This window comes from Flagellimonas aequoris (assembly GCF_003584165.1).
Taxonomy (GTDB): domain Bacteria; phylum Bacteroidota; class Bacteroidia; order Flavobacteriales; family Flavobacteriaceae; genus Flagellimonas; species Flagellimonas aequoris.
In genome coordinates this window covers 1-101,971 of sequence record NZ_QXFJ01000029.1, presented here as the reverse complement: position 1 = coordinate 101,971, position 101,971 = coordinate 1, and the positions used below count along the sequence as shown (strand labels likewise).

General features: G+C 43.4%; 100 protein-coding genes, 2 tRNA genes, 1 other RNA gene and 2 pseudogenes. 52 read left to right on the top strand and 53 right to left on the bottom strand.

Annotated elements, in window-relative coordinates; all coding sequences use genetic code 11:
- From D2U88_RS19565 to D2U88_RS13365, 7 genes and pseudogenes are all read left to right on the top strand, one after another.
- Positions 1 to 239 (top strand): annotated as a pseudogene (locus tag D2U88_RS19565) (IS21 family transposase); the annotation flags it as partial.
- 23 nt (positions 240 to 262) lie between these two features.
- Positions 263 to 1,000: an IS21-like element helper ATPase IstB gene (gene istB, locus D2U88_RS13390; RefSeq protein ID WP_119608405.1), complete on the top strand. Its 738-nt coding sequence runs from the start codon at positions 263 to 265 to the stop codon at positions 998 to 1,000.
- Positions 1,001 to 1,191: 191 nt separating this feature from the next.
- Positions 1,192 to 1,425: a thioredoxin family protein gene (locus tag D2U88_RS13385; RefSeq protein WP_119641079.1), complete on the top strand. Its 234-nt coding sequence runs from the start codon at positions 1,192 to 1,194 to the stop codon at positions 1,423 to 1,425.
- Positions 1,426 to 1,478: 53 nt separating this feature from the next.
- On the top strand, positions 1,479 to 2,201 hold the full coding sequence (locus D2U88_RS13380; RefSeq protein WP_119641071.1) for a hypothetical protein: 723 nt from the start codon (positions 1,479 to 1,481) through the stop codon (positions 2,199 to 2,201).
- Positions 2,202 to 2,205: 4 nt separating this feature from the next.
- Positions 2,206 to 2,469, top strand: coding sequence for a DUF2024 family protein (locus D2U88_RS13375; protein WP_119641070.1), 264 nt, complete (start codon positions 2,206 to 2,208; stop codon positions 2,467 to 2,469).
- A 52-nt stretch (positions 2,470 to 2,521) separates the two neighbouring features.
- The gene (locus tag D2U88_RS13370; protein ID WP_119641069.1) at positions 2,522 to 3,136 is read left to right on the top strand and encodes a MarR family winged helix-turn-helix transcriptional regulator; all 615 of its coding nucleotides are present in this window, start codon (positions 2,522 to 2,524) and stop codon (positions 3,134 to 3,136) included.
- Positions 3,137 to 3,280: 144 nt separating this feature from the next.
- Positions 3,281 to 3,847 carry an AAA family ATPase gene (locus D2U88_RS13365; RefSeq protein ID WP_119641068.1) on the top strand — a complete coding sequence of 189 codons (567 nt, stop codon included), beginning with the start codon at positions 3,281 to 3,283 and terminating at the stop codon, positions 3,845 to 3,847.
- Between the two features lie 20 nt (positions 3,848 to 3,867).
- Here the strand turns inward: D2U88_RS13365 and D2U88_RS13360 are convergent, their stop codons facing one another.
- The 7 genes from D2U88_RS13360 to D2U88_RS19410 all read right to left on the bottom strand — a co-directional run bounded on the left by D2U88_RS13360 (position 3,868) and on the right by D2U88_RS19410 (position 9,195).
- Positions 3,868 to 5,454, bottom strand: coding sequence for a type IV secretory system conjugative DNA transfer family protein (locus D2U88_RS13360; protein WP_119641067.1), 1,587 nt, complete (start codon positions 5,452 to 5,454; stop codon positions 3,868 to 3,870).
- An 11-nt stretch (positions 5,455 to 5,465) separates the two neighbouring features.
- Positions 5,466 to 6,485, bottom strand: coding sequence for a MobB family relaxase (gene mobB / locus D2U88_RS13355; RefSeq protein WP_119641066.1), 1,020 nt, complete (start codon positions 6,483 to 6,485; stop codon positions 5,466 to 5,468).
- Positions 6,486 to 6,487: 2 nt separating this feature from the next.
- Positions 6,488 to 7,075 carry a BfmA/BtgA family mobilization protein gene (locus D2U88_RS13350; RefSeq protein ID WP_119641065.1) on the bottom strand — a complete coding sequence of 196 codons (588 nt, stop codon included), beginning with the start codon at positions 7,073 to 7,075 and terminating at the stop codon, positions 6,488 to 6,490.
- A gap of 495 nt (positions 7,076 to 7,570) precedes the next feature.
- Entirely contained in the window at positions 7,571 to 7,726 is a 156-nt protein-coding gene (locus D2U88_RS19560) for a hypothetical protein (RefSeq protein WP_182859180.1), read from the bottom strand.
- Positions 7,727 to 7,783: 57 nt separating this feature from the next.
- On the bottom strand, positions 7,784 to 8,233 hold the full coding sequence (locus tag D2U88_RS13345; protein WP_119641078.1) for a JAB domain-containing protein: 450 nt from the start codon (positions 8,231 to 8,233) through the stop codon (positions 7,784 to 7,786).
- 64 nt (positions 8,234 to 8,297) lie between these two features.
- Entirely contained in the window at positions 8,298 to 8,639 is a 342-nt protein-coding gene (locus tag D2U88_RS13340) for a single-stranded DNA-binding protein (protein ID WP_119641064.1), read from the bottom strand.
- 322 nt (positions 8,640 to 8,961) lie between these two features.
- The gene (locus D2U88_RS19410; RefSeq protein WP_147378589.1) at positions 8,962 to 9,195 is read right to left on the bottom strand and encodes a hypothetical protein; all 234 of its coding nucleotides are present in this window, start codon (positions 9,193 to 9,195) and stop codon (positions 8,962 to 8,964) included.
- An 82-nt stretch (positions 9,196 to 9,277) separates the two neighbouring features.
- Between D2U88_RS19410 and D2U88_RS13325 the strand changes: the two genes are divergently transcribed.
- Positions 9,278 to 9,646, top strand: a complete 369-nt coding sequence (locus D2U88_RS13325; RefSeq protein ID WP_147378588.1) for a hypothetical protein — start codon at positions 9,278 to 9,280, stop codon at positions 9,644 to 9,646.
- Between the two features lie 103 nt (positions 9,647 to 9,749).
- The gene (locus D2U88_RS13320) at positions 9,750 to 10,235 is read left to right on the top strand and encodes a hypothetical protein (protein WP_119641060.1); all 486 of its coding nucleotides are present in this window, start codon (positions 9,750 to 9,752) and stop codon (positions 10,233 to 10,235) included.
- A gap of 352 nt (positions 10,236 to 10,587) precedes the next feature.
- Here the strand turns inward: D2U88_RS13320 and D2U88_RS13315 are convergent, their stop codons facing one another.
- Positions 10,588 to 12,813, bottom strand: coding sequence for an FUSC family protein (locus D2U88_RS13315; RefSeq protein WP_119641059.1), 2,226 nt, complete (start codon positions 12,811 to 12,813; stop codon positions 10,588 to 10,590).
- Between the two features lie 375 nt (positions 12,814 to 13,188).
- Between D2U88_RS13315 and nirK the strand changes: the two genes are divergently transcribed.
- The 9 genes from nirK to D2U88_RS13270 all read left to right on the top strand — a co-directional run bounded on the left by nirK (position 13,189) and on the right by D2U88_RS13270 (position 22,334).
- Positions 13,189 to 14,628 (top strand): copper-containing nitrite reductase, encoded by a 1,440-nt coding sequence (gene nirK, locus D2U88_RS13310; RefSeq protein WP_119641077.1) that lies wholly within the window; start codon positions 13,189 to 13,191, stop codon positions 14,626 to 14,628.
- A gap of 14 nt (positions 14,629 to 14,642) precedes the next feature.
- The gene (locus D2U88_RS13305) at positions 14,643 to 15,422 is read left to right on the top strand and encodes a formylglycine-generating enzyme family protein (RefSeq protein WP_119641058.1); all 780 of its coding nucleotides are present in this window, start codon (positions 14,643 to 14,645) and stop codon (positions 15,420 to 15,422) included.
- Positions 15,423 to 15,432: 10 nt separating this feature from the next.
- On the top strand, positions 15,433 to 16,143 hold the full coding sequence (locus D2U88_RS13300; protein ID WP_119641057.1) for an SCO family protein: 711 nt from the start codon (positions 15,433 to 15,435) through the stop codon (positions 16,141 to 16,143).
- A 459-nt stretch (positions 16,144 to 16,602) separates the two neighbouring features.
- Positions 16,603 to 17,319, top strand: coding sequence for a trypsin-like peptidase domain-containing protein (locus tag D2U88_RS13295; RefSeq protein WP_119641056.1), 717 nt, complete (start codon positions 16,603 to 16,605; stop codon positions 17,317 to 17,319).
- Positions 17,320 to 17,323: 4 nt separating this feature from the next.
- Positions 17,324 to 18,202, top strand: a complete 879-nt coding sequence (locus tag D2U88_RS13290; protein ID WP_119641055.1) for a hypothetical protein — start codon at positions 17,324 to 17,326, stop codon at positions 18,200 to 18,202.
- A gap of 17 nt (positions 18,203 to 18,219) precedes the next feature.
- Positions 18,220 to 19,119 carry an abortive infection system antitoxin AbiGi family protein gene (locus D2U88_RS13285; protein ID WP_119641054.1) on the top strand — a complete coding sequence of 300 codons (900 nt, stop codon included), beginning with the start codon at positions 18,220 to 18,222 and terminating at the stop codon, positions 19,117 to 19,119.
- Positions 19,120 to 19,131: 12 nt separating this feature from the next.
- A complete protein-coding gene (locus D2U88_RS13280; protein WP_119641053.1) occupies positions 19,132 to 20,181 on the top strand; it encodes a hypothetical protein in 1,050 nt (349 codons plus the stop codon).
- 13 nt (positions 20,182 to 20,194) lie between these two features.
- A complete protein-coding gene (locus D2U88_RS13275; RefSeq protein ID WP_119641052.1) occupies positions 20,195 to 21,499 on the top strand; it encodes a PDDEXK family nuclease in 1,305 nt (434 codons plus the stop codon).
- 208 nt (positions 21,500 to 21,707) lie between these two features.
- On the top strand, positions 21,708 to 22,334 hold the full coding sequence (locus tag D2U88_RS13270) for a hypothetical protein (RefSeq protein ID WP_119641051.1): 627 nt from the start codon (positions 21,708 to 21,710) through the stop codon (positions 22,332 to 22,334).
- A 181-nt stretch (positions 22,335 to 22,515) separates the two neighbouring features.
- Here the strand turns inward: D2U88_RS13270 and D2U88_RS13265 are convergent, their stop codons facing one another.
- From D2U88_RS13265 to D2U88_RS13250, 4 genes are all read right to left on the bottom strand, one after another.
- Positions 22,516 to 23,772, bottom strand: a complete 1,257-nt coding sequence (locus D2U88_RS13265) for a site-specific integrase (protein ID WP_119641050.1) — start codon at positions 23,770 to 23,772, stop codon at positions 22,516 to 22,518.
- A 228-nt stretch (positions 23,773 to 24,000) separates the two neighbouring features.
- A tRNA-Pro gene (locus D2U88_RS13260) sits at positions 24,001 to 24,075 on the bottom strand.
- An 18-nt stretch (positions 24,076 to 24,093) separates the two neighbouring features.
- Positions 24,094 to 24,177: transfer RNA gene (locus D2U88_RS13255), tRNA-Ser, on the bottom strand.
- 112 nt (positions 24,178 to 24,289) lie between these two features.
- The gene (locus D2U88_RS13250) at positions 24,290 to 26,326 is read right to left on the bottom strand and encodes an HD family phosphohydrolase (RefSeq protein WP_119641049.1); all 2,037 of its coding nucleotides are present in this window, start codon (positions 26,324 to 26,326) and stop codon (positions 24,290 to 24,292) included.
- Positions 26,327 to 26,439: 113 nt separating this feature from the next.
- Here D2U88_RS13250 and D2U88_RS13245 point away from each other — a divergent pair, with 113 nt between their 5' ends.
- Together D2U88_RS13245 and D2U88_RS13240 are read left to right on the top strand one after the other, a co-directional pair.
- The gene (locus D2U88_RS13245) at positions 26,440 to 27,615 is read left to right on the top strand and encodes an acetyl-CoA C-acyltransferase (RefSeq protein WP_119641048.1); all 1,176 of its coding nucleotides are present in this window, start codon (positions 26,440 to 26,442) and stop codon (positions 27,613 to 27,615) included.
- 18 nt (positions 27,616 to 27,633) lie between these two features.
- Entirely contained in the window at positions 27,634 to 28,383 is a 750-nt protein-coding gene (locus D2U88_RS13240) for a C40 family peptidase (RefSeq protein ID WP_119641047.1), read from the top strand.
- A 49-nt stretch (positions 28,384 to 28,432) separates the two neighbouring features.
- On the opposite strand, the gene D2U88_RS13235 is transcribed toward D2U88_RS13240, so the two are convergent.
- On the bottom strand, positions 28,433 to 29,695 hold the full coding sequence (locus D2U88_RS13235; protein ID WP_119641046.1) for a tetratricopeptide repeat protein: 1,263 nt from the start codon (positions 29,693 to 29,695) through the stop codon (positions 28,433 to 28,435).
- A 34-nt stretch (positions 29,696 to 29,729) separates the two neighbouring features.
- Positions 29,730 to 32,255 carry a DNA gyrase subunit A gene (gene gyrA, locus D2U88_RS13230; RefSeq protein ID WP_119641045.1) on the bottom strand — a complete coding sequence of 842 codons (2,526 nt, stop codon included), beginning with the start codon at positions 32,253 to 32,255 and terminating at the stop codon, positions 29,730 to 29,732.
- A 260-nt stretch (positions 32,256 to 32,515) separates the two neighbouring features.
- Between gyrA and D2U88_RS13225 the strand changes: the two genes are divergently transcribed.
- Entirely contained in the window at positions 32,516 to 35,071 is a 2,556-nt protein-coding gene (locus D2U88_RS13225; RefSeq protein ID WP_119641076.1) for an ATP-dependent Clp protease ATP-binding subunit, read from the top strand.
- Between the two features lie 154 nt (positions 35,072 to 35,225).
- Positions 35,226 to 35,645, top strand: coding sequence for an STAS/SEC14 domain-containing protein (locus D2U88_RS13220; protein WP_119641044.1), 420 nt, complete (start codon positions 35,226 to 35,228; stop codon positions 35,643 to 35,645).
- Here D2U88_RS13220 and D2U88_RS13215 read toward each other — a convergent pair.
- Positions 35,642 to 37,177, bottom strand: coding sequence for an NAD(P)H-hydrate dehydratase (locus D2U88_RS13215; protein ID WP_119641043.1), 1,536 nt, complete (start codon positions 37,175 to 37,177; stop codon positions 35,642 to 35,644). The genes D2U88_RS13220 and D2U88_RS13215 overlap by 4 nt on opposite strands.
- Positions 37,178 to 37,437: 260 nt before the next feature.
- Here D2U88_RS13215 and thrA point away from each other — a divergent pair, with 260 nt between their 5' ends.
- Genes thrA through thrC form a run of 3 tightly spaced genes read left to right on the top strand, consistent with a single transcriptional unit; the run spans position 37,438 to position 42,111 of the window.
- Positions 37,438 to 39,882, top strand: a complete 2,445-nt coding sequence (thrA, locus tag D2U88_RS13210) for a bifunctional aspartate kinase/homoserine dehydrogenase I (RefSeq protein ID WP_119641042.1) — start codon at positions 37,438 to 37,440, stop codon at positions 39,880 to 39,882.
- A 2-nt stretch (positions 39,883 to 39,884) separates the two neighbouring features.
- Positions 39,885 to 40,808 carry a homoserine kinase gene (locus D2U88_RS13205; protein ID WP_119641041.1) on the top strand — a complete coding sequence of 308 codons (924 nt, stop codon included), beginning with the start codon at positions 39,885 to 39,887 and terminating at the stop codon, positions 40,806 to 40,808.
- A 4-nt stretch (positions 40,809 to 40,812) separates the two neighbouring features.
- Entirely contained in the window at positions 40,813 to 42,111 is a 1,299-nt protein-coding gene (thrC, locus tag D2U88_RS13200; protein ID WP_119641040.1) for a threonine synthase, read from the top strand.
- Here the strand turns inward: thrC and D2U88_RS13195 are convergent.
- Entirely contained in the window at positions 42,108 to 43,724 is a 1,617-nt protein-coding gene (locus D2U88_RS13195) for an aminopeptidase P family protein (protein WP_119641039.1), read from the bottom strand. The genes thrC and D2U88_RS13195 overlap by 4 nt on opposite strands.
- Before the next feature lie 146 nt (positions 43,725 to 43,870).
- Here D2U88_RS13195 and gcvT point away from each other — a divergent pair, with 146 nt between their 5' ends.
- The 4 genes from gcvT (at position 43,871) to D2U88_RS13175 (ending at position 47,134) form a co-directional block, all read left to right on the top strand.
- Complete coding sequence (gcvT, locus tag D2U88_RS13190) at positions 43,871 to 44,959, top strand: glycine cleavage system aminomethyltransferase GcvT (RefSeq protein ID WP_119641038.1); 1,089 nt, start codon at positions 43,871 to 43,873, stop codon at positions 44,957 to 44,959.
- Between the two features lie 6 nt (positions 44,960 to 44,965).
- On the top strand, positions 44,966 to 45,784 hold the full coding sequence (locus tag D2U88_RS13185) for a sugar nucleotide-binding protein (protein WP_119641037.1): 819 nt from the start codon (positions 44,966 to 44,968) through the stop codon (positions 45,782 to 45,784).
- Between the two features lie 61 nt (positions 45,785 to 45,845).
- Positions 45,846 to 46,556, top strand: a complete 711-nt coding sequence (locus D2U88_RS13180; protein ID WP_119641036.1) for a YebC/PmpR family DNA-binding transcriptional regulator — start codon at positions 45,846 to 45,848, stop codon at positions 46,554 to 46,556.
- A 104-nt stretch (positions 46,557 to 46,660) separates the two neighbouring features.
- Entirely contained in the window at positions 46,661 to 47,134 is a 474-nt protein-coding gene (locus D2U88_RS13175; protein WP_119641035.1) for a hypothetical protein, read from the top strand.
- Between the two features lie 390 nt (positions 47,135 to 47,524).
- Here D2U88_RS13175 and D2U88_RS13170 read toward each other — a convergent pair whose 3' ends face one another.
- The 6 genes from D2U88_RS13170 to D2U88_RS13145 are packed head-to-tail and all read right to left on the bottom strand — an operon-like array spanning position 47,525 to position 52,709.
- The gene (locus D2U88_RS13170; RefSeq protein WP_119641034.1) at positions 47,525 to 48,064 is read right to left on the bottom strand and encodes a 1-acyl-sn-glycerol-3-phosphate acyltransferase; all 540 of its coding nucleotides are present in this window, start codon (positions 48,062 to 48,064) and stop codon (positions 47,525 to 47,527) included.
- A 41-nt stretch (positions 48,065 to 48,105) separates the two neighbouring features.
- A complete protein-coding gene (locus tag D2U88_RS13165; RefSeq protein ID WP_119641033.1) occupies positions 48,106 to 49,233 on the bottom strand; it encodes an iron-containing alcohol dehydrogenase family protein in 1,128 nt (375 codons plus the stop codon).
- Entirely contained in the window at positions 49,233 to 49,940 is a 708-nt protein-coding gene (locus D2U88_RS13160; RefSeq protein WP_119641032.1) for an HAD family hydrolase, read from the bottom strand. The genes D2U88_RS13165 and D2U88_RS13160 overlap by 1 nt, the downstream gene beginning before the upstream one ends.
- A complete protein-coding gene (gene kdsB, locus D2U88_RS13155; protein ID WP_182859182.1) occupies positions 49,931 to 50,644 on the bottom strand; it encodes a 3-deoxy-manno-octulosonate cytidylyltransferase in 714 nt (237 codons plus the stop codon). Before kdsB ends, D2U88_RS13160 begins: the two co-directional genes overlap by 10 nt.
- 37 nt (positions 50,645 to 50,681) lie before the next feature.
- Complete coding sequence (locus tag D2U88_RS13150; protein WP_119641075.1) at positions 50,682 to 51,245, bottom strand: DUF4126 domain-containing protein; 564 nt, start codon at positions 51,243 to 51,245, stop codon at positions 50,682 to 50,684.
- Between the two features lie 30 nt (positions 51,246 to 51,275).
- Positions 51,276 to 52,709, bottom strand: coding sequence for an ATP-dependent DNA helicase (locus D2U88_RS13145; RefSeq protein WP_119641030.1), 1,434 nt, complete (start codon positions 52,707 to 52,709; stop codon positions 51,276 to 51,278).
- Positions 52,710 to 52,817: 108 nt separating this feature from the next.
- Between D2U88_RS13145 and D2U88_RS13140 the strand changes: the two genes are divergently transcribed.
- Genes D2U88_RS13140 through rsmD form a run of 3 tightly spaced genes read left to right on the top strand, consistent with a single transcriptional unit; the run spans position 52,818 to position 54,915 of the window.
- The gene (locus tag D2U88_RS13140; protein WP_119641029.1) at positions 52,818 to 53,552 is read left to right on the top strand and encodes a hypothetical protein; all 735 of its coding nucleotides are present in this window, start codon (positions 52,818 to 52,820) and stop codon (positions 53,550 to 53,552) included.
- Positions 53,533 to 54,366 (top strand): DUF3822 family protein, encoded by an 834-nt coding sequence (locus D2U88_RS13135; RefSeq protein ID WP_119641028.1) that lies wholly within the window; start codon positions 53,533 to 53,535, stop codon positions 54,364 to 54,366. The genes D2U88_RS13140 and D2U88_RS13135 overlap by 20 nt, the downstream gene beginning before the upstream one ends.
- Positions 54,367 to 54,915: a 16S rRNA (guanine(966)-N(2))-methyltransferase RsmD gene (gene rsmD / locus D2U88_RS13130; protein ID WP_119641027.1), complete on the top strand. Its 549-nt coding sequence runs from the start codon at positions 54,367 to 54,369 to the stop codon at positions 54,913 to 54,915.
- On the opposite strand, the gene rnpB is transcribed toward rsmD, so the two are convergent.
- Positions 54,913 to 55,213: RNase P RNA component class A (rnpB, locus tag D2U88_RS13125), an RNA gene on the bottom strand. The two genes, rsmD and rnpB, sit on opposite strands and share 3 nt — an antisense overlap.
- A gap of 107 nt (positions 55,214 to 55,320) precedes the next feature.
- On the opposite strand from rnpB, the gene D2U88_RS13120 reads away from it, so the two are divergent.
- Both D2U88_RS13120 and D2U88_RS13115 read left to right on the top strand, forming a co-directional pair.
- Complete coding sequence (locus D2U88_RS13120; RefSeq protein ID WP_119641026.1) at positions 55,321 to 57,102, top strand: DNA polymerase III subunit gamma/tau; 1,782 nt, start codon at positions 55,321 to 55,323, stop codon at positions 57,100 to 57,102.
- A gap of 52 nt (positions 57,103 to 57,154) precedes the next feature.
- On the top strand, positions 57,155 to 57,736 hold the full coding sequence (locus D2U88_RS13115) for a MiaE family protein (RefSeq protein WP_119641025.1): 582 nt from the start codon (positions 57,155 to 57,157) through the stop codon (positions 57,734 to 57,736).
- Here D2U88_RS13115 and D2U88_RS13110 read toward each other — a convergent pair.
- From D2U88_RS13110 to rpsA, 10 genes are all read right to left on the bottom strand, one after another.
- Complete coding sequence (locus tag D2U88_RS13110; RefSeq protein ID WP_119641024.1) at positions 57,733 to 58,620, bottom strand: Ppx/GppA phosphatase family protein; 888 nt, start codon at positions 58,618 to 58,620, stop codon at positions 57,733 to 57,735. The two genes, D2U88_RS13115 and D2U88_RS13110, sit on opposite strands and share 4 nt — an antisense overlap.
- Positions 58,621 to 58,631: 11 nt before the next feature.
- Positions 58,632 to 60,707, bottom strand: coding sequence for a polyphosphate kinase 1 (gene ppk1, locus D2U88_RS13105; protein WP_119641023.1), 2,076 nt, complete (start codon positions 60,705 to 60,707; stop codon positions 58,632 to 58,634).
- Complete coding sequence (locus D2U88_RS13100; RefSeq protein WP_119641022.1) at positions 60,708 to 61,196, bottom strand: SixA phosphatase family protein; 489 nt, start codon at positions 61,194 to 61,196, stop codon at positions 60,708 to 60,710.
- 9 nt (positions 61,197 to 61,205) lie between these two features.
- Positions 61,206 to 61,853, bottom strand: a complete 648-nt coding sequence (gene pdxH / locus D2U88_RS13095) for a pyridoxamine 5'-phosphate oxidase (RefSeq protein WP_119641021.1) — start codon at positions 61,851 to 61,853, stop codon at positions 61,206 to 61,208.
- Positions 61,854 to 61,927: 74 nt separating this feature from the next.
- Positions 61,928 to 62,833, bottom strand: coding sequence for a ribonuclease Z (locus tag D2U88_RS13090; protein WP_119641020.1), 906 nt, complete (start codon positions 62,831 to 62,833; stop codon positions 61,928 to 61,930).
- Between the two features lie 45 nt (positions 62,834 to 62,878).
- Entirely contained in the window at positions 62,879 to 63,235 is a 357-nt protein-coding gene (locus D2U88_RS13085) for a four helix bundle protein (protein WP_182859179.1), read from the bottom strand.
- 33 nt (positions 63,236 to 63,268) lie between these two features.
- Entirely contained in the window at positions 63,269 to 63,601 is a 333-nt protein-coding gene (locus tag D2U88_RS13080; RefSeq protein ID WP_119641018.1) for a ribonuclease Z, read from the bottom strand.
- Position 63,602: 1 nt separating this feature from the next.
- Entirely contained in the window at positions 63,603 to 64,529 is a 927-nt protein-coding gene (locus D2U88_RS13075; RefSeq protein WP_119641017.1) for an aspartate carbamoyltransferase catalytic subunit, read from the bottom strand.
- A 6-nt stretch (positions 64,530 to 64,535) separates the two neighbouring features.
- Positions 64,536 to 65,072 carry a bifunctional pyr operon transcriptional regulator/uracil phosphoribosyltransferase PyrR gene (gene pyrR, locus D2U88_RS13070; RefSeq protein WP_119641016.1) on the bottom strand — a complete coding sequence of 179 codons (537 nt, stop codon included), beginning with the start codon at positions 65,070 to 65,072 and terminating at the stop codon, positions 64,536 to 64,538.
- 113 nt (positions 65,073 to 65,185) lie between these two features.
- The gene (gene rpsA, locus D2U88_RS13065; protein WP_119641015.1) at positions 65,186 to 67,021 is read right to left on the bottom strand and encodes a 30S ribosomal protein S1; all 1,836 of its coding nucleotides are present in this window, start codon (positions 67,019 to 67,021) and stop codon (positions 65,186 to 65,188) included.
- Positions 67,022 to 67,279: 258 nt separating this feature from the next.
- Between rpsA and D2U88_RS13060 the strand changes: the two genes are divergently transcribed.
- Positions 67,280 to 67,660 (top strand): LysM peptidoglycan-binding domain-containing protein, encoded by a 381-nt coding sequence (locus D2U88_RS13060; protein ID WP_119641014.1) that lies wholly within the window; start codon positions 67,280 to 67,282, stop codon positions 67,658 to 67,660.
- Between the two features lie 246 nt (positions 67,661 to 67,906).
- Entirely contained in the window at positions 67,907 to 68,383 is a 477-nt protein-coding gene (locus D2U88_RS13055; protein WP_119641013.1) for a hypothetical protein, read from the top strand.
- Positions 68,384 to 68,478: 95 nt separating this feature from the next.
- Here D2U88_RS13055 and cmk read toward each other — a convergent pair whose 3' ends face one another.
- On the bottom strand, positions 68,479 to 69,177 hold the full coding sequence (cmk, locus tag D2U88_RS13050; protein WP_119641012.1) for a (d)CMP kinase: 699 nt from the start codon (positions 69,175 to 69,177) through the stop codon (positions 68,479 to 68,481).
- Between the two features lie 53 nt (positions 69,178 to 69,230).
- Entirely contained in the window at positions 69,231 to 71,672 is a 2,442-nt protein-coding gene (gene lon / locus D2U88_RS13045) for an endopeptidase La (protein WP_119641011.1), read from the bottom strand.
- 226 nt (positions 71,673 to 71,898) lie between these two features.
- Between lon and D2U88_RS13040 the strand changes: the two genes are divergently transcribed.
- Genes D2U88_RS13040 through D2U88_RS13025 form a run of 4 tightly spaced genes read left to right on the top strand, consistent with a single transcriptional unit; the run spans position 71,899 to position 74,856 of the window.
- Entirely contained in the window at positions 71,899 to 72,456 is a 558-nt protein-coding gene (locus D2U88_RS13040) for an RNA polymerase sigma factor (RefSeq protein WP_119641010.1), read from the top strand.
- A 2-nt stretch (positions 72,457 to 72,458) separates the two neighbouring features.
- Positions 72,459 to 73,019 (top strand): hypothetical protein, encoded by a 561-nt coding sequence (locus tag D2U88_RS13035; RefSeq protein WP_119641009.1) that lies wholly within the window; start codon positions 72,459 to 72,461, stop codon positions 73,017 to 73,019.
- The gene (locus D2U88_RS13030; protein ID WP_119641008.1) at positions 73,000 to 74,097 is read left to right on the top strand and encodes a DUF4097 family beta strand repeat-containing protein; all 1,098 of its coding nucleotides are present in this window, start codon (positions 73,000 to 73,002) and stop codon (positions 74,095 to 74,097) included. Before D2U88_RS13035 ends, D2U88_RS13030 begins: the two co-directional genes overlap by 20 nt.
- A 33-nt stretch (positions 74,098 to 74,130) precedes the next feature.
- The gene (locus D2U88_RS13025) at positions 74,131 to 74,856 is read left to right on the top strand and encodes a head GIN domain-containing protein (RefSeq protein ID WP_119641007.1); all 726 of its coding nucleotides are present in this window, start codon (positions 74,131 to 74,133) and stop codon (positions 74,854 to 74,856) included.
- A 94-nt stretch (positions 74,857 to 74,950) separates the two neighbouring features.
- On the opposite strand, the gene D2U88_RS13020 is transcribed toward D2U88_RS13025, so the two are convergent.
- The 8 genes from D2U88_RS13020 to glgB form a co-directional block, all read right to left on the bottom strand.
- A complete protein-coding gene (locus tag D2U88_RS13020; protein WP_119641006.1) occupies positions 74,951 to 75,820 on the bottom strand; it encodes a hypothetical protein in 870 nt (289 codons plus the stop codon).
- A gap of 330 nt (positions 75,821 to 76,150) precedes the next feature.
- Complete coding sequence (locus tag D2U88_RS13015) at positions 76,151 to 76,891, bottom strand: DUF6090 family protein (RefSeq protein ID WP_119641005.1); 741 nt, start codon at positions 76,889 to 76,891, stop codon at positions 76,151 to 76,153.
- A gap of 142 nt (positions 76,892 to 77,033) precedes the next feature.
- On the bottom strand, positions 77,034 to 77,810 hold the full coding sequence (locus D2U88_RS13010) for a DUF6090 family protein (RefSeq protein WP_119641004.1): 777 nt from the start codon (positions 77,808 to 77,810) through the stop codon (positions 77,034 to 77,036).
- A gap of 34 nt (positions 77,811 to 77,844) precedes the next feature.
- A complete protein-coding gene (locus D2U88_RS13005) occupies positions 77,845 to 78,762 on the bottom strand; it encodes a polysaccharide deacetylase family protein (protein ID WP_119641003.1) in 918 nt (305 codons plus the stop codon).
- A gap of 4 nt (positions 78,763 to 78,766) precedes the next feature.
- A complete protein-coding gene (locus D2U88_RS13000; RefSeq protein ID WP_119641002.1) occupies positions 78,767 to 80,089 on the bottom strand; it encodes an MFS transporter in 1,323 nt (440 codons plus the stop codon).
- A gap of 118 nt (positions 80,090 to 80,207) precedes the next feature.
- The gene (locus D2U88_RS12995) at positions 80,208 to 81,023 is read right to left on the bottom strand and encodes a M48 family metallopeptidase (protein ID WP_119641001.1); all 816 of its coding nucleotides are present in this window, start codon (positions 81,021 to 81,023) and stop codon (positions 80,208 to 80,210) included.
- Positions 81,024 to 81,061: 38 nt separating this feature from the next.
- Positions 81,062 to 83,461, bottom strand: a complete 2,400-nt coding sequence (locus D2U88_RS12990) for a glycoside hydrolase family 31 protein (protein WP_119641000.1) — start codon at positions 83,459 to 83,461, stop codon at positions 81,062 to 81,064.
- Positions 83,462 to 83,557: 96 nt separating this feature from the next.
- Complete coding sequence (glgB, locus tag D2U88_RS12985; protein ID WP_119640999.1) at positions 83,558 to 85,453, bottom strand: 1,4-alpha-glucan branching protein GlgB; 1,896 nt, start codon at positions 85,451 to 85,453, stop codon at positions 83,558 to 83,560.
- Positions 85,454 to 85,612: 159 nt separating this feature from the next.
- On the opposite strand from glgB, the gene D2U88_RS12980 reads away from it, so the two are divergent.
- From D2U88_RS12980 to D2U88_RS12955, 6 genes are all read left to right on the top strand, one after another.
- Positions 85,613 to 86,191 (top strand): collagen-like protein, encoded by a 579-nt coding sequence (locus D2U88_RS12980; protein ID WP_119641074.1) that lies wholly within the window; start codon positions 85,613 to 85,615, stop codon positions 86,189 to 86,191.
- A 118-nt stretch (positions 86,192 to 86,309) separates the two neighbouring features.
- The gene (msrB, locus tag D2U88_RS12975; protein WP_119641073.1) at positions 86,310 to 86,804 is read left to right on the top strand and encodes a peptide-methionine (R)-S-oxide reductase MsrB; all 495 of its coding nucleotides are present in this window, start codon (positions 86,310 to 86,312) and stop codon (positions 86,802 to 86,804) included.
- Positions 86,805 to 86,808: 4 nt separating this feature from the next.
- Positions 86,809 to 87,213, top strand: coding sequence for a peptide-methionine (R)-S-oxide reductase MsrB (gene msrB, locus D2U88_RS12970; RefSeq protein ID WP_119640998.1), 405 nt, complete (start codon positions 86,809 to 86,811; stop codon positions 87,211 to 87,213).
- 5 nt (positions 87,214 to 87,218) lie between these two features.
- Positions 87,219 to 87,755 (top strand): DUF1572 domain-containing protein, encoded by a 537-nt coding sequence (locus D2U88_RS12965; RefSeq protein WP_119641072.1) that lies wholly within the window; start codon positions 87,219 to 87,221, stop codon positions 87,753 to 87,755.
- 120 nt (positions 87,756 to 87,875) lie between these two features.
- Positions 87,876 to 89,264: a dihydrolipoyl dehydrogenase gene (gene lpdA / locus D2U88_RS12960; protein ID WP_119640997.1), complete on the top strand. Its 1,389-nt coding sequence runs from the start codon at positions 87,876 to 87,878 to the stop codon at positions 89,262 to 89,264.
- 8 nt (positions 89,265 to 89,272) lie between these two features.
- On the top strand, positions 89,273 to 89,554 hold the full coding sequence (locus D2U88_RS12955) for a DUF3817 domain-containing protein (RefSeq protein ID WP_119640996.1): 282 nt from the start codon (positions 89,273 to 89,275) through the stop codon (positions 89,552 to 89,554).
- On the opposite strand, the gene aroQ is transcribed toward D2U88_RS12955, so the two are convergent.
- The 3 genes from aroQ to D2U88_RS12940 all read right to left on the bottom strand — a co-directional run bounded on the left by aroQ (position 89,546) and on the right by D2U88_RS12940 (position 91,080).
- On the bottom strand, positions 89,546 to 89,962 hold the full coding sequence (gene aroQ / locus D2U88_RS12950) for a type II 3-dehydroquinate dehydratase (RefSeq protein ID WP_119640995.1): 417 nt from the start codon (positions 89,960 to 89,962) through the stop codon (positions 89,546 to 89,548). The two genes, D2U88_RS12955 and aroQ, sit on opposite strands and share 9 nt — an antisense overlap.
- Positions 89,963 to 90,034: 72 nt before the next feature.
- Positions 90,035 to 90,487, bottom strand: coding sequence for a hypothetical protein (locus D2U88_RS12945; protein ID WP_119640994.1), 453 nt, complete (start codon positions 90,485 to 90,487; stop codon positions 90,035 to 90,037).
- An 80-nt stretch (positions 90,488 to 90,567) separates the two neighbouring features.
- Positions 90,568 to 91,080 carry a hypothetical protein gene (locus D2U88_RS12940; protein WP_119640993.1) on the bottom strand — a complete coding sequence of 171 codons (513 nt, stop codon included), beginning with the start codon at positions 91,078 to 91,080 and terminating at the stop codon, positions 90,568 to 90,570.
- A 238-nt stretch (positions 91,081 to 91,318) separates the two neighbouring features.
- On the opposite strand from D2U88_RS12940, the gene xerD reads away from it, so the two are divergent.
- Positions 91,319 to 92,215: a site-specific tyrosine recombinase XerD gene (gene xerD, locus D2U88_RS12930; protein WP_119640991.1), complete on the top strand. Its 897-nt coding sequence runs from the start codon at positions 91,319 to 91,321 to the stop codon at positions 92,213 to 92,215.
- Between the two features lies 1 nt (position 92,216).
- Here the strand turns inward: xerD and D2U88_RS12925 are convergent, their stop codons facing one another.
- Together D2U88_RS12925 and D2U88_RS12920 are read right to left on the bottom strand one after the other, a co-directional pair.
- Positions 92,217 to 92,732: a hypothetical protein gene (locus tag D2U88_RS12925; protein WP_119640990.1), complete on the bottom strand. Its 516-nt coding sequence runs from the start codon at positions 92,730 to 92,732 to the stop codon at positions 92,217 to 92,219.
- 95 nt (positions 92,733 to 92,827) lie between these two features.
- Positions 92,828 to 94,135 carry an NAD(P)/FAD-dependent oxidoreductase gene (locus D2U88_RS12920; RefSeq protein WP_119640989.1) on the bottom strand — a complete coding sequence of 436 codons (1,308 nt, stop codon included), beginning with the start codon at positions 94,133 to 94,135 and terminating at the stop codon, positions 92,828 to 92,830.
- A 101-nt stretch (positions 94,136 to 94,236) separates the two neighbouring features.
- On the opposite strand from D2U88_RS12920, the gene D2U88_RS12915 reads away from it, so the two are divergent.
- The 3 genes from D2U88_RS12915 (at position 94,237) to D2U88_RS12905 (ending at position 96,870) form a co-directional block, all read left to right on the top strand.
- Positions 94,237 to 95,664, top strand: a complete 1,428-nt coding sequence (locus tag D2U88_RS12915; protein ID WP_119640988.1) for an amidohydrolase — start codon at positions 94,237 to 94,239, stop codon at positions 95,662 to 95,664.
- 64 nt (positions 95,665 to 95,728) lie between these two features.
- The gene (locus D2U88_RS12910) at positions 95,729 to 96,223 is read left to right on the top strand and encodes an RNA polymerase sigma factor (protein ID WP_119640987.1); all 495 of its coding nucleotides are present in this window, start codon (positions 95,729 to 95,731) and stop codon (positions 96,221 to 96,223) included.
- A 2-nt stretch (positions 96,224 to 96,225) separates the two neighbouring features.
- Entirely contained in the window at positions 96,226 to 96,870 is a 645-nt protein-coding gene (locus D2U88_RS12905; protein WP_119640986.1) for a hypothetical protein, read from the top strand.
- Here the strand turns inward: D2U88_RS12905 and D2U88_RS12900 are convergent.
- Positions 96,867 to 97,679, bottom strand: a complete 813-nt coding sequence (locus D2U88_RS12900) for a lysophospholipid acyltransferase family protein (protein ID WP_119640985.1) — start codon at positions 97,677 to 97,679, stop codon at positions 96,867 to 96,869. The genes D2U88_RS12905 and D2U88_RS12900 overlap by 4 nt on opposite strands.
- 37 nt (positions 97,680 to 97,716) lie before the next feature.
- On the bottom strand, positions 97,717 to 98,358 hold the full coding sequence (locus tag D2U88_RS12895) for an NUDIX hydrolase (protein ID WP_119640984.1): 642 nt from the start codon (positions 98,356 to 98,358) through the stop codon (positions 97,717 to 97,719).
- On the opposite strand from D2U88_RS12895, the gene D2U88_RS12890 reads away from it, so the two are divergent.
- Both D2U88_RS12890 and D2U88_RS12885 read left to right on the top strand, forming a co-directional pair.
- Positions 98,357 to 99,073, top strand: coding sequence for a peptidylprolyl isomerase (locus D2U88_RS12890; RefSeq protein ID WP_119640983.1), 717 nt, complete (start codon positions 98,357 to 98,359; stop codon positions 99,071 to 99,073). The two genes, D2U88_RS12895 and D2U88_RS12890, sit on opposite strands and share 2 nt — an antisense overlap.
- Positions 99,074 to 99,123: 50 nt before the next feature.
- Positions 99,124 to 99,846: a dienelactone hydrolase family protein gene (locus D2U88_RS12885; protein WP_119640982.1), complete on the top strand. Its 723-nt coding sequence runs from the start codon at positions 99,124 to 99,126 to the stop codon at positions 99,844 to 99,846.
- A 41-nt stretch (positions 99,847 to 99,887) separates the two neighbouring features.
- On the opposite strand, the gene D2U88_RS12880 is transcribed toward D2U88_RS12885, so the two are convergent.
- The 3 genes and pseudogenes from D2U88_RS12880 to D2U88_RS12870 all read right to left on the bottom strand — a co-directional run.
- Positions 99,888 to 100,562, bottom strand: coding sequence for a bifunctional 4-hydroxy-2-oxoglutarate aldolase/2-dehydro-3-deoxy-phosphogluconate aldolase (locus tag D2U88_RS12880; RefSeq protein ID WP_119640981.1), 675 nt, complete (start codon positions 100,560 to 100,562; stop codon positions 99,888 to 99,890).
- A gap of 50 nt (positions 100,563 to 100,612) precedes the next feature.
- Positions 100,613 to 101,662, bottom strand: a complete 1,050-nt coding sequence (locus D2U88_RS12875; protein ID WP_119638423.1) for a sugar kinase — start codon at positions 101,660 to 101,662, stop codon at positions 100,613 to 100,615.
- A 129-nt stretch (positions 101,663 to 101,791) separates the two neighbouring features.
- A pseudogene (locus D2U88_RS12870) lies at positions 101,792 to 101,971 on the bottom strand (bile acid:sodium symporter family protein); the annotation flags it as partial.

Below are 101,971 nucleotides of genomic sequence, written 5' to 3'. Positions count from 1 at the left end.
AGAAGCAGCATCCCGAACAATCCTATAAATCCTGTCTTGGCGTACTGCACCTTGCTAAGAAATATGGCAGGGACCGTCTTGACAGCGCCTGTAGAAGGGCAACGGAATATGGTGCATATAATTACAATATGGTCGAGCGCATCCTAAAAAAGGGCTGGGACAAGCTTGATGAGGGCGCCGATGATAATCTGGAAATGCCCGAGCACCAGAACATACGGGGCGGAAAATATTATGAATAGGGACAAATACTTAAATACTACATATGAACGAAAGGACAATACAACAGATGAAGGAGCTCAGGCTCCATGGCATGCACAGGGCATTTGAAACGACCTTGGGGCCCAACGGAACGGACACCGACTATACCAATGACGAGATCATTGCCTACCTCGTACAATGCGAGTGGGACGACCGCCATAACCGCAGGATAGAACGCCTGACCAGATCGGCGCGCTTTAGGTATGCTGCCGTTATGGAGGCGGTGGATTACAGACCTTCCAGACAATTGGACAAAAACCAGGTACAGCGCCTTGGCAACTGCGATTTTATCAAAAAGAGGGAGAATGTCCTCATTACCGGGAGCACCGGGGTCGGCAAAAGCTATCTGGCCTCCGCAATCGGCCACCAGGCCTGTTCCATGGGGAAAAAGGTCATGTACTTCAACACGGCCAAGCTCTTTACCATGTTGAAGACCTCAAAAGCTGACGGTTCCTATCCTAAACAGATAGGCAAGCTTGAAAAACAGGACCTACTGATACTTGATGACTTCGGGCTCAAGCCACTGGACAATATCAACAGGCATGCGCTCATGGAGATCATCGAGGATCGTCACGGACAGAGATCGACCATAATTGCATCACAATTGCCCGTATCAAAATGGCACGACATCATCGGGGAGAGAACTCTGGCCGACGCCATACTCGACCGTTTGGTACACACGGCACACAGAATCGACATAAAAGGTGAATCAATGAGAAGAAAATTGAAAAATAAAAACTAAGTTTAACCCACGGACAGGTCAAATCCAAGCAGTTGATTTACACTGCTCACTTTCGTCCGGCGCGGGTGGCTCAGTTTACCCGGCTCATCCACTTGAGAATCAATCTCAAAAAAATAAATTAAATTTTATTTTGTTAGGATTCCTTACTATATTTGATCGGCAATAGTGCCATAAATTTTAAAATTAAAAAAATGAACAAGGCTATTTTTTATCATGCGGGATGTCCCGTATGTCTGAGCGCAGAACATGACATTATCGGTCTCATCGGATCGGAAAAGGTCGAAGTGGTGAACATTGGTGAACAAAGGGATAGGATACAAGAGGCTGAAAACGCCGGGGTAAAATCCGTTCCTGCCGTGGTCACTCCCAATGGAAATGTCCTCCACATCAATTTTGGAGCATCCATGGAGGATGTAAAATCATAACCCATTTGGTTAGGATTCCTATCTTTTTGATTTAAAAACAAATTCATTTACCTATGAAACCAATACTCATTTTATTGACCGTATTCCCGTTTCTGGCCGCAACACGGACTGTGGCCCAAGGGGACAGCTATAAGAATGATGATTTTCACATCAACAAGGTCAACGTTGCCCATAAGGCCGACCTGGGCATCATCGTCTGGGAAATCTCGGTAAAGGGAAACGCCGGTGGAACGACACCCAATAAAGCCGGCAAATTGGACGGAGCTCCCGTCTTGGGCTATGTTTTTCCCACCGATCTAAAATCCACGGATGTCGGCTTTAGTTCCACCGATGGCATTGTGGCCCTGGCCTTGACATCACATCCTGATTTTGACGATACTCCCCTATGGGATGAGAACAATGACCGTATCTATGACAACGATGGGGTGGTCTGGCATCCCCATTGGGTCATCCTTGGCAAGGACGATCGTGTGGGTGGTGGCCTATCAGTCAAACAATTCAAAAAAGCGGATGAAACCGTTGTCCTACTACCCACCAATCCAGGCATGCCCATGTACATGGACTCCCCTGGTTATCCTGTCATTACAAAAAACAAGACCATTAAGGTTGTGGTACCGGCCTATCGGATGAACAACAGAACGGATTTCAAGTATGATGGGGTCACAGCCTTTCTAAAAGTGAACACCTCCAATGAGAACTTGCCCATGTTAGGGGTATATGAGGTATTCAGCGTGGCAAGTGGTGACCTTTCCCTGCCTTTCACCGTAAAAAATTAGTGTGATGCAGTTAGCAGTTTGGGATACGTACATTGAACGAACAGATGGCAAGACCATGCATTTTGATATTCTGGTACCCAGTACCCTAACGGATGAACAGACCGTGATTGGCTTTGGAAGGGAATATGTAAGGACCAAACCTTTTGCAACGCACCCATTATCCACCCATCATTGTCGGTTCTGTCACTTTGAAAGGGCCACGGAAGAAATCATCGACTCCATTGAAACGAAGGGCTATGCCATTCTGGAAATGGAAAATTGCACCTGATTTGATTAGGATTACTAACTTTGCCTGTCGGACAACCCCGGCAGGCATTTTTATGAACGAAGGCACATTCAATCCGGAACAACAGCAGAGGGATATTTCAAGTAAGATCGTAGCCGGTCTGGAACGGGTCTCAGAAGTATTCAAGATATTGTTATGGGAAAAGGCCAAATTGGTCGGCCTTAGCCCGATCCAGATACAGATCTTGATATTCATCGCCCACCACAAACCACATCTGTGCAATATCAGCCACTTGGCCAAGGAATTCAATGTGACCAAACCAACGGTCAGTGATGCGGTACGGATTTTGGATAAAAAGGGGTTTGTCATCAAAGACTTCTCCTCTCCGGACAGCCGGAGCTATTCTTTGTCCCTATCTGAAAAAGGAGCTGGAATAGTCGCCCAAACCTATGACTTCTCCAATCCGTTAAAAAAACAGATCGATGGTTTTTCATCAAAGGAACTGGTCCAATTATTCAATGTTTTGGGTCAATTGATCTACAGACTGAACCAACATGGGATCTTAAACGTCCAAAGGACCTGCTATGGATGCAAGTTTTACACCAAGCGGGAAGGGAATGACTATTGCAACTTATTGGAAAGGGAGTTGGCCAGCGGGGAAATCCGTCTGGACTGCCCGGAATACCAAGAAAAAGATCATGGTGGTTAGACATCATGGACCACGGTGGAACAATGCCAAAATACCCCCTATCCATTTGGTGTGGACCCCTATCCATTTCTTCTAAATTTTGTAGTATTGCCGACAATTTGGTAGTAAACTCGATCAAGTAACCAACCCATAACCAATCATCTTTTGAAGGATTTAAAGCCCCTCAATACGTTTTATGTCATTACCGGCGGTCCCGGGGTGGGCAAGACCACCCTTTTGCATGAGCTTCAAAACAGGGGTGCGACCGTGGTCCCAGAAATAGCGCGTGAACTCATCAAGGAACAGCAAGAACAGGGCGGTAAGGCCTTGCCTTGGAAGAACAGGAAACTGTATATGGAAATCATGTTCCAACGCTCCATGGAAAGTTTTCAAAAGGCCATCGTTGATTTCAAGGGTACTGGCCCCGTGTTCTTCGACCGTGGTTTTTTGGATGCCCTTTGTTATGCAGCTCTTGAAGGCATTCCCATCGACCAAGAAATGAGGATCTCCGCTGAAAAAATGAGGTACAATACCAACGTGTTCATTCTCCCTCCCTGGCAAGAGATATACCAAACCGATGAACAGCGCAAACAAGACTGGAACGAGGCCGTGTTCACCTATAACAAGATGATCCAAACCTATAGAGGGTATCAGTATGATCTCGTTGAAGTCCCCAAGTCATCCATTTTGGAGAGGGCCGACTTTATCTTGGACTTCATCCAGAACAATTAAAGTAGTTCATGTATTGCCGTTCATTTAAATATGGTCCCAATATCATGATGTACCTTTAAATAATGCTGTTCCAATTCCAATTCAGAGATCTCCAATGCCTTGGGCAACCCCTTGGATATATCCGGCCTGGGAAACTGCACCTTCCGGTCCTTTCCATCGGCGAACACTACAAACTCCCCTTGCCGCAACCGAAAGAACACCTCGGCCCTGTGTTTGGACACCTCCTTCTCCCCCTGGGTGATCCGTCGCTCCAGGTTCAGTCCGGAACTCTTGCTCACGCTCCTGGTAGGGATTTTGACCAATTCAAAAAAGCGTTCATAGTATCGGGCCGTATCCGGGTCATTGACCTTTCCAAAGAACTGATAGGATAGGTTGGACAGTATGGCCTTACTGGCCTTCTCCCCGTACATCATGTCGTTTTGAATCTTGTCCTGCAGTACATACACACTCACGATATCATAACTCCTGAGGGTGGCCGGTATCCTGTGCATGTTCAACAATCTTAAGGTCGAAGCTTCCTCCAACAACATAAAGGAAGGTTTCCGGTTGCGCTGGCTCATCTGCTTGGATATCGTGTGGATGATTGTGGCGATCACCGGGGAAAGGGAAGCATCTTTTTGGGGATTGTTCACCAAGGCTATGACGGATGGATTGTTTTCATTATTGATGTCCAAGGGAATCTCATCCTTGGAAAGCACCATAAAAATCTTCCGGGTACTGATCTTTTTAAAGCCATTGGCCAGGGTACTGAGCACCCCTGCGGTCTGTCGTTCAGACCCGATACCACTGATAAAGGCATCCGCCATGGCCCGGGAGGTCATGTTCCCCCGTAAGAACTTGATCAGGCTCTTGGTGGCCAATTGTTGAAAAACGGCCATGAGATGGGGCAAGGTACAATAGTGGGGATAATCTGTCTTCAACCGCCATATCAGACCACTGACCAGCCCCTCCGCAGCATCCTTAAAGAACCTTGAGGTACTGTTCTCATCAGAGTCTCGATGTTCCATCAAATTCTCCAACAGTACCCGGGACACCTCGTGTACACTTTCCTCATCGGGCAGGTATCGGGGATCGATGGGGTTCACTCTGTTATATATGGGGCCAAAGGAAACGATCTGAAAAGGTATCGTTTCTCCCTCCCATAAGGGGCAGGCCATTTCCGTAATCTCAAAATCCTTGTAGTCATGGATGACCCCCGAGAAATTCTCCTTTTGAAAATGTTTTAAAAAATTATAGATGACACTTTCGGTCTTTCCACTCCCTGCGGAGGCCATCACGGACACACCACGCCGGATGTTCCCCAATACCAAGGGCCTCCCCTTTACTTTCATTTTCACCTCAAAGATTTTGGGAGGCCTCCTATCGTCCTTGTGGTGGTCCACCAGGCCATAGATTACCACATGCACAAACAGAATGGGCAACCAAAGGGTCAATGACCCCGTTAAAAAATCATCCCAGCCCAATATTAAATGATTCGCCATGGCCAAAAGGACTATCCCTAATGCCCAAATCACAAACCCATGCCTGAGATACCGATTGGCCATAACTGAAATCCCTCCTCCTACTACCAAGCAAACCACTATTTCAACCCATTTCAAATCTTCCATTTCATTACTTTTTAAATTCCGATCGATCCTGACTCCATGGCCTTTCCGATACCCTTTTTCAGTCGCATCATGGCCTTATAGGCCAACTGCACCTTGTTGGTGGGAATCCCCTGCACCTTGACACCCGCCTTGAACAACAATTGCCTGGCGGCCTGTTTTTCTGTTGCAGGAAGTCCCAAAAGGGCTGCAAAAAATCGTTTGGGATCCTTGTCCAAGAGGTTTCGGGCATGGTAGGTCTCCACAAAGTTCCTGCGATACCCGAATTGTTTGTCAAAGGTCTTTTCAGCCGCTCTGTAAAATTTGTCCCTGTCGAACCCTTGTTTCACCTTCTCCCCGTTGAGGGTGGTCTCGGAAGTACGGAACTTGGAACCTGGGGAGAGGCTATGGGAGTTGGTCACATCCTTGCGGCTTACAATGATATGGATATGGCTCTGATGGCCCTCCTTGGCCATTCCGATAACAATGCGCTTGCCGTTCTGTTTGTGTGGGGCCTCTGTTTCCAGGACGTTGATCTTTTCCTGGAGCTTGGCCATATCCCCATGCTCCCTTCCTTCCCTGATGGCCCTGATCTGGTGCTGTAGGTCCAAGATCTTGTTGGCAATGGGTTGGTTTTCCTTAACGGCCTTATCCCTTTCGGAATAGGTCCGCTCCCGTTCCAGTTTTGCGAAGTACAGCACATCCTTCACGGTTACCTCTTTGTCCCTATAAAAAGAGGTCGCATAGGTCTTCATCAGTTCCCGAGTGTACTGTTTCAGCTTTTCGGGATCGTTTCCGATATGGTTGAGTTCCGCTTGGGAGGGACTGACCATAATGGAATAGAACTTGGGATCCCGTTTCGACAACTTGGCCGTATTCGCATCGATATCGGCAATGACTCTTTCAGCATCAATGTTATTTTCAGTTTGGTCAAAGAATTGCTCTTGGTCCTCCGGGGCCTTTCCCTCATTCTCCTTTTCCAGATACCTGACAAAATCCCCGCAACTTCCCTGATAATTGTCCCCCATTTGCTGGCGTGTGATGGCGATGTACATGCTTATATATTTTTGAGTTTAGTACGGTATTTTTCCAGGGCCCCGGGTTTGAGGTCCAATTTGAGGTGATCCTTCCCGAAACGGTTCTTGGCCACGGATACATGGTCCAGGACATGGCCAAAATCGGCTTTCAGTTCCTCCATCCTTTCCTTCAACCGTTTATGCACGATCTTGGGGACCGTGGTTTCCTTATCCTGGAGTTCGGGGTTGGCAGGGGTGTTTATCTCAGTCAACTGTTTCTCAAAAAACTCAAAATCCCCTTCCCATTCGTTCCCTTCTTCGGGGTCCAGTTCCTGTTCAAAGAGGGCCTGGATCATACTGACCGTGGGCAGGGTCTGTTCCTTTTCGATACTGCGTATTATGGCGACCATGGCGTTGAAGCGTCGCTTCATGAACAATTTCATACTTGCAATGGTCTCCCCAAGGTGTTGGTCCGGGGAGATCCCATGCCGTTCAAAAAACTCGATCATCAGCAACAAGGTCATTGACCGAGATTGCCCAAACCTGCGAGAAAACCGTCTAAATTTCAACGCTACCGAACTTTTTACCCGGATGGTCCTAAACCTTTGTTTTTCGTATCCTTTATCCATTTTTTAGTCAAAAACGCCTTGATTTTATTGGGCCGGTGGCCTTTTTTAGTCAAAAATCCTTTGCTTGCCAATTTCGATTATACCGTAATCCCCCATAAACAGAGGCCTTGCGCAGCAACTATGATCGATGGCGATGCGTGAGCACGCTATCCTCTTGCTTCTCCTTTTTGTGCCCCTGGCACAAAAAGTATCGCACAACATGATCCAAGAACCATGTTGCATCTTCTTTATAAGTCAAACTGGAGGGTACGGGCTTGTGGAAAGTCAAATTGTAAAGGTTGCCGTACCCATCTATAGGAACAATGTCCCTCTTTAAATATAAACACTATGGGAACGAATTGAAAACGCAAAACATTGCTGATCGCGTACAATTGTGATGGTATTGTATGTATTGCCCTTAAAAGGTAAATCAAAACGTCTAATGGGAGAGGCATGAACGAAAAAAAAGACCCTGTTACAAGGGTCTTCCAGATTTAAATTTTCCCTAAAAATGATTCAGGACTTACGTTGTTCCTTGGTGTATTCAAATCGGAACACCCAAAGATTGATGACCAACAGAAAGGTCTTCTCTGCATTGGTTTCCATTTCGGTTGGAAATCCTTGGCGTTTCCTAGCTGGGATCTCCAGGGACTTTCTGATACGGGTTTCCATAGTTCTTGATTTTCGGGTTTTTCATTATTCGTTTAAAATTCCATCCAAAATGACCGTTTATAAGATCCCATTGTCGGCAAAACTGTAGTATCGGCCATCAGGGGCAAGGATGATATGATCCAAGACCTTGACATCAAAAAGCTGTGCTGCCTGTTTGATCTTTTGGGTCAATTGCTTATCGGGTTCGCTTGCTTTGAGTTGTCCCGAGGGATGGTTATGGGCAAGGATGATCCCAACGGAAAGGGTCTTTAGGGTAATGGCAAAAAGGATACGCAAATCCACCAAGGTACCCGTGATGGCCCCATGGGATAAGGGGTAAATGCCCTTGACCTTATTGGATTGGTTGAGCAGCACGATCTTAAAGGTCTCGTGCAGGCCTATGGTCTTGTTGTCCCAATTCTTGAACAATAATTCTGCCACTTCTTGGGAGTTGGTCACGGACAGGGATTTCAGCGTGCTGAGTTTTTCCCGATAACTGACCTGTATTTCGTTGACGCGATGTTCCATTTCATTTTCGTTTACCGATGGATAAAAAAAGGGATGCCCAAAAAGGTGGACACCCCTATTCCCATCAATCGTTGTTACCACCCAACAATAAGATCTCACTGGCCACTACTTCGGTGACGTACCGTGTATTGCCCTCTTTGTCCTCATAGGAACGGGAGGTCAATTTCCCTTCGATGGCCACTTCCTTGCCCTTGGTCACAAAACCTTCGATGATGTCGGCCAATTTACCCCAACCGATGACGGTATGCCATTCGGTGTTGGTGATGCGCTCCCCTTCGGAGTTCTTGTAATGTTCGTTGGTGGCCATGGTGAACCGTGCCACACGTTTCCCTTTGTCAAGGTCTGTAATGGTGGGATCCTGCCCCACGTTCCCGATCAACTGCACTTTGTTTCTCAATGTACTCATGATAAAAAGTTTTAAAGGCCTGCCGTTTTCCTTTATGGATAATTCAGCAAACAGGGTTAAAAATTCCCCTCTATTTTTTGGTCATTGTTTCCCAAATTTTAAGGGGCGTTTGTTTGCTTCTTACGTGCGTAGCACAATAAAAGAAGGGGGTTCTGTCAAGGCTTTTGGACTGAAATCGGGAGGCTCCGCGACGTAGTAAAATCCTGGGATTTTCAAGGAAGTGGAAACCCTATTTATGGACAAAACCTGTCTTGGCCTTGACAGGTTCGATGAGGGCCTTAGGAATTCCATCTGACCCATTGGCAAGGGAGGGTACGGGAAGTTAAGCGACCGCAGGTGATGGTGTCCTGATAGGAAGTCCTTGGGCCCTGCCCTGTTTTTCGATGCCCCGAAAAACAACAAGGGCTTCTTTTATTAAGGACCCCTTAAAATTTGATGGGCGGACGGACGGATTTGCGGCCTTTCCAAGGCAAAGCCCCAAGAAGGGTTTGCAAAGGAAGGTCGCATCAAAATCCGTTTGGATGCCTTCACTATTGGAGGAATACTTATACATCATTTTTGGTGCCCCTTGGTCCCTATTTTGAGCACATACTTCACAAAAAAGTATACTTTTACATTTTATCCCCATCGAAGACCGATTGAAACGCATTAAAACCATAACTACCCTTATTTCCCTGGCTCTCCTCTATGTTTGGACTATGGCTTTGGGCTATTGGTCACCGCAGTTGGAGACGGAGGAAAAGACCGAAAAGGGATCCGCATGGTTCCAATTGAATGGTCGGACAGATGGTTCCGTTCACTTGGCACCGGACCACTATTCCGGGGCGGTATCGGAATCACGACCCTCAACGAAAGACATTTTCCCTTTCACACCGACCCTAGCTTGGTTACAGGATGTTTGCTTTTCGTCGGGAACCCATAAACTGCTGTCCTTTGCTGATAAAACCAATAGTACGGTAGCACAACAGATAGCCAAACTCCTCTATCCCTTCCACTTTTTCCATTGACTCTTCCATTCCATTGGGCATCCACAAAACTCTCGATGCCTATCCATCAACCATCCGGCAAGTTTTGCCAAAAATTGTATTACATCATTAAATAAATTAAACCATGGAATTAGGAGTAATTGCCATTGGCGCGACTGTCATCGCCCTATGTGCCATGCCGTTTATTGCAACGGCAAATAATCGAAAGAAAAAACAAAAGGAATTGTTGAATGGATTGAATACCATTGCCACAACCCAACAAAGCCATTTAGGCATTCATGATTTTGGAATGGAGTTTGCCATAGGGCTCTCAAGTGCCAAAAACTATGTCTTTTTCTACAAGAACCTTAAAAATGGGCAACCCATTTCCACATGTATCCCGATTAACACAGTCCAGAATTGTAAGATTCTTGAGAGCAAACAACGGGCAGGATCAGAGTCTATACTCCAAAAATTAGAGCTGGTCATTACCCTTCTTGACAAGGAGAGTACCACTTGTAGCCTTGTTTTCTTTGATGCGGAGGAACATTTCCAGCCCAATGGGGAAATGTCCTTGATAAGGCAATGGGAGACCAATATTAAGCAGGCTATGGAGTTCTATCAAAACTAGGAAGGTTTTGCAAGTAAAAAAGGCCTCGGAAAAAAATCTGGGGCCTTCTGTACTTGAGTTATCCCAATTCAAAACATGGACAGCTTAAGTCAGCATATGGTTCCTTTCTCGGTATTGTTCATTTTTCCAAGAATATAATCATCAATTGATTTCATGTTTATATGAAGGTATTTTGTCGCAAATTCAGTAAATATTTGCGACAAATCGATGTTGCTGATCATAGAGTCAACTAACTCAATTTGGATATAAAAAAGGTTACCCATCCTAGTCCCATAGCCCCTTTTTGGTATCCATATAATTACATTCAAGTATTACAGCCCATTTACCAGAGTATGCCCATATATCAATGCTATCAATCCCAATTCATCTTAATCGTCAATTGCAACATTTTATCACTAATGGAAAATAGCCATTCAAGCTGGCCCCAAACCAAATGGGCCTCTTGAAGATTACGTTGGACCCCTATATCCATAGGCATTGGGGGTTTATCTTGTAAAAGATCGGAAATGGACAATTGCTTGTTAAAAATCGTGATGGTTTTTCCGTTAGGATTATAAATGTCCTGTTTTTCTCCCTTTAGGGAATTGAGCACTTGTTCCAAGTTTTGTTTTATTGTATTCATAGCAGCCTTGAACTCTTCGGATGCCTCTGTAGTGCCATGATGTTGGATATAGGTGCTCAAGGAAGCCAGGGAAGCCAAGAATGTATGGTTCAGGACGACCAGCTCATATATTTTGTCCATTTCCCTTTGTTTGGATTTGGGTTCTTGCGTCATGCGCTGAAACGCTGAACTCAAATTGGAGGTTTCCAAAAACGCATCCTTCCGGGCAATCTTATAAGAAGTAGGCACATCCCCCTTCTGTATATAGTACGTTTCAATAGAAGTTAAAAACGCTTTGATGGCATTGACGCTTTTTTCGACACTCTCCCTCATTTCCACATATTCCCAGCTGGGCCACAACGTCAACATGGACAGATAAGAAAGACCGGCCCCAACCAAGGTATCCAGTATCCGGAATTGTACCACTGACAAGACATCAGGCGTAAGAATGGCATAGATAAACACCACGCTCAGGGTAATAAAAGCGGCTGAAGTCCTATAATTCCTTTGTACCATGGCCAAGGCTATGATCAATGATACAACGCCCATGGCACCATATGCATAAGGGTTTGTCACCAAGAAAATAAGGCCCAAAGCAAAGGTACCGCCGATAAGTGTTCCTATGATCCGATCCTTGGCACGGGTCTTTGTAAGGCCATAACTCGGCCTCATGATTACGATGATCGTCAATAATATCCAATACGGATTTTGGAACGTAAAGAAGGAGCCCAATGCATAACCAACCATTACAGCAACGGACAATCGCAAGGAATGCCTGAATATCAAGGACTTAAAACTGAGATTTCTTGCCAATAATTTAGGATCATAGTCCTGAGATTCAACAAAGCGTTTGGCCTCCTTTCTATCGATGAGCTCGAATTCCGATGTATCCGTATCGCCCAATAATCTTTTGATTCGTTTCAATTTCTCAAATTGCTCCTTGTGATAGGCCAATATGTTTTGGATCATTAAAAATTCTTCGTAATCCCCTAGATCGCCCCATTCTGAAATCCTTTGTGAGATATCGTCAATAGATTGCCTCAATATATTATTCTTGGGTAGTTTGCTCCTGTCATTCCCTGCCTGATCAATTAATTTTAATTGTAGGGACATTTGAAAAATCAATTCCTGTAAGGCCGTAATGTATTGGGGATAGTCCTTAAAGAGCTTGTCCACCTGATCATAATTGACTGGATTGGAAATCGCCGTTTCCAACATCCCGACCAATTCGGTGAAGATCAACAGCCGTTTGTCCAAATAGTTGGATCTACCCGAACTTCTGCGGGTAAGGATTAATATCTCACGTAAGGTCCCATGGTTTTCCGTAAGTTCACCCTGGAGTTCAAGCAGTCTTGATTGCAACTGTTTTCGGTCTGCTTTTGGATTCACCAATTTTCCACGAATTTCCAAAAATTCAGCAGTGAGAAGGTAGGTTTCGGAAAGAAACTCCTCGGTCTCTGCCCTTGGATATATGATACTCCAAAGCTTTGCCAAGATCAAATACCAGATACCTCCCAACCCTATCAATAGGGCATATTGATATATCTCCAATTCTTTGGAATCATGGGCAAAACTCAAGACCAAGGCCATGAGACCGGAAAAACTGATAAGTGAGGCCCGGAAACCATATACTGAGATAAAGGCAATGGTAAATGTGAGCAATCCCAGTATAGGAAGCAATAGCAAAAGTTCAAAATGTAGGTATCCGCCTATAAAGCTGACCAATGTGACCAATATTGCTGAAATCAGGATGCCTACCGCTTTCTGGTAAAAGCTTCCACTTACATCGCTTGGGGAGCTCCACAAAGCCCCAAAACAAAGGGCCAAACCAATCTCAAAATACCCGGATCGTATCCCTAATATAATGGGTAAGGTAACCGCAAAGCCCACAAGAAAGGCCCTTGAAAAGCTGGTACTGTTCAAAAAATGTTGTGATTCTTTTAAAATTTCAGAAGGGTTGGGAACAAATGGCTTCAAGGTTTCATTCTTAAGCGACAAAGATAGCCCTTAACCTTCATCCTTTCATCCCCTCAAGCCAATTCCAAAGTAAGCACGGGCTTAAGCCACGGTTAAGAACGTTGACCAATCACAGGAACGGAAAAATAAGATGGAATGTTGGTTTTTTGCAAGTGCAAACCCCCTTCCCTTTACAGAAAATGGAAATTTATGGCCATACCCATTGAAGAACCAAGCAATGGATTATAAGATGGCTTCTTCAATAAAAAGAATGAAACAGTCCTGAACTAGTTTAGGTTTTTCCTATAAAAAGGATAACTTTATCTTATTAATGGTTTTTTGCCTACCTATTTAATTATTAATAGTTTCAATGAAAATTCAAAAAAATCAACCCAAATGAAATCGATTCTGAAAATCCTTTCAATTGTTCTATTTCTGTCAGCGTATGGTTGCTTTAAAAGCAAAAAAAAGGTATACACTAACACAGAGGATATTCCTGTTCATAGGGAAATGAAAGCGGAATTGACCGCTCCACCGAATGTTCCCAGGCCCGTAGGGGAAAGAAAGGCCAAAAAACTTATCGTTGAAATGGAAATCCTTGAAAAGGAAGGCGAATTGACCGATGGCGTAAGGTATGTGTTCTGGACTTTTGGGGGAACCGTACCTGGGAGCTTTATCAGGACCAGGGTCGGTGACGAAGTCGAATTCCATTTGCAGAACCACCCGGACAACAAGTTGCCCCACAATATTGATCTGCATGCCGTTACCGGTCCCGGGGGTGGAGCGGAGTCCTCTTTTGTTGCACCAGGGCATGAAAAGGTATTTTCCTTTAAAACCCTGAACCCTGGGCTCTATGTCTATCACTGTGCGACCGCACCAGTGGGTATGCACATCGCCAATGGCATGTACGGTTTGATCTTGGTGGAACCTGATGGCGGATTGCCTTTGGTCGACAGGGAATACTATATCATGCAAGGGGATTTTTATACCAAAGGGGCCAATGGTGAGCGTGGTCTACAACCTTTTGATATGCAAAAAGCCGTTGATGAAAAAGCAGATTATGTGGTCTTCAACGGAAATGTGGGCGCCTTGACGGGCGATAATGCCATCACTGCAAAGGTTGGGGAAACCGTTAGACTGTTTGTGGGCAATGGTGGTCCTGGTCTGGTGTCTTCTTTTCATGTTATTGGGGAAATATTTGATAAGGTACATGTGGAAGGAGGTGATTTGATCAACGAAAATGTACAGACCACTATGATCCCCGCAGGAGGAGCTGCCATTGTAGAATTTCACGTCAATGTTCCAGGAACCTTCATCTTGGTGGACCATTCCATTTTTAGGGCGTTCAACAAAGGGGCCTTGGGCATGCTGAAAGTGGAAGGGGAAGAAAATGAAAATATTTATACCGGTGAGCAATATGATGGCATCTACCTGCCAGAAGGCCCTGGAATACAAGAAATGCCAACCACTGATGGCGTAGTGGAATCGGAGATTCCAGCCCAAAATTTTGAAGAACAGATGAAGTTCGGCAAGCAGATCTATATGCAAACTTGTTTCGCTTGCCATCAGGCAGAAGGTCAAGGTATTCCCAATGCTTTTCCCCCATTGGCAAAATCAGATTACCTAAATGCCGATGTCAATCGGGCCATCGGCATTGTATTGAATGGAAAAACTGGTGAAATCACTGTCAATGGCCAAAAATACAATAGTGTCATGACAAGACAAATGCTCTCATCAGAAGAAATCGCCAATGTGCTCACCTATGTGTATAACAGTTGGGGCAATAATAAAACAGTGGTTACCTCGGAAATGGTCAATACAATAAAAAACAAGTAGTTAAAACCAGCATCATGTTTGCGATTCCCTTTAGGGCAGTATTTGTCTGTTTGGTCTTTCAGACGTTTGGTTTTGCCCAGACGGATGGCATGGCAAGTATCAAAGGAGGTCGTTACATCCCTTTGTACGGAAGGGATTCATCCTTAGTTGAAGTCCAAGATTTTGAACTGGACGCCTATCCCGTGACCAACGGTCAATTTTTACAGTTTTTGAAGGATAATCCTAAATGGCAAAAATCCAATGTATTGAAACTTTATGCGGACGAAAACTATTTGCGCCAATTCAAAAATGATACGACCCTCAACGATACTGAAAATCCCAATAGCCCTGTAACCCATGTATCCTGGTTTGCCGCCAAGGCGTATTGTGAATGTCAGGGAAAACGATTGCCTACCATTGATGAATGGGAATATGTGGCAATGTCCGACGAAGTTACAGCCGATGCCAGAAAAAAAGCCTCTTATAATCAAAAGATACTCTCGTGGTACGAAACGCCCAGGACCGATGAGAGATCCATCGGCAAAACACCTAAAAATTATTGGGGCATATATGACCTGCATGGTTTGGTCTGGGAATGGACCCTGGATTTTAATTCTGTCCTGATATCAGGAGAATCCAGAAAGGATGTGGATAGGGACAGCAATCTGTTCTGTGGGAGCGCGGCCATCGGCGCAACAGATCTCATGAACTATGCGGCCTTTATGCGCTATGCATTCAGGGGAAGTATTAAAGCTAGGTACAGTATTAAAAATCTTGGATTTAGGTGCGCGAAAAATAGTACGGAAACCCTCTAAAAATAAAAACATGAAACCCTATTTAGTTGTATTGATCCTATTTTTGACCCTTGGGGCCTGTAGGAACAACAATCCCGGGAAAGTGGATAAAGACATTGCATATCATTGCCCAATGCAATGCGAAGGAGACAAGACCTATGGCCAAAAAGGGAGCTGTCCCATCTGTAAAATGGATTTGGTCAAAGTTGAAAACAAAACAAAAGAAAGGACTGACAGGGCCTATTCAGATATGTCCATTTACAATCTTCCTTCTACGTGGACAACACAAAATGGTACGGATATACAGCTCAAGGACCTGCAAGGTGATGTTTTGGTCATGGTCATGATCTATACCAGTTGCAAAGCAGCCTGTCCCCGCTTGGTGGCCGATATGCGAAATATCGAAGAACGCTTGCCTGAACATTCCAAGAAAAATGTGAAGATGATCTTTGTCAGTATAGACCCTGAAACCGATACCCCCGAACGTTTAAAGGCCTTTGCCCAAGAAAACCTTATGGATGGAGATCCCTGGTTGTTTTTACGTTCCACTGAAGAAAATACACGCGAATTTGCCGCTGTTTTGTCCGTAAGCTACAAGGAAATTTCACCTATGGATTTTTCCCATTCAAACATCATCAGTGTCTTTGACCCTAATGGGGAAATGATCTTCCAACAGGAAGGGTTGGGGGTAAATTCAGACAATACGGTAAAACATATAAACGCAGCGGTCGAGGCTATGTGACATTCAATGATCGAGCGCGTCCCAGATGGTCTTCTGCAATGAAGGATGACAGGACCTTATGGTACTGGGCATCAATTAATTTTTCCTGTGTTGGGATCCTATCCCACCGATAAGGATATTTGATCGACCATCTTAGATCCAGCATTGGATTATTTATGTTTAGAAAAGAACAGGGGATAAAATGGTTTTGGTCCCAAAACTTCAAATACCCCTATGACCTACTGGAAAAGAACCAGCTTTATGGTAAAACCTTATGATTTTCACGATTCATTGGGCAGCGCTTTGTTTCAAGACAAGGACATGCCGGCTTATTTCATTTATTATCTACTTATCTTTAACAGGAATTCACCGATGATAGGAAAGATAAAACTGATATACTGCAGGCGTTTGCTTAGGTGAAAAGTTCAAGCGATTATGGATATTATCAATTTAATTGTCAAATCCTGTCAACATATCGTTATGTGCAGGGCAAACGATATGGAACCCATTACTTTTGGGAGTGGTTGTATTGTGGTTTACCATGGCAGAAAATATCTACTGTCCGCTGCCCATGTCACGGATATTGAGCATTCCGGTGCCTGTATAGACACAGGACTACCGCCCGTCAATCTACAAACACCTTTGTATTCCGTGGGAAGCATGTGTTATTTTGACAGCTATAGGACCAAAAAAGACCTTGAAGCGACCATAATCAAGGAATTGGAAGACCTGGATTTGGAATTTGATGAAACCTTGGAAGTGACCTTTTGTGAAATAAAGGAGGATTTTCAGATCTTTCAACCGCAATACGATTTTGGCTCCTATACCATAGAGCCTGGGCCCAAATGTTACCTCAACCTCCACGAAGCCGGTGAACCGGAGAGTGGCAAATATTATGGGTTCGCTGGTAGGATACGGTTTGAGGTCGATGGAATCCTGATCCGTAGCCAGCCTACATTGAAATTGGATTTGACCTATGTTGGCTCGTTTGGAAAGTACCACATATTCAAGACCCCTGAAGTTATTACTGATGCCGACGATTACCGTGGTTGCAGTGGAGCTCCCATACTGGATGAGACCGGGAAATTGGTAGGTCTTGTCCAATCCGTTGGTGAAGGGACGGACAGGATCTATGCATTTTCGATCGAGGCATGTATCAACCTGCTTGATATGGCCATAAAAACCAATCTTGTTTGATGTAATGGACCCGACTACAAAATTTAAGATAGCACAATTTATTTGCGGAGATGATAAGGACAAGCATCCAATCTATAGAAGTTCCTCCTATTTGACAAGATTCTTTCAGGACAGCGGAATCGATGCCACCCACGATGGCTCTTCCCGAAATCCCTGGACCGCATCCGTGCTGGACGATCTTAACGGATATGATCTGCAAAAGGTCATCTTACGCTTGGTATCCCCAAAACTTTATGGTGGCGATAGGGCCCAAATCAAATTGGCCCTTATGACCCTTAATGAAATTTTGGCGGTGGAAGGTCTAAAGATCAGGTTCAATGGACCAGTGCCTGAATTGGTCAAGGAAACACCGAATTACAATTTTGACGATATACCCGAAGAAAGGGAACTGACTCCCCTACCTCCCCCTAACTTTGATAATTTGGGGCTGGAGAGCGGCATAGCTGAAATTTTGCTCTCCCGATGGAGGGAAGTCCAATCCTGTATAGATTCCAATGCAACGGTAAGTGCGGTTATTATGATGGGCAGTATGCTTGAGGGCTTTTTGATGGGAACAATGCAAAGGAATCCCCGGATTGCCAATTCAGCCGCCTCGGCACCAAAAAAAGACGGCAAGGCCAAACATTTTGCAGAATGGACCTTAAACGATATGATAGAGGTGGCCCATGAAGTTGGCTGGATACAACTCGATGTGAAAAAATTCAGCCATGCCCTCCGGGATTTCAGAAACATCATACACCCCTACCAACAACTGGTCTATAGGACAAACCCTGATCGGGACACCTGCAATATTTCATGGTTGGTGGTACAGGCCGCATGCAATGATATTGCAGACTGGATAAAGAAAAATGAATTTAAGGACCATAACCCGGACCATAGGTAAAGGACAAGGACATTATCATGAAAGAGATCAATCAAATCATTCATCTTACGGAATCCCTGGAAGTTGTAAAATCCATTCTACGGCATGGTTTTTTCACCTCCTACACCAAAGAATCTTTCCATGGCAACAACATCCTTATCCCGATGATCAGTTTCGCCAATATACTGTTTCGTGATATCGGCAAGGATCAAGTGGTGGATTATGGAAAGTATGGCATCGTCTTCGAGCGGGACAGCATAGTTGAAAAATTTGACCTGAACCCTGTTTTTTATGTAAAGAACCACAGTGAACTTGAGACCACCTTCAAGAATAATTTCGAAAATTCCATTGTCCCACAGATCTTGGATTTTATAAAGGACTTCCAAAGCGATACCGGGGGAAAGAATTTTTTGGACCACATCAAGATTACACCCCTAAGGGATGAAATTAGGGCACTTGTGGATTCGGTTGACAACCATATGAACGATGCCTTTATTGATTCCATAAAAAAGATATTTGAACGCTATTATTCCAACTCCTTAAAACAGGTTTTGCTTCTGAAGCCCTATAGGGTACAAAACAAAAATGGTGAACGGAGGGTTGCCTATAACGAACGGGAATGGCGAAAGAGTTTTTTTGAACTGGCCTATATTTCTGAGCTGAACCCCAATGGGAAACCAAATCCAGCGTATAGTAGGTGGGTCAACACCCCAAAACCACATTTCACCGATAGATATGTATTGGACTTTGATTTTAACGACATCCAATGCATCTATGTCGATACGCCAAATGAGATTCAGGAGTTACAACATTTTATCGCTGATAATTTTAAAAACAAATCCATTGAGATCAATACATTGGAAGCGTTCAAGAAAAGGGAGAATACCGAAAGACCGGATGTAGGGGAATCCGACCATTACCCCTCTTCCCAAGAATAAAAAAATCAAACCATGACCGAAATTTATTCAGAAGTACTTGACTCCTTTCTGGACCGATGGGACCTGGAAACCGTAAAGCGCATGTCCATAGGTGAGTATGTTGGCATTGGCAACAAGGACACGTTTTGCCAATGGGTCGAAACCAGGACTCGATCATTGGGCAGTATCAAAGGAATGACCTCCATAAAGTTTGGGATATATGAACGTCAAAACCCGAACAAAAAGCCTAAAAATTATGCCGATGATGATACATATTCCTGGTTGAGGAGTTATGGAAGTTCCCATAAGGAAGCTTTTAAAAATATAAAAGGGGATATTTTAAGGATCGTACAACTGTCAGAAAAAGGACAGTTTGGAGATTTGGACGATATTTTGCTTCCCGATCTTTTTAAATGGAAGGTTGCCTTTTTATATTCCAACGAACGTCTGATTCCAATTTTTAAAAGGGACGTACTTTTTAAAATTGCCGATCATTACGGTTTACAAACGGATAAAAGCACCACGATTTCCCAGATTCAGGAAATGATGATAGCTCATAAACCCGCCCATTTGGACGTGTATCGGTATATGAGGGTGCTCTTTGAAAAATTTGGAAGGAAAAAAGATTTGGATGAACCCGCCAAGGAACGTAATTCCACCAAGGGACGAAGAAAAAGAAAAGGGGCCTCGAAAAGGAATGTCCAGGCCCAGGTCCGGACAGTGACCCGCTCATATGTGGCCGAACAAAAACACAACAAAATCCAGGAAAGGCTCAAAGGACTGTTAATCGCGGAATTCGGGGAGGACAATGTTCTCCTTGAGGAGAATTATGTCGATGTCAAACTTATCCAACCCACTTATTTGGGATTCTATGAGGTAAAGTCCGCCTCCTATGCAAGTGAATGCATAAAAGAGGCATTGGGACAGGTTGTATTGTATTCACATCATGATGATGACCATAGACAAAAGAAGCTTTATGTTGTTGGACAATTTCCCCCAAACGAACAGGACAAGGAGTTTATAACCTATGTCAAATCCCTTTTGGACATCGAATTTGATTACCTCAACGTGGATATCGAATAAAAAAATATTCCCCATGACCTTGGACCTTGGCAGCATCGACCTTTCATCATTGATAAGTGATTCCATAACCCTCGATAACAGGACGAATCTCTTTTTGGACCTGAGAAGGTTGTTCCTTGAAAGGATATATGACGCGCTTGAAAAGAACCATATAGAAATTGGTCCGGTAAAAATGTCGGACTCCACCAAACTATTGGGAGGGGCATTTACACAAGTATCCCCGATCAAGGCGCCCAATGGCGCGCTATTGGACATAGATTTTTGCGCCAGGTACGGACATGACTTCCACAGCCTTGGCAGCATCAACTACCAATTTGGTCTGTTTTCGGCCTATTACACCTTGGAGACATTCCGGCGGAACGAAGGTTTCAGTCTCGGTAATTTCATTGTTCCCCTAAAAACAAGGGAATTTGATTTTCTGGTCAAGGAATCCGATGAAATAAAAATTGTAGGGTACTCAGCGGATATGGGTCCAAAAAAGAGAAAGCCTTTTATCGCCTTGGTCGGGGTTCACTTTGACCACCAGGCCGTTCAAAAGGTCATCAGTGACCTGATCGATCAAATGGACGATAGGCCCATTTTGGACGAAGTATGCTTCAGCACCATGTCCTACCCAATGATGTTCACCTGCAGAAAATCGGGGAAATTGTTTACCTGCACCTGTTTTGAGAACCATATTGATTGGCAACAGGACTTTTATCGTTTCACTCCCAAACTTGAGCACTATGATTTTATAAATCGTCAAATAATGGACATACAATATAAGGACGGCATTTGTCATTTGTGCACCGGTACAGTACCACAATTGGAGTATGGCAACAGTATGTACCACTCCAGTTTTTTGATCAAGTTTTTGCCCTACCAATATCTGATGAACAAAAAAAGGTCCGGAAGCATTTTCTCATTCAATGAATCGGACAACAAAGTATCGGAAAATGAATTGAGGGCGAGGTTCGGGTTCCATGGAATTGGGGAACGGTGGACCACAGAAACCTTACTATTTAGAATCCTGGATGAAATTTTCCATGGCACGGAGGTTGTGTTCCACTACCGGGGCAAAGAACTTGGGGGGCTTGAATTGGATATTTGGATCCCGGAATACAGGCTGGGTGTTGAATATCAGGGAATCCAACATTTTAAGGCCATTGAACATTGGGGAGGTACGGAAAATCTTGAACGGCAAAAACACAACGACCAAAAGAAGAAGGAAATTTGTAAAACACTGGGATATCGATTGATGGAGTTCTTCTATGATGAAGAGATTACAAAAGACCTCGTTTTGGGAAAATTGCGCAAAGCAGGCATACAGATCAACTAAAAAAAAAACCAGTGCAATGCACTGGTTTTAACCAACTAACTCAAACTGACTTAGATTATCCAATACGGATTCTCTATGTGCGAAAATATAATCGGGAAACCGACCCATCGTTAATTTAATGTCAATTATCACTAATAAAAAATCTACTTTGTAGCCAACCCAATCTTATTTTTATAAATCTCCGTAGATTTGAAGGCATTCCCTTAAAATGAAAGAGGTGCCTCTTTATTTTCATATAGATTATAAGTTTTCCCATTGTCTGGACCTTGAAAACAGTGAATTTCCCAATGTTGAGGAAATCCATGGCGAAATTTATGCATATGATTGCCATGATACCCGTACAAAGGTCGGGGAGGTCCAGCTCCATTATTATAATGACTCCTTTATAGACCTTGGTTTCAATTTGTATGATGCCTTTGATAGGTCCATGGATACCATAAGGCTTGGCAATGCCATACTAGATTCTGGAACCGGTGATATGAGCATTGATTTGAAAGATCAAATAGGTCCAAGTTTTAACAACAACATCCTGGTAATCCATGAAATAATATTATTCCCCGATTTTAGGGGCAAAGGATTTGGAAAGGAAATAATATCAGGTATCATAACCTTTTTTAAGGGAAAATGTGGCTATGTGGCATTGCAGAGCTTTCCCAAACAACATGATATCAGCATAAAGGACAAACCAAGATTCCAAGAGTTTGGATTGGATCAGCTGAATCCGGAATTTCATTCCGCCCAACAATCCTTGGATTCTTTTTATGAAAAATGTGGCTTTCAAAAAATCCCCGTTCAAAATGAAAGTTTTTTTATCATGAACATCGATCCCATGTAAATACCTGAATGGCCTATCGCCGATCCATTCCCCATTGGGCCATAAAATAGGGATCACGTTAGGAGTCTTCCATGGCCAAATTACACTTGGAAATTAACCCAGTGGTCCATGGGACCCTAATTGTCCAAAAAGGCCGCACTAAAGATTTCCAGATCAATTCTTCAAAGGGGGCAGACCTTTCTTACCATCCCGAGATCCTTTTCTCCTTATTGGTTTTCCCTTCTTTCAATACAGTCCTCAACCCCTCCATATCGGCACTGATCTTGTCCTCAAGTACCCTGGCATAAATTTGGGTAGTTGTGATCTTGGTATGGCCCAACAATTTTGAAACGGTCGCTATGGGGACCCCATTTGAAAGTGTTACCGTGGTGGCAAAAGTATGTCTGGCCGAATGGAAGGTAAGCCTCTTTTCAATTCCAAGGTCTTGGGCTATGTCCTTGAGGTACATATTCACCTTTTGGTTTGAATAGACAGGCAACAACGCATTGTTCTCCGCACAGGGCCTATCCCGGTAACGTTCCAAAATTTCCATGGCCTCTTCCAACAGGGGGACCTTTACCGGATGTCGTGTCTTTGTTCTTTCCAGCGACAGCCAGAACTTACCGTCCATGCCCAAGACCACATTGTTCCTCCCCAATCGTTTGACATCGATATAGGACAGTCCCGTATAACAAGAAAATACAAATACGTCCCGAACGAACTCATGTCCCTGGTCAATTGTCCTTGCATTTCTGAAAGTGTCAAGCTCATGTTTCAATAAAAAATCGCTTTGGTGCTTATGGAACTTTAATTTATATCTGGCAAAAGGATTCTTTTCCACCCATTCCAGATCAAGGGCCAGGTTCATCAGTTTGCGCAGCCGCTCCAAATGTTTCATCACCCCGTTGTTGTTCAATGGATTTTTGTTCTGCAACGATGGCCCCTTTCTCAGGAATTGTTCAAAATCGATGATAAAGCTATATCGTAGGTGCTTGAGATAGATATCCCCCGTCCTTTGGGACTGGAGCAGGAACTTTTTGATGTATTTTTCCGTGGTGAAGTAGTTCTTCATGGTACCCGGCCTTATGCTACCTCCCACATTGTTGTTATGATAGGTCACAAGTTCCAATAAAGTTTTGTGTTTTTCATCCGTTCCAAGAAATCTTGATTTTATCGATTGTGCGGTAATAAGTTCAAAATCGGATGACATTTGCTTGTAACAGGCCAATAACTTTGCCTGTACTTGATCCAAATAGTCGTTCAGTTCCTTTCCCTCAGGAGTCCTTGCTGTGGTTTTTTTTGCTTTGGTATCCCAAAAGGTAACTTTTGTTGTGCGTTTTAGACTGATTTCGGCACGCTTTCCATCCACGGTCACCCGCGCATAAATGGGTGCCAAATCATCGTTTTTTTTGGCCAGGTTCAGCCAAAAATGAATACTGAAAGTTCTTGAAGTGTCCATAGACTCTCGCTTTAGGTGAATATTCGATTTTTTTTTGAAAGTCAAATCGAAACGAAAGTCAAATGCTGATGGGTTACCAAAGTAGTGAAAAAAATCGGTTAAAAACAGGTAACCGAATAGGTAACTTTTGTTTTGGTTTTAAAGGCAATCAAATGAATTCAAAAAAAATGTAATTTCTTGAAATTCATTTGATTAACCTTTTTTAGGTTTCTGTTGAAACCCTAAAAGTCGGGGTGGCAGGATTCGAACCTGCGACCTCCTGCTCCCAAAGCAGGCGCGATAACCGGGCTACGCTACACCCCGAGCTGTATAAGGAAAAAGCGGAGAGACTGGGACTCGAACCCAGGCATCGGTTACCCGATGACAGATTAGCAATCTGCTCCGTTACCACTCCGGCACCTCTCCTAATTCTTGTTATGAACGTGCATTCTAAAAATGCGGATGCAAATGTACCTTTTCAAAAGAAAGATCGCAACTATTTTTTCATTTTTTTGGAACAATAATTGTCAAGTTCCCGTTATTCAGGATATTCCACTCGTAAATGATAAATATTCGTCAGCTTTTGCTTCAATACCTTCTTTACCATTTCTATCTCCTTAAGGGTTATGTTCGCATTCAAAAACTGATTGGCCTGCATCTGCCCTTTTACAATCTTCTCCACAAAATCATCAATGATTGTAAATGTAGGGTTCTTCAAACTCTTGGAAGCGGCCTCCACAGCGTCGGACATCATTAAAATGGCCGTTTCCCTAGAAAAAGGAATGGGGCCCGGGTAGCGGAAGTCCTCCTCGCTTGCCCCTTGTTCCAATTCCTGTTGTTTTTTAAAGAAGTAATACACCAAAGTGGTTCCATGATGGGTCCTAATAAAATCAATGACCCTATCCGGAATATTATTCTTTCGTGCTATTTCTATACCGTGGATTACATGCTCGATGATAATCTTCGCACTTTCCTTTGGAGGTAGATCATCGTGAGGGTTAACATTAGTGATCTGGTTTTCTGTAAAATAGGTCGGGTGTTCCATTTTCCCCACATCATGATAAAGTGCCCCTACCCTGACCAACATGGCATTTGCCCCTATCTCATTGGCGGCAGCCTCCGCCAAGTTAGCCACCTGCAAGGAATGGTGAAATGTTCCAGGTGCCTTGTCCGATAGCTCCTTTAACAATTTGGAATTGGTGTCGGAAAGCTCCAACAAGGAAACATCCGAAACAAGCCCAAATATTTTCTCGAACATATAGATCAAAGGCTGTGCAAAAAGGGTCAAAAGTCCATTCAACACAAAAACACCAAAAAGGATCCATTCAATATTTTCCAGATTTCCCTCGTGAATTGCATGGAAGGCAAAATATCCAATAATATAAATCAAGGTAATCTGCCCAACAGAAATGAATAGATTGGCTCTTTTATAGAGCTCAGAAGCCGTTAAAATGGTCACGATACCCGCAATGATCTGCAAAAAGATGTACTCAAAGCTGTTGGGGACCACAAACCCCAGAATCAATACGGTAAGCACATGGGCGAACAGTCCCAATCTGGCATCAAAAAAATTCTTTAAAATAAGAGGGAGAATACACAGGGGCACCACATAAATATAATCCTCATAATGCTTCACCATCAACGTTGTGGCCAGGACCATCAACAGGATATTGAAAAAGATGAAGGTGACCTTGTTGTTGTTCCTATAGATTTCGTTCCTGTATCGCTTCAGAAACAAGAACAACATGATTAAAACCAGGGCTACCAAAATGGTATATCCCAATAGAATGAAATAGTAATTATTCCCAAGCCAAAGCTCTGACTCATACTCATCTTTTAGGGAATTCAAAACTTTAAAATCCTCTGCTTCGACGATTTCCCCCTTTGCAATGATCAATTTTCCTTGGGCCACCTCTCCCCTAGTGTACGAAATTTTGGAAAGTTCATCATTCAAAGCGCTCTGGGTCAGAGCCTCATCATACAAAAGATTGGGCTTAATGCTATTCTGTACCAATCTAGATGCATTCATCGCTCCCGATATGCCCAAATTGGAAAAACGTTCCTCCACCAATTGTTTGGCCTTGTCTATATCCAAATAATTGCCAGGAGCCATGGGCTGTGCCTCATTGTTCTTGACCACTACCACGGATTTGGACTCTGGTATGGTTGGGAAAATACCCGCTGCATACACTTCTTCCAAAATATCTTGAGCCAATCGGGATAGAGCTCTCCTTTGCTGGGAAGTATAGGAATCCGACTGAAACAGGGTTGTCAAACCTTTGTCAACTTCTCCGTTGACATCGGCCACAACGGCAGCATCAAAAGTGAAGTAATCTGTCTTACCGTTTCGGATGGACTGTTGCTCCTCCGCTATTTCTTCTTGGGACTTTTTAATGGAGAAATCAATGGGGGCATACAGATTCTCATACTGCCAGGGTTTTCCTTTTTGAAACTCGTACTTAAACTTGCCTCCCTTCGGAAAAAAGAAAACAATAAGGGCAATGGAAACCACATAGAGAAAATACTTGTAGGCCAATGACTGGTGCTTGTATACATTATCCAAAGTTTTTCCCATTCCGTTTTGCTGTTGACATCAAAAATAGAAAATATTAATAAGAAGTGCCCTTGCCTCACATCTTAGAGCTTTGCATTTAAATTTAGTATTTTCGCAGGAGTAAAAATGCACATATGAAAAAAGTTGTGATCGTATCGGCCGCCAGGACCCCAATTGGGAGTTTTATGGGCGCCCTTTCCACGGTTCCGGCCCCAAAATTGGGCGCAGTGGCCATTAAAGGCGCAATGGAAAAGATCAACCTAAAGCCTGAAATGGTAGAGGAAGTCCTTATGGGCAATGTGGTACAGGCAGGTACAGGACAAGCCCCTGCCAGACAGGCCGCCATTTATGCAGGTATACCGAACACCGTTCCCTGTACAACAGTCAATAAAGTATGTGCCTCAGGTATGAAATCGATTATGCAAGGAGCCCAATCCATTGCTTTGGGTGAAAACTCCATTGTTGTTGCCGGAGGTATGGAAAATATGAGTTTGATACCCCATTATGCCTATATGCGTAGCGGCACCAAGTTTGGTCCGGCCACTTTGTTGGATGGGATGCAAAAGGACGGACTTGTGGATGCCTATGATCAAAATGCCATGGGCGTATGTGGAGATGCATGTGCCGCTAAATACGGATTTAGTAGGGAAGATCAGGATGCCTATGCCATCCAATCTTACCAAAGATCTGCCGAAGCATGGAAAAGCGGGAAATTTGACAACGAAGTGGTTCCCGTTGAAGTACCCCAAAGAAGGGGCGAACCTATTTTGGTGAGCGAGGATGAAGAATACAAAAATGTGAAATTGGACAAGATTCCTTCCCTTCGCCCGGCCTTTACCAAAGAAGGTACAGTAACCGCGGCCAACGCATCCACCATTAATGACGGTGCTGCCGCAGTAGTATTGATGAGCGAGGAAAAAGCTTCCGAATTGGGATTGAAACCCTTGGCTACCATTTTAGGCTATGCCGATGCCGCACAGGAACCCGAATGGTTCACCACAGCACCTGCCAAGGCTTTGCCAAAGGCTTTGGATCGTGCCGGTGTTTCCTTGGATGAAATCGATTATTTTGAGTTCAACGAAGCTTTTGCCGTAGTTGGATTGGCAAACATGAAGCTTCTCGGGTTGGACGATTCCAAGGTCAATGTAAACGGCGGGGCTGTTTCTTTAGGACATCCTCTGGGCTGTTCAGGAGCCAGGATCACCATAACATTATTGAACATATTGGAACAGAACAATGCAACATTGGGAGCAGCGGCCATTTGTAATGGTGGTGGTGGAGCTTCGGCCATTGTCCTGAAAAGAAATTAGAGATTCAATTGATAGTAAATGCAATATGGAATTTGCCCTCTGAGCATTGTTCCCATTAGAACAAATCCGGACGATTGTGCCGAAATGTCATCCCAACTCTTATATGGGGAACATTTCAAGGTTCTGGAAAGCCGGAAAAAATGGAGCAGGATTCGGGTGGCTTATGACAACTTTGAAGGTTGGGTCACCAACAACCAGATTACGCTGATTTCCGAGGAAGAATTCGAGGGGTTTGATAAAACAGCTTCCCATATTTCTGCGGATATCATTTCACATGTTTGTACGCATGATGGTATGTTGTTGCCCATATTGTTGGGATCAATGGCAGAACCTGCTTCACTGCTACACCATACGTTCGAAGGACATATTTTTGAAGGAAAGAAAAACAAGGAAAGTTTGGTGGACACGGCGTTCCTTTACTTGAAGGCTCCCTATCTGGCAGGTGGCAAATCACCTTTCGGAATAGATGGCTCCGGATTGGCACAGATGGTCTATAAAATCAATGGATATGCCTTGGAACGCACGGCAGGAGGACAGTCCAAACAAGGAGAGGCACTAAGTTTCATTGAGGAAAGTGAACCTGGGGATTTAGCTTTTTTTGATAATAACGAAGGGATAATAGACCATGTAGGAATCATTTTGAAAGACAATTACATCATTCATGTGAACGGACATGTAAGAATTGATCGTCTGGATCACACGGGAATCTTCAATACAGAAGAAAAGTTGTACACCCACAAATTGAGGGTCATTAAAAAGATCATATAATAAAAAAAGGGACCGAAAATCGGCCCCTTTTTTATTGGAAAGTATTGGATTATTCCCCCAATAGCTTTTTAATTCTCATAAAGTTTTCGGTATCACCCAAAGCACCATAAATGTTCTTCAACTGGGTAAGAACACTTTGGTTATCCGGATTTGATTTTAGGGCATCTTCCAAAACCTTTGCGCCTTCCTTGAAAAGACTATCCTTTTTATCCTTTAACTCGTCATATTTAGCGATATCGGCCTTAGAGGTTCCCAAAGCGTTCATTTCATCGATCAACCCATTTCCTTCATTGATATAAGTAGTGGAAAGGTTCAAAAGCGCATTGATGTAACCTGGGTCTACGGATAATGCTTTTTTATAGGCATCCCTAGCGGCTTCCAAATTTCCTTGCTCCATGTTGATCACACCTATGTTGTACAACAAGTCTGGATTATCTGGGGCCATATTCGATGCTTCGGCCATTAATTCTTTGAATTTGTCCTTGTTTCCCAGAGTATAATACAGGTTTGCTTCACCCAAAACCAAATTCACATCTTCTGGATTCTCGGCCCTTGCATCGGTATAGGCTTCCAGAGCTTTATCATTGTTCCCCAATTGCTGGTAAATCAATGCAATGTTTTTAACAATTTCAGGTTTTTTGGAAGGACTTTTCTCCTCTTTTGGATCCTTGTGGGTTCCTGCTTTTACATACAGATCACGGGTTGACTTGTCCATAGTCTCGGTTTCCCCGGTCGAAACATTTACAGCCGTATAGGTAACATCACTACCGTCGTAATTAATGTCCTTCAGTTCATTGTAATAGTCCAAGGCCTTTTCGTATTCCTGTCCGTTTACCGCACTGCTAGCAGCATAGTATAGATAAACAGTATCCTTTGGACTAAGTTTATAGCTCATGTAGAGTTTGTCGGCTGCCTCTGCAAACTTCTGATTGTTGTTGTCCTCAACAGCCGCATTTACCAAATCAGCTGTCATTTGGGACATTTTTTCCTTAGCAACTGAGGTATACTTGGCTTTTCCACTGGTCTCTTCCACAGAAATTACCTTGTTGTAGGCATCCAAAGCAGCTTTGAACTTAGAAGCATCTCCTTTTTGGGCCAAATCATAGTTGGCATTCCCCAGGTCGGCATAATACTGGGCCTGAAGCTTTTCATCGGCGGCATCTATGGTCGAAGCCGCGCTTTCTAGGGCTGCCAAAGCGGCTGCGGCATCCCCGCTCTTCATGGCTTTTTCGGCCGCCTTGATTTCATCCTTCTGGGCAAATCCCATCGTAGAAACCCCTATGGCAAGTAATATCAAAACTTTAGTCTTCATGTCAAAAAAATAATTATTTAGTGTTTATCGATTATTAATTGTTTTCGTTTTCACCTTCAATAGCCGTGCCATCTTCCCCTTTTACTTCGATATCCAAGATATTGGTATCATCCATGGGATCATCTTCTTTCATGACTTTGGCCACCGCGGCAATGGAATCTCCTCCTTTTAGATTGATGAGTCGCACTCCTTGTGTGGCACGTCCCATGACCCTTAGGTCTTCCACGCTCATTCTGATGGCAATTCCTGATTTATTGATGATCATCAAATCATCGGTATCGGTGACATTTTTAATGGCCACAAGACCGCCGGTCTTATCGGTGATCGAAATGGTCTTCACTCCTTTTCCACCTCTATTGGTAATCCTGTAATCGTCCATGTTGGAACGTTTACCATAACCATTCTCGGAAACTACCAAGATATCGTCCTCCAAGTTATGTACGGACACCATGCCTATTACTTCATCGTTGTCATCGGCCAAGGTTATCCCCCGTACACCAGAAGCATTCCTACCCATAGGTCGGGTCTTGCTTTCTTCAAAACGTATGGCCTTACCGGATTTCAATCCTAGGAAAATTTGGCTGGTACCAGTAGTCAATTTGGCCTCGAGCAACTCGTCTCCGTCCCTTACTGTAATGGCATTGATCCCATTTTGACGTGGTCTGGAATATTGCTCCAAAGAAGTTTTCTTCACCACTCCCTTCTTGGTCGCCATAATCACATAATGGCTGTTCACATAATCCTCGTCCTTCAAATCTTGGGTACAGATAAAGGCTTTTACCTTGTCATCCGTTTCCATATTGATCAGGTTTTGGATGGCCCTACCTTTAGAGGTTCTACTTCCTTCGGGTATTTCATAAACCCTCATCCAGAAGCATTTTCCTTTTTGGGTAAAGAACAACATATACTGGTGATTGGTCCCAACAAACAAATGCTCCAAGAAATCCTCATTTCTCGTAGAGGAAGCTTTTTGGCCCACACCACCCCTATTCTGGGTTTTGTATTCAGTCAATGGGGTTCTTTTGATATATCCAGCATGGGAAATGGTGATGACCACCTGCTCATCCGGAATCATATCCTCAATACTTAGGTCACCCCCGGCATAATTGATCTCGGATCTTCTTTCATCGCCGTATTTATCCTTCACCTCCAACAACTCATCTTTGATGATCTGCATCCTACGCTCTTTCTTGTCAAGGATGTCCTTCAAATCTTCGATGGTCTTCAACAATTCATCATACTCTTCACGAAGCTTGTCCTGTTCAAGACCTGTAAGTTGGCGCAAGCGCATCTCCACAATGGCCTTGGCCTGTACTTCTGTCAACTTGAAGCGTTCCATCAGATTCGTACGCGCTTCGTCCACATTGGATGATGCCCTAATAATGGCGATTACTTCGTCAATATTATCCGAAGCGATGATCAGACCCTCCAAAATATGGGCACGGTCTTCCGCTTTTTTGAGTTCGTACGTGGTCCTTCTAACTACAACCTCATGCCTGTGCTCCACAAAGTGGTGGATGATTTCCTTTAAGTTCAACAACTGTGGCCTACCATTGACCAACGCGATATTGTTGACACTGAACGAAGATTGAAGGGCAGTGTACTTGTATAGTGTGTTCAGTACGATATTTGGAATGGCATCGCGCTTAAGGATATAAACGATACGCATCCCTTTTCTATCCGATTCGTCACGAATGGACGCAATACCTTCAATTTTCTTTTCGTTGACAAGGTCGGCCGTCTTTTTGATCATGTCCGCCTTGTTCACTTGATAAGGGATTTCGGTCACAATGATGCATTCCCTGCCCTGAACCTCTTCAAAAGAAGCCTTGGCGCGCATCACCACCCTTCCTCTGCCGGTGTGGAACGCTTCCTTTACACCATCATAGCCATAAATGATTCCTCCCGTGGGAAAATCGGGAGCCTTGATGTGTTGGATCAGTTCCTCTATTTCTACTTCAGGATTGTCAATATAGGCGATGGTGCCATCCACAACCTCCGAAAGGTTATGTGGCGGCATATTGGTGGCCATACCCACGGCAATACCGGAAGCACCGTTCACCAAAAGATTAGGGATACGAGTAGGAAGCACGGTAGGCTCCTGTAACGTATCATCAAAATTGAATTGGTGGTCTACCGTTTCCTTATCGATATCGGCCAACATCTCGTCGGCAATCTTCCGCATCCTGGCCTCGGTATAACGCATGGCCGCGGGGCTGTCCCCATCCACGGAACCAAAGTTACCCTGTCCGTCCACCAACATGTACCTAAGGCTCCATTCTTGGGCCATACGCACCATGGTATCATAAACAGAGGTATCACCGTGTGGGTGGTATTTACCCAAAACCTCCCCAACAATACGGGCAGATTTCTTGTGGGCACTTGTTGACCTCACACCCAGTTCGTGCATTCCGAAGAGGACCCTTCGGTGAACCGGTTTTAGGCCATCACGAACATCTGGCAGGGCACGTGACACAATGACCGACATCGAATAATCGATGTAGGCAGATTTCATCTCATCCTCAATGTTGATAGGAATTAACTTTTCTCCTTCCGCCATGCTAAAATCTTATTGTTTTTTGTGGTTAAAATATCATGGCAATATACAGAAAATAGCAGCTTTTACACCGCTTTGCGCTTAGTTTATTAAAAAAATTATCAACATAGTACGCAGGTTCCCAACATGCTGATAAAGCTTTGTTAAACAAGTAAAAAAATCACCTTTATTCCGACATTTACCACTACTTTATCGAATATGGGTACGGTATTTGACCACTGTAACAATACTTTTATTAATTTTAATTGCTGAAAAAGAAACGTATGGACGACAATTTTTCCCCCAGAGTAAAAGACGTTATAGCATACAGCAAGGAGGAAGCCCTAAGATTGGGGCATGATTTTATTGGCACGGAACACCTGATGCTTGGTCTTTTAAGAGATGGAAATGGCAAGGCCATTAGCATATTGGATGCACTTGATGTGGACCTGGAACACCTTCGCCGAAAGGTGGAAATCCTAAGTCCTGCAAATCCGAACACGGGCACGATGCAGAAAGACAAAAAGAACCTGCACCTTACCCGCCAGGCAGAGCGCGCCCTTAAAACAACCTTTTTGGAAGCGAAGCTTTTCCAAAGCTCATCCATCAATACCGCACACCTCTTACTCTGTATCCTTAGAAACGAGAACGACCCCACTACAAAATTGCTGCATAAGCTGAAAGTGGACTATGATAATGTAAAAGAACAATTCAAATCGATGATCACCAGCGACGACGATTATATAGATTCCCCACAGGCAGAATCCTTTTCGGGTGATGCTGACGATATGGGAGATGGCAAGGAAAGTACCTTCGGTTCCGGTTCCGCCCAAAAAGGAAGCAAAAAATCCAAAACTCCAGTTCTGGACAACTTTGGTCGGGACTTGACCCGTTTGGCCGAAGAGAACAAGTTGGATCCCGTTGTGGGAAGGGAAAAGGAAATTGAGCGGGTGTCGCAGATTTTAAGCCGAAGAAAAAAGAACAACCCGTTGTTGATCGGTGAACCAGGGGTTGGTAAAAGTGCCATTGCCGAGGGATTGGCCCTGCGCATCATCAACAAAAAAGTATCGCGAATCCTGTACAATAAGCGTGTGGTCACTTTGGACCTTGCTTCTTTGGTAGCAGGAACCAAGTACCGCGGTCAGTTTGAAGAGCGTATGAAGGCCGTAATGAACGAGTTGGAAAAGAATGATGATATTATCTTGTTCATCGATGAGATCCACACCATTGTGGGTGCCGGTGGTGCCACAGGTAGTTTGGATGCATCGAACATGTTCAAACCAGCCTTGGCAAGGGGCGAGATCCAATGTATTGGAGCCACGACCCTTGATGAATACAGACAATATATCGAGAAAGATGGTGCCTTGGAACGCCGTTTTCAAAAAGTCATGGTCGAGCCAACATCCGTTGAGGAAACCATTGAAATTTTGATGAACATCAAAGGCAAGTACGAAGACCACCACAATGTCAATTACACCGATGAAGCCATTATGGCCTGTGTAAAATTGACCAATAGGTACATGACGGACAGATTCTTGCCGGACAAGGCCATCGATGCCTTGGATGAGGCCGGTTCACGCGTGCACATCGTAAACATGGACGTACCCAAGCAAATCTTGGAACTCGAAAGCCAGTTGGAAGATGTTCGCGAGTTGAAGAACAGTGTTGTCAAAAAACAGAAATACGAGGAAGCTGCCAAACTGCGTGACGATGAAAAACGTCTTGAAAAAGATTTGGCAACGGCCCAAGAACGCTGGGAAGAAGAAAGCAAACTACACAGGGAGACCGTTACAGAGGACAATGTGGCCGATGTGGTTTCCATGATGAGCGGCATTCCCGTAAACAGGATAGCTCAGACCGAAAGCAACAAACTGGCCAAATTACCCGATTTGATCAAAGGTTTTGTGATAGGTCAGGACGAAGCCGTGGCCAAAGTGGCCAAAGCCATCCAACGGAACAGGGCAGGTCTTAAAGACCCGAACAAACCCATTGGATCGTTCATCTTTTTGGGCCAGACCGGTGTTGGTAAGACCCAGTTGGCCAAGATTTTGGCGAAGGAACTTTTTGATTCCGAAGATGCCCTTATCCGAATCGATATGAGCGAGTACATGGAAAAATTCGCCATATCCAGATTGGTAGGAGCACCTCCAGGATACGTGGGGTATGAAGAAGGCGGACAATTGACAGAGAAAGTACGTCGCAAACCGTATTCTGTGGTTCTTTTGGACGAAGTTGAAAAAGCGCACCCAGATGTGTTCAACATGTTATTGCAAGTGCTTGATGATGGTTTCTTAACCGATAGCCTTGGTCGTAAAATCGATTTTAGGAACACCATCATCATCATGACCTCCAACATCGGTGCCCGACAATTAAAGGATTTTGGACAAGGGGTTGGTTTCGGTACCGCTGCCAAACAGGCACAGGCCGATACCCATCAAAAAAGCGTAATCGAAAGTGCCTTGAAAAAGGCTTTTGCACCAGAATTCTTGAACAGGATCGACGATGTGGTCGTGTTCAATCCTTTGGAAAGGGAAGACATCCACAAAATCATCGATATCGAGTTGAACAAACTCTATGGAAGGATTAAAGAGATCGGGTATGATCTTAGACTTTCTGACAAGGCCAAGGATTATATCGCCGAAAAAGGCTTTGATAAACAATATGGGGCCCGGCCTCTAAAAAGAGCTATCCAAAAGTATATTGAGGATACGTTGGCAGAGGAAATCGTGAACTCAAAATTAGAAGAAGGTGACAGCATTTTTATGGATCTGGATGAGAAAAAAGATGAACTCACCATTAAAATCAAAAAGGCTGAAAAGTCACCTGAAACGGAGAATTAAAATACCTCAACATAACCAAGCTGGCCCATCGGCCAGCTTTTTTTATGACCAAATTTACCATACAAACGATATTTGCGCTTTTAATCTAGATTTTTTCCCTTCGCTCCGCATTACATCTATTTTCGTTAACGAGACACTATAATTACACTTGGGAATGAAATTTACTTCTACAAAGAAGACCGTTGTTGTGCGCGAGTACCGCTTGGATATTGGTACGGTGCAGGTTTATGATGACTACATGGTCTCCTCTTTTGATGAAGGTACTACCATAACGCTGGAGAGAGCCTATCAAATCATCGGTATATCGGAAATACACTTTAGGGACAAGGATTTTGGTTACATAAGCCTTCGTAAAAATTCCTATGCCGTTGACCCCACCATATATAATTATGTGAGGGGATTGAACAACCTCAAGGCTTTCGCCATTGTTTCCAAGAAGGAAATCGATATGCACAACTTCAAGATTGAAAAACTGTTCTACAAAAAGAACATGGAATTTTTCATTGAGTTTGACAATGCATTGGCCTGGGTTAAAAAAAGGTTGAAGAACAGCAAAGGAAAGAACAAGGATTAAACTTCTTCCTGCTGCTCAACTTCGGGCTGCCTGAGCAATTCCATAAACGCGTTCCCAATATTTGCAACAATGGTCGAGGCTTTTAGTGCTTCGTATCCATTTTCGGAAACCCCTAGGTCTCCAGCCAATCCATGTAGATATACGCCAAAAATGGCAGCGTGCAAGGAAGGATATCCCTGGGCCATCAACCCGGTGATCATGCCCGTGAGCACATCGCCACTACCAGCAGTCGCCATCCCTGGATTACCTGTGGTATTTACAAAGCCTTTATCCTTGTAAACCGTAATGCTATGGGCGCCTTTGATTACGACGACCACATTATAATGGGTTGAAAAAGCCTTTACCTTAGAAAGTTTTTCAAAGTCGTCGCTCCATTTTCCAACCAACCGCTCCAATTCTTTGGGATGAGGCGTTAACACTGATAGCTCGGGTACATCCTTCAGCATTTTTGGATTTTGGGCCAAGATGTTCAATCCATCCGCGTCAATGACCATAGGTTTATCCATTGTCTTCAGTAAGGCCGCAAAAGCATTTGCGGTAATTTTATCCACTCCGATTCCCATCCCGATTCCGACTACAGTAGGATCAAAGGGAAAGGAAATCTCCGAAATCATCTTTTCCCCGCCATCGGTCAATACCATTACCTCAGGCAATGCCGTTTGAATGACTTGGTACCCACATCTCGGCACATAAGATGAAACTAATCCACTACCTGAAGTCAAACAGGCATCACTCGCCAATTGAACGGCACCAATTTTCCCGTAACTTCCTCCAACCATAATCGCATGCCCATAATTTCCCTTGTGCGAAAATTTAAGCCGTGGCCGATATAAGGGAAGTACTTCCGGCCTTCCTATCAATTCAAAATCGGTTTCTGTTGTTTGAATATATTCTGGGTCCAGACCAATATCCAATAGCTCCCATTGATTCACAAAAACCCCAGTTTCCGGCAAAAAGAATACCAATTTGGGCGCTTGAAAAGTAAGTACATAACTGGCCCGAATGGCATAATCCGGGTTCCATGGGCACTTATCCGTGGGCAAACCGGATGGAATATCCACAGAAAGCACAAAAGCCTTGGAGTTGTTGATGTGCATGATCAAATTGCCCGCCCAAGTATTAGGCGCGCGGTTCAATCCAATTCCAAATATGGCATCCACTATGATATCATCAGGTGAGATGGGCGGGAGTTCACTTTCACTGTTCAGAAAGTCGGGCCATAGTTTTGCACTCTTCAACCTTTCCAAGTTCAACAAAAAATCCTTGGAACGCTTTTCGCTGAAGTTGACCACATACACTTGAATGGTATACCCATGTTCATGTAAAAGCCGGGCCAATACCAAACCATCACCACCATTATTTCCAATCCCACAAAACAGCCTAAGGGTTACTTGGGTGCCTCTCAACCTAGCATGGATCCACTCAAACAGCTTGGTGGCAGCTCTTTCCATAAGCTCTTCACTGGAGATTTGTTGTTTTTGCATTGTAGATTTATCAGCATCTTGGATTTGGGAAGCAGAAAAAATTTTCATTCAATAAAAAATATGGATGATTCGTAAAGATTTCGCAAAAAATCTCATCATTGATTTGATGAAGTATTCAAATGTACTACATTTATCACCTCATTATTGAATAATGCAAGTAAAACAAACGGATATCGAACTAAGCTGGATGAATGCTTCTTCATCTATCTTCACTATTACCACCACAACCCCTTTGGGGTAAGTCTGCTATATATCATCCGTCCGTTTTTTTGTTCCTTTTACAATTTTATTTTCAATAATATTTCATCATGAAAGTCTTAAAATTTGGCGGCACTTCTGTTGCCAATCCAGAAAACATAAACAAGGTCAAGTCCATTGTAGCAAACCTTGATGATCCAAAAGTAGCCGTTGTCGTATCCGCTTTTGGTGGAGTAACCGACCTTCTCTTGCAATCTTCACAACTGGCTTCCAAACAAGATCAATTCTATAAAAAAGGATTGGAAGAGATTGAGGCAAGACATTTATCCGCCATCAAAGAATTGCTTCCTGTACAATCCCAAAGTGGCGTATTGAGCCAAGTAAAAAGCGACCTGAATGTTTTGGAAACCCTTTTGGAAGGTTGTTACCTGATAGGCGAGTTGACCCCAAAATTATCCGACAAAATTGTCAGCTATGGGGAATTGCTCTCCTCGTTCATCATCAGTGAGTTCTTTAGATCCCAAGGTTTGGATGCCCAATTCAAGGATAGTAGGGAACTGATCATCACTGATGAACAATACGGAAAGGCAAACGTTGATTTTGATAAGACCAACGCCAAATGTCAAGCCTATTTTTCGTCCATAAATCATCGGATTACCGTGTTGCCTGGCTTTGTTTCCTCTAGCAGGATGGGTAATTCCACTACTTTAGGTAGAGGTGGATCGGATTATACCGCCGCCATTATTGCAGCGGCCCAACAAGCCGAAATATTGGAAATATGGACCGATGTAAGCGGAATGTATACCGCCAACCCACGATTGGTAAAACAGGCAAAATGTGTATCGCATATCAGCTACGAAGAGGCCATGGAACTGTCCCACTTTGGCGCAAAGGTTTTGTATCCGCCAACCATTCAACCTGTGTTGAGCAAGGAAATCCCGATTGCCATCAAAAATACTTTCGATCCTGAAAATCCGGGTACCCTGATTGCCAAAAACCACAATGGCAATGGTAAAACAGTGCGAGGCATCAGTCATGTGGGGAACATTAGTCTGCTTTCTTTGGAAGGACCGGGTATGGTGGGCATTCCAGGAATCTCAAAACGCTTCTTTGAAACCCTTTCTTTAAAAAATATCAGCATCGTGCTCATCACCCAAGCCTCATCGGAGCATTCCATTTGTGTGGGTATTGCCGATGACGATGCCGAGGCTGCCACAGAAGCCGTTAATGAAACTTTCGCCTATGAAATTGAGAGCAGAAAGATCAAACCGGTTTTGGTAGAAAAAGACCTGACCATCATTGCGCTTGTGGGGGATAACATGAAGAGCCATCAAGGGTTGAGTGGCAAAATGTTCAGTACACTGGGTAAGAACAACGTGAACATTAGGGCCATTGCCCAAGGCGCTTCGGAACGGAACATTTCCGCTGTCATCAAAAAGGACGACGTTAAAAAAGCGCTCAACTCATTGCATGAAACCTTCTTCGAAGAAAACGTCAAGCAGTTGAACCTCTTCGTAATGGGAGTTGGTAATGTTGGGGCCAAATTTTTGGATCAAATCCGTCAGCAGAAAAAATACCTGAAAGATGAGTTGAAACTCAATATAAGGGTTATAGGAATCAGTAATTCCAGGACCATGGCTTTTGACGAGAACGGTATTGCCTTAAAAGATTGGGAAAGTGTTCTGGCCAAAGGACAACCTGCGGACAGAAATGCATTTTTTGATCAAGTGAAATCCCTCAACTATAGAAACAGTGTTTTTGTGGACAATACCGCAAGCTCCGACGTTGCCAAAACGTATGCGGATTACCTGCGAAACAGCATTTCCGTGGTGACCTGCAATAAAATTGCCTGTTCTTCAGACTACAATTTTTACAAGGAATTGAAACAACTTGCCAAGCAGTACAATGCCCCATTCCTTTTCGAAACCAACGTGGGAGCCGGTTTACCGATTATTGACACCTTGAAACATCTCATTGCATCAGGTGACAAAGTCAGGAAAATCCAGGCCGTCTTGTCCGGAAGTCTCAACTTTGTGTTCAATACTTTTAATGATAGTGTTACCTTTCACGACGTGGTAAAACAGGCCCAGGAACAAGGGTATACCGAACCGGACCCGACTATCGACCTAAGTGGTGTGGATGTAATGCGGAAGATATTGATCTTGGCCCGTGAAAGTGGACACCAATTGAACATCGAAGACATTGAAAATGTATCCTTCTTGCCAAAGGAAAGCTTGGAAACCAATTCCAATGACGCCTTTTTTGAGTCTTTAAAAAAACATGAAGGAGACTTCCAAAAGTTGTACAAGGATGCTGCCGATGTGGACAGTAAATTGAAATATGTGGCGCAATTTGAAGACGGTAAGGCGAAAGTGGGATTGCAAAAAATCCCAAAAGGTCATGACTTTTACAATCTGGAAGGAAGTGATAACATTGTACTTTTCTTTACAGAGCGATATCCGAACCAACCCTTGATCATTAAAGGAGCAGGAGCTGGCGCGGATGTAACCGCATCAGGTATCTTTGCCGATATCATCCGAATCGGAAACTTTTGACCATGGAAGAAATTAAAGTATTCTGCCCCGCCACCATTGCCAACGTCTCTTGTGGGTTCGATGTGCTCGGACTTGCCTTGGATTCTGTTGGGGATGAGATGATCGTAAGAAAAACTGAAGAAAAAGGCATCCGGATTGTAAAGATTTTAGGTCAGGACCTTCCTTTGGAAACGGAAAAAAATGTTTCAGGCGTGGCGGGTTTGGCCCTTTTACAAGAAAGTGATTATAATGGCGGTTTTGAAATCGAAATCGATAAACGTATTAAACCTGGAAGTGGAATTGGTAGCAGCGCGGCAAGTTCTGCTGGTGCCGTTTGGGCCATGAACGAATTACTGGGTAGACCCTTCTCCCCTTTGCAATTGGTGAAATTTGCCATGCAGGGCGAAAAACTGGCCAGTGACGTGGCCCATGCCGATAACGTGGCACCAGCTATTTATGGGGGTTTCACCTTGGTGAGAAGCTATGATCCATTGGACATCATACCCATTCCAACACCATCGGAATTGGTGGCCACGGTAATTCATCCTCAAATCGAAGTGAAGACATCCGACTCCCGGAAAATTTTGAAGACCACCATTTCATTGGAAAAAGGAATCAAACAATGGGGTAATGTGGGTGGACTTATCGCTGGACTTTTCCAAAAGGATTACGACCTTATAGGACGATCGTTACAAGACCATATCGTGGAGCCTATCCGTTCCATTTTGATTCCTGGATTTGACGAAATTAAGGCCAATGCATTGGATACTGGTGCTTTGGGGTGCGGAATTTCAGGTTCCGGACCTTCCATTTTTGCCTTAAGTAAAGGTTTGGAAACCGCTAAATCGGTAGCCGAATCTATGAAAGAAACCTATTCGAAATTTGGGATTCCTTTTGACATCCATATTTCCAAAATCAACACCCAAGGGGTTAAAAAAATTGCATAGTCCCATGAAATTTTACAGTCTGAACAATCCCGATTTACAAGCTTCTTTCAAGGAGGCCGTGATTGCTGGAATCGCTCCTGACAAAGGGTTGTATTTCCCTGAGAGCATTACTCCATTGTCAAAGGATTTTTTTCAAAATATAGAACAGTTATCCAATCATGAGATCGCTTTCAAGGCCATACATCAATTTGTGAACGAGGATATTCCCGATACCGTTTTGAAAGAAATCATCGCGAATACCTTGGATTTTGATTTTCCAGTCGTCCCGGTTGAAGAAAATGTGGCCACTTTGGAATTGTTCCACGGCCCTACAATGGCCTTTAAAGATGTCGGTGCACGATTTATGGCCAATTGCCTGGGTTACTTTTCCCAAGGCGAAAAACAGGATGTCACTGTTCTAGTTGCCACTTCTGGGGATACGGGTGGAGCCGTTGCGAATGGATTTTTGTGTGTGGAAGGAGTAAAAGTGGTTATCCTCTATCCCAGTGGGAAAGTAAGCGATATCCAGGAAAAACAATTGACCACTTTGGGCCAGAACATTGAGGCCATGGAAGTGGATGGCACTTTTGACGACTGCCAACGTATGGTGAAGACCGCTTTTTTGGATACGGAGATCACAGACTACAAAAAGCTAACATCAGCCAACAGCATTAATGTAGCAAGATGGCTACCCCAATTGTTCTACTTTTTGTTTGCGTACAAACAGGCAAAATTCAAAGGAAAGGAAATCGTTTTTTCGGTACCATCGGGCAACTTTGGAAACATTTGTGCAGGCATGGTTGCCCAAAAATTGGGTATGCCCGTAAAACACTTTGTGGCCTCCACCAATGTAAACGATGTGGTACCCAAGTTCATGGAAAATGGGATTTACGAACCTGTTCCGTCTAAAGCGACCATTTCCAACGCTATGGATGTGGGAGACCCAAGCAACTTTGTACGCATCCAACATTTGTACCAGGGAAATTTGGAAAGTCTACGTGCCAACCTATCCTCTTATTCCATTTCGGATGCAGAGACAAGGAAAGCCATGAAAAGCGTGCATTCCAAATCTGGTTATTTGATGGATCCCCATGGAGCTGTGGGTTATCTGGGGTTGAAGGAATATCAAAAGACCCATCCCGATACCTATGGTATTTTCTTGGAAACGGCCCATCCCGTAAAGTTTTTGGATGTTGTGGAAGATACCTTGGGATTGAGTCCCGAAATCCCACCCCAAATCCAAAAAGTGATGGGCAGGGAAAAGAAATCACATCTGATCAAATCATACGAAGACTTGAAAGCCTTTTTATTGACAACTGCTTAATCCAATTTGGGTAATTTGAAATTATCCAGCGGGCTGGGTTGTTTCATCATGGCCTCAATGGCCTCGGTAGTTCTAGGTGCCATGGCGGATAGTACAACCGGTCCATCATTGGTGATCAGCACATCATCTTCGATACGGACGGCAATGCCCCACCATTTTTTATCGCAGTTGCTTCCTTCCGGGATATAAATACCCGGTTCCACTGTAATAACGGTATTAGGCTTGAAAGGTCCGTAAGTGCCATCATCATGCACATCCAATCCCAAATAATGGGAAGTCCCGTGAGGAAAATAAATACGTGTTTCCTTTTCCTCCTTGATGATGCCCAATTTCAACAGACCATCGGCAACAATCTGATACGCTGCCTTGCCGGGCGACTGAAAGGGTGCACCTACGGTACTGGCCTTTATTCCAGCTTCCTGGGCATTGTACACGATGTCGTAAATAGCTTTCTGCTCTGGGGTAAATTTTCCATTGGCAGGAATGGTTCGGGTCACATCGGCAGTATAGCCATGATACTCTGCGCCAAGGTCCATCAGCACCAAGTCATTGCCTACCGTAGTTTTACTGTTCTCGATGTAATGAAGGATGCAGCCATTGTTGCCGCCGCCTACGATGGATGGATACCCTTCATATTCGGCCCCATATTTTTTATAGACGTATTCGTGAACGCCTTGTATTTCGGATTCCGACATATTGGGGTGCATTGCCTTCATCACTTCCATTTGGCCAACGGCGGAAATTTCCACAGCTTTCTTTAACAGCTTGATTTCTTCAGGAGTTTTGGTTTCCCTCAATTTGGCCATGGCCATTGGCAACACCTTGGAATCGAGATTAGATGACTGTTGGATAACCAGTACTTTGTTCTTGATTTCCTTTCTCATGTCTTCATTGGCCGCATTCACAAAATCATTGAGAAATTCATCTTCCTGCAAATTGGGATAACGGTTCATATATTTCTCCACGGTTTCTACCAATTCATCAGTTTTGGAGCCATCATCAGCAGAAATCATGCTGTATAGATCATTTTTGATGGGATTGTAATCCGAAGGATAATTTGCTTTTTTCTTAAAAGTTTTGATCAGGTCAAAAAGATCAGCATTGCCGGATTGATCACGGTAATCATTTTGAAAATCCACAAAAGAGACCACATCAAAAGAAGCAAAATCAACGGGAAAATGTTCAAATTCCTTCCCATTGAAGACCATATCAAAGCCCAATTTTTCCTTTACCCCTTCAACACCCAATCGTTTTCCAGTCCATTGCTCCGCCCTGGCATTTCTTTCCTGCACATAGATAATCTCATCAAACTTTTTGCCCGAAGCATCCGTTTGAGTTTCCGAAAACAGTACCAGCACTGCGTTCGGTTCTTTGTAACCTGTCAAATAATAAAAGTTAGGATCTTGATGATATACGAAATCCACATCATTGGCCCGGTTTCGTTCGGCATTGGCAAATAACACCACGGCAGTGTTGGGTGGTAATAATTTACGGACCTCATCCCTTCTTTGTTTATGAAAATCGGCAGATAAATAATCGGTTGGAGTACCTTGGGAAAAACCCATGGACATAATGGATAGCACCAAAAGTGTGCTGAAAAGGACATTTTTCATCAAAAACGATATTTGGATCAAAATACAAATTTTAAAGCGAAGCCTTTGTTAAAAATGGCTTCCTATTTTTATGGAAATCATAAGAACTTTGAAGGTTTGATTCCTTAATTAATTATCTAAATTTGCCATGCTTAAAAATCTAAGAAATGAAAAATACAGCACTTTTTGAAACCCATAAGGCTCTTGGTGCCAAAATGGTTCCTTTTGCAGGTTACAACATGCCTGTTTCCTATGAAGGTGTGAATGCCGAACATGAAACCGTCCGCAAGGGTGTAGGGGTGTTCGATGTTTCGCACATGGGCGAGTTTTTGATCGAAGGACCCAAGGCCTTGGAGCTTATTCAAAAAGTGACGACCAACGATGCATCCAAATTAACCATTGGAAAGGCGCAATACAGTTGTTTGCCGAATGAAACCGGTGGTATCGTGGATGATCTTATTGTTTATCGCGTTAAGGAAGAAACCTATCTCTTGGTGGTGAATGCTTCCAATATTGATAAGGACTGGAACCATATCTCCAAATACAACGAAAGCATTGGAGCCGATATGAGGAACCTCTCCGATAATTATTCCCTATTGGCCATCCAAGGTCCTAAAGCTGTGGAAGCTATGCAATCCTTAACTTCTGTGGATTTGTCAGCTATCAACTTCTACAATTTTGTGGTGGGCGATTTTGCTGGAATCGATTATGTTATCATATCGGCCACGGGTTATACGGGATCTGGCGGATTTGAAATATATTGCAAGAATTCCGAAGTACAACAAGTTTGGGACAAGGTAATGGAAGCTGGAGCTAGCTTTGGAATAAAACCCATTGGGTTGGCGGCTAGGGATACGCTTCGCTTGGAAATGGGTTATTGCCTTTATGGAAATGATATTGAAGATACCACTTCACCCTTTGAGGCCGGATTGGGCTGGATTACCAAATTCACCAAGGATTTTGTGAACAGCGAAGCCTTGGCCAAGGAAAAGGAAACAGGTCCCAAAAGAAAATTGGTGGCCTTCCAAATGGAGGAAAGGGGAATTCCAAGACACGGATATCCCATTTTGGACAAAGACGGAAATGAAATCGGAGTGGTCACTTCAGGAACCATGTCCCCCTCCCTATCGCAAGGGATTGGAATGGGTTATGTACCTGCGGAACATGCCAATTTGGGCACTACCATTTATATCAAGATCAGGATCAACAAAGTACCTGCAACCTTGGTAAAATTGCCCTTTTATAAAAATAGCTAATCGCGTTTGAACAAAAAGAAGATATTGATATTGGGTGCGAGTGGATTTGTGGGTAATGCCATCTACAAAGAACTCTGCTCCTATTTCGACACGTACGGCACCTATTATACCAACCGTTCCTTTTCTTCCAACCAACAATTTTTCAGGTATGACCTGGAAGAAGATGATGTTTTCCAAATTTTGGAAAAAGTGCACCCCGATGTAATCATTTCATCACTCAGGGGAAATTTTTCGGCCCAAATACAGGCGCATCAACATATGATGGAATATTTGATGCGTTCCAAGGCAAAACTCTATTTTATTTCCTCCGCCAATGTTTTTGATGCCTATAGCAAGTTCCCTTCGTACGAGTACGACAAAACTTTGTCCGAAAGTGTATATGGCCGCTTGAAGATCAAGATCGAAAACATGATGATGCGGATGCCGGCAGAAAAGACCGGGATTTTAAGAATTCCCATGGTTTTTGGGAACGCATCCCCACGAATCAGGGAAATCAAAACAAGTTTGGAGCAACATGAACCTATTGAGGTATTCCCAAACCTGATCATCAATGTGACCAACGATGATAAATTGACCCAACAGATCCACTATCTGATCAATCGGAACAAGACCGGCATCTATCATTTGGGTAGTAGCGATCTGATACAACATGAGGAATTCATCAAGGAAGTGATTAAACGAATGGGAAATTATCATCCCATTTTCAAAAGGGTCTACACCACTAATGAAGATCGATATCTAGCTGCCTTGCCCAAGTACAACAAGCTTCCTAAAAATTTATTGGTCAGTTGCCAAGAGGTGATAGACCATCATATTCCTGTCTGATGATTTAGCTTGACAAGGGTGCTTTTTTTGCTAAATTTGCCATCCATAACATCAATATTACATGGGAAGAGCATTTGAATTTAGGAAAGCACGGAAAATGAAGCGTTGGGCGGCCATGTCCAAAGCCTTCACTCGTATTGGTAAGGATATCGTAATCGCCGTTAAAGAAGGTGGACCCGACCCCGATGCCAACTCCAAGCTACGTGCCGTGATCCAAAATGCCAAGGCGGTGAACATGCCCAAAGAAAATATTGAAAGGGCTATAAAACGTGCATCCGACAAAAGCCAAGGAGACTATAAAGAGGTACTTTTTGAAGGTTACGCCCCTCATGGTATCGCTATATTGATCGAGACCGCAACGGACAACAATACCCGTACAGTAGCCAATATTAGAAGCTATTTCAATAAATGTAACGGAAGCTTGGGCACTTCAGGATCAGTGGAATTCATGTTCGACCACACCTGCAACTTTACCGTAAAGGGAGAAGATTTGGATCCAGAGGAACTGGAATTGGAATTGATCGATTTTGGTGCGGAGGAAGTTTTTGTGGACGAGGATGGTATCCATATTTATGCCCCGTTTGAAAATTTTGGCTCTTTACAAAAAGAATTGGAATCCAGGGAGATTGAAATCATTTCTTCTGGGTTTGAACGTATTCCCCAAGTGACCAAAGAGCTCTCCGAAGAAGAAATGGCGGATGTGGAAAAACTTTTGGAAAAAATTGAAGAGGATGATGACGTTCAAAACGTGTATCATTCTATGCAGGAGTAACCTATTTTTCATCGTCACTATTGGCCATTTAATCTGATTTATTTATCTCTATTGGACAATTAAGTAAGTTAATTCTTAACTTTATTGAACTTAACATTTCCCCCATGAAAACGCTATCCAAAATCGCGGTTATTTATACTCTCCTATGCATTTTTGTTTCCTGTAGTTCTTCCGAGGATAATAATCCTCCAACAGAAACACAACAACCAAACACTGAGGAAGTTAGTGGGAACTGGATTGCTGAAAAAGCTTTTTTTGAGGTTGATTTTGATGGGACTATCGAAAGTGCCGATTTTATTGAGGAAGGCGGAAATATAAATATGGCCATTCAAGAAAATGGCAGATTTTCTATTGAATTTGTTTTGGGAGAAGATACTGAAACCATTTCTGGTCAAATGACTCGCACAAATAGCCTGTTGTCCATTGTATTTGATTACTCACCCAATACGACATCTTATTTTGAAATCCAAAATACCGATACAACACTCTTAATTGATGGTGGGCCGTTGGAATATGACTTTGATAATGACGGTACAGCCGAACCCGCTGTTGTAAGCTTCCGGTTTATTCGGAATTGATTTGGTATTGGCTGATAAATTAAAATTTTGCAAGCTAGTCTTTAATTGACATCTGTTTCCTTAATTTCAAACAAATTGTGCTTCATGTCCTTGATTTCCACTTTAAAAGTTTGTTGTTTCTGAACCCATCACTAAATCATAATAAACGATAGTCTACACAGCATGAAGGTGAGATTCCCATTTCCCTCATAGGTAAATTGACAATTAAATATAACACCTTCGACCATACGTTGACTGGAGATATGACCTATCTCCAGTTACAAAAAAGGAAAATGTTTTCCTCAAGATATTTTTCAGAACTGCACCAATATAGTTCAGGCCTTTAGAAAGCTAGTTTTTCTACAATGTACTTAAACACGAATGTTACTAGAAATCAATTCGATAACAAACCTAAAAGCTATATTCCGGAACCTTGCCCTTTACCCCTTTGTAGAATTCACGGATTCTATTAAAATCATTTTCTTGATGATCCGAGGGGAGGAAAGGCTCTGCAATTTTCACTTCCTTTTTACCGAAATCAAAAGCTACCATCACTATGGGTACCTGTGCCTTTTTGGCGATATGATAAAAACCAGTGCGTAGTTCCTGGACCTTTTTTCGGGTCCCTTCCGGGGCCAAGGCAAATCTAAAGACTTGTCTTTCATTGAATATTTGAACAACGCTATCCACCGTATTGGAATTTTTGGAACGGTCTACCGGAGCCCCGCCTGTCCATCTAAAAAACCATCCAAAAGGCGGTTTGAACAGACTTTTCTTGCCAATATAATTGATTTCTTGGTTCACCACCTTTCGCACCAACAATCCCAAGAAAAAGTCAAGCCAATGGGTATGCGGTATTACAATAACGACGCATTTATCCACATTGGGAAAGGTACCGACCAGTTTCCATCCCAAAACCTTGAAATATATGAACTTGGCCAGTTGATGCATTCTTTAGAAATTATGAATAAAAGAAACCTATTGTTATGGCTTTATATCTTCTCATACATGGATTGAAGCCGTTCCGGGGTCATTATTTTCTTCCAATCACTACCCAGGGCGTTCTCCCAAAGGGCTTCCAGGCCAAGGGCCACGTTGACCATCACATCAAAATCGTTTTGGGTAAGATGGGCACATACGCCTTTAGGCAATTGGATATGGTGTTTTTTGAGCATCTTTTTGAAAAGTGCCACACCTTCTGGATAGAATTCCTCCAAATACTGAAAGACCAAACAGTTGCCAATTCCGTGTTTCACCCCTAAAAGATAAGAAAGTCCATAACTCATGGCATGTGCAATACCGACTTGGGAATAGGCAATGCTCATTCCCCCGTGCCAAGATGCCATCATCAACTTATCCCTGGACTCTTCCTCAGGAATATCTTCCAGAAAGACTTCCAAGCAAAGTTCCATGGCTTTTTCTCCATAGCTCTGGCTAAAAGCATTCAAATAGGTTCCGGTAAGGGATTCAACACAATGAATAAAACAGTCCATACCTGTGTAGAACCACTGTTCCTTCGGAACTGTCCTCGTAAAATCAGGGTCCAAGAGCACTTGGTCATAAGTGGTGTAATCCGAATTAATGCCTAATTTTTTATCGGGACCCAACAACACTGTGGTTCGGGAAACTTCAGCTCCTGTTCCGCTTATTGTTGGAACTCCAACATGGTACAAGGCCGGTTTGTTCACCAAATCCCAACCCTGATATTCTTCTGCTGATCCCTTATTGTTCAGGAGTATGGCCACAGCCTTGGCCAAATCCAACAAGGTTCCACCTCCTATCCCAATGATTCCCGAGGGAAGCTCATTATAATTTTCCCTGATCTGGGCCACCAAGGCATCCACCTGGGCCGTTTTGGGTTCTTCATCTGCCGAGATGAATATGATCTCATCGTTGAACATCAACGGAACCTTGGAGACAAATGCTTCATTCTCAAAAAAGTCGTCCACCAAAAAAATGAAGGGTGCCTCGGAACTTTTGCGCATGGGCAACAAAATATCACCCAATTGCGAAAAACATCCCGATCCAAAAATGACCCTGGGCACCATTGGAAAATTACGGTATTGGGTCTTTATACTTGGGGTAATATTTTCTTTGCTCAAATTGTTCTCTATCTTCATCAGTTATCCAAATACTTCAAAATATCCTTTAGGCTGTTCAGTTTCAAATGGTTGTTCACCAATTCATCTTCTTCCGACACCATTTCATGGGCCCACGTGGTATGGAACGGCACATGCACGGCCTTGGCCCCAATATTCAAGATAGGCAATACATCCGACTTAAGGGAGTTCCCTATCATCAAAAATTCCTTTACATCAATGTTCAGATGTTCCAGAAGATTGCTGTAGTTGGTTTCCTTTTTATCACTCAAAACCTCCACATGATGGAAATACTTGGACAGTCCAGATTTTTCCAACTTGCGCTCTTGATCTAAAAGATCTCCTTTGGTCAAGACAATCAACCGATACTTATCCACCAATTGGGAGAGTACTTCCTCTACACCATCCAACAATTCCACAGGATGGGCGATCATCTTTTTGCCCAATTCCAAAATCTGGGAAATAATCTCTTGGGAAATCTGATTGTTCGAAAGATCCAATGCCGATTCGATCATGGAAAGCATAAATCCCTTGATGCCATACCCATAGATTTCCAGATTGGCCATTTCCATTTTGAACAGTTCCTGATCCACCTTGTTTTTAGTCTCGTAGTCCTCCAACAGTTCTGCAAACCTTTCCTCCGTATCCCGAAAATAGGTTTCGTTTACCCAAAGGGTATCGTCGGCATCAAACCCGATGACTTTTATGTTCGAAAAATCTACTTCCATACCGTTCTAGCGCGTTCCAAATCTTCCGGGGTATCAATTTCGATACCGGTAACGTGTGTCTCTACCATTTTTATTTTTTTGCCATACTCCAAAAACCGGATGGCCTCTATTTTTTCCTTGGCCTCCAAAGTGAGCATGGGCAATTTTTGGAAATCCATCAAAGCCCTCTTCCTGAAGGCATAGATTCCCTTATGCTTATAATAGGTGGCCTCCACTTCCTTATCCCTTGGATAGGGTATCGGGGAACGTGAGAAATAGAGGGCAAAGTTTTGGTTGTCCACAATCACCTTGACCGTATTGGGATTGGAAATCTCATCCCAATCGGTAATCGGGGTCATCAGAGAAGCCAAATCTATTTCTTTATCCACATCTTTTTGAAATACATCAATGACCTTTTCCAGACTTACGGAATCGATGAACGGTTCATCTCCTTGCACATTGATCACAATATCCACCTCCATATCCTCCACAGCCTCTGCTATACGATCACTGCCACTTTCATGCTGGTTCTTGCTCATGATCACGTTGCCATTAATGCCATGGATGACATCTGCAATGATGGGACTGTCCGTAACCACATAGACTTCATCAAAAAGTTGGGTGTTCACGGCAGCCTCATAGGTCCTTACAATGACCGGCTTGCCCGCAAGGTCCTGCATCAACTTGGCTGGAAACCGTGAGGCTTGATAACGGGCGGGAATCATGGAAATTATTTTCACTTAACTGTGGATTGGTTGGATATTATTTTTTGGGCCGAAGCTTTCTATAGATCGTAAAAATGAACAATAATATAATGATGACCAAAATGGCTGCTATGGGCGGCACCAAAATAGATGCCGTACTCACTGCTACCGCGGCCCCTGTTTCCATTGTGGACACCAACGGATTGGCAAGTCCTCCCGTTGTAGCAGTCGAGGTCAATCTCCCAGCTGCATTGGCACCTTTAATGGCGGTTGCCGTTCCACCCCCTGCAATAATCGCCAAGGACCAAGTCACCACGGGGTCCAAATCGGCAACTGTTGATACCATCACGGCGGTACCTGCTATCCCAGCCAACGGTAATGCCAAACTGTCGAGCACATTGTCCACCCATGGGATGAAGTAAGCAAAAATTTCTACTACGGTGGCTACACCAAAGGTAATCACTGCTGCCAAGCTTCCCAACCAATGCCAATTGTCGTTCAACTCCCAAACACCGAAATGGGCCGCCAAACTCAAGGCAAACAAGGGTAAAAAAACCCTAAAACCGACCGATGCGGCCAGTCCTATTCCTAGGAATATGCTTATTATGGTATCTGGTTCAATATTCATGGTTAGGTCTAATTTAGGGTATTCCTAATCAAGAAAAAAATCATCTTTAAATCCGATCAGGTACAGTTGTTTCTTTGCCCGTGTCACTGCGGTATATAACCACCTTAGGTATTCTTTGTCCACCCCATTGGGCAAATAGGGTTGCTCTACAAAAACAGTATTCCACTGACCTCCTTGCGACTTATGACACGTGATGGCATAGGAAAATTTCACTTGCAAAGCATTAAAAAACTTATTGTTCTTGACACCCAAGAACTTTCGGTAATTCGACTTCTCATGGGCATAATCCTTCATCACCTCTTGGTACAATCGATTTCCATCTTCATAAGAAAGGGATGGGGATTCCGCATTGATGGTGTCTAGCAACAAAACGGTCTCAAATGGTTTCTGTCCGGGATAATCCACCATTTTCACCTTTACTTCCGCAAAGGTAAAACCGTACAGTTCTTTAATGGCGAAGAGCTCCAAAATCTCTATAATGTCCCCGTTAGCAATAAAGCCAGCTTCGGAAGTGGCTTTTAACCAAAAGTAATTGTTCTTCACCACCATCATATAATCCCCTACTGAAATCTGGTTGTCCAAAAAAAGGATCCGCTCCCTGATATTTTGATTATATAGATTCGCCCTTTTATTGGAACGCACGATAATGGCGGTCTCCTCTTTTCCATTTTCGCTGTAGGACGAATCGATGGCCTCTTGGATCTCAGCCCCATCGATCAACCGAACAATATCCTTATAGTGATCCAATTCAAATTGGAAACCATCATAAAACTGGGATTGCAATTGCTCCCTTAAATTGGTGGCATTATATAGGATACCCGAATCATCGGTTTGCCGCATCACTTGGTCCAGTTCCAAACACTCCACCTCTTTATCATAATTAAGGGCCAGGCGATCTTGGTCCAAAGCTGGGCTGAGTTCCAATTTTACCGGGGGTAACTGTGCCGTATCACCTATCAATACCAATTTGCAATTATGACCGGAATGGACATAGAACATCAAGTCGTCCAACAAAGAACCATTCTCAAAGAGTTTGGAATCGGCTGGGGTGTCGGGTATCATGGAAGCCTCGTCCACAATAAAGACTGTATTGCGATGCTTGTTCGGGGCCAATACAAACTGGATGTTGCCCCCTGACTGCTTTTTGGGAAAATAGATTTTTTTGTGAATGGTAAAGGCCTTGTTTCCAGAATAAACGGACATGACTTTCGCCGCGCGGCCCGTTGGTGCCATGAGCACGGAACTCATTTTCACTTTCCATAGACTGCTCACCAATGTGGCCACCAAAGTGGTCTTCCCCGTTCCTGCAAAACCCTTCAACAGGAACACCTCTTCCTTTTTTCCTTCGAGAACAAACCTGGCCAATTTTTCCATGGCCAAACCTTGCTTCTCCGTAGGTATGTGGGGAAATTTTTCCTTTAAAATCTTCAAAAATCCGGGTGCGGTAAAATCGTTCATGGGCTTCTAAAGATAGCATGGTTTTTTAAAGCAAAAAGTTTCGTGATTAAAAAAAAATTGTAGATTTGTCAGTAACCACTAAATTAACTTTGAAAGACAGTATCAGATATGTTAAACTTAATTCTTATTGTTGTATTAATATGCCTTGTAACCTTTGGGCTTGTATTCGTGATTGACAGATTTTTACCTCAAAAAGTAAAGCCTATTTTGGTCATTGCGTTTGGACTTTTGAGCATTTTCCTAGGTTATAAAATTTATCAATCCATCAACGCCCCTATCGAGTTCAATAAAGTAAGAAAAGAAAGATTTTCCCACGTAATTGCAAAATTAAAGGATATCCGCGATGCCGAAGAAGCCTATAAAACCGTTAACGGTAAATATGCTGGCAATTTTGAGAGCTTGATCAAATTCATCGATACAGGGAACTATACCATTACCACTCAAAGGGACTCTTCCTATATGAGGTTTGACAAGGCCTATGGTATTGAACTTCAACAAGACACCGTAATCATTGATACTTTGGGAATGGTAAAAATCAAAGACTCCCTATTTAAAGGAAGTGATCGATATAAATCCATGATGGACGTACCTTACGCCCAAAATGGTGAAAAATTCGAGCTTAAAGCCGACATCATCGACAAAAGCGGTTATAAGGCTCCCGTTTTCGAAGCCAAAGTGAAAAAGGATGTAGTTCTTTATGATCAACCCAAAGATTTGGTCGATAGGGAAAAAGCCCACCAAAGTGTTGAGGAAGTAAACGGCGATGAAATAAAAGTTGGTTCGTTGACCGATGTGAGCACCAACGGAAACTGGCCTCCAATCTATGACAGAAAAAATAACTGATATAGCGCAGCCAAAAGAACATAGCACTTATAGAAAACTGTCCATTCAGGTTAGCCTGAATGGACTTTCTTTTTGTGTTCTGGATACCATTACCAATAAGATACTGGCCTTCGAGAAGGTCGTTTTCAGTATCCCTTCCACTCCTTACCTCATGCTCAAGGAACTGAAGGCCAAACTGAGTCAACATGGTGATATCGGTAGAAACTTTTCCGAGGTGGTCGTTATCCACAAGAACAATATGTTCGGATTGGTACCCAAACCCTTGTTCAATAAGGATGAACTACCCAATTACTTAAAGTTCAACGCCAAGATCATGGCCAATGACCTTGTTGCCTATGATGAGCTACCAAACCAGGAAATCATTAATGTTTACATTCCATACACCAACGTCAACAACTATATTTTTGAGCTTTTCGGTGAATTTGAATTCAAACACAGTGGAACCGTTCTCATATCTACATTACTTTCGCAAAGCAGGACCACTTCCGAGCCCACTTACTATGTGCAGGTATCCGGAAAGGAAATGGAAATGATGGTGGCCTCGGATAAAAAACTCCTTTTCTACAACCAGTTTGAATACAAGACCAAAGAGGACTTTTTATACTTTTTGTTGTTCAGTCTGGAACAGTTGCAAATGGATCTTGAAAAAATCCAGTTAAAACTTTTTGGTTCTATTGAAGAGGGTGATCCCATTTTTGACCTTTGCTATCAATACATTAAAAACGTATCGGTCTTTGTTCCCAGCAATCCTGCCTTTCCCTTGGAAGAGTTGGAAAACGAGAGCATAGATTTTTCCATATTAAGCTCCCTTTAAATGCGGATCATCTCTGGAAAATATAAGGGCAAAAGATTAATTGCCCCTAAAAAATTACCTGTTCGGCCCACCACCGATATGGCCAAGGAAGGGCTCTTCAACATCTTGAACAACCGTTTTTATTTTGATGGACTTAAAGTTCTGGACCTTTTTGCCGGAACAGGCAACATTAGTTTTGAATTCGCCTCGAGAGGCATTGACGATATCACGGCCGTGGACAGCTTTCCAGGATGCACCCAGTACATTGCCAAAACTGCAACCGAGTTAGGTTTTTCAATCAGTACGGTTAAGGCCGATGTCTTCAAATACTTAGAGAAAACGACTGAAAAATTCGATATCATCTTTGCCGACCCACCTTATAGTTTTGACCAAAGCCAATTCCTCAAAATTGCCGATTTGGTTTTTGAAAGAGGATTGCTAGAGGAAGATGGCCTTTTGGTCGTGGAACATTCCGATCAAACTGATCTTTCCCAACATCCGCGCCATACCGAACAAAGAAAATATGGGGGAAGCATTTTTAGTTTCTTTCAAGAGGAAGAAATGGAATAAAAAAGCAGGCCGTAAGCCGGATTCTGTATACCCTTACCATTTATCTAGGCCAGTGGTTACCCAAAGGCTCTAACCGCCTACCCTCCAGCTCGGGCGTGCAACCCTCAAACACTAGTTTACATGGCGTTTCACCGCATAGAGTTTACCTGATTTCACTACAGCCGAACTGTACTTGCTTTCTGTTGCACTGGTCCTCGCCTTTCGGCGGACGGGCGTTACCCGCTATGCCGCACTACGGTGTCCGGACTTTCCTCTTCAATCTTGTCGCCAAAATTGCAGCGATAAGGTGGCCTGCTTGGCTGCAAAGGTAATCCAATTGTTAATAAAAAAAGGCTATCCAAGTTACAGAGAAGTGGCTTTGACGGTTGCTATTTTTATATTTGTAAAAACTCTATTATTCCTGCATTGGAACCATTTGTCGTATCAGCTCGAAAATACCGTCCCCAGACGTTTAAGGATGTGGTGGGCCAAGAGGCCATTACCAATACCTTGCTGAACGCCATTGACAACAATCACCTGGCCCAAGCCCTTTTGTTCTGTGGCCCCAGAGGTGTGGGAAAGACTACTTGTGCGCGTATCTTGGCCAAGAAAATCAACCAGGATGGAACGGAACGCGAGGATGAGGATTTCGCTTTCAATATTTTTGAATTGGATGCAGCCTCCAACAACTCTGTGGACGACATACGAAATCTCATAGACCAGGTCAGGATTCCTCCCCAAGTAGGAAAGTATAAGGTGTATATCATCGATGAGGTACACATGTTGTCCCAATCGGCCTTCAATGCCTTTTTGAAGACTTTGGAGGAACCACCCAAGCATGCCATCTTTATATTGGCCACCACGGAAAAACACAAGATCATCCCCACCATATTATCTCGTTGTCAAATCTTTGATTTTAAACGGATCACGGTGAAGGATGCTTCGGAATACCTAAAATACATCGCGGAGCAACAAGGGGTTGAAGCAGAGGAAAGTGCCCTGCACATCATTGCGCAAAAAGCGGATGGCGCCATGCGTGATGCCCTATCGATTTTTGACCGTGTGGTCAGTTTTTCAGGCAAACAATTGACCCGAAAGGCCGTAACGGAAAACCTGAACGTACTGGATTATGACATTTATTTCTCCGCTACTGATCTGATCTTAGAAAGCAACATTCCCGAACTTTTGGTACTGTTCAACAAAACCTTATCGCTTGGTTTTGACGGGCATCATTTTATATCAGGTTTGGCGTCTCATTTCAGGGATCTGATGGTGTGTCAACACCCTGACACCCTTAACTTGCTGGAAGTCGGTGACGACGTAAAATCACAATACCAAGAACAGGCCAAAAAGGCTCTCAAAGAATTCCTTTTAAAGGCCATTGATATGGCCAATGACTGCGATCTGCAATACAAATCGAGTAAAAATCAGCGGTTGCTGGTCGAACTCACCCTCATGAAATTGGCGTCCATCACTTTTGATGGAGAAAAAAAAAACTCTGATTTCATAATTCCTGCCTCTTTTTACGCAAAAAGAGAACCAGTCACCAATGGCGCCAAAACGGTCCATACGAATGGCTCAACACAGAAAACCATACCGGAACCTATTCAAAATCAATCTAGTGTAGAAGTTTTAGAGGAAGAATTGGTCAACGAACCTGTAGAAACGGTTAGTGAACCCGAAGCGGTCATAAATGAACCGAAAGAGGAGTACCAACCGCCCAAAAAAATACAGATCGGCAACTTGGAAAAACGGGTTTCCGGGCTCTCCCTCTCAAGTATCAAAATCAAAAAGGAGCACGAGAACACCAAAGCTCCTGAAATAGCCCATGAAGATCTTCCCAAAGATTCTTTTTCCGAAGAGGATATGCAAAAGCATTGGGACGATTTTGTACATCAACTGGAAAGTCAAGGAAGGAAAATTTTGGCCAGTAACCTACAGACCGATGTTCCCAAACTTAAAAATGAGGATACTATTTGGATCGAGCTGCCGAATAGTACCATGAAAAAGGAAATAGAGCGGGAACAAAACCTGATGTTGGATTACCTCAAACAAAAGCTCAACAACTACTCCATCACCCTTCAGATTACGGTGAACGAGGAAGTAGCCAAAAAGTTTGCCTTCACTCCTGCGGAGAAATACGAAAAATTAAAAGAAAAAAACCCTGCCATCGATTTATTGCGCAAAGAGTTTGACCTTGATTTTTAGCTTCAAACCCAATACCTGTATCTTTGTACTTTAACATTTCAAAAGACAATTCATGTTAGGCCTTAAGTTACCAACAGACCCGAGATGGGTGAACATAGTGGAAAAAAATATTGAGGAAATCCTTACAGATCATGCCTATTGCGAGCAAAAAGCGGCCAGTACGGCCATTTCCCTCATCATTGGTTTTCCTGAAAAATCAGAATTGGTAAAAGAGATGACCGCTTTGGCCCGCGAAGAAATGGGCCATTTTAACATGGTGCATGACAAGCTCCTAAAACGCGGTTGGGTTTTGGGCCGGGAACGTAAGGATGAATACGTTATCGAATTGATGAAATTCTTCCCCAAAGGCGGAAGTAGGGAAACCCACTTGGTACACAAACTGCTATATGCTGCTCTGATTGAGGCCAGAAGTTGTGAACGCTTCCGATTACTGTCCGAAGAAATCCAGGACGAAGAGCTATCGGAATTCTATCGGAACCTCATGGTAAGCGAAGCCAACCATTATACCATGTTCCTAAAATTTGCCCGCAAATATGGAAATAAAGACGACGTAGACCAAAAATGGCAAGATTTGTTGGATTATGAGGCCAGCTTAATGAAAGACTTGGGCAAAAGGGAAACCATGCACGGTTAATCCTTCTGGTAGTATAACATTTTGATCATGCCATCCACCAATCCAATTTTGGGAACATGAATCTTCTTGGCCTTGCTCCATTTGGCCGCGTTCAAGAATATTTTGATGGCCGGGATAATCACATCCGCCCTATCTTGATTCAAACCTAACACCGCCACCCTATCCTCATAGGCCATATTGTTCAAAAATTGGTATTGCCCGTGCAACCATATGTATGAAAGGGGTTGACCCAATTTTCGACCAGACATTTTATGCAATTTGTTGATGTTTCCCCCTGAACCGATGATTTCTACTGTTCCATCCAATGGGATATTTGACTTAACCCAAGTTTTAACCTCTTCCCAAACTGAATCTTCAACCAGGTTATTCAACAATCTAACGGTACCGATTTTAAAGGATCTCGAAATCTTTGGCTGACCTTTCTCAAAAATGGTAAACTCGGTACTACCGCCTCCCACATCTACATAGAGGTAGTGCCTATCCATCTTAATAATATCCTTAAGATCGGTGGAAGCTATGATCAAGGCCTCTTTCTTCCCATCTATGATCTCAATGGGCATTCCAGTCTCCGTGATGACCCTTTGTACCACCTGGGCTCCATTTTTGGCCTCCCGCAAGGCAGATGTGGCACAGATCATAAATTTTTCAATACCGTACACCTGCATCAAATAGTCGAAGGATTTCATGGTCTTGGCCAACCGCGACTCACTTTTCGGGGAAATTTCACCACGGATAAAGGCATCTTCCCCCAAGCGTACGGGTACCCGTACCAACTCGCTCTTTTTGAAGATGGTAGGTTTACCCTTTTGTTCAATCACGTTGTTGATGAGCAGCCTGATGGCATTCGAACCAATATCAATGGCTGCAAATTTGCGTATTACCAAATAGTCCAGTTTTAGGATTCCAATTTCCTTTGATAATAATAATACATCTCAAACTGAGACCTTAATTCTGCTTCTCCTACAGCCCGTTTTCTATAGGCATTGTCCTGTTTTGCAGAAAAGACACGTGCCTTTAGATTGTCCCTCCATGAAATATCAAAAGTATCCAAGAGTTCTTGGCGGATATCCGGGTCATAGATCGGGCAACCTACTTCGACTCTGAAATCGAGGTTACGGGTCATCCAGTCTGCAGAAGAAATATAGATTTTTGGATCGCCCCCGTTTCCGAAAACGAACAATCGGGGATGCTCCAAGAACTTATCGACAATGCTTATGGCCTCAATATTTTCACTCATTCCCTCAACCCCTGGGATAAGACAACAGATACCACGAACTATCATTTGAATCTTCACTCCCGCCCTACTGGCCTCGTATAGCTTATCCACCATCTGATAAGAAGTGAGACTGTTCATCTTTATTTTGATATAGGCCTCCTTACCATGCTTGGCATTGACTATTTCCCTATCTATCAACTTAATGAAAGTTGATTTGGTATAGTGTGGGGACACGACCAAGTGTTTGTATTTATTGATCTTGTAGTTGGTTTCGAAGAATTCGAACACCTTGCTCATGTCCTTCAAAATACCTTCATGGGCTGTGAATAAGGTATAATCCGTATAGATTTTGGCCGTGGACTCGTTGAAGTTACCCGTACTGATAAAACCATATCTTTTTAGTTCCCCGGCTTCTTCCCGTTCCACCATGCATATTTTACTGTGGACCTTTAATCCGGGAACGCCAAAAATCAAATTGACACCTTCAGCCTGTAGATAGTTGGCATATTCGATATTGTTCTGCTCGTCGAACCTTGCCTGTAGTTCAATCTGCACTGTTACCTGTTTGCCATTCTTCACGGCATTGATAAGGGCAGAGGCTATCTGGCTATCGCTTGCCAATCGGTATATGGTGATTTTAATGGAGCGTACCTGTGGATCTAGGGCCACTTCCCTCAAAAATTTGGTCACATAACTAAACGTATGGTACGGCGCATAGATCATGTAATCCTTATGGGCGATCATATCCAAAAGGCTTCCTTTCATACTCAATCCCTTCACGGGAAGCGGGTCAATTTTTTCATACATGAGATCATGCCTTCCCAGGCTCGGGAATCCCATATAATCCCTTCTATTATGGTATCTACCTCCAGGAATGACACTATCGGTCCCCATAATATCCATCTTTTCCTTTAGGAACTGCAGCGTATCCTTGTCAATTTTCTTATCGTACACAAAACGGACCGGATCACTGATCTTTCGATGTTCCACACTGGTGGAAATCTTCTCGATAAAACTCTTGCTCAAATCGTTATCAATATCCAGTTCTGCATCCCGTGTAATCTTGATCATATGGGCCGAAATGGATTCGAACTCGAACATGGTAAAGACATTATCCAAGCAAAAACGAATCAGATCATCGAGCATGATGATATGGTCCTTGTCCCCTTCCTTGGGAAGTACAATAAATCGGTCTATCCCTTTAGGAATTTCAATTAGGGCGTAGCGATTATGTTTACCAACTCCCGAACCGTTCTTCATCACTATTTTCACTGCCAAGTAGGCTGCCGTGTCCTTCAAAAGCGGAAACTCATTGAGGTCGTTCAGAATGATGGTCATCAACTCCTGGTTCACTTTTTTGAAAAAGTAGTCCCTGATGAACTCGGCCTGGCTTTCGGTTACCTCAGTTTCGTTGATGATAAAGATATTTTCCTGGCGTAGTTCCTTCTCGATGGCCTTAAAAATTTCCAAGCTTCGTGCCTGTTGTGCTATCACAATCTTGGTAATTTCCTCCAACAGGTCCTTCGCCCTTTCACCCCCCAATACACTCTTCCCGGTTTTTCCCGCTTCCACGATGCGTTTCACCGTAGCATAGCGCACCTTGAAAAACTCGTCGAGATTGTTACTGAAAATCCCTAAAAATCGAAGACGGTCAATCAGTGGAACCCTTTTGTCGTTACTTTCTTGAAGTACCCGGGCATTGAACTGTAACCAACTGATTTCCCGATTTATATATTCATTTTTTGTTTTGACCATTTATTTTTTCAAGTGTTTTGGAAAGACCATTTGTTTCGTGGTACCCTTTGAAATACGGGACCAATCATCCACACCAAATGTAATGTGGACCAGCCCTGCCGTGGGAACGTTTTCAATATACTGATCTCCCCAAGCATTTGCAAGTGATGTAAAGGCATAATTGTGCCCAAAAATGGCCACAGCGTTCAAATTGTTGTCCAGATTGGATACAAAATGCTGAACACCATCCCCTGAGAAATCATAAAGGGATTTTTCTACCCTAAACTTGGAAAAATCCAATCCCAGGTTCCTTACAAAAATCATGCTGGTGTGCAAAGCCCTGTTGGCCGGGCTTGAAAAAGCAAAATCCAAATTGGGGGCATGTAATTTAAAGGTATTTGACACCAAATGGGCATCTTTGACACCCTTTTCCTGTAGCGGTCTATCCTTATCTGAAACATCGTAGTCCCATGAAGATTTCCCGTGCCGCATCAATATGATCTGTTTCATACGCTTTTATTATGGTGCCAACCGTTCTATTTTCCAATCATAATCCTCTTGAAGGGTATATCTGATCCTATCATGGAGCCGATTGGGTCTACCTTGCCAAAATTCCATGGAAACGGGGCGTACCAAATACCCGCCCCAATGAGCAGGACGTTCTACTTCTTTCCCCTCATATGCCTTTTCCAAATCTTTCAATGCTTTTTCCAGCACGTCCCTGGAAGGTACCACCTCACTCTGATCGGAGACCACGGCACCCAACTGGCTACCCACGGGCCTTGATTCAAAATACCCATCCGACAGGTTTTCCGCAATCTTTTCCGCTGTACCCTTTATGATGACCTGACGTTCCATATTGGGCCAGAAAAAGGATAAGCACACCGAAGGATTATTGGCAATGGCCTTTCCTTTTTCGCTGTTATAGTTAGTGTAAAAGATAAAACCCTCATGGGTGTACTTTTTCATCAACACTACCCTGTTCTTGGGAAAACCATCCAATCCTATAGTGGATACGGTCATGGCATTCGCTTCATCCACCCCATCGGATGCTTCTACTTCATAAAACCATTTTTGGAATTGTTCCAAAGGATTCTCCTTGATGGAATCCTCGGTCAATTCACTTTTCTCGTAGGATTTTCGGTAGTTGCTCAGGTCTTTTTGCATGATGTGAAGTTCGTTAAAATTCGAATCTCATCAAAGCAAGCGAGACTTAAAAGTTCAATAAATAAATGATAGGATTACAGGTCAAAAACTTTGCCGTCATCGGCGAGTTCCACGTTTGAAAAGACACCTTGTGCTTCTTCTTTAAAAAGCTCTATGGACTTGTATCGTGTGGAATAATGCCCCAAAATCAATTTCTTGACATGGGCCAACTTGGCAATCTGTGCTGCCTGCTTGGCAGTAGAATGCTTGGTCCGGTCACAAAGATGTTCCTCAGATTCCAAAAAAGTAGATTCATGGTAAAGGGCGTCCACATCTTTCACTAAAGGAACAACGGTTTCGTTATAGACGGTATCACTGCAAAAAGCATAGCTTTTGGGCTCCGGTGGGTCATGGGTAAGTTTCTTATTGGAAATCACCTCTCCGTTCTTGGTTACCCCATCCGCTCCTTTTTTAATATTGTTGAACTGGCTCCTGTCCACTCCGTATCGGTGGGCCGCCTCCGCATCCAATGTTCGGGGCGCTTCCTTTTCGTTGAACAAGAATCCGTTGGTGTAGACCCTATGTTCCAGAGGTATAGTCCGGACAGAAACCTTACTATCTTCCCATATCAGTTCGGATTCCTTCGACTCCAGTTCATGGAAGATGAGGGGATAATTGGTCCAGGAATCCCCCAACTTCAAAAACAAGGTAATGGCTTCCTTAATGCCTTTTGGGCCATAGATATGCAGTTCCTTTTCCCTTCCCAGCAATCTAAACGTAGAAATGAGACCGGGCAATCCGAAAAAATGATCTCCGTGTAAATGTGAAATGAAAATGTGGTTGATGCGTGAAAATTTCACTTTGTACTTTCTCAATTGCACCTGCGTGCCTTCTCCACAATCGATCAAAAAAAGATGGTTCTGGATTTCGAGTACCTGGGATGTAGGGTTGGTAAACGTTCTGGGAGTTGCCGAGTAGCAGCCTAGTATGGTTAATTTCACTAATGGTAAATTAAAAATGGAAAGTTAAAAACTATCCATTGGAATTTAAACATTCTGTTTTGAGGACTTTACGATAGAAGCTAGAAGTTTAATGATTTGAACGATTTCATTGTTCACCTTGTCATAATCGTAATCTTGGACAAATCCCGATTTATTTAGTAAGTCCAACCAATACCTTGTTTCATTGGCTTCTTTTAAAGAAATGGACATTTTATGAATAAAATCCTTCTTGCTTTCTGCATGTTCAGCTTCACGAACCAATGCTCCGATGGCAGTTCCTGATCTCAATAGCTGCTTTGAAAGTACGAATTCCTTTTGTTCTGTTTCCAAAAGTTTGGTGAGCCGAACAATTTTCAATGCAAAATCAAAACTTTTTTGTTGAATGATGTTCTCTTTGACCAAATGGATTCGTTTTCAATTTATAATTTTCAATTCTTAAATGTCCAAATCGCGTTCTATTTCTTCCATTTCGATAAGGTCCATGGCTTCTTGCAAAGTGGGCACCAAACTTATCTCATCCGGAATCTCATCATAGGAAACCTTGTCGGTAACCAAAACAAACGATTTTCCAGTGCTCTTATGGGTATTTGAAATATCGAGGAATTCCAAAACATCATTTGCCGCGAGCTTGCTGAAAGAAAACAGGTTAATGACAATATTGTCGTGCTTCAATTTAGGGTAAGCATTGTTCAGGTTTTCCATAAAGGTCGAGAGCGAAGTCTTCTCCTGGAAAACAATGGTCGTGGTTCCATCTTTGTCGAAAATCATCTTACTTAATTTTGGATGCCAATAAATAGAGTACTGCCATACGGATCGCCACCCCATTTTCCACTTGGTGCAGAATTATGGATTGATCGGAATCCGCCACATCACTTGTGATTTCCACGCCACGGTTAATGGGTCCTGGGTGCATGATCACAATCTGTTTGTCCAAGCTGTCCAACAGCTGCTTATTTACCCCAAATTGTTGGGTATATTCCCTTGTTGAAGGAAAATAACTGATGTCCATACGTTCGTTCTGAACGCGAAGCATGTTCGCCACATCACACCATTCCAATGCTTTGCGTAAGTCAGTTTCCACTTCCACTCCTAAAGACGTTATATGCTTTGGAATAAGCGTTTTGGGTCCACAAACCTTAACGTTGGCCCCCTGCAATTTTAGGGCAAAGATATTGGAAAGTGCCACCCTTGAGTGTAAAATGTCCCCGACGATCACGATATTCTTCCCTCCTACATCCCCTAATTTTTCCCGGATGGAAAAAGAATCCAACAAAGCTTGGGTAGGATGTTCATGTGCCCCATCACCTGCATTCACAATGGAAGCCTTTACGTGTTTGGAAAGAAAGATACCCGCTCCCGGATTGGGATGCCGCATCACCACCATATCCACCTTCATGGACAGGATGTTGTTCACGGTATCGATCAAGGTTTCCCCCTTCTTCACCGAAGATTGTGCTGCGGAAAAGTTCACCACATCGGCAGACAAGCGTTTTTCGGCCAGCTCGAACGAAAGCCTTGTACGGGTACTGTTCTCAAAAAAGATGTTGGCTATTGTAATGTCCCGAAGGGTGGGAACTTTTTTGATGGATCTATTGATAACCTCCTTAAAATGGTCGGCGGTTTCAAAAATGAGCTGTATATCCTTTTTGTTCAGATACTTGATTCCCAACAAGTGGTTTACGCTCAATTCGCTCATTTTCTTCTATTTGCTAACTAAATAAACAATATCCTCCCCGTCATTTTCTTCCCACATCACCTTTACTTTCTCCTTATTGATGGCATCTACCTGCCTACCCCTATAATTGGGCTGAATGGGCAAGTGTCTGCTAAATCTTCTATCGATCAAGGTCAACAATTCAATACTCTTGGGCCTTCCGAAGGATTGAATGGCCGTAAGGGCCGCACGGATACTTCTTCCCGTGTAGAGCACATCATCTATGAAGACCACTTTTTTGTCCTCAACCAGAAAATCCATTTTAGTGGTATTTGCCTTGAGGATTTCCCCACGTCCAAAATCATCCCTAAAAAAGGTAATGTCCAGAAAACCTAGGGCAATGTCCTTCACCTTGTACTCGGTCTTCAGGATCTTGGCCAATCTTTCGGCCAAAAAAACGCCCCGTGGCTGAATGCCCACCAGAGCGGTATCCTTAAAATCCAGATGATTTTCCAAGAGCTGACAGGCCAGCCGGTGCAGTATGATGTTGATCTCTTTGGAAGTAAGCAGTACTTTTTGACTCATAGGAATTGCAACCGACTCAGTTGAATGCAAAAGTAAACAATTCTTTAAAATGTTGAAGGCATAAAAAAGCCCCGACTGTTTCCAGCGGGGCTTTCTTTATATAAGAAATGTGATTATTTCTTTTTGGCAGCTGCCTCCATTTTGTCTTTCAACGCCTGCAATTGGGCATTGGCATCACCTAATGTTGGTGCAGCTTCATCAGAACTTGTAGACCTGCTTTTTGCAGCTTTCACGTTCTTCTCTTCTTGCTCTCTAAAGATAGCGGTGTGGCTGGCCACAACTCGTTTGAAATCTTTGTTGAACTCGATGATCTTGAACTCGGCCGTTTCACCTTTTACAAGTTTCTTACCGTCTTCTTTTTCCATGTGTCTTGATGGAACGAATCCAACGATATCCTCGTTAAAGTTGATGGTAGCACCTTTGTCCACTACCTCAGCAATTGCAGCGGTGTGAACGGTACCTTCAGCGAAATCCTCGGAATATTTATCCCATGGGTTGGCTGTGGTCTGCTTGTGGCCTAAGCTCAACTTACGTCCTTCAACGTCCAATTCCAATACTTCCACCTCCAAAGTATCGCCTACGGCAACAAATTCGGATGGGTGCTTGATTTTCTTGGTCCAAGAAAGGTCAGAGATGTAGATCAAACCGTCGATACCTTCTTCCAACTCTACAAATACACCAAAGTTGGTGAAGTTCCTTACGATTCCTTTGTGCTTGGAACCTACAGGGTATTTGGAAGTGATGTCGGTCCATGGGTCTGGAGTCAATTGCTTGATGCCCAAAGACATTTTGCGCTCTTCCCTATCCAAAGTCAAAACAACAGCCTCAACCTCGTCACCTACGTTCACGAAATCCTGAGCGGATCTCAAGTGGGTAGACCAAGACATTTCAGAAACGTGGATCAAACCTTCAACACCGTCAGCTACTTCGATAAAGGCACCGTAATCGGCAATAACCACTACTTTACCTTTAACTTTGTCTCCTACTTTGATCTCATCCCCAAGGGCATCCCATGGGTGTTTCTCCAACTGCTTAAGACCCAATTGGATCCTAGATTTGTTATCATCGAAATCAAGGATTACCACGTTCAATTTCTGGTCAAGTTCAACAACCTCGTTGGGGTGGTTGATCCTGCTCCAAGAAAGGTCGGTAATGTGGATCAAACCATCCACACCTCCTAGGTCGATAAAGACTCCGTAAGAAGTGATGTTTTTCACAACACCTTCCAATACTTGGCCTTTTTCCAATTGACCGATGATCTCTTTTTTCTGTTCTTCGATATCCGCTTCGATCAAAGCTTTGTGCGATACCACTACGTTCTTGAACTCGTGGTTGATCTTCACTACTTTGAACTCCATGGTCTTACCTACATACTGATCGTAATCACGGATAGGCTTCACGTCGATTTGGGAACCTGGCAAGAACGCCTCGATTCCGAATACATCCACGATCATACCACCTTTGGTACGACATTTTACAAAACCGGTAACGATCTCTTCCTTGTCGTGGGCATTGTTCACACGATCCCAAGCCTTGATGGTCCTGGCTTTTCTGTGTGAAAGTACCAATTGACCGGTCTTATCTTCGCGAATGTCTATAAGTACCTCTACTTTGTCCCCTACTTTAAGGTCTGGGTTGTAACGGAACTCGTTCAAGGAGATAACCCCTTCGGACTTTGCGTTGATATCGATGATGGCCTCACGGTCTGTCATGTGAACCACTGTTCCTTCCACTACTTCCTCATCGGCAGTGTCCACAAAATTTTCCTCAACAAGATTTTCAAATTCCTTAAGCTTGCTATCGTCTACACGCTCAATTCCTTCTTCATACTTTTCCCAATCAAAATTTTCAAGAAATTCCTTTGGATCTTGCTGGGCCTGAGTTTCTACTTTAACTTCTGGTGCTGCGGCAGTTTCGGTTGCCTCAACGGTTGCTTTTTCTTCAGCCATGTGCTGATTTAAATTTGTATTCCACGTTTTACAAGAGTTGAACAATTACCGCGGAAGTGGTTTTTACATAGATTTCAATTTCCCTTTTCCTCTTGTTGCTTTGTTAAAAAGGAGTGCAAAAATACAATTAAATTCTTGATTCACAAAGCATCTGGACGAAAGGTTGACCCAAAAAAACTATAACCATTATTTAACTGGAAAATTTGCGGTTTATAGCTATCTTGAAGGTTCTAATTGTTAACTGTAAAAATTACCATTATGAGCGTAAAAGCAAAGTATCAACCCGTATTGGACCTAGGTCTAAAATTGAACGTTAAGGACGGCGATGTTTCGGAAGAAAACGGCGTTTTGAAGATAAAGGGAATGACCGCTACCCCATATGAAAAAAACCTGTTGTGGGACAAGATCAAAGAAATCGGTGGTGAACACCCCAGTGACATCAAAGCCAATATTACGGTGGAAGACGATTCCGTTTACGCACGCCACACCGTAAAAAGTGGAGAATCGTTGAGTAAGATTGCCAAGCACTATTATGGCGATGCCATGAAGTACAAACAGATTTTTGAGGCCAACACCAATATCTTGAAGAATCCTGACCTGATCCACCCCGATCAGGTGTTGGTGATTCCGAATTTGTAGAAAATTGTCACATCGAGCGCAGTCGAGATGTAAAAAAGTTCTCGACTGCGCTCGAACTGACACTTCTTAGAACATAAGGCGCCCAAGGGCGTCTTTTTGTTTAAATAGAATTTGCATCAAAAATGTTAACTTCACTTACCTGTGCCGAACCAGTTTCGATATCGGTCGATATAATTAACTTGTGCTGAGCGAAGTCGAAGTGTTAAAAACGATTCACATCTAATAACGTTGTGCCTAATTTGAGAAATGAAAATATTCCCTACCAAAGAACTGAAATTTAAGCTGTTAGATAGCCAAACGGATACGCTAAATCGATTGAATCGAAGAACGGAAAAGTCTGAAAATCTGACTTCTCAACATACCGACAAATCATTTCGTGGAATAATAAACGGAAACGAATTTAAAATTATATCATCCGCAATTGGAAAAGGGGCTTTTTGCGTAATGACTGGAGCAATTGAATCTGAAAATGGAAACGTGAAAGTGGAAATTCAAAAGATTTTTAGAATATTATTGAGTTTATTTCTTTGCTTTCCTATATTCGGACTTATTGCCATGATTTTGACTAAAGCTCAAGAATTCTCACCAATTCTGATTTTAGTAATGATTGGACAAATTTTAGTAATTAGATACGGATTTATTGGACTTGCTTTTAAGTTTTTATCGAGAGAAAGTTTGAATAGATTACGTGACGTACTTGACTTGGAATGGATAAAAAACTAGGTACAACAATGTATAACCCCAAAATTTGCTTACTTTAACTCGTAACTGATGGTTATACGAGACCGATAAGTGCAATCTAAAATTCTAACCGATTTTCAACCCTTCTTCGCAATCACGCGCTGGGCAAAGTCGTGTACCCTTTCAAACTGTTCTTCCAATCCCATGTCACTATTGTCAAACTCGATAGCGTCCTTGGCTTTTTTAAGTGGTGATATGCTTCGGGTAGAATCGATCAGATCTCTTTCCTGTACATTTTTAAGGACTTCGGCATAACTTACCTCCTCCCCTTTCTCCAGCAACTCCTTATACCTTCGGGCAGCACGGGTCTCGGGTGAGGCCGTCATGAACAATTTGAGTTCCGCATCTGGAAAAACTACGGTACCGATATCCCTTCCGTCCATCACAATACCTTTGTCCTTGCCCATTTGTTGCTGCATTTTCACTAACTTTTCACGGACTTCCTTTATGGCGGAAACCTTGCTCACCTTCCCGGATACCCTCATGGATCGGATCTCTTCCTCCACATTTTTTCCGTTCATGTGCATATCGGCACGACCTGTTTCGGAATTGGGGACAAATTTCAGGGCAATATCTGGCAAAGCCTCGACCAATTTGGGTGCATTGATCTCCCCTTTGTCATTGATCAAATCGTGGTCCAATGCATAAAGCGTCACCGCCCTGTACATGGCACCCGTGTCCACATAAATATAATGGAGGGATTTGGCCAATCGTTTCGCGATGGTGCTTTTTCCCGTTGATGAATACCCGTCTATTGCTATTGTAATTTTTCCCATGCGCCAAAAATAGGCAGAAATGTCATTATAATTTTATGACACCCATCATCCTATTATAGTGTTTTGGCGTTTTTCACCTTTTTATCGGTCACAGCAATATCGATTACCTCACTCATATCGGTCACATAATGGAAAGTAAGTCCCTTAAGATATTCAGCTTTGATTTCCTCGATGTCCTTCTTGTTTTCCTCACAAAGAATGATCTCTTTGATCCTTGCCCTTTTTGCGGCCAGAATCTTTTCCTTAATACCACCCACCGGCAATACCTTACCTCTAAGGGTAATCTCGCCCGTCATGGCCAAGCTCTTTTTCACCTTGCGTTGAGTAAACAGGGACACCAAAGACGTTAGCATGGTGATACCTGCACTGGGACCGTCTTTTGGAGTGGCTCCTTCTGGCACGTGGATGTGCACATTGTATTTGTCAAACACATCGGGGTCAATTCCAAAGGTATCCGCATTGGATTTGATGTACTCCATGGCAATGGTAGCGGATTCCTTCATCACCTGGCCCAAATTACCGGTAATGTTGAGCTGCCCCTTTCCTTTGGAGAGAATGGACTCGATAAAAAGGATATCACCTCCAACGCTGGTCCAAGCCAACCCAGTGACCACACCGGCCACTTCATTGTTCTCATACTTGTCGCGTTCCAATCGGGCTGGACCCAATATTTTTTCCACATCTTCATTGGAGACTTTTATGTTGTACTCCTCTTCTATGGCGATGGATTTGGCGGCATACCGCACCATTTTTGCCAATTGCTTTTCCAAGTTCCGAACACCGGACTCCCTGGTATAGCCTTCCACAATTTTCTCCAATTGTGGTTTGCCGATTTTTAAATCGTTGGCGGATAAGCCGTGCTCTTTTAATTGTTTGGGCAACAAATGACGTTTGGCGATTTCCACTTTCTCCTCGATGGTATATCCTGTCACGTTGATGATTTCCATACGGTCCAACAGGGCTGGCTGAATGGTGGACAAACTGTTGGCCGTAGCAATGAACATGACTTTGGAAAGGTCATAGCCCATTTCCAAGAAATTGTCATGGAACTCGCTGTTCTGCTCAGGATCTAATACCTCCAGCATAGCCGAAGAGGGATCGCCCTGATGGCTGTTGGAAAGTTTATCAATCTCATCCAAAATGAAAACAGGGTTGGATGTTCCCGCCTTTTTCAAGCTTTGGATGATCCTACCGGGCATGGCACCGATATAGGTTTTCCTGTGCCCTCTGATTTCTGCTTCATCACGTAAGCCACCCAAGGACATCCGTACATATTCCCTTCCCAAGGCTTCCGCAACGGATTTCCCCAAAGAGGTCTTGCCCACCCCGGGAGGTCCGTACAGACAAAGAATGGGCGATTTCATATCGTTCCTCAATTTAAGGACGGCCAAATATTCAATGATCCTTCGTTTTACATCTTCCAAACCATAATGGTCACGATCCAAGATCTGTTGTGCCCTTTTTAGGTCGAACTTGTCCTTGGAATAGTTATCCCAAGGTAGATCCAAAATGAGGTCCAGATAATTGCGTTGGATGGAATATTCAGCAACCTGGGGATTCATGCGCTGCATTTTGCCCAGTTCTTTTTCGAAATGTTCCTGCACCTTCTTGCTCCATTTCTTGCCTTTGGCCTTTTCGCGCATTTCGTCCACCTCTTCTTCATAAGAGATACCCCCCAACTCTTCTTGGATGGTCTTCATCTGTTGGTGAAGGAAATACTCGCGTTGCTGTTGGTCCATATCGCTACGGACCTTGCTCTGGATATCGTTGCGCAATTCCAGTTTTTGCAGTTCCATGTTCATATACCTCAAAGTGGCCAAGGCCCTTTCCTGAAGGTTGGGAATCTCCAACAATTGCTGTTTTTCGGCAACGGACAAATTAAGATTAGAGGACACAAAATTGATCAAGAACGAATTGCTTTGGATGTTCTTGATGGCAAAGGTGGCCTCGCTGGGAATATTCGGGTTGTCCTTAATGATCTTAAAGGCCAAATCCTTGATGGAATCGATGATGGCCTCAAACTCCTTGCTATCCTTGAGCGGTCTTTCTTCCTTCGCTTCCTTGATCTTGGCGGTGAGGTAAGGTTTCTCGGATATGATGCTCTCTATCTGGAACCGCTTTTTACCTTGAATGATGACCGTAGTGTTTCCATCAGGCATTTGCAATACCCTAAGGATACGGGCCACCGTTCCCAAGGTATTGATATCTTCTACCCCTGGATTTTCGGTAAGTTCGTCCTTTTGGGATACCACACCAATGGTCTTGCTGCCATTATTGGCATCCTTGATCAAGTTGATGGACTTGTCCCTTCCGGCGGTAATGGGAATCACAACACCTGGAAACAAGACCGTATTTCGGAGGGGAAGCACCGGTAAGGTATCCGGCAACTCCTCATTGTTCATCTGTTCCTCGTCTTCAGGGGTGAGCAATGGGATCAACTCCGCATCCTCATCCAATCCCTGAAAGTCAATATTGTCAAATTTTGATATTTTCATCTCTCCTGTATCTTCTTTTCGGTCATTTTGTCATAATCGACAAAAAAACATCATTTTTATTCTACATAAAAACCCTTACAACATCCTCATTATCAATAAATATAGTGGATTAAAGGCTTTTGATCCCCTCTTAAAAGGCAATTCCTGTGCCATTAAAAAGCAATTTTTTAGAAAAAAGTGTAACAATTGGTAAATTCCCTAATCTATAAGACAAACCATTCATTTTTTGAGCCACCAAAATGAACATATTGATGCACTGCTCAAGTTGTGCATGCAGGGAAAGCAAAGTGCACAATTGGAGATTTACAATCGCTATTATAGGGCCATGTACAATACTGCCTATAGGATTGTAAAAGATTCTGCCGAGGCCGAGGATGTGATGCAGGAATCGTTCCTGAGCGCATTCACCAAATTGGAGACCTTCAAAGGGGACGTCACCTTCGGGGCTTGGTTAAAGCGGATCGTGATCAACAACAGCATCTATCATTACAAAAAGCAGCAAAAAAACAGGGCTGTTGATTTGGATGATGTAATGTACAAGGTCGAAGATAATGATGGAGTTGCTTCGGATCAAAATGGTTATACAGAACTGAAGGCTCAAAAAGTGATGGAAGCCATGAAAAGTTTGAAAGACAATTACAGAGTTTCTTTGACCTTACATTTAATTGAAGGGTACGATTACGAAGAGATCGGTGAAATCATGAACATTAGCTATGCTAATTGTAGAACCACAATTTCGAGGGCCAAGGAAAGCCTGAGAAAAAAGTTGACCTTAAATGTTTAGTTATGAACAAGGATAATATAGATCATCTGTTTGGAAGACTCCGAGGGGAGTTTGATGTGGAGGAGCCACAAAGCGGGCACCAGGATCGTTTTTTGGAAAAATTGAACCAGGCCACTGGTGTCGTTTCCATCCAAAAACCGAAACCAACCTGGTGGAAACCACTTTCCATAGCCGCATCGATTGCCTTGGTGGCCCTGTTGGGATACCAAGCGTTCGGTCCGCAGCCTTCCCTTAGGGAACAAGTGGTGGAAATTGCACCGGAAGTGTCCAAGACCGAATTCTATTTTGCGAACCTGATTGAGCAACAGGTGCAGCAATTAAAGGATGAGAAATCCCCGGAAACGGCACAGTTGGTAGACGATACCTTGGCACAACTCCAAAGATTACAGAAAGATTACAAATCTCTTGAACAGGATTTGGTCAACGGTGGGGACACCAAGATCATCATGAATGCCATGATCATCAATTTTCAGACCCGCATTGATTTATTAAAAGAAGTTTTGAGCCAAATAGAAAATATCAAGAATTTAAAATCACAAAATGATGAAAGCTTTACTATTTAAAAATATCCTTTTCGCTTTGGCTTTGTTCCCCATTGCCCTACAAGCAAATGTTGACCATGGCAATATGGACGGCAAATACACTAAGGAAAAGACCATTAAAAGGGAATTTAACGTTAATGCCGATGCACTTTTTAAAGTGACCAACAGTTATGGCAACCTCAACATTACCTCTTGGAACGAAAACCGTGTGGAGATCGAGGTTCATATCAAGACCAATGGCAACAACGAAGAACGTGTACAGGATCGCCTCAACGAAATCGATGTGGATTTTGAGAACAGCAGCAGCATGGTTTCCGCAAGGACCCTCTTCGGTGACCGTAACAACGGCTGGGGATGGAACTGGGGCAGACGCAACAGTGTGAGCGTGCAGGTCAACTATACCATCAAACTGCCCGTGAAGAACAGCGTGAACCTCAACAACGATTATGGTAGCATTTTCTTGGACCGAATCGATGGACACGCCAAGATCAACTGCGATTATGGCAAGATGGAAATTGGCGAACTACGCGGCCGCAATAACGAACTTCGATTTGATTACACTTCCCGATCTACTTTTGATTATATCAACAGTGCCGAAATTGTGGCCGATTACTCAGGATTTACCATTGAAAAAGCGGGCGACCTGACCATAAAGGCTGATTATACCAACGCCGTAATCGAGGAAATGGGCAATCTGTCCTACTCCAGTGACTATGGTTCCTTAGAGGCGAAAGAAGTCAAGAATGTGGAAGGCAACGGGGACTATATCGGGGTCAAATTGGGTACGGTACATGGTAATGTGTCTATCGTAAGTGATTACGGTTCCTTGAAAATTGACCGGTTGGCACCTGATGCCGGGAATGTTGAGATACGAACCGATTATACCGGGATCAAAATAGGGTATCACCCCGATTACCACTTCAACTTTGAAATTTCAACGGAGTATGCCGGTGTCAGTGGCAAAGATGATTTTGAGATCAACATCAGCAAGGAAAAATCAACTGAAAAATATTACAAAGGCTTCTATGGTAGTGAAAACTCAGGAAAAAGGGTAAGCATTACCAGTGACTATGGAGGCATCACGTTTTATCAAAATTAATATCAAATCAAAAAACAATTTAAACACAAGATCATGAAAAAATTCATCACACTGGCACTTGCCATGAGCGCGGTTACCATCTCCCATGCACAATGGTGGAAAAAAGTCAAAGGAGACGGAAATTATGTCACCATAGAACGTTCCGTTGGGGATTACGATGGTGTTTCCCTAGCTGGTTGGTTCAATGTGGACCTGGTGGCCGGCAAGGAAGGTGAAATTACCTTGGAAGGTGAGTCCAACCTATTGGACTACATCGAAACCGAAGTGAAAAACGGCAAACTGGTGATCAAGACCGAAAACAATGTCAACCTAAGACCCTCCTCTTGGAACAAAGGTATCAAGATTACCGTTCCTGTGGAATCCATCAGCTCCGTAAGTCTTTCTGGATCGGGGGACATTGTGGGCAAGACCACCATTAAATCCAGCGACTTCAGTACCAGTGTTGCGGGGTCCGGTGATGTTAGCCTAACCGTGGAAGCGGAGAGTGTGGATGCGTCACTTGCCGGTTCGGGGGACATCAATCTGGCGGGTCATGCCAGGGATTTTGAAGTATCCGTTTCGGGTTCGGGCGACATCAAGGCCTATGAACTGGAAGCCGATTACGTAAAGGCGAACATTTCCGGTTCTGCGGATATCAGGGTTACCGCAAACGAATCCATCGATGCCAGGGTATCCGGTTCGGGCGACATCCATTATCGTGGAAACCCAAAGAAAATCAATACCAAATCCTCTGGTTCCGGAGATATATCCAAAGGCTGATCAGGAGTTTAGCACCAATCAAAAAACGTAAAAATGCCCCTCATTTAGGGGCATTTTTTATGCTTTTGGGACAATAATAAATCAAAAAGCAAAATTACCTTTCCCATTTTGTTTTCATTTCAGTGCCAATTCTGAAATATTTTTCGTCCATGTTATAAATGTAACAACTTCCAAAACTGACACTACTTTGAGTGGAATCAACGTCTATGAAAAACTTGTCATCTTTTGTAATAAAATGAAATCCCTTCCGGACGCCATTCTTAGTACCTTTATCTATTTTAATACGCCATGAAACAAGTTCTCCTTCTGGGTCATATTCGTCAATTTCAACCTTTTTCTTACGGTCAATTATTCTAACTGAAATAGGTTCTTCTAAAAAGTCGTCCCTATATTTTTTCGGGATTTTATAAATATCCCATGGTATGTTAATTGTACTATCTTTTTTTAAGCGAGTAAGATAGTTTCCGCTATAATTTGGCTCTTCCCCAATGTTATAATAATATGCGAATTTTTGATAGTCATTCCTTGACTCGAAACTTCTTATGGAATCAAATTCCTCAGATAAAAGATACTCTTTGTTCTTCCAACTGAAAATTTTATACTCCGTATTAATCTTTAGCGAATCGGGTCCGTAGGGCAAAATCAATTTTTGGTCGATTTCTTCGGGAAATCTTGTGTAAACAATTAATTCAACCGTTCTTGGTTCAAGCTTAATAGTTGAGTCAGTTGCAGTATATCTTCCAAAATGCTTTTCTATCCACATATCTCCAAAACAACTTGCTACGCTCTCAAATCGAATAAATTCTTGATTGCTTATCAAATCCAACTTACGATGATGGTTAAACCCATTATAGACAAAAGAAACTGTATCATTTTCTTTTGCTTTTATTTTTGAATCTGATGATTCCTTATGCGAACAACTCAAAACCAAAAATAGAATCGTTATAAGAAGTATGTCTTTCATAAAATATTCTCGCTATTTAGCCGATTTGACATTAAAGGCATGTAATCCCTTCTATAAATGAACAAATCAGTTACAATTCCTTTTCGAAAATATGTCATGATCTAATTTGAAGAAATCCTAAATGAGTGAAACCACATTTTGAATGAGTATGATGAACGTTATTTGGACTTTTAAACGGCATCGCATGACAAGTCAGTTACGGGTTTTAAGTTAGTGTTTCGATTTAGCACAGACTTTAGCAATTCCGAATGGATCAGTAAACCTGCTCTGAGCACAGTCGAAGAGTAGTCGAATCTACCGTAATACGATTATTTGTTGTCCGGTCTTCCGTTATTTTCTGACTTTCTTGTTTATAGTGCCAATGATATCCCTTAACTCAATTTGCATTGTTTTAAGTCGGTCAACGGCTTCTATTTGAGAAAGGTATTTCCATCTATGTGTTGCTTCAAGTGCCAAAATCAGTTCAGGCATTTTATTGTCCTTTTTTAAGGATTGTAATTGGCTTTGTTCCTTCAAATTTGCTTGCATTTGGGGTGAGCCCAAGATTAATGATACATTTTGCACTATTTGATTTTTCCCTTCATTGGTGAAATCAAATCTTTTTATGGTCAAATCCTGTAAACGTTTCAAGTCAATCAACTTGTTCCTCAAAACAGGGTCAATCAACCCAATATCATTGCTGTTCAGCAAAGATTCCATTGTACTGGAATTAAAGGTCAATGCGGATGATATAACTTTTAGTCCAATCAAAATATCATAAAGCTTTTCAATGGTAATGCTCTCATCAGCATAGTTTTCAAGATTATCCAGGTAATTTTCATCATAAGCTTCAAATTCCTTTATAATGGAATTGGTAAAGTTTAAATCTCGGTTTAAATCATCCAATAGCTGATGATAATAGCCTTGTCTTTTGTTGTCTTGCTTTCTATGCTCGTTCCAATTGTTGATTTGTAAAGCAATTAGGATACCTATGACAACAAGGATTATTTCTCCGACGGCATATTTCAGATACTTGCCTATATTGCCTTCCGAAAGCAAATTTTGATGGATTTTGCTGAACAACTTGATCATTAGAGGCCGGTTTCCCTAAAGATATGATTTTTAAGAAATTATAACAATCCAAGAATGGGTCATGAATTTAGTTTGAAGGGATTGGCAACCGTTAATTTAAGACTTACCATCACAATGAAGCAAAGCCCATGTTGTGCTTTCGTTATTGCCCTTTAGACTTGAGTTCTTTTTCAATTCTTTCAATCACACCGTCTATTTTATCAACGGTTTCGGCTTCTATATTTATTTTTAAACTTCTAGTGTAAAGTATTAATTGTAGGGTTTTTAAAAGATCATTGTCGGTTAAAAACTTATCATAATCCTTTATTTTCAATTGGTAAGCGGTAATGGAATCCGAATGTTTAAAACCCAACTTTATTGGGTCGGTGGTATCAACAAATAAATATTTGTTCTGATAAGGATACAAGCTCTGTTCAAAATCAAAATTAGAATTTCTCATATCCAGTTCATTTTCTAAACGCTTTAAGTCCAATTGAAATAAATTTGAAATTGCTATTCGCAGACTATCGTTGGACAAGGTGTTTAAACCAAAGTTCTTTAAGTTTTCAAAAGCACTTGTTTTCGGAATTATCCGAAAATCAGAACTAGAATCTGTAAATAAATTGTAAATAGTATCTGAATATGGCTTTTTATTATAAATATCAAAAATAAGTTGTTGATTTACTTTCAATATTTCCTTATGATTTGAAATAGTCTCTTCCACATCATTTCTAGTTTGCAGCAAGTCGTTTTTTAGTTCTAAATAAATTTGTGTTTCCCTTATCGCCGTTTTTTGGTTTTCATTCCAATTGTTAATGGACAATGCGATCAGGATTCCGATTACAACAAGAATGATTTCACCAATGGCATATTTCAAATACTTACCAATTTTCCCTTCAGAAAGTAAATCTTGCCTAATTTTTTTAAAGAATTTTATCATTGGTTAGCTGTTTATGATATGATGGAATCACAACTTATTTGTTCAACAACGAACCCAACGCTTTCCAAGTTACTACGTGAATATTTTCCTCCTTCAATATTTTGGCACACGCTTCACTGGTGAAGAAATCAAAGTCCTGTTGGCGCCATTGTGCCCCCCAATACGGATGCTCGTAAGACATCCCCTGACTTTCCACATTGTCGTACCCGCAATGGATGATCATCACATGAACGCCAGGTTTTAGGTTCCGAAGGGCATTGGCATAATAGTCTGCCATGCTATTTTCATAATCAGGGATGTTGGCCCCCAAAATGTCATTGATCACCACAGGCATCTTGGTCCCGTCCGCACCGCCCAACTGTTCTATTTGGTGGTTCACCATGGCCGGAATGCCAAATTCCTTGGCCAATTTTACATAGAGTTCATAATATCCGGGATCACTGGAAAACAAACATCCCATGTGGCTGTCCAGATGGGTAGGTTGTATGCCCATGGCAATCGCTTTCTTGATCTGTGCCCTCAGTTCCATTTCCACTTCCTCTATTTTGGCATGTTCCCAAAGCTGGGCACAATCGGGGTAGAAATAACCATTTTCATCCAACAAACTGGAAACTTGCCCAGCAGGGGCCACCGGACCCCACCGAAGGTGCTCCCACTCACTGGTCAAGGTCAAGTGGATGCCCATATCATGATCGGGGTGTTCTTTTGCATAGGTCGCCACCTCGGGCAACCATGGCGTAGGCACCATAATACTGGCACTCTTGACCGACCCATCTGCAAAGGCCTTAAACGTGGCTTGGTTCACGGTATGGATCACACCCAAGTCATCGGCATGAATGATAAGTAGTTTGGCATCGGCAGGATAGCCCAATTGTTTGGCCAAGGATTTTTGGGCATACAACGTTGTCCCTATCCATAAAAATGAAAGGGCGATGGTGAATAATTGTTTCATTGGTTCAATCTTTATTTTTGACCCTAGTCAGTAAAAAGATACCGATAATAAAGAACAAGCCCAAAAAGATGGTGCTGTTTCGCATACTACCGGTAAGCTGTGCTACCACACCATACAAAAAGGTACCGATGATGATCCCTATTTTTTCTGCCACATCATAAAAACTGAAGAACGAGGTGGTATCTGTGGTTTCGGGCAAAAACTTGGAATAGGTCGATCGAGAAAGGGCCTGGATACCGCCCATCACAATTCCCACAAAGCCTGCTGCGGTGTAAAAATCCATAGGGGTCTGTAGAAAATAAGCATAAACACAGAGCATGGCCCAAATGATGTTGATTACGATCAACGTCCGTATGTTGCCAAAAGCCTTGGAGCACCACGCCGTTACCGTGGCCCCAATAATGGCTACCAATTGAATGACCATAATACTAATAATCAACCCTGTGGTGCGTTCACTGTCCGAACCCCATGCGATTTCCTCTTCCCCAAAATAGGTGGCGATGAGCATGATGGTCTGCACCGCCATACTGTATACAAAGAAGGCTCCCAGATAACGTTTCAATTTTGTGTTTTCCCCCAATTGGTGCCACACACTTTTCAACTCTTTGAAACCGTTCAGGATAATATGCTGTCTTTCTCCCTCCCTTTTGTACCCTTTCGGAAGATTGGCAAACGTGTATTGACTAAAAAGTATCCACCAGATACCCACGGAAATAAAGGAGTATTTCATGGCCTTGATCTCGGCAACCTCTCCCCCATCATTGGTGATGCCAAATACATCCGGTTTCATGACCATGGCCAAATTGAATACCAACAGGATGACACTTCCGATGTAGCCGAGGGAAAAACCTTTGGCACTGATACCGTCTTGCTGTTCGGGAAAGGCAATATCTGGCAAATAGGAATTGTTGATGGCAAAACTCACCCAAAACCCTACCAATCCAAAGAAATAGCATACCAGTCCGAAGTAAATGTTCTCCAAAGAAAACCAATACAGTCCAATGCAGGATACCGCCCCGAGATAGCAGAAGAATTTCAGAAAAACCCTCTTGTTACCCAAATAGTCGGCAATACCAGAAACTAACGGCGTCACGATCGCGATAAAAACAAAGGCCAATGAGGTGACATAGCTGATCAAGGGGGCACGGGCAATCTCTCCACCAAAGATGGTCACCTTTTCAATCCCGGCAACCCTAAAAAGGGCACCATAAAATATGGGGAAAATGGCCGAAGCGATCACAAGACTGTATACAGAATTGGCCCAATCGTAAAATGCCCAAGCATTCAACAATTTTTTACTTCCCTTCATTGCCAATACCTGTGCCATGTGTCTTGTTTTAAAATAAAAATGTCATCTCGAATACCTTTTGGAGAAATCCTATTCAAAGAATCAGATTTCCCGCTCTACTCGAAATGACATGATCTGTTTTTTGTTTGTTTCCAACCTACTTGAACGATGTTACCCCAAACTTTCTAGCTTCCTGCTTTGCAGCTGGGGCCCATGCGGTCAAATTACTGATCCTGGTATCATTGGAGGGGTGCGTGCTCAAAAATTCAGGTGGTGACTGTCCCCCGGATTGGGCCTTCATGCGTTGCCACAGTTTGGCCGCTTCATCAGGATTGTATCCTGCAATGGCCATGATCTGCAACCCTATCCTGTCCGCCTCGGTTTCATGGCTTCTGCTAAAGGGCAGCATGACCCCCAGTTGTGACCCCAATCCGTAGGCCTGCATAAAAGCATTCTGGACTTCCGGTGATTTGTTGCTCGTAGCCGCAGCAGCTCCAAGTGCTCCTATTTGTTGAAGGGTACCGGCACTCATACGCTGTGCCCCGTGATCGGCCAAAGCGTGAGCTACCTCATGGCCTATCACTACGGCTATTCCGGTTTCATTTTGGGTTATCGGCAAAATTCCAGTATAGACCACAATCTTGCCCCCTGGCATACACCAAGCGTTCACGGTCTCATCTTGTACCAAATTGTATTCCCATTGGTAATCCTTCAGATACCCAGGATAGCCATTGGCATCCAACCAACGTTCTGCAGCAGAAGCAATCCGTTGCCCTACCCGGGTGATCATTTGGGCATCCGTGGTGCCCTTCACCACTTTGTTCTCTGATAAAAACTCATCATACTGAGCAAAAGCCATGGGAAACATTTGGCTATTGGAGTAAAAGTTCAAGGTGCTCTTTCCTGTGAACGGATTGGTTTTACAGGAAACAACGGCCAAAAATATCGCTATGGTAAGAACTAACCTTTTCATATCGCTAACAGTGTTTAGTCTATGTAAATTACAAAAATTTATTTTCCAATAATGTGAAGCTCAGTGAAATCCTTGCTGACCTCAATGGAATTGTTCCCGTTCAGTTTGATGTCTTTCAAATCCACTTCCTCGTTATCCAATTCCACCGTACCGATGGTAAATGGAAGCCCGTGCAGGGTCAACTTGAATTTTTCATAAGGTGTGATATAATTACCATCCTTGAACTGTTGTATGATCAGTTCGTTTCCTTTTCCCGTCAATCTGAACCTGCGAAGACTGTACCTTCCTTTTTTATAGTCGTACCCATCCTGTTGGTCCTCATATACGATGGAGTTTTCCGTTCCTTCCTTAAAGTAAACGTCTATCCCCAATTCTGTGATGGTCTTTTCTCCCACATACTGCTGAACAGGATATTTGGGAATCATGGCGCCTGCCTTTACATACAATGGAACCCTGTGAATTCCTGCTGGCACCCACCTTTCCACCCCTCCTGGAACCAATTCATCGGTCCAATAATTGTACCAATCGCCTTTCGGGAAGTACATTCTTCTGCCTTGGGCGTTGGGCTCCTGAACCGGACACACCAACATTTGCTCTCCAAATAGAAACTCATCCGTACGGAAATGGGTCTGTTGATCTTCCTGATCATAGAACACCAAGGATTGCAACATGGGCAGACCATCTTTGATGTACTTATAGAACATGGTATATAGATAAGGCAACAATTGATACCTCAACTCGATAAACTCTTTGACAATGCCTGTAATTTCTTCCCCAAAAGACCAAGGTTCCTGATCTCCATGGTCGCCACTGGAATGTACCCTACAGAATGGGTGGAATATGGCCAATTGGATCCAACGTGCAAATAGTTCGCCATTGGGTTGTTCCGCAAAGCCGCCTATATCGGATCCCACAAAAGAGTATCCGCTCATGCACATGCGTTGCATCTGTACATTGGCGATCCAAAGATGCTCCCAAGTAGCCACATTGTCTCCTGTCCAAGTGGCACAATAGCGTTGTGTTCCTGAGTATGCTGCCCGCGTAAGCACAAAGGGCCTTCTAGGAAAAGTGAATTTTTTCACACCTTCATAAGTCGCCCTTACCATTTGCATACCATACACATTATGCGCTTTTCTATGGCTGCAGGGATGACCATCATAGTCATGGCGCACATCCAGATTGGCGGTCTTTGTGGGCACTTCCATCACGGCTGGCTCGTTCATGTCGTTCCAGACGCCACGAACGCCCATTCCGGCAATCATTTCCTTGTATAATCCGGCCCACCATTCACGGACATCAGGGTCCGTAAAGTCGGGAAACTTACATTCCCCCGGCCAAACTTTTCCTTTAAAATGGGGCCCATCTGCCCTTCGGCAGAAAAATCCATTGTCCATGGCCTGTTGATACACCCAATAATCGCGATCGATCTTGATTCCCGGGTCGATCATGGTGATGACCTTAAAACCTTCCTCCTCCATTTCCTGAATCATTTTCTTGGGATTAGGAAAATAGCGGTTGTTCCAGGTGAAGCATCTAAACCCTTCCATGTAATCGATATCCAGATAAATGGCATCGCATGGTATTTGATGTTCCCTAAAAGTGGAAGCAATGTCCCTGACCTTACTTTCAGGATAATAGCTCCATTTGGATTGATGGAACCCCAGTGCCCACAAGGGTGGAAGTTCCGGCACTCCGGTCAAATCGGTATACGACTCCACTACATGGCTCATTTTTGGGCCATAAAAAAAGTAGTAGTTCATTTCTCCACCATCGGCCCAAAAACTGGTCACGTTCCTTTTTTCGTTGGCAAAATCGAAATAGGTACTGAAAGAGTTGTCGAAAAAAATACCGTAGGCAATGCCTTCCTTCAATCCCACATAAAAAGGTATGGCCTTGTACAAGGGTTCCTGATCCTTGCCAAAGGCATAGGAATCGGTTACCCAATTATTCACCCTTTTACCTTTCAGGTTGGTGTGCGAAGCCTTGTCCCCCATTCCATAAAAGCTTTCACCGGAATGGCAGACCTTGCTCATTTTAACAACATTGCCCCCATAGTCGAAATTTTCCTCCCAATGGAAACCCAGCTCTTCCTCGCTCAACACCACATCATCCAAATCCACAATCTGGACCTTGAGGTCCGATTTATTCACATAGATCTTGATCTTGGAAGTGGTGATCACATACTCGGGAATCTCTTCCTTTACCGAAAGCTCGTTGTACCCCAAGTTCACATCTTCGCTGATGGCATATGAAAAATCGGGTTCGAAGACATATTCCGTGGCATAACGGAATCGAACCACGCTATCGCGTAAAATGGTTATCTGGAGTATCACCCCGTTTTGGGTGGTGAAGTATATCTTGTCGTTTTCCTGTTTAAAATCGACTATATGGTTGGGCAATTGATTGCCCCTTCTCTCTATTTCCGTGTTGGTTATCATCTCTAGTCAATTGAGGCTAACAAAAGAAATACATTAGTCCGAATAATGAAAAAGATGTTTTAAACATCCATCAACTATAACGTTATAGTATGTTCACTACCTGTACACCACCACCGATAATGGCGGCAAGGTCATGACCACGGACTGTTCGTGACCGTTCCATGGGGTCTTCGCAGGTTTCATGGTTTTCTTGCCCATACCACTGCCCGAGTACTTGGTTTCATCACTATTGAAGACCAATTTCAAGGTAGAGGTCTTTGGCACGCCAACCCTATAGTTCTCACGTGGAACAGGTGTGAAGTTACAGGCTACAATAAGATCATCATTTGGGTCGTTACCTTTTCTGATAAAGGTAATGACCGTGTTTTCCCTATCGTTATACTCTATCCATTGGAACCCTTCAGGGTTGAACTGTTTTTCATACAAGGCCGGATTACTTTTGTACATTTTGTTCAAATCTTTGATGGCCTCTTGGATCCCTGAGTGAAAATCGTATTGCGTTAAATGCCAATCCAGACTTTGTAAAAAGTTCCATTCCGAAGATTGTCCAAATTCCCCGCCCATGAACAACAGGTTACCCCCTGGATGGGTGAACATATATCCGAACATCAGCCTCAGGTTGGCAAAACGTTGCCATTCGTCGCCTGGCATGCGGTACAGCAGGGAATTTTTACCATAGACCACCTCATCATGCGAAAGGGGTAACATAAAATTCTCCGTGAATGCGTAGGTTAAACTAAAAGTGATGTTGTTCAAATCATAAGATCGATAAATAGGCTCTTTTTTGAAGAATTCCAACGTGTCATGCATCCAACCCATCATCCATTTCATCCCAAAGCCCAATCCTCCGTAATGCACTGGCTTGGTAACCCCTGTAAATGCGGTGGATTCCTCTGCAATGGTCTGGATACCCTTAAAACTGGCATACACCTCTTGGTTCATTTCCCTAAGGAACGATAGGGCCTCTAGGTTTTCGTTATTACCATACATATTGGGTTCCCATTCGCCATCTTCCCTCGAATAATCCAGATAGAGCATGGAAGCAACGGCATCTACCCGTAATCCATCCACATGATATTGATCTAACCAAAATATAGCATTGCTGATCAAGAATGCCCGCACTTCATTCCTTCCATAATTGAAGATGAGGCTTTTCCAATCGGGGTGGTACCCTCTTCTTCTATCGGGATGTTCATAAAGGTGCGAACCATCAAAATACCCAAGACCGTGGGCATCTTCAGGAAAATGGGAAGGCACCCAATCCAATATCACCCCAATGCCCTTCTGATGGAATTTGTCCACCAAAACCTTAAAATCCTCTGGCTTTCCAAAGCGGGAAGTGGGCGCAAAATACCCGGTGATCTGGTAACCCCACGACGGGTCATAAGGATATTCCATCACAGGCATAAACTCCACATGGGTGAATCCCATCTCGTCCACATAGTTGACCAGTTCATCCGCCATCTCCAGATAGGTAAGCGACTCCCAACCGTGTTTTTTCTTCCAAGAACCCAAATGCACTTCATAAACGGAATAAGGCTTATCAAGACCATTCTTTTCCTCACGGGTATCCATCCAATCTTGGTCCTTCCATGTATAGGGAGCATCCCAAACCAAGGAGGCAGTGTTCGGGGGTTGTTCACAAAACCTGGCAAAGGGATCTGCCTTTTCGGTCCAAATATCGTTGTTGTTAGAATGGATCTTGTATTTGTATTTGGTGCCTTTGTCCACACCGGGGATAAATCCTTCCCAAATGCCACTGCTGTCCCAACGCACATAAAGTTCATGTTCACCAGCATTCCAGTAATTGAAGTCCCCAATCACACTTACCGACTTGGCCGATGGAGCCCAAACCGCAAAATAGGTTCCCTTGACACCTTCAACTTCGGTCAGGTGAGATCCCAATTTATTGTACAATCTAAAATGCTTTCCTGCCTTAAAAAGGTCAATATCGAAATCCGTAAAAAAGCTGTGTGAAACTACCTTGGACATAAAAGAGGGTTTAGTACATACAATAATACACATCTTTGGGCAAGAATCCGATATTGACAACTTCTTTACCCATTAAAACAACATTTTTTAAAAAATGGAACGCTTTTTGATTTTCTTGCAGAGACAAACAAAATGAAGACAAATCAAAAATCCAAAATCATGAATAAATTTAGTACAATGCTTGGGGCAGTTTTAGTAATGTTCACCGTGGCCTGCGAAGGCCCACAAGGCCCTCCCGGGTATGATGGGTTGGATGGCCTAGATGGTCTGGACGGCCAAGATGGCATCCAAGGACAGGTTGTAGAGGTGGAAGGGGTTAATTTTGATTATGATGCCGGTTCCAACCTATACAGCACCTTGATCACTTTTTCCGATATCACTAATTTTGAAGTGTTCGAATCCGATGCGGTTTTGGTATACCGTCATGATGGTGTAATCGACCTAACCGATGGTTCCACCGCCGATGCCTGGAGCCAATTGCCACAGAATTTCTTCCTCCCCGGAGGTACCATGCAATACGTTTTTGCCCACACTTTTGTGGACCTGGAACTTTTTATAGACGGTAATTTTGACCTTTCCACTTTGGACACTGGGTTTACCGATAATCAGATTTTCAGGATCGTGTTTGTTCCTAGCGAATATGCCACCTCTTCCAAGTTGGACACCTCCAATATCGAAAATGTAATGTCCGCTTTGGGTATTAAAGAAGATAAAGTATTGAAACTGGACCTCAATTGATTCCTTCAAAAGTGTTACCTTAAAGTCCCATTGGTTTTCAGTGGGACTTTTTTGTTAAAACTCGTTTATTTTGAAAGGATACGGACCCAACTACGTCTACTTAAGAAAAAATAGAAACATGGGAAAAAGATTGCTATTGATGGCACTTGTGGTTTTTATTGGCTGCAAGGGTACATCCCAAGAAGAGAAAAAGGAAACTAAACAAGAAACCGCGTACAAAGTCACCAAAACCGATGCGGAGTGGCGTGCCGAATTGACGGACATGCAGTATTATGTACTCCGTAAAGAAGCCACCGAAAATGCCTTTTCCAGCGATTTGCTTAAAAATAAACAAAAAGGAACCTATGTTTGTGCGGGCTGTGGGACACCAGTTTTCCGTAGCGAGTACAAGTTCGATTCCGGGACCGGATGGCCCAGTTTTGATAGGGAAATTGAAGGCAACGTAGCTTTTGATGTGGATTATAAAATCGGGGTGGCCCGTACCGAAGAGCATTGTGCCGTTTGTGGCGGACATTTGGGTCACGTATTCAATGATGGTCCTAGGGCAACCACCGGAAAAAGACACTGCATCAATGGAGTGGCCCTCAACTTTATCCCTGACGGCAAAAAATAATTACATGGACAAAAAATACGGAGTACAAAAAACCAACGAGGAATGGCAAAAACAGCTTTCCCGTGAGGAATATTATGTACTGAGGCAAAAAGGCACCGAAAGACCATTTACAGGAGAATACAACCTTCATTTTGAGAACGGGGACTACCATTGCAAGGCTTGTAATGCCAAGCTTTTTGAAAGCAATCACAAGTTTGAGAGTGGTTGCGGATGGCCCTCTTTTGACCAAGCAGTTGAAGGCGCCATCGAATACATTCGCGACACTTCACATGGCATGATACGTACGGAAACCCTTTGTGCCAACTGCGGTAGTCATTTGGGGCACGTGTTCAATGATGGCCCAAGGGAAACCACAGGACAACGCTATTGTATCAACTCGGTAAGTATTGGTTTCGACCCAAAAGATTGATGGGTATGAACTTTCAGGAAAACTACTTGGAAAATGTGAAATTTGAGTTCCATCGGTATAAAACTATGGGTGATAAAACCTTTGCCCAACTTTCTGAAAATGACATCCATTGGACCTATAGTGAAGGCGACAACTCCATCGCCTTGATTGTAAAGCATATGGTGGGCAACATGCTGAGTAGATGGACCCATTTTTTGACCGAGGATGGTGAAAAATCTTGGCGAAACCGCGAAATGGAATTTGAAGCCCCATACCCCACCAAAAAGGAAATGCTCCAGGCTTGGGAAAAGGGCTGGCAATGCCTCTTCACTGCTTTGGACAGTATAAATCCTTCCAACTTCGGGAACAAAATCACGATCCGTAGTCAGGAACACACCATTGTGGAAGCCATCAATAGGCAATTGGCACATTATGCAAGCCATGTAGGGCAAATTGTATTCCTTGGAAAAATGATAAAGGGAAAGGATTGGCAATCCCTATCCATACCCAAAGGGGGCTCCAAGGCCTTCAATCAAAAGATGTTCGGTTCCCAGCAAAGCTGATTTCACAAACAAACTGATTTTTGGTTTTTTTCAACTTGGGATTTGGAGTTTGAATTCCGTACTTTTGCACCTGCCCGCTCTTAGGCAGGCTTCGAATCTAACAACTAAAATCAAGATCTAATGAGCAAGTTCGATGTTATTGTTTTGGGAAGTGGTCCCGGTGGATATGTTGCCGCTATCAGGGCCTCACAATTAGGTTTCAAAACAGCCATTATTGAAAAGGAAAGTTTGGGGGGCATCTGCCTTAACTGGGGCTGTATCCCAACCAAGGCCCTTTTAAAATCCGCTCAGGTTTTTGAATATTTGAAACATGCCGAAAATTATGGATTGAGTGCCAAGGAAGTGGATTATGATTTCGGTGCCGTGGTGAGCAGAAGCCGTGGCGTTGCCGATGGTATGAGCAAAGGCGTTCAATTTTTGATGAAGAAAAACAAGATAGAGGTCATCAATGGTTTTGGTAAACTGAAACCAGGCAAAAAGGTTGAGGTAAAATCCGATAGTGGAACCACCGAATACAGTGCTGACCACATTATTATAGCAACCGGTGCGCGTAGCCGCCAGTTGCCCAGCCTTCCACAAGATGGCAAAAAAGTCATCGGGTACCGTGAGGCCATGAGTTTGCCCAAACAACCCAAGAAAATGATCGTAGTAGGCAGTGGTGCCATCGGTATCGAATTTGCCTATTTCTACAACTCCATGGGTACCGAAGTGACCGTAGTGGAATATCTACCAAACATTGTTCCTGTTGAAGATGAGGATGTATCCAAACAATTGGAAAGAAGCTTCAAGAAAGCAGGTGTAAAAATCATGACCTCCGCAGAGGTTACCAAAGTGGACACTTCAGGAGAAGGCGTGAAAGCCACCGTAAAAACTTCGAAAGGTGAAGAAGTACTTGAGGCCGATATCGTCCTTTCTGCTGTGGGGATCAAAACCAACATTGAAAACATTGGATTGGAAGATGTGGGGATTGCCGTGGACCGTGACAAAATCCTCGTCAACGATTACTATCAGACCAATATTCCAGGATACTATGCCATTGGGGATGTTACCCCAGGACAAGCGTTGGCGCATGTTGCGTCTGCCGAAGGCATCCTTTGTGTGGAAAAAATAGCTGGTATGCATGTAGAAGCCTTGGATTACGGAAATATCCCAGGTTGTACCTACTGTACTCCTGAAATTGCATCTGTTGGTTTGACCGAAAAACAAGCCAAGGAAAAAGGATACGATATCAAAGTGGGTAAGTTTCCCTTCTCTGCTAGTGGCAAGGCCAAAGCGGCAGGTAATCCTGACGGTTTTGTAAAAGTGATTTTTGATGCCAAATATGGCGAATGGTTGGGTTGCCACATGATCGGAGCTGGTGTGACCGATATGATCGCGGAAGCCGTGGTAGCCAGAAAATTGGAAACTACCGGCCATGAGGTCCTTAAGGCAGTTCACCCCCACCCTACCATGAGCGAAGCGGTGATGGAAGCTGTTGCGGATGCCTATGGTGAAGTGATCCACCTATAATCTCAATTATGCTAAAGCTTTTTAGGGCCACTGCCATTTTAGAAGGAATTTCCTATTTATCGTTGTTCGGGATGACCATGCCCCTGAAACATTGGGCAGACATTCCAGAGCCGAATAAATACGTGGGCTATGCCCATGGAATTTTGTTCATTCTCTATGTGGTAGTGGCCGTAGTTTTTTGCTGGGAACGCAAATGGAACCTTAAAAGGTTCGTAATCTTGTTTTTGGCTTCCCTTTTGCCTTTCGGCACTTTTTATGCCGATAAAAAATATCTTAAGGTTCTAGCCTAAAAAACTCTGGATGGCCAAATCGTAACTCTGAAGGCCAAATCCCAAAATGACACCTTTTGCTCCCGGCGAAATATAGGAAACGTGACGGTATTCTTCCCGTTTATGGGTGTTGGAGATATGAACTTCCACCACGGGTGTGGTTACGGCTTTTACTGCATCCCCAATCCCGACTGAAGTGTGGGTATAGGAAGCAGCGTTCAATACGATTCCATCATAATCAAAACCTACTTCTTGGATCTTACCAATGATTTCTCCTTCAATATTGGATTGAAAATAGGCCAGTTCCACTTGTGGAAACTTTGTTTTGAGCTGTGCAAAATAGTCCTCAAATGTAGTGCTGCCGTATACTTCTGGCTCCCTTTTGCCCAAAAGATTGAGATTGGGCCCGTTGATGATCATGATTTTCATGGAACCAAAAATACAACAAAAAGAAAATGGCGGGGATATCCCGCCATTTTATCATATATTTTTCGAATTCGGTTAAAAAGCAAATTGCAGTCCCAATCCAAAGGAACCTACTTCATTACCAGCATCCCCTAGGCCAACGAAGGGTCTCCAATCAAAGTTCAGTACAATAGGGACTCCGTTTATTTTATAGTCAAGTCCCAAATGTGGACGCAAAGCAAATGAATTATCCCCATCCCGAAGAATAATGCTTGGCCCTGCCCCAACATACCATCGTAGTCCGGGAGCGCCACGAAAAGATTTGTGATAGGAATATAAAACTGTAATGATGGTCGCATTGCTCTCAAATCCCAAATCGGCTTGCCCAACATGATTTGCGGTAAAAAAATATTTTCCTGTGGCACCAACATATGTAGAATTGTCAATGGCATCAATCCCTAAACCTAATGCCGCCTTATAACTGGTTTGGGCTTTTGTGGTCACAGTGCATAACATGGCAAATGCCAAGACAAAAAGTAATTTTTTCATTTTTTTGTGTATTTATAGGTTAATATTCATGGTGTTGCTGCACCGACTTGGGGTTAAGCGCAGTCAGTTTTCTATTTTATCTAAAACAGGAAAAGCAATCCAACGGCTACCATGGAAAAATCCACCTCATTGCTCACTTTGATATAGGAAACATTCAATTCCGTATTTCCTGTAATATTATACCCTATGGACGGTCTGATATAAAATCCGCCGTCTATGTTTTCATTCAAGGCCAGGGCATAACCAACATCCGCACCAAACTTAAACTCATACGTGGGGTATATTCTTATGGCAGCGGCCACAGGTATAAACTGAAGGTCCTCAAATTCGTACGTAACAGCGCCACCAGCTAAAGAATTAGATTCGCCGAAAGCATGGATATAACCAGTCGCTATACCGGCATCGAACAATTCTGACACACCCCAATGGTGTGCCACATCCAATCCCAATGCAAAAGTTGAATAATTTGAAGCATCGCCAACGGGCATACCGGCCAAAATACCTGCTTTAAAATTGCTTCTGTCCACAGTTTGGGCCATGGTAGTTAAACTTACCATTGCCAAGATCACTAGTAAAAATGTATTTTTTCTCATGGTTGATTTTTATTAAGAGCAAAACGCATTCCTAATAAATATAGTGCCCATTTGACTTAAAAATCCTACTAAAATCCAGTTTTTCAATATTAAAATCGATGTGATGAATCCATTTGTGGCGAAAAGTATGGATTCGAAGGAACCAATAATGAATCCATTTGACCAATTGCCATTTTGGATTGATGGATATGATATTCCATTCCCTCTGCTGGAACAATTTTGTCATTATCTTTAACATATGAACTGGCAGCAGGCAATCCAAGATTACCAAAACTATCTGAAGATAGAACGAGGGCTTTCCAAAAATTCCATTACCAATTATACCATGGACCTTCAGAAACTTGCAGGGTATCTGGAGGAATTGGAAATTGACGAGAAACCTGAAAAAATTGATAAGGATACCGTTCAACAGTTTATCTATGACCTTGCCAAAACAGTAAATCCGCGGACACAGGCCAGGACTATTTCGGGACTGAAAGGTTTTTTCAACTATCTCATCTTTGAAGATTATCGGGAGGACAACCCCATGGAGTTGATCGAGACCCCAAAAATTGGGCGAAAATTACCCGATACCCTCTCCGTGGACGAAATCAACGGTTTGATCAATGCCATTGACCTATCCAAACCGGAAGGAGAGCGCAACCGGGCCATTTTGGAGACACTTTATGGCTGTGGACTTAGGGTCTCGGAATTGATCAACCTAAAACTATCCGACCTTTATTTTGATGAGGATTTCATAAAGGTCACCGGCAAGGGAAACAAACAGCGTTTTGTGCCCATCAGCGACTTCAACAAAAAATACATCAACCTATACCGAAATCAGGTCAGGGTACATTTGCCCATCCACAAGGAACATCAGGATTTTGTGTTCCTTAACCGGAGGGGGAAACAGCTTACCCGGGCCATGATCTTCACCATCATCAAACAATTGGCGGAAAAAATCGGATTGAAAAAAAGCATCAGTCCACATACGTTTCGGCATTCCTTTGCCACACACCTATTGGAAAACGGTGCCGACTTGCGGGCCATTCAACAAATGTTGGGTCACGAAAGCATCACCACGACAGAGGTATACATGCATGTGAACCGTGTTCACTTATCCAAAGTGTTGAACGAGTTCCATCCAAGGAAATAAATCAAAATTTGATACGGGTACCCATTTCCACTCGTGTTTTGAAACCATCAAAACCAATCTTACTGAAATCTGCTTGACCAAGTGGACGAACGACCCTTCCCTCTATGATCAGATTCGGAGCCGCATCGTATCCCATTCCAAAATAAGCCTCTTGTAATGGAATCGGATTTGGATAGCCCCTACCCTTGTTCAATAAATCCCATTCCCGCTGATGTCCACCAAACAAATAAAATTCTTCGTTCAATTTCTGTTTCAATTGGGCCGAAACAGTAAAACGATCGGCAAAATAATTTCGGTAATGCTCCCCTCCCAAACTTATTTCAGTTCCCTCCAAAACCCTATAATGAAGCCTAAACCAAGCATAATTCGATATTTTGTCGAACGAGGGGTAATCAAATCCTTCAATATACACAGGACTTTCAAGAGAAGTTGGTAGCGTACCTATTGACTGACTTTGGGCTTCCTCCAAAAGCAAAATACAACAGACCGTAATGAAAATAATTTGGAGGTTGGGCATGGCTTGTGTTTTACCACAAATTAGATGATAACACCTTGCCCACCAAGAAGTTTCACCAAACTTTAACGCTGATTTATAAGAAGATGCACAACAGTTTAATCCTGCATCAATTTATTGCGGTCCACTTGGTTTTGTTTTTTAAAGGGACGGATGATCAGACGGGCCTCCCTGTCAAATCTGACATAATTGTACACCCAGTTGATGAATACCACGACCCGGTTTCGAAAACCGATCAAAAAATATAGGTGTACGAACATCCATACAAACCAAGCAAATACGCCTTGAAATTTAACTTTAGGAAGATCCACCACTGCTTTGTTTCTTCCTACGGTGGCCATGCTTCCCTTATCCTTGTATACAAACGGTTTCATGGGCTTATTTTCCAACAATCTCACCAAGTTATCTCCAAGGTTCCTGCCTTGTTGTATGGCGGGTTGCGCCATCATAGGGTGACCGTTCGGGAAATCTTCGGTTTCCATCTGTGCCACATCACCAATGGCAAAAATTTCTTTGAAACCTTCCACCTGGTGGAACTTGTTTACCTTCAAGCGGTTTCCCCTGCACAGAAACTCCTTGGCATCCAATCCTTTAATGCTGACAGCGGATACTCCTGCGGCCCAAACCAAAGTTGCTGTATTGAACGACGTATCGGTATCCGTGGTCACATGTAGGCCATCATAATCCGCGACCCGTATATTTTTCCACACGTTTACTCCCAATTCTTCCAAAAAACGTTCGGCCTTTCGAGATGCCACCTCACTCATGGCTGGTAGTAATCTATCCCCCGCCTGAACCAGGTTGATCTGTGCCCGTCTCGTATCAAGGTCGGGATAGTCTTTTGGCAATATCCCTTTTTTGATTTCGGCCAAGGCTCCGGCCAATTCCACACCGGTCGGACCTCCTCCAACGATCACAAAGTTCATCAAGGCGTCCCGTGCGTGAAGATCATCGGTCAACAAGGCTTGTTCAAAATTCTCCAAGATCAAACTCCTCAAATTCAACGACTGTGGAATGGTCTTCATGGCCATACCCATAGCCTCTATGCCCTTGTTTCCAAAGTAATTGGTCCGTGATCCTGTGGCCACCACCAGATAATCATAATTGATATCGCCTATATTGGTGGATATCTTTCTCTTGTTGGTATCGATTTCCAACACATTGGCCAATCGGAAATAGAAATTGGGATAGCCCTGTAATACCTTTCGAATGGGATAAGCGATAGAATCCGGTTCCAAACCACCTGTGGAAACCTGATAAAGCAAAGGCTGAAAATTGTGATAATTGTGCTTGTCCAAAAGGACCACTTGGGCCTCTTTGTCCCTTAATTTTTTAGCTAAAGCTATACCTCCAAAACCGCCACCTATGATGACGAACCTCGGACTACTGGATTGTGGAATGTTCATGCTAGACATGTCCACAAAATTACGGATTCCCACACGCTTCAAACGCATTTAAGGTGTGTTTTTTAGTATCTTTAAGGCCTAACTCAAAAAAACTCCAAACAATGAAAAAATTTCTCCCGCTAAGCGCCCTTCTGCTTTTTGGCGCTTCTACCCTATTGGCCCAAGAAAGTAAGGACGATGTATTGAAAGATCTTGATGCCAAGACTAAAAAATATGGCGAAATAGCCCATAATATCTGGGATTTTGCTGAAATGGGGTATTTGGAGGAACAAAGTTCCGGACTCTTGCAGAAAACTCTTTCCGATGCAGGATTTAGTATTAAAAAAGGTATTGCGGGTATTCCAACCGCATTTGTGGCCGAATATGGTTCCGGCTATCCTGTAATCGCTATTTTGGGAGAATTCGATGCCCTTCCCGGACTATCACAAGAGGCTGTGCCTGAAAAAGTATCTGCGGGCAAAGCTGCCGGACATGCCTGCGGTCACCACTTGTTCGGTACGGCGTCCACCGCAGCAGCCATTTCCGTTAAAGATTGGTTGAAGTCCAACAAAATACAGGGAACCATCCGTTTTTATGGCTGTCCTGCCGAAGAAGGAGGTTCTGGAAAAGTGTATATGGTCCGTGAAGGCGTTTTCAACGATGTGGATATCGCCCTGCACTGGCATCCAGGAGCTGCCAACGCTGCTAGTGCCGGGGCTGCTTTGGCCAACAAATCTGCCAAGTTCAGGTTCCATGGGGTATCTGCACATGCCGCAGGGGTACCGGACAAGGGACGTTCTGCATTGGATGGTGTTGAAGCCATGGACATGATGGTGAACATGATGCGTGAGCACGTTCCCCAAGAAGCACGTATCCACTATGTGATCACCAATGGAGGAAAAGCCCCTAACGTGGTACCGGATTTTGCAGAAGTCTATTACTATGCCCGTCATTTCAACAGGGATGTAGTTGTCGATATTTTTGATCGTATTGTAAAAGCTGCGGAAGGCGCTGCCTTGGGTACTGGAACCACTATGGAATATGAAATGATCGGGGGCACGCACGAATTGTTGCCCAACCTTACCGTACAGAAAATCATGTACGACAATTTGACCAAAGTAGGTGGCATAACCTATACTGAAGAAGAGAAAGCCTTTGGTGAGAAGATTTCAAAAACCTTGGGTAAAGAAACATTGGATTTGGCCACGGCCGAAAACATTCAACCTTATCAAGAAACTGCCCGAGCCTACGGCTCCACCGATGTAGGCGATGTGAGCTTCACCGTGCCTACTGCCGGATTGGGAACAGCGACCTGGATACCGGGAACTCCTGCACATAGCTGGCAAGCCGTTGCCGCTGGCGGCATGTCCATCGGCACCAAGGGAATGATGGTAGCTGCCAAGACTTTGGCCCTAACCGCCATGGATATATTTGAAAACCCAAAAACTGTAGAGGCCGCCAAGGCAGAATTGGAGGAGCGTAGAGGAAAGGATTTCAAATATGTTCCGATGCTCGGCAACAGACCTCCAGCCTTAGACTATCGCAAATAAATTCTAGGGGGCTGTAACAAAAACTGCTTTATCCACACATATAAAGCAAACCCACCAACCATTAGTGAATAAAGAACTGGAACATCGCTTTGTGACGGAACTTGAGAACAATCAGAACATTGTTCACAAGGTGTGCAGCCTGTATACAAACGACAAGGATTCGCACAACGACCTGTTCCAGGAAATCACGATACAATTGTGGAAAGCATACCCAAAGTTTCGGGGAGACGCCAAATTCAGTACCTGGATGTACCGTGTAGCCCTGAACACCGCAATAACCCTGTACCGCAAATCCAAGAAAAGGGTCCAGACCCAGGATTATGACTCGGTCATTCACAAGATAAAGACCAACGAGTACGACGATACAGAGGAAAAACGGTTAAAGTTGATGTACGATGCCATCAAACAATTGGGCGATATTGACAAGGCCTTGGTATTCCTATACCTAGAGGACAAGGATTATACAGAAATCGCCGAAACTTTGGGTATTACGGAAGTAAATGCTAGGGTGAAGATGAACAGGGTGAAAAACAAATTAAGAACCATACTTAATCCGTAGTTATGATGGATGAACTGGAGCTCTTGAAAAAAGACTGGCAAAAAAGGGAAGCCGACCTTCCCAAATTGTCCTATGACCAAATCTATAAGATGATATGGAAAAAATCCTCGTCCATAGTGAAGTGGATTTTTTATATCAGTATTCTCGAATTCATTTTTTGGGCGGGCATCAATATCATTTTCAATGACCCGGATTCAATCCAGGAGTTGAAGGACCTCCACATACACAAGGTAATCATGGTACTCAATGTGGTCAATTACGCCATCATCCTATATTTCATCTATAAGTTTTACACGAACTACAAAAAAATCTCATTCACCGATTCTTCCAAAAAATTGATGAGTACCATCCTCAAGGTAAAACGGACCGTTACGCAGTATGTCTGGTTCAACCTGATTATTTTCACCACGTATCTGATCATCAATATGTATGGGGTCCTACTTTATGGTCCCGAAGGGAAAGAAATTGTGGAAGCCGCCTCCCAAGACGGAAACTCGACTGCTTTTTGGGCCATGGTCATTGCCATATCGGTGGTGTTCACGGCCATTATCCTGTTCTTGATATGGCTTTTCTACAAACTGCTTTATGGCATCTTGCTCAAGAGGCTCAGGGAAAACTACAACGAATTGAAAAAATTGGAAATCTAATTTCCCTTGTAGCTGTATCGCCTTTTTTGGTTTTCCTCCTCATAGGCCAATAACTCGGCTTGGGGAATAACCTTAAGGAAGGATGGATGCTGTTCTATGGCATACTCCAACTTTTCCAGAATGGCATCGATGGACTCATTATCATAATCGATTTCCAAGGGTTGCTTGATTTGCATGGATTGCAATATGCCTTTCTTTTTCACGCGCAGTCCCTTTTTGTCAAAAGACCTTCGAAACCCATCGATCACAACGGGAACAACTACAGGCTTATATTTTTTAATGATATGGGCGGTACCTTTTCTCAGAGGTTTCCAAGGTGTGGTGGTTCCTTGGGGAAAGGTGATTACCCAACCATCATCAAGTGCTTTTCCAATATTGGTAATATCACTGAACTTTACCTGTCTATTCACATCTTGACCACCGGCCCTCCACGTCCTTTCTATGCTAATGGAACCGGCATAGGCCAATATTTTGGTGAGCAAACTCTTTTTCATGGTCTCCTTGGCGGCAACATAGTAAATGTTCAACTTGGGATTCCAGAGATACCCTAGGTTCTTGATATTGTCTTCCCTTCCGCTCAAACTGGCATTGAACACATGGAACATGGCCACCACATCCGCAAAATACGTTTGATGGTTGCTCACAAAAAGAACATTGTTCTCGGGAAGGTCACGTATGATCTGGGAACCCTCGATCTCCAAGGTATTGAATCCCTTATAACGTTGATGGGTCATCATCCCCGCTATGCGGATCAGCCATCGTTTTAAAAATAAGATATGACCAAAAGGATTTGTCTTGAACAGGCCCATAGGGTTTGCTATTGTTGGTAAATTTACAAAATCATGGTCAAAGCACTTGTTGTAAAAGTTCCCTGATTTCACTCAACATCATGGCTGTTGCACCCCACACCGTATAACCATTTAATTTATAAGCAGGTACGTTTATATTTTTTGCATACGAAGTGCTTAAATTTTCCTGAATTAGATTGGAATCATCCATAAAATCCCGCAAATAAACCTCTACCAAGCGTTCCACCTCGGTTTCATCCTTTATAAAAGGTTTTGGATTGGCGTAAATTCCCATATAGGGCCTGACCAGAAAATTGCTGGGGGGAATGTACACCTCACTGAGTTCCTTGATTATCTGGACCGTGGAAGGCTGTACTCCCACTTCCTCCTGGGTTTCCCTCAATGCGGTTGCCAGTAAGTCCCTGTCTTGTTCTTCCACTTTTCCACCCGGAAACCCGATTTGATTGGAGTGTACCCCTTCATATACTTTTCTTAAGATCAACAATAATCTGGTCTGCTGCTCCATATCAGGGTAGAAGAGGGCCATCACCCCCGCCCTTTTGGGATTTGCCTTTTCAATATTGTTCTCCTTGAGCCATTGGATACGCAGGGCCGGTGACATTTTATGATGGGAAACCTCTCCGGGAAGTGGGAGATTTTTTAAATTTAAAGCTCGTTGACAAAATTCATCAAAATTCATGCTGTTGAGACTATCGGCTTTAATGCTAAGTTTACTATCTATCATCTTCATCTCCTGTGGAGAATCACCAAAAAAGGAAAAGGACAAAGTTGGGCAAAAAATCACAAACAAGGATACTGTTTCCCAAGTAGAGCCTTCTTCCATAGAAGAAGTCGGAAAAGATACCTTCAAACTTACCGAAGAGAATGCCATCGACTTTTTTTTCAACTATAACAAAAATCTGAAAAAAAACAAGGTCAAAATCACCACCACACTGGGCAGTTTTATAGTGGAGCTCTACGATGATGTTCCCTATCACAAGGCCAATTTCATCTATCTGGCACGCCAAAAATATTTTGACAGTACCCAATTCCACAGAGTGGTAAAGGATTTTATTATCCAAGGTGGTAATTCCGATGATAAAAGAACTGCCAATAAGCGGAGTAAGATAGGACGCTACCTGCTCCCTCCCGATGCCAAAAAAGGATATAAACACGATAGAGGCACCATTTCCATGCCCAGCAGTGAAAGGGACAACCCACACAAATTGGCTTCTCCTTACGAATTCTTCATCGTGGTCACCAAACCCGGCTCCTACCATTTGGACGGCTCCTACACCCCGTTCGGACGTGTGATCGAAGGCATGGATGTCGTGGATAAAATCAATCAGGTTCCTGTGGGTGACGGGGACTGGCCATTAAAAAATGTTTATATCCTGAAGGCCGAAGTGTTGTGACCAAATCAAAAAAAATCTAATTTAGTTTTGAACGGAACAACTAACTCACAATGATTAAAACTAACAAATTCAGCTACCAAGGTAATGGCCAGACCTTTGAGGGCGTTATTGCCCACGATGTCAGCCTTGAAGGAAAACGACCCGTGGTCATGGTCTCCCACACTTGGGTAGGACAATCCCAATTTGAAACGGATAAGGCCATTGAACTGGCCAAACTTGGCTATTTGGCGTTTGCCGTGGATGTCTACGGCAAGGGCAAAAGGGCCAAAAATGCCGCACAGGCAGAAGAATTCATGAACGAAATGTTGGAAGACCGACAAGCTCTTTTGGACAGATTGCTTTTGGCTTTAGAAGAAATCAAAAAACATGAACTGGCCGATACCGATAAAACTGCCATCATCGGTTTCTGTTTTGGTGGAAAATGTGCCTTGGACCTTGCCCGCTCTGGGGTTGATATCAAAGGAACTGTTTGTTTCCATGGTATTTTTGACCCACCCGGATTGGAACAGGAAGGTGATATTTTGTCCAAAATTTTGGTGCTCCACGGCTGGGAAGATCCCTTGGCTTTTCCGAAGGACATTGTTGCTTTGGGTTACGAGCTTACCGAAAGGAACGCCATTTGGGAAATGGATGTGTTTGGGCATACGGGCCATGCTTTCACCAATCCCAATGCCAACGCTCCCGATCAGGGCATGATGTTCAATCAACTGGCCAACGATCGCTCATGGTTGCGGATGACCAAGTTTTTTGAAGAGATTTTCTCTGGTCATTAAATCAAGGTAAACCGGTTTCCTAAAATTTTAGTCAAACTGTGTTACTCTAAGGCTTTCAATGCTTTTATTGTTGATAAGACTTCAGCTACTTTAGCTCTAAGTCCTTCAAAATCCTTCTTTTCCAGGATTTCCTTGGAGATCAGTTGGGACCCCATGCCCACACAGGTGACCCCGGCGGAGAACCAGGCCCTTAGGTTGGCCTCACTGGTATCCACCCCGCCCGTGGGCATGATGCTCGTCCAAGGTTGTGGCCCCTTGATGGCCTTCACGAACCCGGGACCATAGGTGGAGCCAGGGAACAGTTTGATGACCTCCACCCCCAGTTCCTCGGCTCGGTTGATCTCCGTAAGACTGCCACAACCAGGGCTATACAGGACCTTTCTCCGGTTGCAGGTCACGGCAATGTCCTCCCTGAGGGAAGGCGTCACGATAAAGTTGGCCCCCAATTGCATGTAGAAGGAAGCGGCCGCGGCATCGGTGATGCTCCCCACCCCCATGATCATGCCCGGCAGTTCCTTTAAGGCATATTTGTTGAGTTCGGTGAACACCTCATGGGCAAAATCCCCTCTCGCCGTAAATTCCATCAACCTTGCACCGCCATCGTAACAGGCCTTCAACACCTGTTTTCCCAATTCCACATCGGGATGGTAGAACAGGGGGACCATGCCCGTTTCCGCCATTTTCCGTGCCACCTCGATCCTTGAATATCTTGCCATATCGTTTCTTTTACCCTTGTCCTTTTACTTTTACCTTTTTTACTTTTGCCCTATCTGGCCACCCTTCCGGAAGCATCGCCTCCCATCAGTTTCTCCACCTCATCAACGGTCACCAGATTCGCATCGCCCACAATCGTATGCTTCAAGCACGAGGCGGCCACCGCAAAGTTAAGCGCTTTCCGGTCATCATCCGGCCATGTGAGCAATCCGTAGATCAATCCGCCCATGAACGAATCCCCTCCCCCTACACGGTCCACAATGTGCGTGATCTGGTATTCCGGGGACGTGAACATATTATTCCCATCATACAATACCCCGGCCCACGTGTTGTGCGAGGCCGAAAGCGACCCCCTCAGGGTGGTGATCACCTTTTTGGCGTTGGGGAACTTTCTCATCATCTGCTGGCAAACGGACAGAAAGGCCTCGGCCTTCACATGTTCCCCCTGGGTGGTGATGTCCAGCCCTTCGGGCTTTATCCCGAAATGTTTCTCCGCATCTTCCTCGTTCCCCAGAATAATGTCACAGTACGACGTCAGTTCCGTCATGATTTTCTCCCGGTCCCCTCCGTATTTCCAGAGCTTGGCCCTATAGTTCAGGTCGGTGGAAATGGTAAGCCCGTGCTTTTTGGCCGCCTTTACCGCCTCGATACAGGCATCGGCCGCTCCCTGGGAAATGGCTGGGGTGATCCCCGTCCAGTGGAACCATCCCGCCCCTTCAAAAACGTTGTCCCAGTCCACCATGCCCTTCTGGATCTCCGCCATGGCCGAGTGGGCCCGGTCGTACACCACCTTGCTTCCCCGGGACACCGCCCCCGTTTCCAAAAAATAGATGCCCAATCGGTCACCGCCGAAAATGATCTTATCGGTGCCGACCCCGCGCTTGCGCATCTCCATCAGGGCGCATTCGCCCAGGTCGTTCTTGGGCAATCGGGTGACAAAGTCCACGGGGATACCATAATTGGCCAGGGATACCGCCACATTGGACTCTCCCCCGCCGTAGACCACATCGAAACGGTTCGCCTGCGAAAACCTTAAAAACCCCGGAGGGGCCAATCGTAACATGATTTCCCCGAACGTGATCACTTTTTTTGTCCCTTTCATATGCTGTTATGTTAGTTGGTTCTTAAAATATCATTTTGTTTGAGAAAAAGAAGAACGTACTTGGGAAAGCGGTACGCTCTTCTTGAAAAACTAAACTAACTCAAACAATCAATTCTTCTATTCTTTTGATTAACTTTTTATTTCGGATACTACTTTTTCTGGGGCGCTTTTGTGCCAATAGGATGCCAGTATGGACCCGGTAATGTTCATCAACGGACCGAAGACTGCCGGCGCAAGCCCCATGGTGGCAATCTTGCCCAACGAATTGGCGATCCCCGAGGCCAACCCCCCGTTCTGCATGCCCACTTC

Coding starts and splice junctions, on each gene's coding strand:
- D2U88_RS12895 (WP_119640984.1), bottom strand. CDS start 98,358: ATGAATTTTGATGAATTTTGTCAACGAGCTTTAAATTTAAAAAATCTC.
- D2U88_RS13170 (WP_119641034.1), bottom strand. CDS start 48,064: ATGCATCAACTGGCCAAGTTCATATATTTCAAGGTTTTGGGATGGAAA.
- D2U88_RS12875 (WP_119638423.1), bottom strand. CDS start 101,662: ATGAAAGGGACAAAAAAAGTGATCACGTTCGGGGAAATCATGTTACGA.
- D2U88_RS12995 (WP_119641001.1), bottom strand. CDS start 81,023: ATGAAAAGGTTAGTTCTTACCATAGCGATATTTTTGGCCGTTGTTTCC.
- D2U88_RS12980 (WP_119641074.1), top strand. CDS start 85,613: ATGAATAAATTTAGTACAATGCTTGGGGCAGTTTTAGTAATGTTCACC.
- D2U88_RS13165 (WP_119641033.1), bottom strand. CDS start 49,233: ATGAAGATAGAGAACAATTTGAGCAAAGAAAATATTACCCCAAGTATA.
- pdxH (WP_119641021.1), bottom strand. CDS start 61,853: ATGCAAAAAGACCTGAGCAACTACCGAAAATCCTACGAGAAAAGTGAA.
- D2U88_RS12955 (WP_119640996.1), top strand. CDS start 89,273: ATGCTAAAGCTTTTTAGGGCCACTGCCATTTTAGAAGGAATTTCCTAT.
- pyrR (WP_119641016.1), bottom strand. CDS start 65,072: ATGAGTCAAAAAGTACTGCTTACTTCCAAAGAGATCAACATCATACTG.
- D2U88_RS13290 (WP_119641055.1), top strand. CDS start 17,324: ATGGACCCGACTACAAAATTTAAGATAGCACAATTTATTTGCGGAGAT.
- lpdA (WP_119640997.1), top strand. CDS start 87,876: ATGAGCAAGTTCGATGTTATTGTTTTGGGAAGTGGTCCCGGTGGATAT.
- D2U88_RS13285 (WP_119641054.1), top strand. CDS start 18,220: ATGAAAGAGATCAATCAAATCATTCATCTTACGGAATCCCTGGAAGTT.
- D2U88_RS12920 (WP_119640989.1), bottom strand. CDS start 94,135: ATGAACATTCCACAATCCAGTAGTCCGAGGTTCGTCATCATAGGTGGC.
- glgB (WP_119640999.1), bottom strand. CDS start 85,453: ATGTCCAAGGTAGTTTCACACAGCTTTTTTACGGATTTCGATATTGAC.
- D2U88_RS13100 (WP_119641022.1), bottom strand. CDS start 61,196: ATGAAACAGATCATATTGATGCGGCACGGGAAATCTTCATGGGACTAC.
- D2U88_RS13175 (WP_119641035.1), top strand. CDS start 46,661: ATGAAAACGCTATCCAAAATCGCGGTTATTTATACTCTCCTATGCATT.
- aroQ (WP_119640995.1), bottom strand. CDS start 89,962: ATGAAAATCATGATCATCAACGGGCCCAATCTCAATCTTTTGGGCAAA.
- D2U88_RS13385 (WP_119641079.1), top strand. CDS start 1,192: ATGAACAAGGCTATTTTTTATCATGCGGGATGTCCCGTATGTCTGAGC.
- D2U88_RS13305 (WP_119641058.1), top strand. CDS start 14,643: ATGTTTGCGATTCCCTTTAGGGCAGTATTTGTCTGTTTGGTCTTTCAG.
- mobB (WP_119641066.1), bottom strand. CDS start 6,485: ATGTACATCGCCATCACACGCCAGCAAATGGGGGACAATTATCAGGGA.
- kdsB (WP_182859182.1), bottom strand. CDS start 50,644: ATGATTCCCGCCCGTTATCAAGCCTCACGGTTTCCAGCCAAGTTGATG.
- D2U88_RS19410 (WP_147378589.1), bottom strand. CDS start 9,195: ATGATGTATAAGTATTCCTCCAATAGTGAAGGCATCCAAACGGATTTT.
- D2U88_RS13360 (WP_119641067.1), bottom strand. CDS start 5,454: ATGGAAGATTTGAAATGGGTTGAAATAGTGGTTTGCTTGGTAGTAGGA.
- D2U88_RS13075 (WP_119641017.1), bottom strand. CDS start 64,529: ATGAGCGAATTGAGCGTAAACCACTTGTTGGGAATCAAGTATCTGAAC.
- gyrA (WP_119641045.1), bottom strand. CDS start 32,255: ATGGCGGAAGGAGAAAAGTTAATTCCTATCAACATTGAGGATGAGATG.
- D2U88_RS12885 (WP_119640982.1), top strand. CDS start 99,124: ATGATTAAAACTAACAAATTCAGCTACCAAGGTAATGGCCAGACCTTT.
- msrB (WP_119640998.1), top strand. CDS start 86,809: ATGGACAAAAAATACGGAGTACAAAAAACCAACGAGGAATGGCAAAAA.
- D2U88_RS13235 (WP_119641046.1), bottom strand. CDS start 29,695: ATGAAGACTAAAGTTTTGATATTACTTGCCATAGGGGTTTCTACGATG.
- D2U88_RS13350 (WP_119641065.1), bottom strand. CDS start 7,075: ATGGATAAAGGATACGAAAAACAAAGGTTTAGGACCATCCGGGTAAAA.
- ppk1 (WP_119641023.1), bottom strand. CDS start 60,707: ATGGTCAAAACAAAAAATGAATATATAAATCGGGAAATCAGTTGGTTA.
- D2U88_RS13345 (WP_119641078.1), bottom strand. CDS start 8,233: ATGGAACATCGCGTCAACGAAATACAGGTCAGTTATCGGGAAAAACTC.
- D2U88_RS13250 (WP_119641049.1), bottom strand. CDS start 26,326: ATGGGAAAAACTTTGGATAATGTATACAAGCACCAGTCATTGGCCTAC.
- D2U88_RS12900 (WP_119640985.1), bottom strand. CDS start 97,679: ATGGGCCTGTTCAAGACAAATCCTTTTGGTCATATCTTATTTTTAAAA.
- gcvT (WP_119641038.1), top strand. CDS start 43,871: ATGAAAAATACAGCACTTTTTGAAACCCATAAGGCTCTTGGTGCCAAA.
- D2U88_RS12940 (WP_119640993.1), bottom strand. CDS start 91,080: ATGAGAAAAAATACATTTTTACTAGTGATCTTGGCAATGGTAAGTTTA.
- D2U88_RS13270 (WP_119641051.1), top strand. CDS start 21,708: ATGAAAGAGGTGCCTCTTTATTTTCATATAGATTATAAGTTTTCCCAT.
- D2U88_RS12990 (WP_119641000.1), bottom strand. CDS start 83,461: ATGATAACCAACACGGAAATAGAGAGAAGGGGCAATCAATTGCCCAAC.
- D2U88_RS13245 (WP_119641048.1), top strand. CDS start 26,440: ATGAAAAAAGTTGTGATCGTATCGGCCGCCAGGACCCCAATTGGGAGT.
- D2U88_RS13035 (WP_119641009.1), top strand. CDS start 72,459: ATGAACAAGGATAATATAGATCATCTGTTTGGAAGACTCCGAGGGGAG.
- thrC (WP_119641040.1), top strand. CDS start 40,813: ATGAAATTTTACAGTCTGAACAATCCCGATTTACAAGCTTCTTTCAAG.
- D2U88_RS13080 (WP_119641018.1), bottom strand. CDS start 63,601: ATGATTTTCGACAAAGATGGAACCACGACCATTGTTTTCCAGGAGAAG.
- D2U88_RS12880 (WP_119640981.1), bottom strand. CDS start 100,562: ATGGCAAGATATTCAAGGATCGAGGTGGCACGGAAAATGGCGGAAACG.
- D2U88_RS13030 (WP_119641008.1), top strand. CDS start 73,000: ATGAAAGCTTTACTATTTAAAAATATCCTTTTCGCTTTGGCTTTGTTC.
- D2U88_RS13025 (WP_119641007.1), top strand. CDS start 74,131: ATGAAAAAATTCATCACACTGGCACTTGCCATGAGCGCGGTTACCATC.
- D2U88_RS13220 (WP_119641044.1), top strand. CDS start 35,226: ATGAAATTTACTTCTACAAAGAAGACCGTTGTTGTGCGCGAGTACCGC.
- D2U88_RS19560 (WP_182859180.1), bottom strand. CDS start 7,726: ATGGAAACCCGTATCAGAAAGTCCCTGGAGATCCCAGCTAGGAAACGC.
- D2U88_RS13380 (WP_119641071.1), top strand. CDS start 1,479: ATGAAACCAATACTCATTTTATTGACCGTATTCCCGTTTCTGGCCGCA.
- D2U88_RS13005 (WP_119641003.1), bottom strand. CDS start 78,762: ATGAAACAATTATTCACCATCGCCCTTTCATTTTTATGGATAGGGACA.
- D2U88_RS13020 (WP_119641006.1), bottom strand. CDS start 75,820: ATGAAAGACATACTTCTTATAACGATTCTATTTTTGGTTTTGAGTTGT.
- rpsA (WP_119641015.1), bottom strand. CDS start 67,021: ATGGCTGAAGAAAAAGCAACCGTTGAGGCAACCGAAACTGCCGCAGCA.
- D2U88_RS13280 (WP_119641053.1), top strand. CDS start 19,132: ATGACCGAAATTTATTCAGAAGTACTTGACTCCTTTCTGGACCGATGG.
- xerD (WP_119640991.1), top strand. CDS start 91,319: ATGAACTGGCAGCAGGCAATCCAAGATTACCAAAACTATCTGAAGATA.
- D2U88_RS13060 (WP_119641014.1), top strand. CDS start 67,280: ATGAGCGTAAAAGCAAAGTATCAACCCGTATTGGACCTAGGTCTAAAA.
- D2U88_RS12915 (WP_119640988.1), top strand. CDS start 94,237: ATGAAAAAATTTCTCCCGCTAAGCGCCCTTCTGCTTTTTGGCGCTTCT.
- D2U88_RS12905 (WP_119640986.1), top strand. CDS start 96,226: ATGATGGATGAACTGGAGCTCTTGAAAAAAGACTGGCAAAAAAGGGAA.
- D2U88_RS13135 (WP_119641028.1), top strand. CDS start 53,533: ATGACAGAAAAAATAACTGATATAGCGCAGCCAAAAGAACATAGCACT.
- thrA (WP_119641042.1), top strand. CDS start 37,438: ATGAAAGTCTTAAAATTTGGCGGCACTTCTGTTGCCAATCCAGAAAAC.
- D2U88_RS13205 (WP_119641041.1), top strand. CDS start 39,885: ATGGAAGAAATTAAAGTATTCTGCCCCGCCACCATTGCCAACGTCTCT.
- cmk (WP_119641012.1), bottom strand. CDS start 69,177: ATGGGAAAAATTACAATAGCAATAGACGGGTATTCATCAACGGGAAAA.
- D2U88_RS13000 (WP_119641002.1), bottom strand. CDS start 80,089: ATGGCACAGGTATTGGCAATGAAGGGAAGTAAAAAATTGTTGAATGCT.
- D2U88_RS13115 (WP_119641025.1), top strand. CDS start 57,155: ATGTTAGGCCTTAAGTTACCAACAGACCCGAGATGGGTGAACATAGTG.
- D2U88_RS12925 (WP_119640990.1), bottom strand. CDS start 92,732: ATGCCCAACCTCCAAATTATTTTCATTACGGTCTGTTGTATTTTGCTT.
- D2U88_RS13375 (WP_119641070.1), top strand. CDS start 2,206: ATGCAGTTAGCAGTTTGGGATACGTACATTGAACGAACAGATGGCAAG.
- D2U88_RS12890 (WP_119640983.1), top strand. CDS start 98,357: ATGCTGTTGAGACTATCGGCTTTAATGCTAAGTTTACTATCTATCATC.
- D2U88_RS13195 (WP_119641039.1), bottom strand. CDS start 43,724: ATGAAAAATGTCCTTTTCAGCACACTTTTGGTGCTATCCATTATGTCC.
- nirK (WP_119641077.1), top strand. CDS start 13,189: ATGAAATCGATTCTGAAAATCCTTTCAATTGTTCTATTTCTGTCAGCG.
- D2U88_RS13240 (WP_119641047.1), top strand. CDS start 27,634: ATGCAATATGGAATTTGCCCTCTGAGCATTGTTCCCATTAGAACAAAT.
- D2U88_RS13015 (WP_119641005.1), bottom strand. CDS start 76,891: ATGATCAAGTTGTTCAGCAAAATCCATCAAAATTTGCTTTCGGAAGGC.
- D2U88_RS13180 (WP_119641036.1), top strand. CDS start 45,846: ATGGGAAGAGCATTTGAATTTAGGAAAGCACGGAAAATGAAGCGTTGG.
- D2U88_RS13300 (WP_119641057.1), top strand. CDS start 15,433: ATGAAACCCTATTTAGTTGTATTGATCCTATTTTTGACCCTTGGGGCC.
- D2U88_RS13275 (WP_119641052.1), top strand. CDS start 20,195: ATGACCTTGGACCTTGGCAGCATCGACCTTTCATCATTGATAAGTGAT.
- D2U88_RS13340 (WP_119641064.1), bottom strand. CDS start 8,639: ATGAGTACATTGAGAAACAAAGTGCAGTTGATCGGGAACGTGGGGCAG.
- D2U88_RS13140 (WP_119641029.1), top strand. CDS start 52,818: ATGTTAAACTTAATTCTTATTGTTGTATTAATATGCCTTGTAACCTTT.
- msrB (WP_119641073.1), top strand. CDS start 86,310: ATGGGAAAAAGATTGCTATTGATGGCACTTGTGGTTTTTATTGGCTGC.
- D2U88_RS13320 (WP_119641060.1), top strand. CDS start 9,750: ATGGAATTAGGAGTAATTGCCATTGGCGCGACTGTCATCGCCCTATGT.
- D2U88_RS13225 (WP_119641076.1), top strand. CDS start 32,516: ATGGACGACAATTTTTCCCCCAGAGTAAAAGACGTTATAGCATACAGC.
- istB (WP_119608405.1), top strand. CDS start 263: ATGAACGAAAGGACAATACAACAGATGAAGGAGCTCAGGCTCCATGGC.
- D2U88_RS13370 (WP_119641069.1), top strand. CDS start 2,522: ATGAACGAAGGCACATTCAATCCGGAACAACAGCAGAGGGATATTTCA.
- D2U88_RS13055 (WP_119641013.1), top strand. CDS start 67,907: ATGAAAATATTCCCTACCAAAGAACTGAAATTTAAGCTGTTAGATAGC.
- D2U88_RS12965 (WP_119641072.1), top strand. CDS start 87,219: ATGAACTTTCAGGAAAACTACTTGGAAAATGTGAAATTTGAGTTCCAT.
- lon (WP_119641011.1), bottom strand. CDS start 71,672: ATGAAAATATCAAAATTTGACAATATTGACTTTCAGGGATTGGATGAG.
- D2U88_RS13160 (WP_119641032.1), bottom strand. CDS start 49,940: ATGGAAGTAGATTTTTCGAACATAAAAGTCATCGGGTTTGATGCCGAC.
- D2U88_RS13265 (WP_119641050.1), bottom strand. CDS start 23,772: ATGGACACTTCAAGAACTTTCAGTATTCATTTTTGGCTGAACCTGGCC.
- D2U88_RS13010 (WP_119641004.1), bottom strand. CDS start 77,810: ATGATAAAATTCTTTAAAAAAATTAGGCAAGATTTACTTTCTGAAGGG.
- rsmD (WP_119641027.1), top strand. CDS start 54,367: ATGCGGATCATCTCTGGAAAATATAAGGGCAAAAGATTAATTGCCCCT.
- D2U88_RS13295 (WP_119641056.1), top strand. CDS start 16,603: ATGTGCAGGGCAAACGATATGGAACCCATTACTTTTGGGAGTGGTTGT.
- D2U88_RS13215 (WP_119641043.1), bottom strand. CDS start 37,177: ATGAAAATTTTTTCTGCTTCCCAAATCCAAGATGCTGATAAATCTACA.
- D2U88_RS12945 (WP_119640994.1), bottom strand. CDS start 90,487: ATGAAAAAATTACTTTTTGTCTTGGCATTTGCCATGTTATGCACTGTG.
- D2U88_RS13145 (WP_119641030.1), bottom strand. CDS start 52,709: ATGAACGATTTTACCGCACCCGGATTTTTGAAGATTTTAAAGGAAAAA.